Origin of the sequence: Paraburkholderia sp. BCC1886 (assembly GCF_900996245.1) — a bacterium.
Lineage (GTDB): Bacteria > Pseudomonadota > Gammaproteobacteria > Burkholderiales > Burkholderiaceae > Paraburkholderia.
In genome coordinates this window covers 1-115,343 of the sequence record NZ_CAAJGK010000042.1, presented here as the reverse complement: position 1 = coordinate 115,343, position 115,343 = coordinate 1, and the positions used below count along the sequence as shown (strand labels likewise).

At 62.4% G+C, this 115,343-nt stretch carries 104 protein-coding genes (1 of these 104 running past the window's edge); 56 read left to right on the top strand and 48 right to left on the bottom strand.

What is annotated here, in order from left to right:
• Window positions 1-521 carry the 3' portion of an EAL domain-containing protein gene (locus FQ746_RS12865; protein WP_144109766.1) on the top strand. 2,659 nt of this gene lie to the left of the window's left edge, so the window shows 521 of its 3,180 coding nt (coding positions 2,660-3,180); its start codon lies beyond the left edge, outside the window; it ends in the stop codon at window positions 519-521.
• A 51-nt stretch (window positions 522-572) separates the two neighbouring features.
• Here FQ746_RS12865 and FQ746_RS12860 read toward each other — a convergent pair whose 3' ends face one another.
• A complete protein-coding gene (locus FQ746_RS12860) occupies window positions 573-1,367 on the bottom strand; it encodes a hypothetical protein (protein WP_144109765.1) in 795 nt (264 codons plus the stop codon).
• A 391-nt stretch (window positions 1,368-1,758) separates the two neighbouring features.
• Complete coding sequence (locus FQ746_RS12855) at window positions 1,759-2,136, bottom strand: winged helix-turn-helix transcriptional regulator (RefSeq protein ID WP_144109764.1); 378 nt, start codon at window positions 2,134-2,136, stop codon at window positions 1,759-1,761.
• 105 nt (window positions 2,137-2,241) lie between these two features.
• On the opposite strand from FQ746_RS12855, the gene FQ746_RS12850 reads away from it, so the two are divergent.
• Window positions 2,242-2,976: an SDR family NAD(P)-dependent oxidoreductase gene (locus FQ746_RS12850; RefSeq protein ID WP_144109763.1), complete on the top strand. Its 735-nt coding sequence runs from the start codon at window positions 2,242-2,244 to the stop codon at window positions 2,974-2,976.
• Window positions 2,977-3,076: 100 nt separating this feature from the next.
• Here the strand turns inward: FQ746_RS12850 and FQ746_RS12845 are convergent, their stop codons facing one another.
• The 11 genes from FQ746_RS12845 to FQ746_RS12800 form a co-directional block, all read right to left on the bottom strand.
• Window positions 3,077-4,213, bottom strand: a complete 1,137-nt coding sequence (locus tag FQ746_RS12845) for a sensor histidine kinase (protein ID WP_186310724.1) — start codon at window positions 4,211-4,213, stop codon at window positions 3,077-3,079.
• A gap of 245 nt (window positions 4,214-4,458) precedes the next feature.
• A complete protein-coding gene (locus FQ746_RS35195; protein WP_260854013.1) occupies window positions 4,459-4,581 on the bottom strand; it encodes a hypothetical protein in 123 nt (40 codons plus the stop codon).
• Between the two features lie 121 nt (window positions 4,582-4,702).
• Window positions 4,703-5,710, bottom strand: coding sequence for a sterol desaturase family protein (locus tag FQ746_RS12840; protein ID WP_144109762.1), 1,008 nt, complete (start codon window positions 5,708-5,710; stop codon window positions 4,703-4,705).
• Between the two features lie 51 nt (window positions 5,711-5,761).
• The gene (locus FQ746_RS12835) at window positions 5,762-6,772 is read right to left on the bottom strand and encodes a beta-propeller fold lactonase family protein (protein ID WP_144109761.1); all 1,011 of its coding nucleotides are present in this window, start codon (window positions 6,770-6,772) and stop codon (window positions 5,762-5,764) included.
• Window positions 6,773-7,141: 369 nt separating this feature from the next.
• Window positions 7,142-7,945, bottom strand: a complete 804-nt coding sequence (locus tag FQ746_RS12830) for a class II aldolase/adducin family protein (protein ID WP_144109760.1) — start codon at window positions 7,943-7,945, stop codon at window positions 7,142-7,144.
• Window positions 7,946-7,947: 2 nt separating this feature from the next.
• Complete coding sequence (locus tag FQ746_RS12825) at window positions 7,948-8,379, bottom strand: ExbD/TolR family protein (protein ID WP_144109759.1); 432 nt, start codon at window positions 8,377-8,379, stop codon at window positions 7,948-7,950.
• A gap of 10 nt (window positions 8,380-8,389) precedes the next feature.
• Window positions 8,390-8,815: an ExbD/TolR family protein gene (locus tag FQ746_RS12820; protein WP_144109758.1), complete on the bottom strand. Its 426-nt coding sequence runs from the start codon at window positions 8,813-8,815 to the stop codon at window positions 8,390-8,392.
• Window positions 8,816-8,872: 57 nt separating this feature from the next.
• Window positions 8,873-9,793: a MotA/TolQ/ExbB proton channel family protein gene (locus FQ746_RS12815; RefSeq protein WP_144109757.1), complete on the bottom strand. Its 921-nt coding sequence runs from the start codon at window positions 9,791-9,793 to the stop codon at window positions 8,873-8,875.
• A gap of 67 nt (window positions 9,794-9,860) precedes the next feature.
• Window positions 9,861-10,556, bottom strand: coding sequence for an energy transducer TonB (locus FQ746_RS12810; protein ID WP_144109756.1), 696 nt, complete (start codon window positions 10,554-10,556; stop codon window positions 9,861-9,863).
• Window positions 10,556-11,653 carry an ABC transporter substrate-binding protein gene (locus FQ746_RS12805; protein WP_186310723.1) on the bottom strand — a complete coding sequence of 366 codons (1,098 nt, stop codon included), beginning with the start codon at window positions 11,651-11,653 and terminating at the stop codon, window positions 10,556-10,558. The genes FQ746_RS12810 and FQ746_RS12805 overlap by 1 nt, the downstream gene beginning before the upstream one ends.
• Before the next feature lie 13 nt (window positions 11,654-11,666).
• Window positions 11,667-13,040, bottom strand: a complete 1,374-nt coding sequence (locus tag FQ746_RS12800) for an LLM class flavin-dependent oxidoreductase (protein ID WP_144109754.1) — start codon at window positions 13,038-13,040, stop codon at window positions 11,667-11,669.
• Between the two features lie 625 nt (window positions 13,041-13,665).
• On the opposite strand from FQ746_RS12800, the gene FQ746_RS12795 reads away from it, so the two are divergent.
• The 3 genes from FQ746_RS12795 to FQ746_RS12785 are packed head-to-tail and all read left to right on the top strand — an operon-like array spanning window position 13,666 to window position 18,235.
• Window positions 13,666-15,702 (top strand): TonB-dependent receptor, encoded by a 2,037-nt coding sequence (locus FQ746_RS12795; RefSeq protein WP_186310722.1) that lies wholly within the window; start codon window positions 13,666-13,668, stop codon window positions 15,700-15,702.
• 12 nt (window positions 15,703-15,714) lie between these two features.
• Window positions 15,715-16,455, top strand: coding sequence for a gluconate 2-dehydrogenase subunit 3 family protein (locus FQ746_RS12790; RefSeq protein ID WP_144109752.1), 741 nt, complete (start codon window positions 15,715-15,717; stop codon window positions 16,453-16,455).
• 10 nt (window positions 16,456-16,465) lie between these two features.
• Window positions 16,466-18,235 (top strand): GMC family oxidoreductase, encoded by a 1,770-nt coding sequence (locus FQ746_RS12785; protein WP_186310721.1) that lies wholly within the window; start codon window positions 16,466-16,468, stop codon window positions 18,233-18,235.
• Between the two features lie 69 nt (window positions 18,236-18,304).
• Here FQ746_RS12785 and cysK read toward each other — a convergent pair whose 3' ends face one another.
• Complete coding sequence (gene cysK / locus FQ746_RS12780) at window positions 18,305-19,252, bottom strand: cysteine synthase A (RefSeq protein ID WP_144109751.1); 948 nt, start codon at window positions 19,250-19,252, stop codon at window positions 18,305-18,307.
• A gap of 239 nt (window positions 19,253-19,491) precedes the next feature.
• Between cysK and FQ746_RS12775 the strand changes: the two genes are divergently transcribed.
• A complete protein-coding gene (locus FQ746_RS12775; protein WP_144109750.1) occupies window positions 19,492-19,893 on the top strand; it encodes a c-type cytochrome in 402 nt (133 codons plus the stop codon).
• 53 nt (window positions 19,894-19,946) lie between these two features.
• On the opposite strand, the gene FQ746_RS12770 is transcribed toward FQ746_RS12775, so the two are convergent.
• The 4 genes from FQ746_RS12770 to FQ746_RS12755 are packed head-to-tail and all read right to left on the bottom strand — an operon-like array spanning window position 19,947 to window position 23,091.
• Window positions 19,947-20,528: an RBBP9/YdeN family alpha/beta hydrolase gene (locus tag FQ746_RS12770; protein ID WP_144109749.1), complete on the bottom strand. Its 582-nt coding sequence runs from the start codon at window positions 20,526-20,528 to the stop codon at window positions 19,947-19,949.
• Between the two features lie 37 nt (window positions 20,529-20,565).
• Window positions 20,566-21,417, bottom strand: coding sequence for an ABC transporter ATP-binding protein (locus FQ746_RS12765; protein ID WP_144109748.1), 852 nt, complete (start codon window positions 21,415-21,417; stop codon window positions 20,566-20,568).
• 31 nt (window positions 21,418-21,448) lie between these two features.
• Window positions 21,449-22,267, bottom strand: coding sequence for an ABC transporter permease (locus FQ746_RS12760; protein WP_144109747.1), 819 nt, complete (start codon window positions 22,265-22,267; stop codon window positions 21,449-21,451).
• Complete coding sequence (locus tag FQ746_RS12755; protein ID WP_144109746.1) at window positions 22,264-23,091, bottom strand: ABC transporter permease; 828 nt, start codon at window positions 23,089-23,091, stop codon at window positions 22,264-22,266. Before FQ746_RS12755 ends, FQ746_RS12760 begins: the two co-directional genes overlap by 4 nt.
• Window positions 23,092-23,427: 336 nt before the next feature.
• Between FQ746_RS12755 and FQ746_RS12750 the strand changes: the two genes are divergently transcribed.
• Entirely contained in the window at window positions 23,428-24,162 is a 735-nt protein-coding gene (locus FQ746_RS12750; RefSeq protein ID WP_260854012.1) for an AraC family transcriptional regulator, read from the top strand.
• Window positions 24,163-24,203: 41 nt separating this feature from the next.
• On the opposite strand, the gene FQ746_RS12745 is transcribed toward FQ746_RS12750, so the two are convergent.
• The 4 genes from FQ746_RS12745 to FQ746_RS12730 all read right to left on the bottom strand — a co-directional run bounded on the left by FQ746_RS12745 (window position 24,204) and on the right by FQ746_RS12730 (window position 29,683).
• On the bottom strand, window positions 24,204-25,292 hold the full coding sequence (locus FQ746_RS12745) for an ABC transporter substrate-binding protein (RefSeq protein WP_186310720.1): 1,089 nt from the start codon (window positions 25,290-25,292) through the stop codon (window positions 24,204-24,206).
• A gap of 40 nt (window positions 25,293-25,332) precedes the next feature.
• On the bottom strand, window positions 25,333-26,115 hold the full coding sequence (locus FQ746_RS12740; RefSeq protein ID WP_144109743.1) for a class II aldolase/adducin family protein: 783 nt from the start codon (window positions 26,113-26,115) through the stop codon (window positions 25,333-25,335).
• Entirely contained in the window at window positions 26,112-27,428 is a 1,317-nt protein-coding gene (locus FQ746_RS12735; protein WP_144109742.1) for an LLM class flavin-dependent oxidoreductase, read from the bottom strand. The genes FQ746_RS12740 and FQ746_RS12735 overlap by 4 nt, the downstream gene beginning before the upstream one ends.
• A gap of 77 nt (window positions 27,429-27,505) precedes the next feature.
• Entirely contained in the window at window positions 27,506-29,683 is a 2,178-nt protein-coding gene (locus FQ746_RS12730; protein WP_186310719.1) for a TonB-dependent receptor, read from the bottom strand.
• Between the two features lie 340 nt (window positions 29,684-30,023).
• Between FQ746_RS12730 and FQ746_RS12725 the strand changes: the two genes are divergently transcribed.
• Both FQ746_RS12725 and FQ746_RS12720 read left to right on the top strand, forming a co-directional pair.
• Window positions 30,024-31,253: an alpha-hydroxy acid oxidase gene (locus tag FQ746_RS12725; RefSeq protein WP_260854011.1), complete on the top strand. Its 1,230-nt coding sequence runs from the start codon at window positions 30,024-30,026 to the stop codon at window positions 31,251-31,253.
• 116 nt (window positions 31,254-31,369) lie between these two features.
• A complete protein-coding gene (locus FQ746_RS12720; protein WP_144109739.1) occupies window positions 31,370-32,239 on the top strand; it encodes an NADPH-dependent oxidoreductase in 870 nt (289 codons plus the stop codon).
• 38 nt (window positions 32,240-32,277) lie between these two features.
• Here the strand turns inward: FQ746_RS12720 and FQ746_RS12715 are convergent, their stop codons facing one another.
• A complete protein-coding gene (locus FQ746_RS12715) occupies window positions 32,278-32,847 on the bottom strand; it encodes a TetR/AcrR family transcriptional regulator (RefSeq protein ID WP_144109738.1) in 570 nt (189 codons plus the stop codon).
• A gap of 78 nt (window positions 32,848-32,925) precedes the next feature.
• Here FQ746_RS12715 and FQ746_RS12710 point away from each other — a divergent pair, with 78 nt between their 5' ends.
• A complete protein-coding gene (locus FQ746_RS12710) occupies window positions 32,926-33,822 on the top strand; it encodes an SDR family oxidoreductase (protein ID WP_144109737.1) in 897 nt (298 codons plus the stop codon).
• Between the two features lie 31 nt (window positions 33,823-33,853).
• Here the strand turns inward: FQ746_RS12710 and FQ746_RS12705 are convergent, their stop codons facing one another.
• The 4 genes from FQ746_RS12705 to FQ746_RS12690 all read right to left on the bottom strand — a co-directional run bounded on the left by FQ746_RS12705 (window position 33,854) and on the right by FQ746_RS12690 (window position 37,303).
• Window positions 33,854-34,726: an alpha/beta fold hydrolase gene (locus FQ746_RS12705; RefSeq protein ID WP_260854010.1), complete on the bottom strand. Its 873-nt coding sequence runs from the start codon at window positions 34,724-34,726 to the stop codon at window positions 33,854-33,856.
• A gap of 64 nt (window positions 34,727-34,790) precedes the next feature.
• Window positions 34,791-35,777: an alpha/beta fold hydrolase gene (locus tag FQ746_RS12700; RefSeq protein WP_260854009.1), complete on the bottom strand. Its 987-nt coding sequence runs from the start codon at window positions 35,775-35,777 to the stop codon at window positions 34,791-34,793.
• A complete protein-coding gene (locus tag FQ746_RS12695) occupies window positions 35,746-36,513 on the bottom strand; it encodes an alpha/beta fold hydrolase (RefSeq protein ID WP_144109735.1) in 768 nt (255 codons plus the stop codon). The genes FQ746_RS12700 and FQ746_RS12695 overlap by 32 nt, the downstream gene beginning before the upstream one ends.
• 16 nt (window positions 36,514-36,529) lie before the next feature.
• A complete protein-coding gene (locus tag FQ746_RS12690) occupies window positions 36,530-37,303 on the bottom strand; it encodes a 3-ketoacyl-ACP reductase (RefSeq protein WP_144109734.1) in 774 nt (257 codons plus the stop codon).
• Here FQ746_RS12690 and FQ746_RS12685 point away from each other — a divergent pair.
• Window positions 37,232-38,281, top strand: coding sequence for a LysR family transcriptional regulator (locus FQ746_RS12685; protein WP_144109733.1), 1,050 nt, complete (start codon window positions 37,232-37,234; stop codon window positions 38,279-38,281). The genes FQ746_RS12690 and FQ746_RS12685 overlap by 72 nt on opposite strands.
• Here FQ746_RS12685 and FQ746_RS12680 read toward each other — a convergent pair.
• From FQ746_RS12680 to FQ746_RS12670, 3 genes are all read right to left on the bottom strand, one after another.
• A complete protein-coding gene (locus FQ746_RS12680; protein ID WP_260854008.1) occupies window positions 38,278-39,672 on the bottom strand; it encodes an MFS transporter in 1,395 nt (464 codons plus the stop codon). The genes FQ746_RS12685 and FQ746_RS12680 overlap by 4 nt on opposite strands.
• Window positions 39,673-39,825: 153 nt before the next feature.
• A complete protein-coding gene (locus FQ746_RS12675; RefSeq protein ID WP_144109732.1) occupies window positions 39,826-41,037 on the bottom strand; it encodes a CaiB/BaiF CoA transferase family protein in 1,212 nt (403 codons plus the stop codon).
• Window positions 41,038-41,167: 130 nt separating this feature from the next.
• A complete protein-coding gene (locus FQ746_RS12670; RefSeq protein WP_186310718.1) occupies window positions 41,168-42,139 on the bottom strand; it encodes a LysR substrate-binding domain-containing protein in 972 nt (323 codons plus the stop codon).
• A gap of 195 nt (window positions 42,140-42,334) precedes the next feature.
• Here FQ746_RS12670 and FQ746_RS12665 point away from each other — a divergent pair, with 195 nt between their 5' ends.
• Both FQ746_RS12665 and FQ746_RS12660 read left to right on the top strand, forming a co-directional pair.
• Window positions 42,335-43,651 carry an MFS transporter gene (locus FQ746_RS12665; protein WP_144109730.1) on the top strand — a complete coding sequence of 439 codons (1,317 nt, stop codon included), beginning with the start codon at window positions 42,335-42,337 and terminating at the stop codon, window positions 43,649-43,651.
• Window positions 43,652-43,660: 9 nt separating this feature from the next.
• Complete coding sequence (locus FQ746_RS12660; RefSeq protein ID WP_144109729.1) at window positions 43,661-44,419, top strand: enoyl-CoA hydratase/isomerase family protein; 759 nt, start codon at window positions 43,661-43,663, stop codon at window positions 44,417-44,419.
• Between the two features lie 42 nt (window positions 44,420-44,461).
• On the opposite strand, the gene FQ746_RS12655 is transcribed toward FQ746_RS12660, so the two are convergent.
• Window positions 44,462-45,922: an amino acid permease gene (locus tag FQ746_RS12655; RefSeq protein ID WP_144109728.1), complete on the bottom strand. Its 1,461-nt coding sequence runs from the start codon at window positions 45,920-45,922 to the stop codon at window positions 44,462-44,464.
• A 378-nt stretch (window positions 45,923-46,300) separates the two neighbouring features.
• On the opposite strand from FQ746_RS12655, the gene FQ746_RS12650 reads away from it, so the two are divergent.
• From FQ746_RS12650 to FQ746_RS12625, 6 genes are all read left to right on the top strand, one after another.
• The gene (locus FQ746_RS12650) at window positions 46,301-47,887 is read left to right on the top strand and encodes an amidohydrolase family protein (RefSeq protein ID WP_144109727.1); all 1,587 of its coding nucleotides are present in this window, start codon (window positions 46,301-46,303) and stop codon (window positions 47,885-47,887) included.
• 50 nt (window positions 47,888-47,937) lie between these two features.
• Window positions 47,938-48,960, top strand: a complete 1,023-nt coding sequence (locus tag FQ746_RS12645; protein ID WP_144109726.1) for an ABC transporter substrate-binding protein — start codon at window positions 47,938-47,940, stop codon at window positions 48,958-48,960.
• Complete coding sequence (locus FQ746_RS12640) at window positions 48,957-49,760, top strand: ABC transporter permease (protein WP_144109725.1); 804 nt, start codon at window positions 48,957-48,959, stop codon at window positions 49,758-49,760. Before FQ746_RS12645 ends, FQ746_RS12640 begins: the two co-directional genes overlap by 4 nt.
• A complete protein-coding gene (locus tag FQ746_RS12635) occupies window positions 49,760-50,542 on the top strand; it encodes an ABC transporter ATP-binding protein (RefSeq protein ID WP_144109724.1) in 783 nt (260 codons plus the stop codon). The genes FQ746_RS12640 and FQ746_RS12635 overlap by 1 nt, the downstream gene beginning before the upstream one ends.
• 237 nt (window positions 50,543-50,779) lie before the next feature.
• Window positions 50,780-51,310 (top strand): helix-turn-helix domain-containing protein, encoded by a 531-nt coding sequence (locus FQ746_RS12630; RefSeq protein WP_186310717.1) that lies wholly within the window; start codon window positions 50,780-50,782, stop codon window positions 51,308-51,310.
• Window positions 51,311-51,335: 25 nt separating this feature from the next.
• Window positions 51,336-52,010, top strand: coding sequence for a nucleotidyl transferase AbiEii/AbiGii toxin family protein (locus FQ746_RS12625; RefSeq protein WP_186310716.1), 675 nt, complete (start codon window positions 51,336-51,338; stop codon window positions 52,008-52,010).
• A gap of 72 nt (window positions 52,011-52,082) precedes the next feature.
• Here FQ746_RS12625 and FQ746_RS12620 read toward each other — a convergent pair whose 3' ends face one another.
• The 10 genes from FQ746_RS12620 to FQ746_RS12575 all read right to left on the bottom strand — a co-directional run bounded on the left by FQ746_RS12620 (window position 52,083) and on the right by FQ746_RS12575 (window position 63,892).
• On the bottom strand, window positions 52,083-52,613 hold the full coding sequence (locus FQ746_RS12620; RefSeq protein WP_144109721.1) for a DUF2889 domain-containing protein: 531 nt from the start codon (window positions 52,611-52,613) through the stop codon (window positions 52,083-52,085).
• Window positions 52,614-52,682: 69 nt separating this feature from the next.
• Complete coding sequence (locus tag FQ746_RS12615) at window positions 52,683-53,495, bottom strand: HpcH/HpaI aldolase/citrate lyase family protein (protein ID WP_144109720.1); 813 nt, start codon at window positions 53,493-53,495, stop codon at window positions 52,683-52,685.
• A 20-nt stretch (window positions 53,496-53,515) separates the two neighbouring features.
• Complete coding sequence (locus tag FQ746_RS12610) at window positions 53,516-54,265, bottom strand: GntR family transcriptional regulator (protein WP_144109719.1); 750 nt, start codon at window positions 54,263-54,265, stop codon at window positions 53,516-53,518.
• Between the two features lie 71 nt (window positions 54,266-54,336).
• Window positions 54,337-55,527: a CaiB/BaiF CoA transferase family protein gene (locus FQ746_RS12605; protein WP_144109718.1), complete on the bottom strand. Its 1,191-nt coding sequence runs from the start codon at window positions 55,525-55,527 to the stop codon at window positions 54,337-54,339.
• Window positions 55,524-56,699, bottom strand: coding sequence for an acyl-CoA dehydrogenase family protein (locus tag FQ746_RS12600; RefSeq protein WP_144109717.1), 1,176 nt, complete (start codon window positions 56,697-56,699; stop codon window positions 55,524-55,526). The genes FQ746_RS12605 and FQ746_RS12600 overlap by 4 nt, the downstream gene beginning before the upstream one ends.
• Window positions 56,700-56,710: 11 nt before the next feature.
• The gene (locus tag FQ746_RS12595; RefSeq protein ID WP_144109716.1) at window positions 56,711-58,099 is read right to left on the bottom strand and encodes an MmgE/PrpD family protein; all 1,389 of its coding nucleotides are present in this window, start codon (window positions 58,097-58,099) and stop codon (window positions 56,711-56,713) included.
• Window positions 58,096-59,442, bottom strand: coding sequence for an MFS transporter (locus FQ746_RS12590; protein WP_260854007.1), 1,347 nt, complete (start codon window positions 59,440-59,442; stop codon window positions 58,096-58,098). Before FQ746_RS12590 ends, FQ746_RS12595 begins: the two co-directional genes overlap by 4 nt.
• Before the next feature lie 158 nt (window positions 59,443-59,600).
• On the bottom strand, window positions 59,601-60,101 hold the full coding sequence (locus tag FQ746_RS12585; RefSeq protein ID WP_144109714.1) for a MaoC family dehydratase: 501 nt from the start codon (window positions 60,099-60,101) through the stop codon (window positions 59,601-59,603).
• A 1,602-nt stretch (window positions 60,102-61,703) separates the two neighbouring features.
• Window positions 61,704-62,687 (bottom strand): ParB/RepB/Spo0J family partition protein, encoded by a 984-nt coding sequence (locus FQ746_RS12580; protein ID WP_144109713.1) that lies wholly within the window; start codon window positions 62,685-62,687, stop codon window positions 61,704-61,706.
• The gene (locus FQ746_RS12575; protein ID WP_144109712.1) at window positions 62,684-63,892 is read right to left on the bottom strand and encodes a ParA family protein; all 1,209 of its coding nucleotides are present in this window, start codon (window positions 63,890-63,892) and stop codon (window positions 62,684-62,686) included. Before FQ746_RS12575 ends, FQ746_RS12580 begins: the two co-directional genes overlap by 4 nt.
• Before the next feature lie 798 nt (window positions 63,893-64,690).
• On the opposite strand from FQ746_RS12575, the gene FQ746_RS12570 reads away from it, so the two are divergent.
• Window positions 64,691-66,067: a replication initiation protein gene (locus FQ746_RS12570; protein WP_144109711.1), complete on the top strand. Its 1,377-nt coding sequence runs from the start codon at window positions 64,691-64,693 to the stop codon at window positions 66,065-66,067.
• A gap of 435 nt (window positions 66,068-66,502) precedes the next feature.
• Complete coding sequence (locus FQ746_RS12565) at window positions 66,503-67,153, top strand: cysteine dioxygenase family protein (RefSeq protein ID WP_144109710.1); 651 nt, start codon at window positions 66,503-66,505, stop codon at window positions 67,151-67,153.
• A 55-nt stretch (window positions 67,154-67,208) separates the two neighbouring features.
• Here the strand turns inward: FQ746_RS12565 and FQ746_RS12560 are convergent, their stop codons facing one another.
• The 4 genes from FQ746_RS12560 to FQ746_RS12545 all read right to left on the bottom strand — a co-directional run bounded on the left by FQ746_RS12560 (window position 67,209) and on the right by FQ746_RS12545 (window position 71,202).
• The gene (locus FQ746_RS12560; protein ID WP_144109709.1) at window positions 67,209-67,700 is read right to left on the bottom strand and encodes a RidA family protein; all 492 of its coding nucleotides are present in this window, start codon (window positions 67,698-67,700) and stop codon (window positions 67,209-67,211) included.
• A 267-nt stretch (window positions 67,701-67,967) separates the two neighbouring features.
• Window positions 67,968-68,300, bottom strand: coding sequence for a DUF4148 domain-containing protein (locus FQ746_RS12555; protein WP_144109708.1), 333 nt, complete (start codon window positions 68,298-68,300; stop codon window positions 67,968-67,970).
• Between the two features lie 214 nt (window positions 68,301-68,514).
• A complete protein-coding gene (locus tag FQ746_RS12550; RefSeq protein ID WP_144109707.1) occupies window positions 68,515-69,897 on the bottom strand; it encodes an MFS transporter in 1,383 nt (460 codons plus the stop codon).
• A 183-nt stretch (window positions 69,898-70,080) separates the two neighbouring features.
• Window positions 70,081-71,202 carry a TauD/TfdA family dioxygenase gene (locus FQ746_RS12545; protein ID WP_144109706.1) on the bottom strand — a complete coding sequence of 374 codons (1,122 nt, stop codon included), beginning with the start codon at window positions 71,200-71,202 and terminating at the stop codon, window positions 70,081-70,083.
• A 99-nt stretch (window positions 71,203-71,301) separates the two neighbouring features.
• Between FQ746_RS12545 and FQ746_RS12540 the strand changes: the two genes are divergently transcribed.
• From FQ746_RS12540 to FQ746_RS12430, 23 genes are all read left to right on the top strand, one after another.
• The gene (locus FQ746_RS12540; protein ID WP_144109705.1) at window positions 71,302-72,177 is read left to right on the top strand and encodes a LysR family transcriptional regulator; all 876 of its coding nucleotides are present in this window, start codon (window positions 71,302-71,304) and stop codon (window positions 72,175-72,177) included.
• A 256-nt stretch (window positions 72,178-72,433) separates the two neighbouring features.
• Window positions 72,434-73,426, top strand: coding sequence for a sigma 54-interacting transcriptional regulator (locus tag FQ746_RS12535; RefSeq protein ID WP_144109704.1), 993 nt, complete (start codon window positions 72,434-72,436; stop codon window positions 73,424-73,426).
• A 316-nt stretch (window positions 73,427-73,742) separates the two neighbouring features.
• Window positions 73,743-74,003 carry a hypothetical protein gene (locus tag FQ746_RS12530; RefSeq protein WP_144109703.1) on the top strand — a complete coding sequence of 87 codons (261 nt, stop codon included), beginning with the start codon at window positions 73,743-73,745 and terminating at the stop codon, window positions 74,001-74,003.
• A 91-nt stretch (window positions 74,004-74,094) separates the two neighbouring features.
• Entirely contained in the window at window positions 74,095-75,792 is a 1,698-nt protein-coding gene (locus FQ746_RS35190) for a phage tail sheath family protein (protein ID WP_144109702.1), read from the top strand.
• A 24-nt stretch (window positions 75,793-75,816) separates the two neighbouring features.
• The gene (locus FQ746_RS12520) at window positions 75,817-76,344 is read left to right on the top strand and encodes a phage tail protein (protein ID WP_144109701.1); all 528 of its coding nucleotides are present in this window, start codon (window positions 75,817-75,819) and stop codon (window positions 76,342-76,344) included.
• 12 nt (window positions 76,345-76,356) lie between these two features.
• On the top strand, window positions 76,357-77,112 hold the full coding sequence (locus FQ746_RS12515; protein ID WP_144109700.1) for a hypothetical protein: 756 nt from the start codon (window positions 76,357-76,359) through the stop codon (window positions 77,110-77,112).
• Complete coding sequence (locus FQ746_RS12510; protein ID WP_144109699.1) at window positions 77,109-78,080, top strand: hypothetical protein; 972 nt, start codon at window positions 77,109-77,111, stop codon at window positions 78,078-78,080. Before FQ746_RS12515 ends, FQ746_RS12510 begins: the two co-directional genes overlap by 4 nt.
• Complete coding sequence (locus tag FQ746_RS12505; protein ID WP_144109698.1) at window positions 78,077-79,315, top strand: DUF4255 domain-containing protein; 1,239 nt, start codon at window positions 78,077-78,079, stop codon at window positions 79,313-79,315. The genes FQ746_RS12510 and FQ746_RS12505 overlap by 4 nt, the downstream gene beginning before the upstream one ends.
• A complete protein-coding gene (locus FQ746_RS12500) occupies window positions 79,312-81,426 on the top strand; it encodes an ATP-binding protein (protein WP_144109697.1) in 2,115 nt (704 codons plus the stop codon). Before FQ746_RS12505 ends, FQ746_RS12500 begins: the two co-directional genes overlap by 4 nt.
• Window positions 81,423-81,710, top strand: a complete 288-nt coding sequence (locus FQ746_RS12495; RefSeq protein WP_144109696.1) for a hypothetical protein — start codon at window positions 81,423-81,425, stop codon at window positions 81,708-81,710. The genes FQ746_RS12500 and FQ746_RS12495 overlap by 4 nt, the downstream gene beginning before the upstream one ends.
• Window positions 81,707-82,369, top strand: coding sequence for a hypothetical protein (locus FQ746_RS12490; protein WP_144109695.1), 663 nt, complete (start codon window positions 81,707-81,709; stop codon window positions 82,367-82,369). Before FQ746_RS12495 ends, FQ746_RS12490 begins: the two co-directional genes overlap by 4 nt.
• Before the next feature lie 10 nt (window positions 82,370-82,379).
• Window positions 82,380-82,694, top strand: a complete 315-nt coding sequence (locus FQ746_RS12485; RefSeq protein WP_144109694.1) for a hypothetical protein — start codon at window positions 82,380-82,382, stop codon at window positions 82,692-82,694.
• A gap of 52 nt (window positions 82,695-82,746) precedes the next feature.
• Entirely contained in the window at window positions 82,747-83,904 is a 1,158-nt protein-coding gene (locus tag FQ746_RS12480) for a hypothetical protein (RefSeq protein ID WP_144109693.1), read from the top strand.
• Window positions 83,901-84,419 (top strand): phage baseplate assembly protein V, encoded by a 519-nt coding sequence (locus FQ746_RS12475; RefSeq protein WP_144109692.1) that lies wholly within the window; start codon window positions 83,901-83,903, stop codon window positions 84,417-84,419. Before FQ746_RS12480 ends, FQ746_RS12475 begins: the two co-directional genes overlap by 4 nt.
• Window positions 84,420-84,466: 47 nt before the next feature.
• Window positions 84,467-84,790, top strand: coding sequence for a hypothetical protein (locus FQ746_RS12470; RefSeq protein WP_144109691.1), 324 nt, complete (start codon window positions 84,467-84,469; stop codon window positions 84,788-84,790).
• Between the two features lie 2 nt (window positions 84,791-84,792).
• Window positions 84,793-85,149, top strand: coding sequence for a GPW/gp25 family protein (locus FQ746_RS12465; protein ID WP_144109690.1), 357 nt, complete (start codon window positions 84,793-84,795; stop codon window positions 85,147-85,149).
• A 1-nt stretch (window position 85,150) separates the two neighbouring features.
• Complete coding sequence (locus FQ746_RS12460; RefSeq protein ID WP_144109689.1) at window positions 85,151-87,964, top strand: putative baseplate assembly protein; 2,814 nt, start codon at window positions 85,151-85,153, stop codon at window positions 87,962-87,964.
• The gene (locus FQ746_RS12455; RefSeq protein WP_144109688.1) at window positions 87,961-91,257 is read left to right on the top strand and encodes a putative baseplate assembly protein; all 3,297 of its coding nucleotides are present in this window, start codon (window positions 87,961-87,963) and stop codon (window positions 91,255-91,257) included. Before FQ746_RS12460 ends, FQ746_RS12455 begins: the two co-directional genes overlap by 4 nt.
• Complete coding sequence (locus tag FQ746_RS12450) at window positions 91,254-93,449, top strand: hypothetical protein (RefSeq protein WP_144109687.1); 2,196 nt, start codon at window positions 91,254-91,256, stop codon at window positions 93,447-93,449. Before FQ746_RS12455 ends, FQ746_RS12450 begins: the two co-directional genes overlap by 4 nt.
• Window positions 93,450-93,521: 72 nt before the next feature.
• On the top strand, window positions 93,522-94,961 hold the full coding sequence (locus FQ746_RS12445; RefSeq protein ID WP_144109686.1) for a DUF6519 domain-containing protein: 1,440 nt from the start codon (window positions 93,522-93,524) through the stop codon (window positions 94,959-94,961).
• 15 nt (window positions 94,962-94,976) lie between these two features.
• Window positions 94,977-96,392 (top strand): hypothetical protein, encoded by a 1,416-nt coding sequence (locus FQ746_RS12440; protein WP_144109685.1) that lies wholly within the window; start codon window positions 94,977-94,979, stop codon window positions 96,390-96,392.
• 31 nt (window positions 96,393-96,423) lie between these two features.
• Window positions 96,424-97,089 carry a hypothetical protein gene (locus tag FQ746_RS12435; RefSeq protein WP_144109684.1) on the top strand — a complete coding sequence of 222 codons (666 nt, stop codon included), beginning with the start codon at window positions 96,424-96,426 and terminating at the stop codon, window positions 97,087-97,089.
• Window positions 97,090-97,132: 43 nt separating this feature from the next.
• A complete protein-coding gene (locus FQ746_RS12430) occupies window positions 97,133-98,950 on the top strand; it encodes a DUF4157 domain-containing protein (RefSeq protein ID WP_222105874.1) in 1,818 nt (605 codons plus the stop codon).
• 48 nt (window positions 98,951-98,998) lie between these two features.
• On the opposite strand, the gene FQ746_RS12425 is transcribed toward FQ746_RS12430, so the two are convergent.
• Window positions 98,999-99,421: a hypothetical protein gene (locus FQ746_RS12425; protein WP_144109683.1), complete on the bottom strand. Its 423-nt coding sequence runs from the start codon at window positions 99,419-99,421 to the stop codon at window positions 98,999-99,001.
• Between the two features lie 45 nt (window positions 99,422-99,466).
• Between FQ746_RS12425 and FQ746_RS12420 the strand changes: the two genes are divergently transcribed.
• From FQ746_RS12420 to FQ746_RS12410, 3 genes are all read left to right on the top strand, one after another.
• Window positions 99,467-101,221, top strand: coding sequence for a hypothetical protein (locus tag FQ746_RS12420; RefSeq protein WP_144109682.1), 1,755 nt, complete (start codon window positions 99,467-99,469; stop codon window positions 101,219-101,221).
• Between the two features lie 142 nt (window positions 101,222-101,363).
• Entirely contained in the window at window positions 101,364-103,088 is a 1,725-nt protein-coding gene (locus FQ746_RS12415; RefSeq protein WP_144109681.1) for a tannase/feruloyl esterase family alpha/beta hydrolase, read from the top strand.
• Window positions 103,089-103,642: 554 nt separating this feature from the next.
• A complete protein-coding gene (locus FQ746_RS12410; RefSeq protein ID WP_144109680.1) occupies window positions 103,643-104,977 on the top strand; it encodes a hypothetical protein in 1,335 nt (444 codons plus the stop codon).
• 16 nt (window positions 104,978-104,993) lie between these two features.
• Here FQ746_RS12410 and FQ746_RS12405 read toward each other — a convergent pair whose 3' ends face one another.
• Window positions 104,994-105,404 (bottom strand): GFA family protein, encoded by a 411-nt coding sequence (locus FQ746_RS12405; RefSeq protein WP_144109679.1) that lies wholly within the window; start codon window positions 105,402-105,404, stop codon window positions 104,994-104,996.
• A 44-nt stretch (window positions 105,405-105,448) separates the two neighbouring features.
• The gene (locus FQ746_RS12400; RefSeq protein WP_144109678.1) at window positions 105,449-106,207 is read right to left on the bottom strand and encodes an IclR family transcriptional regulator; all 759 of its coding nucleotides are present in this window, start codon (window positions 106,205-106,207) and stop codon (window positions 105,449-105,451) included.
• Between the two features lie 239 nt (window positions 106,208-106,446).
• Between FQ746_RS12400 and FQ746_RS12395 the strand changes: the two genes are divergently transcribed.
• The 9 genes from FQ746_RS12395 to FQ746_RS12355 form a co-directional block, all read left to right on the top strand.
• Window positions 106,447-107,502, top strand: coding sequence for an alcohol dehydrogenase (locus FQ746_RS12395; protein WP_144109677.1), 1,056 nt, complete (start codon window positions 106,447-106,449; stop codon window positions 107,500-107,502).
• Window positions 107,503-107,569: 67 nt separating this feature from the next.
• Entirely contained in the window at window positions 107,570-108,892 is a 1,323-nt protein-coding gene (locus tag FQ746_RS12390) for an MFS transporter (RefSeq protein ID WP_144109676.1), read from the top strand.
• 1 nt (window position 108,893) lies between these two features.
• The gene (locus FQ746_RS12385) at window positions 108,894-110,318 is read left to right on the top strand and encodes an aldehyde dehydrogenase family protein (RefSeq protein ID WP_144109675.1); all 1,425 of its coding nucleotides are present in this window, start codon (window positions 108,894-108,896) and stop codon (window positions 110,316-110,318) included.
• Window positions 110,318-112,498, top strand: a complete 2,181-nt coding sequence (locus FQ746_RS12380) for an acetate--CoA ligase family protein (protein WP_144109674.1) — start codon at window positions 110,318-110,320, stop codon at window positions 112,496-112,498. The genes FQ746_RS12385 and FQ746_RS12380 overlap by 1 nt, the downstream gene beginning before the upstream one ends.
• Window positions 112,491-112,910 (top strand): hypothetical protein, encoded by a 420-nt coding sequence (locus FQ746_RS12375; RefSeq protein ID WP_144109673.1) that lies wholly within the window; start codon window positions 112,491-112,493, stop codon window positions 112,908-112,910. The genes FQ746_RS12380 and FQ746_RS12375 overlap by 8 nt, the downstream gene beginning before the upstream one ends.
• Window positions 112,907-113,356 (top strand): MaoC family dehydratase, encoded by a 450-nt coding sequence (locus tag FQ746_RS12370; protein WP_222105873.1) that lies wholly within the window; start codon window positions 112,907-112,909, stop codon window positions 113,354-113,356. The genes FQ746_RS12375 and FQ746_RS12370 overlap by 4 nt, the downstream gene beginning before the upstream one ends.
• A 17-nt stretch (window positions 113,357-113,373) precedes the next feature.
• On the top strand, window positions 113,374-114,522 hold the full coding sequence (locus tag FQ746_RS12365; RefSeq protein WP_144109672.1) for a thiolase family protein: 1,149 nt from the start codon (window positions 113,374-113,376) through the stop codon (window positions 114,520-114,522).
• Window positions 114,519-114,890 carry a Zn-ribbon domain-containing OB-fold protein gene (locus FQ746_RS12360; RefSeq protein ID WP_144109671.1) on the top strand — a complete coding sequence of 124 codons (372 nt, stop codon included), beginning with the start codon at window positions 114,519-114,521 and terminating at the stop codon, window positions 114,888-114,890. The genes FQ746_RS12365 and FQ746_RS12360 overlap by 4 nt, the downstream gene beginning before the upstream one ends.
• A 55-nt stretch (window positions 114,891-114,945) precedes the next feature.
• A partial coding sequence (locus FQ746_RS12355) for an acyl-CoA dehydrogenase family protein (RefSeq protein ID WP_186310715.1) occupies window positions 114,946-115,343 on the top strand: 398 nt, incomplete at its 3' end.

Sequence of the window (115,343 nt, the reverse complement as noted above, 5' to 3'; positions counted from 1 at the left end):
AGCGGTTGCTGCCGTTGCGCGTGTCGATCAACCTCTCGGCCATCCAGCTACGCGATCGGGATCTGGTGACGACCCTGGCAAACAGCCTCAAACGCCATCGCATCGCGCCGGCGCGTCTTGAACTCGAAATTACCGAGACCGTGTTGATGGACAACGCGGAGAATTATCTGGAGACGATCAACGCCATTCGTGCGCTGGGCGTCAAGCTGTCGCTGGACGATTTCGGAACCGGCTACTCCAGTTTGAGTTATCTGAACCGCTTTCCGCTCGACCGGCTCAAGATCGATAGGGCGTTCGTGCACGACATGCTGGATGCACCCGCCGATCTCGCGATTATCCGCGCGATCATCGAGCTTGGACACCAGTTGAGCTTGCGGGTAGTGGCCGAAGGTGTCGAGAACGAGCACCAGGCGCATATTCTGCGGACCATCGGTTGCGATGAATTGCAGGGCTTTCTGTTTTCGAAGGCGCTACCTGCGGACGAATTACAGTCGTGGACGAATCTGCGTGCGGTAGCGTGAGGGAGGCGCGTTCTGCGGGTTGACTTGAACGCGCCATCTACGGTTCCTACATCAATCCGTCGCAACGGCATTCGGCTCCGCGAGTTTGGCGCGCTGCATCGTGACCAGGCGCCTCGTACACCACTGCACGGTCATCGCCAGAAACGAAGCCTCGGCGAAGGCGAGCAGTGGCCGCTGGTAAGGCAGCGAAAACGACAGCAGCAGACAGAATGCGGCAAACGAAAACCTGCCAAGCACCATGCCCCGCAGCAGCGAGATCACGAAAGCCGGTCCGTGCGCGCGGTGTGACGACACGGATAAAACGATTCCGAGCAGTGGGAATACCGCGAGCAAACCGCTCCATGCAGGACCCGCCCAACCGGATATCCACGTTACCAGCAGTGTCAGAACCGCGCCGGCAAGCATTCTGCCGATCAGGTCGGACACGCCAAGCGGCGCACCGGCAGCGACCACCGTGCTACGCGGCAGGAACGACTGGCCGAAGCACACAGCAGTGAGAGCGGCCGCCGTGGCCCAGACAGGTGAAACCGGCAACAGCGATAACCCCCACGCAGCGATAAACCACGTCATGAGGCCGACACCGAGTGCGACCGGCCACGAACGCGATCGACAGGTCCATGCATAAGCGAAGTTGAATGCTTCGGACGCGAGGATGGCGGAAAGGGATAGCGTGGCGGCACGCGCGCCGAAGCTCGCGCCATGAGCGAGCACGAGGATGAAGAGAATCGGACCGGCAACTACCGGTAGCCCGGCTAACCATCCGGCAATGGATGGCCCCCACCATTTGCCCGACATCGATACGACAAGGAGAAATAGCGGGACAAGCGTGAGTTTGAGCGCGAGCATGCCGGAATCGATTCAATTTAAATTGCGATCATACATTCGTTTTTTTATGCGGTTTTCTTGATTTGGTAGTGGTCTATTAGCGTTCCCCCTGTGCGGGGGGCACCTACTTTTCTTTGCCGCCGCAAAGAAAAGTAGGCAAAAGAAAGCGGGCTCAAACCGCTAACTTTTAAGCGGCAACCGCGCGAGGTCTTTGGTAGTGGTACATCTGGAATCCGTGCTCCCGCACATTCCGCTCTTGTGACAAGGCAGTCATTCTTCCGGCAGCGCTTCGCGCGCCCCCGGGTCGTTCTTGGAACCCTCGGTTTTTTTTGCCTTCCGTCGTTTACCCATCCGCGACGCACGCAGTGCGGAGTGGGCGAGGCACCGGATTTCAGATTCATCCAATTCAGACTCAGGTGTCGATGCTCGATCGATCACGCTCGACAAGCAGGTCCACCATGTCCGCCATGTTCTCGGTGCCCCATGTGCACAACGGAACGATTCTGTCGGCAAGACTGCGGCCGAGCGGAGTCAGCGCGTAATCCACCCGCGGTGGCACCTCCTTGTAGTCGGTTCGCACCAGCACGCGATCGGCCTCGAGTTCCTTCAGTTGCTGGATCAGCACCTTGGCGCTAACACCCTGGACGTTCCGCTTGAGTTCGCCGTAGCGCTTCGGGCCGTCGAGCAGAAAGTACAGAATCAGCGGTTTCCACTTCCCCGCGATGATGCTGAGCGTGGCGGCAAGACCGTAGGAATAGCGGCCTCCGCAAGTCTGTGAGCAGTCGGTCATTTGCATGGTTACCTAAAGGTGCATACTTGTCCGCAGGTTATCAGAACCTCATACTGGTCTCAAGCAAGCAGTTCCCTGCTTCCGTACTCTCAAAGGATGCTCGACATGACCAGACTCAACGGGAAAACCGCTGTCATCACCGGAGGCGCGACCGGCATAGGACGCGCCGCGGCAAAGCGCTTCATCGACGAAGGTGCTTTCGTCTTCATCTACGGCCGTCGACAGGAAGCGCTCGAGGCCGCGGTCACCGAGCTTGGACCCAATGTCCGCGCAGTAACAGGCTCCGTCTCGGATGAGGCCGACCTCGACCGGCTCTATGCGCAGGTGAAAGCCGAGCGCGGAACCCTCGACATCGTCTTCGCCAATGCCGGCGCGGGAAGCCAGATGGCGCTCGGCAAGATTACCGGGGCGCACATCGACGAAACCTTCGACACCAATGTGAAGGGCACGATCTTCACCGTGCAGAAGGCGCTGCCGCTGATGGGCGAAGGCGGCTCGATCATCCTGACCGGATCGAGCGCCGGGACCACGGGCGCCCCGGGTATGACCGCCTACAGCGCGAGCAAGGCGGCGGTACGCAATCTCGCGCGGACCTGGGCGGAGGACCTGAAGGGCACCGGCATCCGGGTCAATGTGTTGTCGCCCGGGGCGACGGCGACCGAACTCGCGAAAGAAGCTTTGGGTGAGGAAGGACAGAAACTGTTTGCCTCGATGACGCCGCTCCAGCGCATGGCCGATCCGGCTGAGATAGGCGCGGTGGCCGCCTTTCTCGCTTCGTCTGACAGCAGTTTTATGACCGCCAGCGAAGTCGCTGTCGATGGGGGGCTTGCGCAACTCTGAGGTGGGACACAGGGCCGGACGGGTCCGGTGTCGATGCCGGACTCCCGGCCCTATCAAAACCGCGCCAATCAGCATGCATACCTCCCTGCTGCGTCACGACCTATTTGCTGACCACCCCATGGCGCGGAAGACTGATGGTGAATATACAGCCCACGTTGAGTACCACGCGCACGCTCAATACACCGTCGTTGAGTTCGACGCTGCGCCGCGCGATCGATAACCCCAAGCCCAGCCCCGACCTGTCGGTCCCAAACTGCGTGAATGGCTGAAACATCTGCTCGGCCATTCCCGGCGCTAACCCGCCACCATGATCGGCGACATCGATCAGGATCCGGTCCGACGCCGCATAGGCGGTGAGACTGACTTCAGTATTGGGGCGGGTGAACTTGAACGCATTCTGAAGCAGGTTGCCAACTGCGGAATAAAGCAGGTCGCGGTCGCCGTGTATCGCAAGAGTGGCATCGACTGCCGGCACGATTAGCTTGCATCCGCGAACTTGCGCGGCGAGATCCGCTGCATACGCGACTTCGCCGATAAAATCCGCTACCGAAAAAACCTGCCATTTCCCGCTCCTGGGTCCTGGCGGCCGTACATCGTCGATCGAGCTGTCGATCACCTTCTCGAGGCGGCCAAGCGCGCGTTCGAGCACCGTACCCGTAGCACCCAATACCGGGAGCCCTCCTGCTTTTATGGCCGCAAACGCGAGTTTGGCCACGTTCAGGTGATCGCGAAGCTCGTGCGCGAAGAGCCCTCTCCTCTCGTTCTCTTCCGCCGAGAATTCACCTGCTACGTTGAAGTCTCGCTGATAGCTGAACTCCTTCACTGCGTCTGCTATCGCGTTGTCCAGACAACGATTGAACGTCCGGTATTCCTCTACTGTGAACGGCGCATCCCGCTCATGAGCGAGATCGGTGAGGGTCTGACAGAGATCGCCGTAGTCATGGACCACTTCATCGATGGTGTAACCCAAACGAATCAGGTCACGCCCGTGGAGCGCTGCCGACACACCCAGCTCGGAGAAAAGTGAATCGCCTCCAGCCGAACCGGACACGCGTAATGCGTCCTTGGGCCGGCCCGATTGCTCGAATTTAAGCACGTGAATAAGCTGATCGATCAGCTTCGGGATGCCGTTTTCGAGCTGGTCCGCCGAGGCATCGCGTGCAAGCCGGACAGATACTCTCTCCTGACATCGTGCGATGAGTTCCGCCCTGTTGTTCGTTAGAAAATTATGCAGCATCGCGTTTCCTTGGCCTTTTACTGGCGTCGGGTTTAAGCGGAACGCCGAATTCGCAACAGGGATGTTCGCGGCGCCGACCTATGAAAGTCGTCACCGTTCGATGTCGAAGAAATCGCGGCTCGTCGGAAAGGATGGGGGCCGCGCATTACCAGGCGGCCTGCGCGGCGCGCGCGTCTGCATTCTCTGCAAAGCTGCAGCTGATGCCACGACAAGGCCCGGCCGGAAATCGACGGTTCAGAAGTGGACTATTTGACGAGATCGTGGACGACCTCGGAGACGGTCGTGCAGCACTTTCGGGAAAGGCCTTCGACCAGCGTGGTCCGGGCCAGAATGCGTTGCACTCGCTGGCCGTTGTTAAAAGGGCTCATCGGCGACTGCTGCGTCGACTGTATACCTAAATGACGTAGCACGTTCGCCATTTCGGGCCTGGTAGCACCAGCGGTTCAGTGCGAGGCTGACGCGCTTACCGCGCGTACCACCCCACCGCCTTCACTCCGCCCCATCGCTTGCGTAGCGCCTCTTCCCGCGAAGTCTCTCCACGATGCGCCCGAACGCGAGCCACTGCTGCGCGATCAACCCGTCTCCATACGAACGTCCCGAGCCGTGCGGCTGAGGCAACTGATCGCGGATACCGGTCGGCTCGACATCGCGGTTCCACGAAGCGGTGCGGAACATCATGTCCCACCATGGAAACAGCACGCCGAAATTGCAGCCGTAAGCGGTCCCTTCGTGGCCATAGCCCACCGCATGGTGCCGACGATGAAAAACCGGGCTGACGATAATGCGTTCGAGCAGCCACCCATACTGCAGTCGCGCATTGACGTGCTGGATACTCTGCATGAAATTGCTGAGCGCAATGAGTGTCACGAACTGCGTGGGCGGCACACCGATAAACAGCGAGATAGCCGCGAAGAACGCAGCCTGGATGATGTCGTCCAGGAAGTGATTGCGGTCGTCGTTCCACATCGACATCTGCTGCTGACTGTGATGGACCGCATGCAGTTCCCACCACACGCCAAAGCGATGCTGCCACCGGTGATACCAGTACCCGGCGAAATCGAGTATCACGAGGTAGATCACGAAGGAGACGATCCCCTGACTGGTCACGCCCGGCCACAGGTTGTCTATATCGATGCTGGGAATGCCGTAGATCGAGATGAGACTCTGCCAGTGATCGAACAGCGGCTGTAGCAGAAAGAAGAACGCAATATTGATGATGCCGAGCCGGGCAATCCACGTGTAGACCACATCGGATCGCAGCGCCTTGCGGTTCTGCCAGTCTTCGAGAGGACGCAGCGCTTCCAGCGGGCGCAAGACCGCATACATCCCGATGATTTCGAACACGCCGATGATGACCCAATACAGCGCGTCATAGGTGTCTTCGTCGTATCCCATCAAGCCGAAACGAAAGAAAAACGGCTGCACCACATCGATATACAACAGCGTCTGCAATGCGGACACCATGTTGTCCAGTTGCGTGACGACTTGATGGAACATCAGAAACCTCGTGAATGACAGGTCATGTATTGCTTGCCTGGCAAGCTGCGTTCAGTCCGGGTTCGGCGAAATGACCGGTGCGCGATTGTCGAAGAAGATGCCATGCGGCGAGCGGCCAACCGCAATGGTCTCGATCAGCTTGCGCGTGCTCAGGTCAATGATGCCGACATGCTTTGCAAAGCGGAACCCGACCCATAGATAGCGTTTGTCCGGTGTTAGTTCCATGTCGTCGGGTCCGGGCATCAGCCCGGTGATGTCGCCCGCGTTGGTCAGCGTGGTGTAATCGATGATGCTGATCGTGCTGTCGACGCGATTCGAGACGACCACGTGCTTGCCGTCGTCGAGATTGCGGAAGTTATGCGCACCTCGACCCGTGTGGATTTTTTTGACGATCTGCTGCTTGTGCCAGTCGACGACCGTCACGTCGTCCTCGCCCGTCATGCCGACCAGCAGGTATTTGTCGCCAGGCGTCATCCACAGGCCGGCCGGCTCGTTACCCACGTGCATTTTCCACAACACGGTTTGCGTCGGCAGATCGATTGCCGCGAGTTCGCCGGAATCCTGCAGCGTCATGAACACGGTGCGGTTGTCGGAGGCGAACGTCATGTGGCTCGGCGTTTTCGCGAGCGGGATGCGTTTGACGAGCGTCAGGTTCGTGCCGTCGTAGCGGTAGATGTCGGCACGATCCATGCGCAACGCCGCAGTGACGAACCATTTGTGATCCGGGGAAAATCCCAGTTGATACGGGTCTTCGATCCCTTCGAGGGTACGCTGCAACTTGCCCGTGTGCGGGTCGACGAACATCAGGTTGTTCGACACGGAATTGGCGACGAGAAGCGAGCGCCCGTCGGGCGTGATCATCAGATGATGCGGTTCCTTGCCGGTCGGCTCGGTGCCGACCACCTTGTGCGTGGACTCGTCGATGAGCGTCAGTTGCGCGCCAGCGGAATCGAGGACGATGACGTTATCGGCGGCATGGGCAGGGTTCGTTACGGCCAGCATTCCGAACAGGGAAGCGGCAAGCGCTCCGATCCGGATAGTGGAAACGAATGAAGATGGCATGGGGATCGTAGTCACGTGGAAAGATACATTGAGGCAGGATGCAAGGAAGATGTCGGCAGTTCGTTAGCCGACGTCGGGCCTGTCACCTGTCTAACGTTCGAACCACTGCTGCCGATGACAATGAATTGCCAATCTTCCTGAAAGCCGGCGCAGGTAGGATAAGCCGCGGAGCAGCACACATCCCGAGGCACACACTCTATCACTCTATCTTCTGAAGCCAGATGAGCACATACATCCTCCTGGGCGGCGGATTGAGCATTGCCCTACTTATCGCAATGTGGGGTATCTGGCGACTCAGGTAGCAGACAGGCGCCGGGCAGAGACCAACGTGGCTGTTTTTCCGAGCGGATTGCGCCACCCGGTAATCCGTCAGTCCAGCAACTTCGGCTGCTCCGCGACGATACTCTGGTACAACGGCTGAAAGTTCAACCAGCCCGCGTAACCCTGCACCCGCGCCGCAATCGCTTCGGCACGCTGATCGCTGAGCGATTCCGGGTCCGCACCCATCGATTCGATAAACACCTGCTCGCGACAGACTTTCTCGAGCGAGATAAACAGGTAAGCCGCCTCGTCGACCGTTTCACCCACCGTCAGCAAACCGTGATTCTTCAGCACGACGGCCTTCTGGGCGTCGAGCGCGCGCCCGAGCAATGGCCCTTCGCCGTGTTCGAGCGTGTCGTACACGACATGCCGGCCAAAAAACACCGCTGCCTCATGAGACAGCGGACGCAACTGTCTGCCAAGCGAGGACCAGATCTTGCCGAACTGCGAATGCGTATGGACAGCCGAGACGACGTTCGGCTGCGCCGCCAGGATGGCAGCATGCAGCGGAATGCCGCCCGGATGCAGATAGCCGTCACCCTCGAGTTTTTCGCCGCGATAATTCGTCCGGATCAGGCTGCTCACGGTGATCTGGTCGAAACTGACCGCAAACGGATTGATCCAGAACTCGTCGGGATGCTCCGGATCGCGGGCCGAAATATGGCCCATCACGCCTTCCTCGAAGCCATATTTTGCAAATAGCCGGAACGCCGCCACGAGTCGCTGCTTGCGATAGTGCCGCGCTTCTTCATAGGTTTCGAAAACAGGCTGTTGCGGCCGTGCGAACGTTGCGGTTTCCGCGAAGGTAATGGTCTGTGTCGTCATCGTTGGGCTCCGGTTTTCTGATTGCATGCTCACTGCAAATACTGTTCGTTGCCGACCAACCCGATCTTCGTCGCGCCCGCCCGCTGCGCCGACGCGAGCACACTCGCCACGCTCCTGTAGGGCGCAAGCCGGTTCGGCAGCAGATGAATTTCCGGCTGATCGGCCTCGGCAGCGACCGCGGACATGTGCCGGGCCAGATCGGCGTCGTCCGCGACCGGCGCGCCGTTCCACTTCACCAGTCCGTTGGCGTTGACATCGACCTGCACGACCGGCGGCGGTGCGCTCGGCGGCGGCGGATTGTCCACCGGCAGATTCATCTTCACCGAGTGCATCTGGATTGGAATCGTGATGATCAGCATGATCAGCAGCACCAGCATCACGTCGATCAGCGGCGTGGTATTGATGTCGACCATCACCTCCGGCTCGCCACCCCCACCGCCCGACGATACGTTCATCCCCATGTTTCGACTCCTATCCGCCGCGCGCGGGCGGCTGCGTGATGAATGACACCTTCGCGATACCGGCCCGCTCGCAGGCGGTCACTACGCGTCCGATGGACTCGTAGCGGGTCGCCTGATCGCCGCGGATGTGCACCTCCGGCTGCGGTTCTTTCACCGACACCGTTTTCAGCCGCGCCAGCAGCGTCGGCGCATCGACCAGCCGCTCGTTCCAGAACACGTTGCCGTCCTTGTTCACTGCGATCTCGACACTGTCCGGTTTGGTCTGCAAGGGACTCACGGTTTGCTGCGGCAACTGCACCGGCACCGTGTGCGTGACGACCGGGATCGTAATCAGGAAAATGATCAGCAGCACCAGCATCACGTCGACGAGTGGCGTCGTGTTGATGGCGGCAATGACTTCATCGTCCTCGCCATCCTGTCCAACGTTCAAGGCCATGATTTCGCGCTCCGTCTGCTGGATGAATCCAGTGGCTCCAATGAGTGAATGAGCATGTCAGTGCGCATTCGCCACGGCGCGAATCTTGCGCTTCGCGCCCGGCAGCAGGACGGTGTGCAACTGCGCGCCGAAACCCCGCACCCGCTCCATCACCGATTTATTACGACGCACGAGGAAGTTGTAGCCCAGCACGGCGGGCACGGCGACAGCCAGACCAATTGCGGTCATGATCAGCGCTTCACCGACCGGACCCGCCACCTTGTCGATCGAGGCCTGCCCAGCGATACCGATCGCGGTCAGCGCGTGATAAATGCCCCACACCGTGCCGAACAGGCCGACGAACGGCGCCGTCGAACCTACGGTACCGAGGAACGCCAGACCGTCCTGTAACCGGTTCGACACGCTGGTGATGGCGCGTTCAATGGACACGTCGATCCACGTATTACGATCCACGGCTTCGAGCAGCGCTTCGTCGTGATGCTCGCCGGCGTCGATACCGGCCTGCGCGATGAAGCGGAACGGCGAGTTTTCGTCGAGCTGCTGCGCGCCCTGTGCGAGCGACGGCGCACTCCACAACTGTTCGTCGGCGCTGGTCGCACGGCGGTTGGCGCGCAGTTGCTCGATGAACTTGGTGATCATGATGTACCAGCTGCCCATCGACATCAGCACGAGCAGGATCAGCACGAACCGCGCGACGAAGTCGCCGTTCTGCCACAACGCGCCCAAGCCATAAGGATTGGTCACGGTCGTGCTCGTGGCGGGCAAGGGAGGCGGAACCGGATCGGCCGCTGCCTGCGAGGTGGCGCTCGCCCCCGCGGCAGCGCCCTCGCTGTTCGACTGCGGTGTAGACGCGGACGCGGACGCCGATGCAGGCGCAACCGACTGTGCCAACGCAGCTTCAGGGACGACGAGGCTCGCGGCCGCCGCCGTGGCGAGGGTCACGCAGGTCGCCAACGCGACGAGAAAACGCTTGTTCATGGATGCTCCACAATCTTCGAAAATCAACGAATGGGTGAGGCCGCCTGCCAGCGGCCGACGATGCGGGTCAGTTCAGATTGAAAGAAAACGGCACCTGCACCCGCACCGATTGCCCCTGGGAAATACAGTTGAACCGGGTGACTGCCTTGAGCGCCGCCCGATCCAGAATCGGGTCGGCCGAATGCTCGACTTTCACGTCGTCGATGTGCCCTTGCGGGTCCACCACGAACGACACCAGCACATCGCCCGTGATCTCCTGATCCTGTGCCTGCTGCGGATAGACGGTCGTGCGCCGCACTTCATCCGAATTCGGACAGACCACGCCGACCACATGACTGACCGGTTTTGCCGGCACTGGCGGCGCTGGTACGGCCGGGGCGGGCGGCGGCTCGACCGGCGTGGCGGCCGGCGTCGCCTGGTGCGTGATGGTCGGCGCGACAGGCGGCGCCGTCACCTTCACCTGAGGCGGCGGCACAAATGGCGGTGGCGGTGGCCGGACCTTCGGCGGCGCCAGCTTGACCGTCGGAATGGGCGGCGGCGGTGGCGGCGGTTTCACCGGCATGATGATCCGCGTTTCGATGGGCTTCGCGATCACCTGTACGACCTTGTTCGCCAGTCCCTCCAGTAAGGCCCAGATGAAAAGCACGTGCAGCAGCAGGACCAGCGCGATGCCCGCATACCGGCGCACCGGATTGCGACTGCGCGTGTTGTACTGGGGAGGACGTGTGGACCCATTCGTGACGGACGGTGTACCGGCGGACATCACGTTCTCCCGCTCGCGGCCCCGGTTCCCCCGTCCGCCGTGAGCGGCTTGCCCCCGGCGTCCAGCGGAGACCAGTAATGCTCGAGGTTGAGGTCCTTCAACGCCTTGTCGAGGAAGCTACGGTCGATCCATGTATCGACATCGAACTTCGGGCCTCGCAGCAAACCGAGCTGTGCGACCAGGTCCTGAGTCTCGCGATAATGCGCGACGAACAGCGGGTCGAGCAGCGCACTCTGACGGTCCACCCAAGGCCGGTCCTTGAAGTCCTCGTCAATGTAGATACGATGCATCGGACCGAGCCCCCAGATGTGCAGCACCTCCTGACGGTTTGCCGGATCGCTCGCCCAGGCCGCCGCCCTGACCAGTACCTTGACGAAACGCTCGGTGGTCTCCGGGTACTGGCGAGCGAACGCGTCGCGCACGATGATGCCGTTGTACGAAGTCAGCGCCGGCTGCCCCTGGGTCGAATAGACGATCTTGCCGAGCCCCCGATCGCGCAGCGCGAGCAGATCGTCGCCGCTGAAGACCGCATCGACATCGCCCGACGTCAGCCCGATCGAGGCGGTGGCCGGGTCCATCCCCACAGAAAGGATGTCTTTCTCCGTCAGGCCATGCTGCGCGAGAATCCGGATCACCTGCAACTGGATCTGGTTGCCCTTGTAGTAAGCCACGCGCTTGCCGCGCAAATCTTCGATCGAATGGATCGTCGAATTCGGCGCGACGGCAAGATACGCATTGGCGAGCTTGTCGCCCGGCAGGATCAGCCGGGTTTGCATGCCGCTCGAGCGTCCGATGATCGACAGCAGATCGCCCTGCCCCGCAAAATCGATCTGTGAGTTGGCCAGCGCGAGTCCGACCATCGGCGCGCCGCCGCGATAACCGATCAGGTCGATCTTCACGTGATCTTTCGCGAACTCCTGATCGAGCCAGCCCTTATAGCGGGCAATACCCAGTGCGCCCCAGTAGGAGTTACCGTCGAAGACCAGCGCCGGAGCACCGACGCGAATTTCGGCGGGCGGGGTTTCCGCATGAGCGACGCTCGCCATCCACGCCCACAGCACCAGGCCGCGCGCCAGTCGCGCAATCATTTTTTGCATGAGAGGTCCGCCCTCAGATCGTGGCGGACGCCGGCGCGCGCTCGGCGTCCGGCGCTGCCGCGGTTTTCGCATAGCGGCTCTCGGGCCACGACAGGCCAAGATTGCCGCGCAAGGTATCGCTTTCGTACTCGCGCCGATAGATGCCGCGCGCTTGCAGGATCGGCACCACCTGTTCGACGAAATCGCGCAGGCCGGCCGGATGCAGGTGCGCATGCAGGATGAACCCGTCCACGACTTCGTCTTCGAAGAGCCGCTGTAGTTTGTCCGCGATCTGCTCGGGCGTGCCGACGAACGTGTCTGCCGGATTGGCCGCGTACAACGCAAGTTGCCGCAGTGTCAGTTTCTTCTCGCGCGCCACGCGTAAATAATTTTCAGCGGTGGAACGAAAGCTGTCTTTTCCGATATCGCCGAGTTCAGGCAACGGTTCGTCGAGCGGAAACTGGTTGAAGTCGAAAAGACTAAAGTAACGCGACAGATATCTGATCGCCACGCGGATGTCGAGCAACTCGCACACCTCGCGATATTTGCGTTGCGCTTCTTCGGCGGTACTGCCGACGATCGGTGTGATCGACGGAAAGATCAGGATGTCGTCGGGGCCACGTCCGTATTTCGCCGCACGGCGCTTCAGGTCGTCGTAATACGCCTTGTGGCGCGGCGCATCGTCGACGTCGCCCGAAAACACCGCATCGGCAACCCGCGCCGCCAGTTCCTTGCCGTCTTCCGATGCGCCCGCCTGGAATATAACGGGTCTGCCCTGTTTCGAGCGCTCGATATTCAACGGCCCTTGCACCGAGAAATGCGCGCCCTTGTGATCAAGCGTATGCATCTTGTCGAAGTCGACATACTGGCCGCTCTCCTTGTCGCGCACGAACGCGTCGCTGTCCCACGAGTCCCAGAGCCCTTTCACGACCTCGATATATTCGGCTGCTATCTCATACCGTAGCGCGTGCTCGTAAAGCTTTTCGCCACCGTGATTGCGCGCATGGCCTTCGAGTGCGCCGGTCACGGCGTTCCAGGCGGCACGACCGCCGCTTATCACGTCGAGCGAATTCAATTGACGGGCCGTCGTGAACGGTTCGCTGAAAGAGGTGGTCATGGTCGCGACCAGACCCAGCCGGCTGGTGACCGAAGAAACCGCGGATAGCGCGGTAATCGGCTCGAGCCGGCTAAGAAAGTACGAGGTCGAATCCTTCGTAATGAACGTCGAATCGGCGATAAAACCGAAATCGAATTTTCCTGCTTCGGCAATACGCGCCGCCTCCTTGAACGATTCGATATCGGCGGCGACGTTGCTGCGCGCCTCCGGATGTCGCCACGCATCGACATTGGCGCCGATGCCCGAAAGGAATGCCGCCAGCCGAAGCTGTCTGCGCTTGTGCGAGCTCATGAAAATCTCCTTCGATGCGTGCCAGTCACGCTTGATCGTGGAGCCATGATAGACATTCGGTCCTCGTGCCGACCGGGGACTGGCAGTCAATTTCCTTTGAGAAAACGCCATGCACGATGGCATTTTCTCTATCGGATCGCTCGCGCAACGAGTGCTTCCCGACCTGTCCGCCCGACCGGAAACTTCTGTCGGTTAATCACAATAAGTTGACGTTGCTACCGCGCGCCAGCGAGTTCGGCAACTCGTACTATCCGGTCAGACCCAATAGCAGACTGGACGGATTTGCGATTCACCTTCTGCGCGCTCCGCAATGGCCAGCCCCGTTTTCGCGCGTCCCAGTTTCCTATCGGCGTCCTGCATTTGATCTCTATCGATTAGATAGAAATGCGAACGACAGGACAAACCGTCTTCACCACACCTCCATCCACACCTGATAACCATGAGAAATCGCAAACATCGACGGACAGCGGGACGGCGCAGGGTATCCGCGGCAGGCTTGCTGATAGTGGGCACCGCGCTCAGCACTTCCGCACACGCCCAAAGCGACACACAGCCACAGAATCCGACCGGCACACAAGCGCAGTCACAGGCGAAACCGGCCGCAGGCCACTCCCACGATGCCACGTTGCCGCAAGTCACCGTCACCGCCGAGCGCCGCGCGACGAAACTTCAGGACACCCCGGTTTCGGTCGGTGTGATCAACGGCACGACGCTGCGTCAGAACAACAACCCGAGCAACCGCGACCTGAGCGCTACCGTCGCTGGCCTGACCGCACCGGGCGCCTTTCAGGGTAACGGCGGCGGCGGCCCGATTTACATCCGGGGTATTGGCACGTCGAGCCCGACCTACTCCAGTGCAGTGCCCATCTATATCGACGATGTCTACATTGCAAGACAACTCGGCGACGGCATCTATCTCGGGATGCCGGATGTGCAACGGGTCGAAGTTCTGCGGGGTCCGCAAGGCACGTTGTACGGCGAGAACAGTAGCGCCGGCGCAATCAAGTTCGTCACCGTCGACCCGACCGACAACACGGCATGGATTCAGGGCACTGGAGGCAGCCACGATGGCTGGGGCACGAAAGGATACGTCTCCCGGGTCATCGCGCCGGATCTGCTGTATGCGAGTTTTGCATTCAATCACTATCAGGATCTCGGCGAAGTCTACGACCCGGTCCGGCATCAGGATGTCGGCGCCTCGAACGTCAGCCAGTTTCGTGCGAAAGTTCGGCTCACGCCGACGCACGACTTCGATGCGGTGTTTTCGATCGACGGCACGCACGTGGGCGGCGATACGAATACCCCGATCGCATTGAACCACCTCGGGTCGTCGCCGAGGACGACTTTCGAAAACACCGACCCGAGTGTCGACCGTAATATCGGCGGCCTGTCACTAAGGCTGACCAAAATCATCGACGAACACCTCACGCTGAAGTCGATCACGGCGTACAGACAGATTCGCGACGACCGTAATCCGACCTTGCTGGACGGCCTGCCTACCGACACGTTTGGCTTCCTGATCAACCAGCACGAACACGAAACCACTCAGGAATTCCAGTTGCTCGGCGACTACGGCCGCTTCAAATTCACGACCGGCATCATCGGCCTGCGCGAAGGGTTCAACACGAACCGTCCGGCATGGACCAATGGCGCGTACACCGGCATCAATTCCACGGTGAACAACACCAGCCTCGCCGCGTACTTTCAGGGTACTTATCAGATCACCGACCGGCTCGGAGCGACGGCCGGTCTTCGTCTGAATCGGGACTGGCAGGTGTTCAACGAGATCGGCTACAAGTCGAATTCGTCGCAAGCCCAACTCGCTACGACCTTCTCGACCGGCGATCTGACGCAGGATGTCAACAGCGTCACACCGAAGATCGGTATCGACTACAAGTGGAGCCCCGACCTGTTCTCGTATGCCAGCATCACGAGAGGAGAAAAGTCAGGCGGCTATAACCCGGTTGCCGCCACCCTGCAGATCGCGCAGGTCGCGGTCAATCCGGAGCGGGTCACGACCTACGAAGTGGGCACCAAGGCGACCCTGTTCGGTAACCGCCTGCAAGCCAACGCGTCGATCTTCTATAACGACTTCGACGACTACCAGGCGGCAATCGCCAATGCGATCGTCAACGGCCAGGCCATCAACGGCTCGGTGACGGTCAACGCCGGCAAGGCACGCACATACGGCGCGGAACTCGAAACGACTTTTCGTCCGCTCAGCAACCTGCTGGTCAGCAACTGGCTAACCTTGCTGCAAGGCACCTTCCAGCAGTTCGCGAATCCGACGGGCGCCGCCGCGCTCAATTACGCCGGCAACGTTCTGCCTTACATCTCGCATTTCGTGGCAGGCACCTCCGCCACCTACACGCTGCCACGCTTCGGGCTGCCCGGCGCTACTCGCGCGAACGCCACGGTCCGTTATCTGACGCCGTCGTATCAGGACATCGGCAATACCTTGCGCACGCCCACGCAGATCTACATCGACGCCGGCGTCAGTTTCGCCGCGTCGGGCGGTCACTGGTCGGGACAGTTCCAGGTTCGCAATCTGCTGAACCGTTACTACGTGCAGCAGAACTTTACGACCGCGTCGATCGGACTCAATTCGGCTTTCTACAACCCCGGGCGAACCTTCCAGCTGTCGGTTCGCTACGACTTCTAGGAGCGCACCTTTATGACCGATTCCGTTCAGGGCCGGCGTCGTTTCATCCGCCATGCGCTCGGCAGCGGCGCCGCGTTGGGTGTCGGCGTAGCGACGCCTCTGGTCGGCCGCGCCGCCACGGCCGACGCACCCGCGGCCGGCGTGAGCAGCGCGTCGCCGGAACGCGCCGGGCAGTCGCCCGGCTATCTGTTCCTGCGGCCGGCCGAAGCCGATTTCGTCGAAGCGCTGGTCGACCACATGGTACCCGCCGATCAGCTCAGCCCGAGCGGCACGGGCCTCGCCATCAATATCTACTTCGATCGTGCGCTCGGTGGCAACTGGGGCGCGGGCGAGCGCCTCTACACCGAAGGTCCATGGCATGTCGGGACACCTAGCCAGGGTTATCAGTTGCCGCTAACGCCCGCCGAACTGTTCCGTGCGAGCGCGGAGGGTATCGACCGTCTTTCGGGCAGTCGTTATGGCACGACGTTCGCACGGCTGAGCCCCGATGACAAGGAGGCCTTTCTGCACGCTCTCGAATCGCCCGACACCGTGCTGGACAACGGCCTGCCAGGCCCTCTCGTATTCGGCCTGCTGTACCAGCTGGTGGTCGAGGGAATGTTTGCCGATCCGATCTACGGCGGCAATGCCGGCAAGGCCGGCTGGCGGCTCGTAGGTTTTCCGGGTGTGATTGCCACACACGCCATGGACGTCGTGAAATTCAAAAACAGGCGCTACGTCGCGCCGATCAACAGCATCGCAGATCTGGACTAGGGAGTAGCAATTGGCAACGCACCTCAAGGAAGTCGACGTCCTGATCGTCGGCATGGGATGGGCCGGCGGCATCATGGCCAAGGAACTGGCCGAGCAGGGTCTGCAGGTCGTCGGACTGGAGCGCGGCGCGCCGCGCAGCACCGCCGAAGATTTTTCCGTCCCGCACATTCGCGACGAACTGAAGTACTCGGTGCGTATGGGGCTGATGCAGGACGTCAAGCAGGACACGTTGACCTTCCGCAACAACGTCGGGCAACGTGCGCTCCCCATGCGCAAACTCAGTTCATTTCTTCCGGGTGAAGGGGTGGGCGGCTCGGGCACGCACTGGAACGGGTTGACCTGGCGCTGGTCGGACATGGAATTCAAGGTCCGTTCGATGTACGAGGAACGCTATGGCAAACAGTTCATTCCCTCCGACATGAATCTGCAGGACTGGGGCGTCAGTTACGCGGAACTGGAACCGTACTACGACCGTTTCGAATACACGGCAGGCACATCCGGCCAGGCCGGCAACCTCCGCGGCCGCATCGTCGCGGGCGGCAATCCTTATGAAGCGCCGCGGCGGCGCGACTATCCGCTGCCACCGCTCACCGCGGGTCTCGCGGCCGATGTGTTCAGACAGGCCGGCACCGATTTGGGTTACAACCCGTTCCCCACGCCCGCTTCGAATGCGTCGCGCGCCTACACGAATCTCGACGGCATCGCGATGGGTCAATGTCAATATTGCGGTTTCTGCGACAGCTTCGGTTGCGAGGCCAACGCCAAGGCGAGTCCGCACAACACGGTGATTCAGGCCGCGCAGCGTCATGCGAACTTCACGCTGCGCACGCATGCGCGGGTCACGCGGCTCGCAACCGATGCGTCGGCCAAACGCGTTACCGGCGTTGAATATATCGATCTGCTGACGGGACAAACGGTGTTTCAACCCGCTGCCCTGGTGATTCTCAGTGGCTATACGTTCAGTAACGTTCACCTGCTGTTGAGGTCGAACATCGGCAAGCCGTACGATCCGCAAACGCAGACCGGTCTGGTCGGCAAGAACTATTGCTACAACACGGGCGCCGGCGCGATGCTGTTCTTCGAAGACAAGGAGTTCAATCCGTTCCTTTCGGCAGGCGGCAACTCGACGGCCATCGACGACTACTACACGAACTGGAATTTCGATCGCGCGAAGGCCGGCTTTATCGGCGGCTCGGTGATTCTGGGCGGCCATACCAATGGACGCCCGATCGGCTACCACCCGGTGCCTCCGGGCACCCCGAGGTGGGGCCAAAAATGGAAGGAAGAGATCGCCCGATGGTATTCGCGTACGATGCCGATCATCGCGATGGCAAGCGTGATGCCGAATCGCTACAACTATCTCGATCTCGATCCCGACTATCGGACCCAGTCCGGCGACCCAATGCTGCGTCTCACGTTCGACTTTCCGGACAACGAGCACCGCGTCTCTACGCATGCCGCGCAGGCTATCGATCGCATTGCCCGCGCGGCGAATCCGACCCACGTCACGCCACCGCGGCCGAACGTCAAGCCATACGGCGTGGAAGGCTATCAGGGTACGCATAACACCGGCGGCGCCATCATGGGTATGGACCCTTCCCATAGCGTCGTGAACAAATACGGCCAGCATTGGGACTATCCGAATCTGTTCGTCACGGGTGGCGCGATCATGCCGCACAACGCCGCCTACAATCCCACCGGTACCATCGGCGCGTTGACCTTTTTCGCCGCCGACGCCATTCGCCAGCGTTATCTCGCCCATCCCCAGTTGCTGGTTTGAATGAGCCGCACGAATGAGCCGCACATCACGCCCGACCCTCACGGGTCGGGCGCAGGAATCTCAGTCCGCTCAGACGTCCGCGAAAAGATCGGTGGACAGATACCGCTCGGCGAAACTCGGAATGATCACGACGATCTGCCTGCCTTCGTTCTCCGGACGCTGACCCACGCGCAACGCCACAGAGAGGGCCGCCCCCGAACTGATACCGACCGGCACGCCTTCGAGCGCGGCTATCTGTTTTGCCGTGTTCAGCGCTGCGTCGTCGGTCGCGGTGAGAATTTCGTCGAGTTTGTCCAGCTCGAGAATCTTCGACAAAAAGCCCGAGCCGATGCCCTGCTGTTTGTGCGGTCCCGGTGTACCGCCCGATAACACCGCGCTGCCGGCGGGTTCGACCGCGATCAGTTGCAGCGACGGCTTACGGGCTTTCAGCGCCTGGCCGACTCCGGTGAGCGTGCCGCCCGTGCCGATGCCCGACACCACGATATCGACCTGGCCGCCGGTGTCCTGCCAGATTTCCTCGGCGGTGGTCTTGCGATGCGCGCTGGAGTTCGCCGGGTTCTCGAACTGTTGCAGGATCAACGAGCCGGGATTGTCGCGTTGCAGCGCCTCGGCGCGACGGATCGCGCCACCCATCCCCTCGCTGGCCGGCGTCAGTTCCACTTGCGCGCCCAGTAGTCCGACCATCTTGCGCCGTTCGATCGAAGCGCTTTCCGGCATGCAGAGAATCAGTCGATAACCTTTTGCGGCCGCGACGAAAGCGAGTGCGATACCCGTGTTGCCCGAGGTCGGTTCGATCAGTAATGCGCCTGGGGAAATTCGTCCGGCGCGTTCGGCATCGTCGATGAGGGCGGCGCCGATGCGGTCCTTCACCGACGAAAGCGGATTAAAAAATTCCAGCTTGCCGATGATCTCGGCCCGGCTACCGTGCGCGGCCGCCAGCTTGTTGAAACGCACCAGCGGTGTCGCACCGATCGTGTCGATAATGTTGTCGTAAATGATTCCGCGAAAATGCCCCACACTACCTCCTCTTCAGAAATGTCGATGACCGGATGATACGGATTACGGAGCAATTTGCCGCCCTTCAAGCCTGACAGTTTTCTTCGCAAAGCGGACATCAGGTGCCGGAATCGATTGGGCCCGGTCACGCGATTTGGGCATGGCGCGGATTAAAAAGAATTTGTCCGGCAGGCATCGTCACGCCTGCTTCGCGGCACGCTACGATCGCCTCGAACCTTCTTTTCTATGAGGCCGGATTCATGAACGCGACGCTTTTGTACCGATACACAAGACTCATCCTGCAGACAGGCTGCATCGGATTACCGGCGATGGTGTCGGGACTCGCGAGCGCGCCGACCGTTGCATCGGCAAACGCATTCGAGCGCTGTGCGGCCTGTCATAGCGTGACGCCCGGGGAGTCGCGCGTCGGCCCGAGTCTGGGCGATGTCATAGGTCGTCACGCCGGCACGGGGGAAGGCTTCCGTTACTCGCCGGCGATGCGTCGAAGCGGGATCGTGTGGAACGAGCAAACCCTCGACCTGTTCCTCAAGGACCCGCAGCAAGCCGTACCTGGCAACAGGATGGCTTTTTCAGGTGTCGATAACGCGGAGGACCGCGCTGCGATCATCGACTTTCTTCGGCGGCATTCGCAGGCGAAGTGATCGCAGTATCGTGCGGCTGCGGGGTGCTATCAGTGGGCCTGTTAGGGCACGTGTCAGTGCGCGCTCGACCCGACCGGGCCCGGCAGGCTCACGCCCGCCACTTCGGCTAGCTCGGCGAGCTTCTGACGACCGTAGGACCAGTCCGCCAGCAACGATGCGGAGCCTAGGTGCCCGTACGCGCCCGCCAGTTCGAATCTGGCGCCCCATGCTCCGGCAAATTGCCGGGCGCGCTCGACGCTCACCCGCGGATCGTCGCTGCTGGCAATAACGATCGCCGGAAAACCCAGCGAGCGCAGCGGTAACGGTGCGAATCCCGACGTGCCGACCGGATAGTCCGGCGATTCCACATCGCTAGGTGCGACCAGCAGCGCGCCGGCGACCGGCCCGGTGAAACGGCTTGCCCAATGCGCCACCAACGAAACCGAGAGCGAATGCGCGATCAGCAGCGTAGGCACCGGCAGTGCCTGGATCACCGTGTTCAGGCGCGCGAGCCAGGCATCGAGCACGGGATTGTCCCACTCGTCCTGCTGCACGCGCTCATAAGACGGATTGGCCGCTTCCCAATGGCTTTGCCAATGATCGGGTCCGGAACTGCCCCGGCCAGGCAGAACGAGAATGCGGGCTTCGCGTGTCATAAAGAGTCTCTGCAAAATGAAGAGTTGGGCGGGTAGCTCAACGAGCGCCCGACGCAATACGGACGTCGGCCGTCGACTCGACGCTTGCGGCTGGGTATAGTGCATCCGGCGCCGCCAGCGTCGAGCCGATTTCGCGGAAATCGCTCAGAAGGTCGGCCTTGATCGCCGCAAACTCAGGACTCGCCGGATCGCGAGGACGCGCGAGCGGCACCTCGACGATGCGTCGTATACGCCCCGGCCGCGCCGACATCACGACGACCCGGTCCGACAGCAGGACCGCCTCCTCCACGTCGTGCGTGACAAGCACCATGGTCGCCTGCTCCCTGGCCCAGATATGTGCAAGCGAGCGCTGCAGGTAACTACGCGTCATCGCGTCGAGCGCGCCGAACGGTTCGTCGAGCACCAGCACTTCGGGACGATTGATCAGTGCGCGAGCGATCGCGACGCGTTGTGCCATTCCGCCCGACAGTTGATGAGGACGCGCCTGCTCATAGCCTTCGAGCTGAACCAGCGCGATATGCTCGCGCACCGTCTGCTCTTTTTCGGCGCGCGTGCCCGGCGCGTTCATCAGCCCGAGGGCGATGTTGCGCTCGACGCTCAACCATGGCAGCAGCCGGTGATCCTGAAACACGATGCCACGCGCGAGGTCGGTACCGGCCACGCGCTTGCCGTTCATCAGGATATCGCCGTCGTATTCGCGATCCAGACCGGCGATCAGACGCAGCAGCGTCGACTTGCCACAGCCGCTCGTACCGACGATACCGACGAATTCGCCGCGCGCGACGTCGAGGTCGATGTTATCGAGCACGCGCCGGTTAGTACCGCCCGACTGATAGTCCTTGCTGACCGACCGGAGTGTTAGCGTGTCGACGGGTTTCGAACGATTCATGATTTGAAAGAAAAATTAGCGGATGAGACGCTCAGGTTCGTGCCCCGGCGCCGCGTCGTCGCGCGAGCAGGCTGTCGACGCTCGCCGCGAATGAATGGAAGGCGAAGCCGGTCAGCCCCACCACGGCGACCCCGACCAGCACCTGGTCGATGCGGTAATTCTCGCGTCCGTCGCTCAGCACGCTGCCCATCCCGGCACCCGACGTCATGAGAAACTCGGCGCCGAGCGTGGCAATCCACGAAGTCACGAGCGCGAGATAAAAGCCGTTGAAAAGCGAAGGAACGATCGCTGGCAACACGATTCTCCGGAAGCGTTGCCAGCGCGTGAAGCGAAACACCTCGGCCAGTTCCTTGTAGTGCTCCGGCACGCTTTTGAGCCCTTGCGCCGCATTCAGCCATACCGGGAAAAACGCAGCCAGAGAAACGAACACGACCTTGCCCGTATCGCCGAGACCGAACCACGTGCCGAGCAGCGGAATCCATGCGAAAAGCGCGACCTGCCTGATCGAATGAAAAGTCGGGGCGATCGCTGCGTCGATCCAGCGCGAGCTTTGCAGCAGCAGCGCAAATCCGAAGCCCGCGAGCGAGCCGATCGCCAGGCCCGAGAGATCGCGGGCCAGACTCGCCAGTAACGCGTTGGGCAGCTCGCCGTCCAGCACCATGCCCAGACCGGTTCGAACCACCTCAGCAGGCGGAACGAAGAGGCGGGAGTGCGTCCACCCGAATGTGTAGGCGGCCCACCACGACGCCACCAGCAGGAGCGGCAGCGTCACGCCACGCCGCAGTCTGGTCCAGCGACGAGCGGCGGCAGGCGTTCGAAGCGTTTCCACGGTTTGCGCCAATGAGTTCATGGCCGTTGCTCCTCGCCGAATAGCCGGGTCTCGCCCCACCGCAAAACACGGTCGAGCAGGAATCCGATGATTCCGATCACCAGTAAAGCGGCGAATACCGCGTCCATCTGGAACAACTGCTGGCCGCTGATGATCATGTAACCAAGGCCCGAATCCGAGGCGAGAAACTCGACGATCACGAGCAGCAGCCAGCATTGCGTCAACCCGTAACGCACGCCGCTCCATATCTGCGGAAACGCCGCCGGAAACACCACATGCCGGACCAATTGCCAGCGGCTGAACCGGAATACCGCACCCAGCTCGGAGAACGCCACCGGCACACTGCGCATTCCGTTGTAGGTATTGAGTGTGATTGGCACGAGCGCGGCTTTTGCGATCAGGACGATCTTGAGCGTTTCTCCGATACCGAGCAGCAGCACCAGCAGCGGTAACCAGCCGAGTAGCGGCACGTACGCAATGATGCGGAAAGTCGGATAAACGTAGTCGCGAACGCGTTCCGACAAACCCATTGCAATACCGAGCGGAAATCCCAACGCGCCGCCGAGAACGAAACCGGCCAGTACCCGCAGCAGACTGACGCCTGCGTCGTGCTGTAGCGCGCCGCTCTCCCACGCATCGACGAGCGCCTGAACGACCTGTCCGATGGACGGCAGGATCTGCGGCGAGATCCACGCCTCGCGATAGCCGATAAACCAGACCAGCAACAAGGTCAGCGGGAGTAGCCATGCAACCAGACCCGACAGTGTGCGTAACGTCACGCCTCGTCCGGGGTCGGCAACCGGCTCCGCTACCTCGGCCAGACCGGCGCGTTGAGGAAATGCCATTGAGTTGATCCTGATGTATTTGCCATCTGCCTATTGCGCTTACCCGACTATCGTTTCGATAAATCAAAAGAACGGTAAGCGTTTATTTCCGGCAAACTTTGGGTATTGAAACGGGTCTGCGCAGTCACGCCGAAGTGTCCGCACCAGGGTGAAGTTCCGCGAGAACCGTTAAATCATGCTCGACAATGGTGCACCTGGCCGGCAGACCAAAGTCTGTCTGCATCGTATCGCGCCATTCGATTTCGTTGATTAGCCAGTCGGACAAAAACTTTTTAATGTATGCCACGCATCCACTTCAATCCTGACGGGCGTCGGTCCCCGACGGAATTCGAACCGGTGACGGTTCATCATCGCAAGCCGCCGCTCGATGGCGTCATCAGTTCGCATCGTCACAACTGGAGCCAGTTGACCTGTCCGATCAAAGGCAACATGCGCGTCACCACGGAGCGCCAGGTCTGGACCGTGACATCGTTTCGCGCAGTATGGATACCGCCTGGCGTCGAACATGAACTGACGATGATCGGCGCGACCGAATTCCATGCGGTGTTCATCGACCCCCGGCATTCGCCGTTGCCGGCCAACCAGTGCTGTGTGGTCGATGTTTCGCCGCTGATGCGTGAACTGATGCAATGGCTCGGTGCGGACTATGGGCCGGCGACGGACCACAGCCGCCGGCTCACCGACGTACTGCTCGAAGAAGTCAGGCGCGCCAACCAGCGCACCAGCGCACTCGTGCTGCCAGGCGACCGCCGTCTGAAGACATTGTGCGAGGCGCTGATGGAAGACCCCGGTTCGACGTTGACGCTCGGCGAATGGGCGAACGTCACGGGCGCCAGCGAACGCACGCTCGCACGGCTGTTCCAGACGGAACTCGGCACGACGTTCGGCGCATGGCGACAGCAGGTGCGGCTGTCCTGCGCAGTCGATCTGCTCAGGAGCGGCATTTCACTCTCGCGCATTGCCGCGGACCTCGGCTACGCGGACAGTGCTGCGTTTTCGACCATGTTCAAGCGCGCGTTCGGCGTTGCGCCCAGCCGCTATCACGAGAGCAGTCTGCAGGCCATGAACTGAAATGAAGCCCGCGGGTTGTCGTGTAGAAGGTGGGCTTCACGTCATGGATGAGCGTGCTCGCCGTTGATATCGAGCGGTTGCCAGTAATCGCTCAGTCCGAGTCGCGTGAGCGACGACTGAAGGAAGCGCCGGTCGATCCATTGCCCGACATCGAATTTCTGCCCGTGAACGAAGCCTAGCTCAGTTGCCTGATCGAGCGTTGCACGATAGCGTTCGACGAAAAACGGATCGAGCAGCGGACTCATCCGGTCGCTCAACGGCCGGCCGCTATAGTCTTCTTCCAGGTCGGCGCGACGTTGTCCATCGGTCGACCAGAGCGCGAACACCTGATCCCTGTTGGCGGGATCGGAGGCCCAACGCGCGGTCTTCACCAGTACATCCACGATGCGTTGAGTCGTTTGCGGATACGCTTTGACAAACTCGGTTCGCGCGATGAAGCCCGATTGCGCGGTCAACGTGGGTGACTGTCCGCGCGTGCTGTAGACAATCTTCAGTGCGCCGCGATCGCGAGCCGGCAGCAACTCCGGTCCGCCGAACACGGCATCGACGTCGCCTGACGCGAGTGCGGCAATCGAGGTGGGCGGATCGAGGAACACCGAGCGGATATCCTTCTCGCTCATGCCGTTCGCGGCGAGAATCCGCAGCACCTGAAGATGCACGAAGTTGCCCTTGAAATAGGCCACCCGCTTGCCTCGCAGATCGGTGATCTTGCTTACCCCGGATTGCGGGGGAACTGCCAGGTACGCATTACCCAGCTTCACGGACGGCAACAGTAACGTGGTGGGCAAACCGGCCGCGTGGCCGATGACGGACATCAGGTCGCCCTGCACCGCGAAATCGAGTTGGCGGTTGGCCAAAGCCTGCCCGACCGCGGGCGCGCCGTTGCGAAACGTGTCGAATTCGAGTCGCACGTTGTCTTTGGCGAATTCGTCGCGCAACCAGCCTTTCTCGTTTGCGATGCCTACGATCACGCCGCCCGCGAGCGCGCGGTTCGTCGAGATTTCCGGCGAACCGAAGCGGATTACCGGCGGAGGCGTCTCGGCGCGCGCGCAGGACGATGCCAGCAGCACAGCGAGAAATAGAAAACGGAAAAGCGGTTCCAGCAAGCGAGTGCGGCGAAATAGCGTCATGAGGTTTCGTGTCGGTGTACAGAGAAAGAGCGCCTGTGCGCTAGGGGCCGATATGCCGCAGCAGCGTGTTCGGCCTCGGCTTGAGATCGGGGTTGGCATGCAGCACACCCTGAAACAGCGGCTGGAAATTCAGCCAGCCGAATGTCGCCGTGGTCCGCTCGGAAATCAGCAATGCGTGTTCGTGAGGGATGCGCTCGATTGCGCCCGATGCTTCAGCCAGCAGTTGCGCCTGCGCCGCGCGCTCGAAAGCGAGAAACAGCCACGCGGCTTCGTCGATCGTCTGGCCGACCGTCAGCACGCCGTGATTTTTCAGCAGCACCGCACGGTTGGTGCCAATCGCATTCGCGAGCGAATAACCCTCGCCATGACGATAGGTATCGTAGAGCGCATGCCGCTCGTAAAACGCCGCCGATTCCGCCGAGACGGGATCGATCAACCGGTTGAGCACCGACCAGGCACGCGCATGGACCGAATGTGTGTGAACGACCGCGTTGACGTCGCTACGCGTTTTCAGAATAGGAATGTGAATCTGCGTACCGCCGCCGTGAATGTAGCGATTGGTGCCCTCGACGATCTGTCCGTCCAGGTTATAAAGCACCAGGTCGTCCGGCGTCAGCGAGCTGAAATCGGTCGCATACGGATTCGTCCAGTAATGATCGGAACGCTCGGGGTCGCGTACCGATGCATGACCCATCACCCCCTCCTGAAAGCCGAAGCGGGCAAACAGACGGAACGCCGCTGTGAGTCGTAGTTTGCGATCGTAGCGCTCGTCGTCGACGTTATCGAATAGACGCGGCTGGGGTTTCGGCGAGACCGTGCTCATGCCTGCTCCCGGCTCTTCGTATAACGGTTCACCGGATAGTCGAGTTCGAGATTGCCACGCAGCGTGGTCGATTCGTATTCGGTCCGATAAATACCTCTTTCCTGCAAGATCGGCACGACATGGTCGACGAAATCCTCGAGCCCGTCGCCGATGATGAAGCCGTCGACGATCCCGGTTTCGAAGATCGCCTGAATCTTGTCGGCGACATCGGCCGGCGTACCGATGTAATCGCCGCGCGGCGTGGCCACACGCAGCGCGAGTTGACGCAGCGTCAGATTGTCCTCTTTCGCCCAGCGTAAATACAGTTCCGCCGTGGACTTGAAGCTGTCCTTGCCGATGTCGCCCAGTTCGGGCAGCGGCTCGTCCAAGGGATGCTGAGAGAAATCGTAGAAGCTGAAAAACCGGCTCATGTACTGAATGGCCAGATCGATATCTACGTACTGGATGCGCTCCTGGTACTTCGCTTCGGCCTCCTCGCGCGTGCGTCCGACGATCGGTGTGATAGTCGGAAAGATCAGAATGTCGGTCGGCTTGCGTCCATAGGCGACCGCGCGACGGCGGATATCCTCGGAGAATTCGGTGGCGCGCGGAATATCGCTGTGGCGCGAGTAGATCGCATCGGCGAGCCGCGCGGCAAGATCGCGGCCCGGTTCCGAGCCGCCGGCCTGGAACACCACCGGCCGTCCTTGCGGCGAACGCTCCAGGTTTAGCGGTCCTTCCACCTGGAAGAACTTGCCCTTGTGGTTCAGGCGATGCATCTTGTTCAGGTCCGCGTAGACACCCGAGTCCTTGTCGCGAATGAACGCGTCGTCCTCCCAGGAATCCCACAGTCCGAGCGCGATGTCGATGTACTCATTCGCAATTTCGTAACGCAGTTCGTGCGGATGAATCCGCTCGTGGCTATGGTTACGGCCCAGTCCCTCGAGTGCGGAAGTCACGGCATTCCAGCCGGCGCGCCCGCCGCTCAGCTTGTCGAGCGAAGCCAGCTGACGCGCCGTGGTGAACGGCTCGCTGAACGAAGTCGTAAACGTGCCGACGAGTCCGAGATTGCGCGTCACGACCGAAACCGCCGACAGGATCGTCGCGGGTTCGAATCGACTCAGGAAGTAGGGAATCGAATCTTCCGTGATATAGGCCGAGTCCGCGACGAACGCGAAGTCGAACAGGCCACGCTCGGCGGTTTGCGCGACTTTCCTGAATGCCTCGAAATTGACCGAGCCATCCGCATACGCGTCCGCGTGCCGCCAGCCGGCGATACCCGAGAAACCGGAGAGAAAGGTGGCGAGCTTCAGCTTGCGTTTGCGATTGGTCATGATTCAGATATTCCTTTGAGAAAAGGTTGCCGGACGACGGCCGGCATTGCGCCCATGCGTATGTCCCTTGCACCGCGTCAGAAGTCCCGGCGCAGACTGACGAGGAAGGTTCGCGGCGGGCTGTAGTTGTAGGCATTCAACCCGATCGACGGGGTCACGTTGTAGCCGAGCACATAGGCGCGATTGAGCAGGTTGCGCACCTCGAACGTGACCGTCCAGTTCGACGACGGCGACCGGTAATCGGCGGAAGCATCGATATATGTTTGCGCGGCGAGCGGCTGCCGGTTCGCAATGTCGATATACGAGCGGGACAGATAGCGCACGGTCGCATTGACGCGCGTAGTCCCGGGCACGCTCCACGGCAGGCGGTAACTCGCATGCACGCCCGCGATGATGTGCGAGGCGTACGGTAGCTGGTTACCGACATAGTTGCCGGTCGGCGCGCCCGTGGGATTGACGAACTGCTGGAACTGCGCCTGCTGCGCGGTCAGCCAGGCGTTCACGTTGAGGTTGTAAAGGGGACGTGCGGTCAGCTCGAACTCGGCACCGTAAGTCCGTGCCTTACCGGCGTTGACCGTCACCGAACCGTTGACCAGTTGCCCATTGACGATCGCGTTGCCGATCGCCGCCTGATAGTCGTCGAAGTCGTTATAGAAAAGCGCGGTGTTCAACTGCGCCCGGCCGCCCCAGAAAGTCACCTTGTTACCGAGCTCATACGTCAGCACGCGCTCGGGCGACACCGCAATATTGGAAATGGCGAGGGTCGCGGCGACCGGATTGTAGCCGCCGGATTTTTCGCCCTTTGTCACGCTCGCATACGAGAACACCGACGGATTCCATTGATAGTCGATGCCGATCTTCGGCGTGACCGAATTCACGTTCTGCGTCAGCTGACCGGTCTGGAAAGTCGTACCGAGCACCTGCAGGGCCGCGTTCGAGGCAAAGCCGGTGTTCTCGTAATTCTGTTCATCTCGGTTGACGCGAATTCCTGCCGTCAAACCGAGTTGCGGCGTGATCTTGTAATGCCCCTGCGCATAGACCGCGTAACTCTTGTTCTCGATCTGGCTGACGATGCCCTTGTAGACCGAATTGGTCCAGCCCGGCCGGAAGTCCGTCACGTCTTCGGTAAAGTACACCGCGCCGGTCGTGAAACTGAAGCGGTCATAGTCGCCGTTCAGCTGGAATTCCTGCGAGGTTTGATGCTGATCGATGTTCAGCAGCCAGCCATACAGATCGGTCGGCACGCCGTCCTGGGTCAGCGGATAGCGGCCATCCGAAATCCAGCGGTGCGCGGTGATCGAGCGCAGCGAAAGGTGGTCGCCGAACTTCTTGGTGAGCCGCAACGACACACCGGAGATGTCGCGGTCGATCGACGGATCGGTGTTCTCATAGCTGGTACGGATACCGGAGCCGGGATAGTTCGGCGCGATATAGCTGTAGGAATCCGAGCGGTCGCGCTCGATGTCGTAGGAGACCAGCGCTTCGGTGTCGGGCGTCGGCGTCAGCCGGATCTTGGCGCGCAGCACCTCGGTATTGGTCGCGTCGATATCGCGGCCGAGCACGGGGTCTTTGGTGTAGCCGTCGTCTTTGTAGCGTCCGTACGCGAGACTGAAATATAGCAGCCCCGGCTTGATTTCATGCGACACGTAGGCCTTGACCCCAAGGGCGCCATAGCTTCCGGCCGTCGCCTGAACCCAGGCGCTGTTGTCGGTCGGGTCCAGCGAAATGACCTTGCGCGCGCCGGCGCTGCTGTTCATCCCGTACAACGTTCCTTGCGGTCCACGCAGCACCTCGACGCGCTCCACGTCCGGGAACGCCATGTATAGCCCGTTACCGATCGAGCGCGGAATGTAGACATCGTCGACATACAGCGCCACCGCGCTGCTGTAGGTCGGCGAGCCCGTGCCGATGCCGCGGATATAGATGCCGCCCGATCCTGCCGTGCGCTGCGATGGGCCGCCGGCCACGAGACTCGCGGTAGCGCCGTTCAGATCGCCAGGTTGCGCTACGCCGCCCGTGGTGAACCGGTCCGCGTTGAGGACGCCCACCGACACGGGCGTTTTCTTCAGGTCGGTCACATGACGCGTTGCCGTCACCGTCACCTCGGGCAGCGTCGCCGCGCCCGTGGACGAACTTGCCACCGGCGGCGTCGCCGCCGTGCTCTCACTTGCGCCCAGGACCGCTGCCGCCGGCTCCTGTGCGTGGGCAAATCCGGTCGCCAGTATCGAGGCCAGCGACAACGGAAGCATTTTCATCGCGCTACGATTGAAGACCCGGTGACTCCGTTCTCGCAGGTGCGGGTTCGACGACGTGACGCCTCGCGCTTTTCCCCCGGTTTCTTTTTTACTTATCGTGCTAAGCATATATCCAGTGATCCGTAATATTTTTCAGATACCCAATCGTTGCGGTGATGTGTGCAGTTGAAGTGCCGTGCAGTGGCGCGCTGATTTTTCCAAGACGAATAGTATTGGTGCTCTCGAAACCGAACCTCGGTCCACGCAGTCATTCTTTTTATAGAACCCGCCACGCATAACAAAACGGTTCCGGCATCGCGTAGATTGGGCTCCGCGTTTTATGTTCTGGTAGGGAGTGCCCGTGAAAATTCCGCCGCGTCTCGCACGCGAATGCCTGAGTGCTCACGATTTCGAAGTACTGGCGAGAAAACGTCTTCCCGCGCCGCTCTTCGGATTCGTCGCGGGCGGCAGCGAGGACCAGCACGCGCGCGCCGGTAACCGGCAGTCGTTCCACCGGTATGCTTTCGTGCCACGGGTATTGCGCGACGTCTCGCAGATTGCGCAGGACGTCACGCTATTCGGGCGGTCCTATCGCTCGCCGTTTGGCGTGGCGCCGATGGGCGGTGTCGCGTTGACGTCGTATGAAGGCGATCTCGCGCTAGCGTCTGGCGCCGCGCATGCCGGTATTCCGATGGTGGTGAGCGGCGCCGCGCTGACCCCGCTGGAAGTGATTCAGGCGCAGGCCCCGGGCGCGTGGTTTCAGGCGTACCTGTCGAGCGATCAGCAGGCCAATTGCGCGCTGGTCGACCGGGTTGGCAAAGCGGGTTATGAAACGTTGATCGTGACGGTCGATACCGCTGTCAGCGCCAATCGCGAGAACAATCGCCGCAGCGGCTACACGACGCCCTTGCGACCCGACGTCGCGCTCACGTGGCAGGTGCTGACGCATCCGCGCTGGCTGTTCGGGACGCTCGGCAAGACACTGTTGAACAGTGGGGCGCCGCGTTATCGCAACCTGCCTGCCGGCAACGGCACGCGGGCGTTTTCGTCAGCCGCCGCGGGTCTCTTTGGCCGGCGCGCGGCATTCGACTGGGAGGATCTCGCGGGAATCCGGCGCCATTGGCCCGGCAATCTGGTGATCAAGGGCGTGCTCTCGGTGGAGGATGTGGTGCTGGCTCGCGAGCATGGCGTAGACGGCGTGATCGTATCGAATCATGGTGGACGTCAACTCGACAGCGCCGTCGCGCCTCTTACCGTGTTGCCCGACATCGTCGCGGCGGTCCCGGAACTGACCGTGATGATCGACAGCGGTTTCCGTCGGGGCACCGATGTTCTGAAAGCGCTGGCGCTAGGCGCGAAGCTGGTTTTGATTGGCCGTCCGTTCAACTACGCGGCGGCTGTCGGCGGTGCGGCGGGCGTTGCACATCTCGCCGCATTGCTGCGCGATGAGATCGCCCGAGACATGGCATTGCTCGGCGAAAGCCGCGTCGAGTCGCTTCATCCTGGCGTGTTGCGAGACACCGGCGTGTGGCCGCAAATCGGCTCGGCTCGACGCGGTAAAAGCGCGACGCTCGTCCCGACATATCGATAGCGAAAAATTTCATATTGGTCTTTGAGCCGGCGACCAGCAATTCTGGTTAAGGTAGCCGCACACCAGCGCTCGCTGGTCGTGCAGCGTCTCATCCCCTGTTTGAAGAGTGAAAGAAAATGTCCACTGAAGCAACGCTAAAGCGCACTAACGTTGAAGCAACACCCGACAGCAACGCCTCGGCGGAAGCGCTACAAAACCGCTACGGTGCAAACTCAGCCGATGCGCTGGCAGGCTGGAACGACACACTGCAAACCCTGTTATCGCATCGTTCCGTGCGAGCGTATGAAAATCGCCCGCTTCCCGACAACACGCTGGAAACACTCGTCGCCGCCGCTCAATCCGCGCCGAGTTCCTCCAACCTCCAGACGTGGAGTGTCGTCGCCGTCGAGAACAGGGAACGCAGGCATCGGCTCTCCGTGCTCGCGGGCAATCAGGAACACATTCGAACCGCCCCGCTCTTTCTGGTCTGGCTTGCCGACCTCGCGAGACTCGAAGCGGTAGCCGGACACGCCGGCGTGCACCCCGAGGGCCTGCATTATCTGGAGACGCTGCTGGTCGGCGTTATCGATGCCGCACTCGCCGCGCAGAATGCCGTGACCGCGCTGGAGTCGCTCGGACTTGGTTCGGTCTATATCGGCGCTATCCGCAATGCGCCGAAGCAGGTTGCCGAAGAACTGGCTTTGCCGCCGCGCGTGTTGCCGGTATTCGGCCTGTGCGTCGGTTACGCGGACCCGGAGCGGCCCGCGGAAATCAAGCCGCGACTGCCGCAATCGGTGGTGTTGCATCGCGACCAGTACGATGCCGGCGCCCAGGCGCAAGGCATCGCGCTCTACGACGAGATACTCGCCGGTTTCCAGGCCCGGCAGGGACAGTCGGACGCACGGTGGACCGAACGTTCGATCGAGCGCTGGCGCACGCGCGAATCGTTGCATGGCCGGGACCGGCTGCGCGACGCGCTAACTGCCTTGGGGTTCGAATTGCGCTAGCGGCCAAGTGATGCCTACCAGCATTCTTAACGAATCGCCTAAGCGCCGGCCGTGAGCGCCTTCATGCGCGCGAGCAATTCCTCCACGATCTCACCGTATCCGCGCTGCTCCGACTCATCAACCCACTGTCCGAATGCGATGCGGAAGACGGCGATGCCCGCCTCGGCCGCAAGGCTCGCATCCGGCTCGACGACCCCGCGCTCGCGCAGCGCCTGCGCGAGCGCCGCCGTCAGTGTCGCCATCTTGATCAACTCGCGTTCGCGTAACTCCGCATTCGCCTCAATCACCGTGCTGCGCAGACGCGAGAAGGGACGAAGCTCGTCATCGAAGAAATCGCCGGCACACTTCAAGGCGGCCGCGATCGCCTCGATTGCCGAGGCTTCGGCCGGCGCCTGAGTCAGTGCGTCGACCATCGTCTGCTGAAGACGTTCGGTACCGTTGAAGAGCACTTCGCGCTTGTCGGCGAAGTAGCGAAAAAACGTCCGCGCGGTCAGTCCGGCACGCTCCGCGATGGCCGCCACCGTCGTCTGCTCGTAGCCAATTTTTCCGAACAGTTCCAGAGCCGCGGCGCGGAAGCGGCTCTCGGCATCGGGTTCCCAGCGACCCATATTTCTCACTCGAGTGTTGACACAGAGTGACATCATAAGCCTATACTGATGTCACTTAATGACATAACGGAGTGTCTCATGCGAATTCTCGTCACCGGTGCGTCGGGGTGGATCGGCTCGGCCAGCACCAAAGAACTGATAGCCGCAGGTCATCACGTGCTCGGGCTGGCACGCAACGACGAGTCCGCGACGAAGATCGCCGCGCTGGGCGCGGAAGTCGTGCGCGGCAGTCTGGACGACCTCGGCAGCCTGCGCGACGCGGCGAAACGCGCCGAAGGCGTCGTGCACCTGGGCTACAACCACGATTTCTCGCAGATGGCGGCCGCAGCGCAGACCGATCGAGCGGCCATCGACGCGTTCGCGGACGTGCTGCAAGCCACGGGCGGCCCGCTACTGATCGCCTCGGGTACGCTTGGGCTCGCCTCAGGCGGCGGCGTCGGCACCGAAGCCGATATGCCGCACGCCGGCGTGCATCCGCGCATGGCCAACGCGGCCTACACGCTGGGACTGGCCGAGCGCGGTATCCGCTCGATGGTCGTGCGCTTCGCGCCGACGGTGCACGGCGCGGGTGGCGACCACGGCTTCGTCGCGGTGCTGGCGCGCATCGCTCGCGAGAAGCGCGTGTCGGGCTACATCGGCGAGGGTCGCAATCGCTGGCCGGCGGTGAACCGGCTCGATGCCGGCAAGCTGGTGCAACTCGCAATCGAAAGCGCGACACCGGGCAGCGTGCTGCACGCCGTTGCCGAAGAGGGCGTCGCCACACGCGACATCGCGGCGGCGCTCGGGCAGTTCCTGGATATCCCCGTGGAGTCGATTCCGGCCGACCAGGCTCAGGCGCACTTCGACTGGCTGGGCATGTTCTTCGGTGCCGACGCTCCGGCGTCCAGCGCACGCACGCAGTCGCTGCTTGGCTGGAAATTGACGCATGCGACGCTGCTGAAGGACATCGCAGCAGGACATTACCCGGGGCTTTGAGTGAGGCGGCCGGCTATCGGCAGCGAGCAGATCAGGCCGGCTCTCCCGCTATGAATTCGCCGATGATCGTGGCCAGTTCATCGGGCCGCTCTTCCGGAACGTAATGACCGCAATCGTCCACGAGTCGCTCCGAGACATGGGCCGCGACTCGCCGCAGCGTTTCTGCAGAGGCAGGTCCGTAACCCCACCTGGCGCCCACGGCAAGCGCCGGCATCCGCAGCGGCGTTCTGCCCCAGACCGCATTGTCTTCACGGTCCCGCGGTAACGCCCGGTAGTAACTGAACGAGCAGCGCAATGCGCCGGGACGAGCCAGCGCTCGCGCGTAGACATGCACCTCGTCGTCGCTGATCGACTCAGGGTCGAACACCCCTACGTTCTCCCGTCGCACGAAGTGATTCACAAACAGAAATTCGCGGCCCGACACGAGCGATTCCGATATGTCGCCAGCCATATTGAAGCCGAAGTGCCAACTCCCACCGCGCGATACGTCCATGGCTTGCTCTTGCCCGAAAGCGGGCAGACTGCTTTCGACGAATACGAAATGGCTCACGGTGTCGGGCCATTGCGCTGCGTACGCGTAGGCCACGTGGCCGCCCAGGTCGTGACCGACTATCGCGAGCCTTTCTATGCCCAGCGCCTCGACGAATTCATGAAGGCTTCGCGAGATGGTCTTCTTGTCGAAGCCGCCTTCCGGCTTCCATGAATCGCCGAAACCGGGAAGGTCCGGTGCGATGACGTCGAACCTCTGGCTGAGCCTGGGCATGACATGCCGCCACGCCCAGGACGTCTGGGGCCAGCCATGCAGCAACAGGACGACCTGTTTCGGGTTAGCCGCCGTGGCTCGACGATAAGCGAGCCGTCCGGTCGACAGTCGCTGCGAGCCGCACACCATCTCACTGCTCATTTCCATTCTCCCGCCGCTCGGGCAGCACGCTGGACGTCATCGATGAAAAGCCGCGCCCGCAGGGTTATGTGTTGCAGAAGTCGAGTAGCGCCCGCACCAGGAGATCAGGCTGTTCCTCCGCGAGGAAGTGGCCGCATTTCGGTATTGAACCGCCACGCACGTTGTCGGAAACCGAACTCATTCGGGCGACGATGTGCGGACCCCATCGGCGGTCGCCACCGAGTGCGAGAACCGGAATGGACGCGGGCAGTTTTCCGGCATTGCGGTTATCGATCACGTCCTGAGGAAATTGCCGGTACATCTCCATCGCGGCCCGAAAAGCGCCCGGGGAAGTGTAGGCGCGGACATACTCGTCCATATCGCTGGCCGAAATCGCCGCGGGGTTATCCGCGCGATCGTTGATAAACGAGCTGATGTAAATAAGCTCACGTCCGCCGCAGATCAGCGCCTCGGGCAGATGCGGTTTCTGATGGAATGAAAAATGGAAGAGCAGCGGACTGGATGCAATCTGGTCCCAGTCGCCGACGCCGGGAATCGATGCGTCGAGAACCGTGAGCGAACGGACCGGGAATTGCCACGCATACGCGTAAGCCACCATCGCGCCGATGTCATGTCCGACGACATGCGGCGGCCCGTAACCGAAACCGTCCACGAGACCGAACAGGTCCGCTGCAAGCTGCTTCTTCGTGTAACCGGACTCCGGCTTGTCCGAGTGGCCCACGCCGCGAAGATCGGGGACGATCAACGTGAAATGTTCTCCCAGCGGTTGGAGTACCCGATTCCATTCCCACCAGTTCTGTGGGAAACCATGGATCAGAAGCATCAGCGGCGCGGTTCCGGGCGGCCTGCCGCCTGTCACGTAATGCAGTCTCACGTCCGCCAGAAAAGCGGATTCGTGACTGAAGCCCTCGGGCAGGAAATCGGGGGAAAACGCTTGGTCCCGTGACATTGTCGGTTCTCCAGAAAACGGGGGTAAAAGTTCTTGATGCGGCGAGGCATGCGTCGGGCGTTGGCCGTCGCTATTGCGCTTCGCGAGCGATGATTTGCGCAAGCAGTTCGGGCTGGGAGAAAAAAGCGGAGTGACCACTTTCCATCGCGATGACTCGGGCACCGGGCACGTCGGCCTGCATTTGCCGTTGCTGACCGAGCGGAAGCGCGCGATCTTTCGTGCACTCGATATAGACCCGCGGAATCGACCAGAACCTGCCCGGTGTCGTGACTGTCCTCGCTTCATACGGAGCGGTGGTATTGGTCGACACGACGTTGTTCGCCGCGATAGCGATATCGCGCGCGCTGCAATCGCCATAAAACGAGGCGCGCACCTTCAGCCTCTCGTGAATGTTCAGCGTGACACCCTTGCCGTCCGCTGAACCGGACACGATCTCGAACAGATCTTTCGCAGACAGATCGTTCATATAGCTGTCCGAGAACAGATAGTCGTTCGCCGACTTTCCAGCCGGCGTCATGAACGCTGTCAAATAAACGAGCTTGCTGATTTTCTCCGGATACTTCTCGCCAAGGTAAGTCAGCGCCACGCCGCCCATGCTGTGTCCCACCAGCACGACAGGCTCGGCCGCGTTCTCGAGCAGCGACGCGACGGATGCGGTGTAGTCGGCGATATCGGCGACCTGGTCATAGGTCGCGGGATCGAAGCCGTGAGACTTGAGGTCCGGCAGCAGCGTCGGGTGACCTCGCGCCGAGAGCAGCGTGGCGACCTTGTGAAAGCAGCCGCCCCAATGCCAGGCGCCGTGCACCATGACGATGGCTGACCTGTGGAGTGTTGTCATAAGCCCCGTCCTCGCGTTAAAACCGGTTCAGGTGCATGCCGGCGTCCAGTTCGAAAGCGCTTCCGGTCGAGAACGAGAACGTCCCGACGGCGAGCGTGGCAACCGCACGGCCTATATCGTCGGGTTCGCCCCAGCGGCGAATCGGCGTGAGGCCTTCGCGAATCCGTGCGTCGAAACTTGCCGCCGACACCGTGGTCATATCCGTGCGGATAATGCCTGGCCGGATCTCGTGAACGCCGATGCCATGCTCGCCCAGGCGCGCCGCAAACAGCTTGACCATCATCGAGACGCCTGTTTTGGAAATGCAGTACTCGCCACGGTTCAGCGCAACCGTTTCGGCATTCGTGGACGACACGCAGATAATCGCGCGGTAATGCGCGGATTCGCCTTGTTCCAGCATGCGGCGCGCGATTCGCTGCGTGAAGAAAAACGGTCCGCGCAGGTTGATGTCCAGATTGCGGTCGTAGCTTTCGACGGAAACATCCAGCAGATCGCCACGCGACAACACCGACACGCCGGCATTGTTGACCAGTGTGTCGATCCGACCAAAAGCAGACCATGCCCGTGCGGCGAGTTCGTCCTGTGCATCGAGGTCCGCAATATCGCCCAGCGCGAGCGCCCACTTGCGCCCGCGCCGCTCCACCCCGGCAATCGTCTCCTGAAGGCTCCCGTCGTCGTGGAGATCGTTGATGACGACATCGAAGCCCTGGTCTGCAAGATGCCAGACGATTGCCCGGCCGATACCGCGCCGGCCGCCTGTGACCAGTGCGATTGGCGGATTCGTATTCATAGCGTTTCCTCGGTCTCGAGATTGATAATGTTGATAGATACGGCACTCATACTTTCATCGGATAAAAAAATGGCAGACATCGACGTCAAACTGCTGGCGATATTTGCGGAGACCTATAAAACCGGCAGCGTTTCGCAGACTGCCGTGAATCTCGGTCTGTCCCAGCCAACCATTTCGTTCAACCTGGCCAAACTGCGCGAGCATTACCACGACCCGCTCTTCGTCCGGTTCTCGCATGGAATGGAACCCACGCCGTTTGCAACGGACCTGTATGAACAGGTCCTCGACCTGCTCGCCTCCTTCGACGCGGTGTCCCGATACCAGACGCTTTTCAGTCCCGTCGATGCCGACCGCAATTTCAGAGTGGCGCTGACCGATATCGCGCAGAACGTCATGCTTCCCCGCTTGCTCAATCGCTTACGTTTCGTCGCGCCGGGCGTTCGACTGACGATCAGCCATATCGCCGATGAAACGGTTGGCCTGATGCAGACGGGTGCCATCGAACTCGCGATCGGTTTCATGCCGCAGCTCCACGACGGCTTCTACCAACAGAAAATCATGGATGAAACCTACGTCGGTATCGTCGCCGCCGATCATCCGAGGCTGGGCGATCAGCCGAGCGTCGAGGACTTCCTTGCCGAAGGGCATGTCTCCGTGACTCCGTCCGGAACGGGACACTCAATTCTCAACCGCGTCTTGCGCGACAAGCAGCTCAATCGCAACGTCGTACTCGAAGTACCCAGCTATCTCGGTGTCGCCGAGATCGTCGCGCGCACGGATCTCATCGCCATGATTCCGTCGCGACTCGCGGGGCTCATGCTCGCGGAAAAATCGATCCGTTCATTCGCATTGCCTTTCGATCTCGCCGCCTATGCGGTCAAGCAGCATTGGCATCCGCGCAATCACCACGACGCAGGGCATCGATGGTTGCGTTCGATCGTCACGGAGGTTTTCGTCGACACATCGCCGGCTCCCTAAACGCCGGTGCGTGGCGCCGGCTCGGTAACGGGCTCGAGTGTTCGACTCGTGAGCGGTTCCAATAAGGCTTGCTCGCGGCGCAATCGTTCGAGACCGAGCATGGACAGCGTGGCGATGACGCCTGGCACGGCAAGCGAAAGCAGAAACGTCTGGAAGGTGACGCCTACGCTGATCAGCGCGCCACCGAGCATCGAGCCGAGTACCGCACCCACGCGGCCGGCAGCGTTTGCCCACGCCACGCCCGTGGCGCGGCTGCTGGTCGGATAGTAGCTGCCCGATAACACGTAGCCGCCGATCGTGCCGCCACCCACGCAGAAGCCGATGCCCAGAATCGTCGTCACGATGATGGCCTTCGAGCCGACCGAGAACGCACAGACGACGAACAAGCCCGTGGCCACCAGAAAAGCCAGCGCGAGCACGCGTTGCGGATTCGAACGATCCATCCGCCGGCCCAGCCAGACTCCGCCGATCGTGGCGCCGACCTGATACATCATCGTCATCAGGGACGCCTGCTTGAGCGAGACGCCGGCGGCGGCGAGCAGCAACGGCATCCAGCTGGTCAGCAGATACACGATCAGCAGGATCATGAAAAACGTCGTCCACAGAAGCACGGTAATGGACGCCATTCGAGGCGCAAACAAGGCGCGGGCAGAGGACGTTTGCGTCAGCGCTTTTTCTTCCGAGCGAAGCAGGACGCGTGGCGCACCGGCCGGCAGAATGCGCGCCGCTATCTTTTCAGCGAGCACGGCATCGCGCGATGTGCCCCGAAGCAACAGGAATTCCAGCGACTCCGGCAGCGCCCAGGCCAGTAGCGGCACCAACGCGAGTGGTGCGATGCCGCCCACGGCAAGTACGCCGCGCCAGCCGATCGTACTCACGAACTGCGCGCTGACGAGACCGCCGAGCGCACCGCCAATGGTGAAGCCGCAAAACATCAGCGTGACGAGGCTCGAGCCCCGCGAGGCCGGCGAATACTCCCGTGACAGGGTGACGGCGTTGGGCATCGCGCCGCCCAGGCCGACGCCGGTCAGGAAGCGCAAAGCGATCAGGATCGTCAGACTCGTCGACGCCGCCGCGGCAAGACTCGCGAGTCCGAACACCGCAATGGCTGCGATCAGAATCCGCTTGCGTCCGTAGCGATCGGCCAAAGGTCCGAACAGCAGCGCGCCGGCAGTCAACCCGAGCAGCCCGGCACCAAAAAGCGGCGCGAGTGCGGCGGCCGCCAGATGCCAGTCGGCACGTATCGCCGGGCCGATGAAGCCGATTCCCGACGTGTCGAAACCGTCGACCGCCACCACGAGAAAACACAGAATCAGAATGCGCTTCTGAAACCTCGAAAGCGGCTGTGAATCGATGAACGTTTCGACGTTCATCGGTGGGTCGGTATGCACGAGAATGTCTCCCTCTTTTATAAACCGGCTGGGTCGTGTGCGCCGGGTTATTCAAGTATTCGGGAGTTCTGGGACACCGTCCATGAAGCGGGATCGATGAGTGTTATTTAGATTTTCTATATCAGCAAGGGCACGGCGTCACGCAAAGACCGATCACGCAACCACAGCATCGAATTGCGTCACGACATTCGTGCTCAACCACCGGTCTATCTGTTCCGCGCTAAATCCAAATTCACGCAGCACGCTCGCCGTATGCTCTCCCAGCATAGGCGGCGGCATCCGGACCGAGCCCTCCGGCATCTCACCCATGCCGATTGCGCTGGCCACCTGTTTCAATTGCCCGATGGTCTGATGCGCGACCTCTTCGACCAGCTTGCAATGAATGACCTGCGGATCGGCGAACATGTCTTCGAGATTGTTGATAGGTCCCGCAGGAATGCCGAGACGGATCATCTCGACCGTCCATTCGTGACGCGTGCGCTCTCCCAGCTTGTTATCGATGATTGCCTTCAACTCCATGCGATGATCCATGCGCTCCTTGTTAGTGACAAAGCGCGGATCGGACATGAGCGGCTCGAGTTCGAGCAACGTGCAGAGTTTGACCCACATGTCCGGCGTGCCGGGCGCGAGATTGAGCGGGCCGTCCTTGGCCTCGAACACACCATACGGCGCAATCACCGGATGATGGTTACCGGTAGGCTCGGGAATCACGCCCGCACTCAGATAACGTTGCCCCTGCACGCCGAGCAGCGCCACGAGTCCGGCGAGCAGCGAGCTTTCGACCCGCTGCCCACGGCCGCTGCGCTCGCGCGAGAACAATGCCGCGAGCACGCCCATCGCGGTCCACATGCCCGCCGTCATATCGCCGATCGCTACCCCGACGCGCGTCGGGCCGCCTTCGGGCAATCCGGTCAGGCTCATCAAGCCCGAATAGCCTTGCGCGACCTGATCGAAGCCGGGCCAGTTGGCGGCCGGCCCGGTCCGGCCGAAGCCGGTGATGTTGCCGTAGACGAGTCGCGGATTGACGCTGGACAGCGCGTCGTAACCGAGCCCCATGCTTTCCATCGTGCCGGTCTTGAAGTTTTCGACGACCACATCCACCTTGCCTGCCATGCTGCGCAGCAGCGCGAGTCCCTCTTCCGTGCGGAAATCGACGGCTATGCCGCGCTTGTTACGGTTGCACGAGAGGTAGTACGCGCTGATGCCGCCTTCGAACGGTCCCCATGTGCGGATCATGTCGCCGGTCGGTGCCGGTTCGACCTTGATCACATCGGCGCCGAGATCGCCGAGGATCATCGAACAGAAGGGACCGGCCAGCGCGCGAGTCAGGTCGAGAACCTTGATGCCCTGCAGCGGTAACGTCATTGCTGTCTCCGTTTGACCGGTCGTAACGCCATGCGTCGACCGGATTTATCTTCATGCATGTGACGGAGAACTATAGACACCGGCCGCCGTATCGAAAAATACCGTTTGACGATACCGCAATTGATTTCCGTTATGAACCCGGCTGCGACGGCCGCGCTCCCTCATGCTGGTCTTCCGGCATGAGGCTGCGTGCGCCGACCCATTCGCTCGGCGCAAGCCGTCGTTTCACTTCGTCGATGATCAGTTTCTGCACGACTTCCGCTGCGGGCGTGAGCGGTAGCGTATCGGCGTGACACAACCACAGATCGCGTTGCCAGACATCGCCCGCAAGCGGCGTAGCGATCAGCTTGCCGGACACGACCTGCTCGTGAATCGCCGACCACGGCAGGATGGTGGCGCCCACGCCCCGCTCCGCCCATGACACGAGCAAGGGCGTCGAGTTGGCGGTCGCGACCAGCTGATAATTGAGCTGCGCCGCCGCGAAGGCCTGATCGAGTTTGGTGCGAACGATGTTCGGCTGGCTGATCAGCACGAGCGGAAGCTTCGCGAGTTCCGCCACCGTGAACACGCTCTTCTGCTCAGTCAGCCCCGGGCGATAGACGGCAAAGATCTGCTCATTGAGCAAAGGCGTTTGCACGAGACCGCGCACCGGTTGATCGACCACCATGACAGCCAGATCGACACGGCCATGCAACACCATCGCCTGCAGATCGGCCGAGGAACTTTCGATGAGTTCCAGGCTGATGCTGGGATACGCGCGGCGCAACGCTTCCACTACGTCACTCGCGATCAGATGCGCCGTGCTGTGCGGCATGGCCACCGCCACCTTTCCACCGGGCTGCAGCGTCTGGCTGGCGAGGAGTGCGCGCGTATTGTCCGCTTGCCGGAGAATACCCATCGCGTGGCGGTAGAGCAGCTCGCCTGCTGTCGTCGCCTTGACGCCCTGCACGCTGCGGCTTAGCAGCCGGACCTCCAGCTCCTGTTCGAGAACCTTGATGGCAAGACTGAGCGCCGGTTGTGCGACACACAAGGTATCGGCCGCGCGCGTGATGCTGCCCGAATCGACGATCGAAACGAAGTAGCGCAATTGCCTGAGATCCACCGGATCGTCTCCCCACTCGTGGATGAATCGACAAGCCATAAGGACGCGGTATGGCTCGATCAGAAATCGGTATTTATTCGATACCTCGACCGAAGCTTATATTAGTTCGACGCATCCCCGAGGCCTCGCACTCGCGCCGCACGGACGAGTCGCGCAGCAACGCCTGCGGGTACATAAAAACAGTCGGAGACAGCCATGAACGTCACAGATCGGGCGCTTGGCGCCAGGCACGCCGCGGTGAAGACGCGGCTCAATCGAAAGCAGATCACCGGTTTCTGGGCGGCATGGGCGGGATGGACGCTCGATGGGATGGACTCCGTCATCTATGCGCTGGTGCTCGTTCCCGCGCTGAAGGAACTGTTGCCGCTTTCGGGTTATGCGGCCACTGCCGGGAACATCGGGCTCGCGGGTTCGCTGATGTTCGCGCTATTCCTGGTGGGCTGGGGGTGCTCGTACATCTGGGGACCGCTGGCAGACCGGTTTGGGCGCATCAGGATGCTCGCCGCAACCACGCTTTGCTACGCGGTGTTCACCGGTCTCGCCGCTGTCTCGCACAATGTCTGGGAGCTCGCGCTCTTCCGGTTTCTCGCGGGAGTGGGCGTTGGCGGCGAATGGGCGCTTGCGGGAACCTACGTCGCGGAAGCATGGCCGGAGGATCGTCGCCGGGCCGGCGCGGGTTATCTTCAGACCGGCTATTACGCGGGTTTCTTCATCGCGTCAGGGCTCAATTACACGATCGGCACGCTCTACGGTTGGCGAGCGATGTTCCTGTGCGGACTGTTGCCGGTGGTGGTCGCGCTCTACACGTTATTCAAGGTGCCGGAGACCAACCGGTGGGAGCGCGTTAAAAAAGCCAGCGACGTCACGCCCGAGCGCCGGCAACCTTTGCGTGAAATCTTTTCCGCGCCCTTTCGCCAGCGAACCATCGTCAATGCCGTGCTTGTGACCGTCGGTATTCTGGGTTTGTGGGGCGGCTCGATCTACTTGCCCGGCGCAGTGATACAACTTGCCGAGCGTCAGGGCATTGCGTCCATCAATGCGATGAAACTCGCATCGGTCGCCACAGCGGTGTATTCCATCGGGACGATACTCGGATGCCTTGCGCTACCGTTTTTTGCCGAACGTTATGGGCGGCGCCTGACGCTGGCGGGTTATTACGTATTGGCCGCCGGCTTCCTGGCGATTACTTTTGGGTGGGCTTTCTATCTGCCCTCCGGACTCGTGCCCTTCATCGTATTGTCGTTCTTCGTCGGGTTTGGCGGCGGTAATGCGGCGATGTACGCGCTCTGGTTACCCGAGCAGTATCCGACGTCCATTCGCGCAACCGCCTTTGCCTTCTCGACGTCCATCGGCCGTTTCGTGGCTGCGGGCGTGAGTCTCGGTCTCGGCGTCGCGGTCAATCGCGCCGGCACGCTGGGTATGCCGGTAGCGGTCACGGCCTCGGTGTTTATCGTCGGCATCGTCGCGTTGCGATGGGCAATGGAAACGCGTGGTGCACCTCTTCCAAACTGAGCCAATAAGATGAAGCAGACTATGCCGACATCGAGCGGATTCGTGTTCTCCATGCAGGACGGCGTCGCTACGCTACGTCTGGACCGGGAGGCACAACACAACCGCATCGACCCTGCCGATCTCGAAGGACTGCGCCGCGTACTCGCCCACCTCCAGGCCGACGCGAACGCCGTCGCGCTCGTTATCACCGGGACCGGAACGCGCACGTTCAGTTCGGGCTACACGTTATCGCAACTCGCGAACAATCATATCGATACGTCATTCGAGCTGTTTCTGAACGAGCTGGAAATGCTGCCGGTCACCACGATCTGCGCACTCAACGGCAGCGTGTATGGCGGCTCGATCGATCTCGCGCTGTGCTGCGATATCCGTCTCGGCGTGACGGGCTCGCGCATGTTCATGCCCGCCGCGAAAATCGGGCTTCATTATTATCCCGACGGCATGCGTCGATACGTGCGCGAACTCGGTCTCATGCAGGCCAGGCGTCTGTTCCTGACAGCGATGGAGATCGACGCCACGGAGATGCTGCGCATTGGCGTGCTCACCGAACTCGTGCCGCCCGATGTACTCCCCGAACGCGTTCAGGAATACGTGGATGCTTTGCAGAAGTGCGACGCCAGCACGGTGCGTTCGATGAAGGCGCAGTTGCATGCCGTTGCCGCGGGGGACCACGAAGCAGCGAAGTCACGCGCTCACTACGAGGCGTCGTTACAGAGTTCGACACTTGGTGAACGCGTCGCCCGGTTAGGTAAGGTGCGGGCTGAATGATGCTGCTCGAAGCGTCCATGAACGAGCAGCAGCTTCGCCCCCTCAACGGCGCTCGGGAAAGCGTAGCTTCGAATGATTCCGCCCGTACGACACATAAATGACGAGGCCGATTACCAGCCACACCACCAGTCGCAGCCAGGTCACGAGTGGCAGACCTGCCATCAGTAGCAGACAGAACAGAATGCCGAGCACCGGCACGACCGGCACACCCGGCACGCGGAAAGGACGCGACGCATCGGAATCGCTGCGGCGCAAGTAGATGACGGCACCGCAGACGAGAATGAACGCGAAGAGCGTGCCAATGCTGACCATCTCGCCCAGCACGCCAATGGGTGTCAGTGCTGCCACCACCGCGACGATCGAGCCGATCAGAATCTGGCTGAGATAAGGCGTTTGAAGTCGTGGATGAACCCGCGCGAAAAGCGTGGGAAGCAGACCATCCTGCGACATCGTGAAGAAAATACGGCTCTGCCCATATAACAACACGAGAATGACGGTGGTCAGCCCGGTCAGTGCGCCAATCTTGATGAGAATGGAGAACCAGTTCAGGCCGATGGCATCGACGCCCTTCGCGATCGGATCGGGAACGTTCAGATCTGCGTAGGGCACGAGACCCGTGAGTACGCCGGCGACCAGGATATACAGCACGGTGCAGATGACCAGCGATCCTAGAATACCGATTGGCATGTCCTTTTGCGGCTTCTTCGCTTCCTGCGCTGCCGTCGAAACGGCGTCGAAACCGATGAACGCAAAGAACACCACGGCTGATCCGCGCAGAATGCCGCTCATGCCGAAGTTGCCGAATTCACCGGTATTTGCCGGAATAAACGGATGCCAGTTGGCCGGCTTGATGAAGAACACCCCAAGTGCGATGAAAGCGACGACCACCACCAGCTTGACCGCCACCATGATGTTGTTCAGGCGCGCGGATTCTTTGGTGCCCAGCACCAGCAAGATCGTCAGAGCGGCAATGATGAAGATGGCCGGCAGATTGATGATGCCCGTTACGGTCGAGCCGTCCGCCAGTTTGATGACGGTGCCCGGCGCCGCGGACAACGCGGGCGGAATAGTCAGGCCGACGTTATGCAGCAGGCTCACGATATAGCCGGACCAGCCGACCGCCACGGTGGCCGCGCCCATTGCATATTCGAGAATCAGATCCCAGCCGATAATCCACGCGAAGATCTCCCCTAGCGTTGCATACGTGTAGGTGTAACTGCTGCCGCAAACCGGCAACATGGCGGCCAGTTCCGAGTAGCAGAGTCCGACGAACGCGCAGGCGATGCCGCCGAGCACGAACGACAGCATGATGCTCGGTCCGGCGAATTGCGCGGCGGCGGTGCCCGTCAGAACGAAGATGCCGGCGCCGATGATGGCGCCGATGCCCATTGCAGTAATGCTGGTGGCGCCGAGCGTTTTGGAGAGCGAGTGGGTGCCTTTCGCGTCGGCGCTTCCTACGATATCGGCAACGGATTTCCGTGCCATGTAGCTGGTATCGGCCATGATGAGTCGTCCCGTTCAAGGTGTGTTGGGCACGGGCCGACCCGACCTGCTTCGGCTCGCAGAGCACGACAAGAGCATCTGCAAATGCGTCTGTTACCGGGTATTGGCGAAGCAGGTTAAAGGAAAAGGCAAATTCAGTGTATGCCGAATCAAAACGGAAGTGAATAAATGCTTGAGCGCTCGACGATCGCCTGCGGATGGCCCGGGTCGCATCGACATTCAATTGTCTCTTGCGCGAACGCCTATTGCGAAATAGCGATTTTTGACGCGTTGACGCGTTGAAAACTTTTCTTTAGAGTCGGTCCCGTTGAAGGAAGCGCTCCTCTGTCTCCCAGAGGATATCGGGTTGGCGTGCCCGTCCAGCAAAAGGTGATCGCGATGAGCGACAACCCTGTTGGGCCGGCGAAGACGTTATCGGCCCAGACAAGCGACGGTGTGGCACCCTTGACCGTCATCACGAACGCCCGCGTTCTGACCATGGATCCTGTAAGCCCGCACTACGACCGTGCGGACATCGTGATCGAACACGGCCGGATTCGCGAGATATGTCCCGATGCGTCGCGCCACCTCGCCGATGCGCACGTGATCGAAGGTGACGGACATCTCGTCATGCCGGGTTTGATCAATGCGCACTTCCATTCGCCGACCAATTTTCTGAAAGGCGCACTCGACAGTCTGCCGCTCGAACTCTTCATGCTCTACGAAGTGCCGTCGACTCCAGACGCGGCCATGTCCGCACGGGCCGCGTACGTGCGCACGCAGATCGGCGCCGCGGAGATGCTCAAGCTCGGCGTGACGTCCGTGCAGGACGATGCGTTCTTCCTGCCGATGCCAAGCGAGAGCGAGATCGACGCTGTGATGAGCGCCTACCGCGACATCGGTATGCGTGCGACCGTGGCGCTCGACCAACCCAACTTGCCCGAGATCGAGAAGCTCCCGTTCCTGGGCGAACTCGTTCCCGCCGATCTGAAGGCGCGCCTCGAAACGCCCGCGCCCATGCAGTCCGATGCGTTGCTGCAGCACTACCGCTATCTGATCGATACGTGGCATGAATCGAGCAATGGACGTTTGCGGGTCGCCGTATCGTGCTCGGCGCCACAGCGGGTTAGCGTCGACTATCTGCAGGGGCTCGATGCGCTGAGCCGCGCTCACGATCTGCCGTTCTACATTCACATGCTGGAGACCCGACTTCAGCGCGTATTCGGCGAGGTGTGTCTCAATGGCCGCTCGCTGATCCGGTACGTCGACGATCTCGGACTGTTGTCCGCGCGGATGAACGTCATCCACGCGGTGTGGATCGACGATGACGACATCGCCCTGCTGGCGCGCGCCGGTGCGCAGGTCATTCACAATCCGATCAGCAATCTCCGACTCGGCAGCGGCGTCATGCCGTTCAGGCGTCTCGTCCAGGCGGGCGTGCCGGTTGCACTTGGCTCCGACGAAATCATCGCGGACGACGCGGTCAACCTGTGGTCGGTCATGAAGACCGCCGCGCTGATCCACACGATCGGCGACCCCGATCCCGATCGCTGGCCGGTCGCGGGCGAAATCCTGCGCTGCATGTTCGAAGGGGGCGCTACCGCGATGCGTCAGGAACAGCGGCTCGGGCGTATCGCGCCCGGCTTTCAGGCCGATCTCGTGATGCTCGATCTGGATACGTTACCGTTCACGCCGCTCAACGATATCGCGCGCCAACTCGTGTACGCGGATGCCAGCCGGGCCATCGCGATGACGATGGTGGCAGGTCACGTCGTGATGCAGGACGGCCGGCTTCTGACCATCGACGAACCCGCCCTGCGCAAGGAGGCGCGCGCCATCATGGCGGCCGCCGCCGGACAGCGCGACAACCTGATGCGCGAAGCCGCCGAGTGGCTTCCGCACTACCGCGCCATGTACCAGAAGTCGCTCGCTGTCGATGTCCGCATGAACCGGTGGGTTGGCGACGCCAATCCCACTCGCAGCTGATTGTTCCTCTCCGCTATTTCCATCCTGTTTATTCGTTAGGGGTACCCGCTATGTTGCATCGCCTCGCACTTCAGCCCGCCGCACGTGCCGCGCTCGTCGCATTCACCCTGCTTGGCGCCGCTCAGGCAGCTCACGCAGAAGACAAAACCATTCGCGTGATCTGCAATAACTGGTCCGGATTCGCGCCGGTGTTCGTCGCCAGCGATCTCGGCTACTTCAGGAAGCTGGGATTGAACGTGTCGGTCAAATTCGACGACGAGCAGGCGGATGCACTCGCCGGGATTGCGCATGGCGATATCGAGGTCGACATGCGCACGGTCGACGACTACCAGCGGCGGCCGCGCGGACCGTCGACGCCGGGGGTGATGATCGGCACCATCGACGAATCGAACGGCGGCGATGGCGTGGTCGCGGACGGTTCGATCAAAACGGTGAGCGACCTGAAGGGCAAGGTCGTGGCGATGGAGACGGATATCCCAGCCTACCTGCTACTGCAACTCGAACTGAAGAAGGCGGGTCTCAGTTACAAGGACATGACCATCAAGCAAACAGCGGGCTCGGACGCGCTGTCCGTGTTCTCGGATCCGGGCGTGGCCGCAATCGGCACCTTCCAGCCCTTCATGAACAAGGCGGTCACGCTCGATGCGAAACGCGGGGCCCATATTCTCGTGTCGTCCGCGAGCTATCCTGGTACGATTGTCGACGCCATTATCGTCAACCAGTCGAAACTCAAAGCGGACCCGGTCGCGTACAAGAATTTCCTGATCGGCGTCTACAAGGCGATCGACTATTACAAGGCGAAGCCGGCGGATTTCATTCACGTTGCCGCGCCTCATTTCAACCTGAGCGACAAGGAATTCCAGGCGAGTATCGACGGCAGCCTCAGCTACACGTCGCTCGCGATGGCCAAACACTATCTCGGCGCACCCCAGCAGCCGGGTTCCCTTTACAAGACCTTCGATACGCTGATGCAACTGAATCTGGCAAACGGTGCGTCAGATCACACCCTGTCGGCAGCCGGTTCGTTCGATAGCTCTGCCCTGCAATCCATTTCCGCGACCGATCTCAAGTGACCCGACCGCTTCCCGCAGCTTTCGCTTTTCGCGGCAGTATCAGCCGCCGGGCCAACGTTCTGGTTGGCCTCGGCGCGAGCTTCACCGTGCTGTTGCTGTGGCAACTGGCGTCATGGAGCGGCTGGCTCGATTCCGCCTTTCTACCCTCCCCGGTCGAAATTGGGCGAAGCCTCTGGGTCATGACGCTCGAAGGGCAGATCGTCGGCAATGCACTGGTGTCGATCGGCCGTATTCTCGCAGCGTTCGCCCTCTCCGCGGGAATGGCCATTCCGATCGGTTTGCTGATGAGCAGCTACCGCCCAATCAACGCCGCGCTCGAACCGATCGTGGATTTCATCCGCTATCTGCCGACACCAGCGCTGGTGCCGATCAGCATCATCTGGTTTGGCGTTGGCGAAGAAACCAAGATCTTCCTGTTGTGGCTCGGCACGTTCTTTCAACTCGTGCTGCTGGTCGTGGACGATGCCAACCGGGTGCCGAACGAGTACATCGAAATTGCGCGCACGCTCGGCGCCCGGCCTTTCCAGATTCTCATGGATATCGCGTGGCGCGCGATGCTGCCGAACCTCGTCGACAATCTGCGCATTACGTTGGGCTGGTGCTGGACGTATCTCATCATCGCGGAAATCGTCGCGTCGGACAGCGGGCTTGGATTCGTCATCTGGAACGCGCGCCGTTATATGCAGACCGACCGCGTGATGGCGGGCGTCTTCGTGATCGGGCTGATCGGACTGGTCAGCGACCAGTTGATTCGCGCGCTGCATCGACGCCTGTTCGGTTACCTGAAGAGTACAGACTGATGAATATCCGAACGACCGATTACCTCGTCTTTGACGGCGTCACCAAGCGGTTTGGCGAATTGCCTGTAGTGGACGCGCCCTTCCATCTGACGATCCCGCGCAATCAGTTCGTCGTGTTTCTCGGCCCATCAGGATGCGGGAAAACGACCTTGATGCGGATGTCGGGTGGTCTCGACACACCCAGTACCGGCGAGATCCGTCTGGAGGGTGAACCAGTCGGCAAACCGGATCAGCGACGCGGCATGGTGTTCCAGTCGTACTCGTCGTTCCCGTGGCTGACGGTCGGCCAGAATGTGGCATTCGGAATGCGCTACAGGCCCGATCTGAGCAGCAAGGAAAAGCGCCGTCGTACCGAGCATTACCTTCGTCTCGTCGGGCTGCACGAGTTTGCCGACACGTACCCGAACCGGATTTCGGGTGGCATGCGTCAGCGCGTTGCGATTGCCCGCACACTCGCGGCAGGCTCGGAAGTGCTGCTGATGGACGAGCCGTTCGGCGCGCTCGACGCGCAACGGCGCGAACAGCTTCAGGTGGAATTGCGCCGGATCCAGAGCGAGGAATCGCGTACGGTGATCTTCGTGACGCACGATGTGGAGGAAGCGGTCTTTCTTGCCGACCGCATCATCATGTTCTCGCCGCGTCCCACGCGGATCATCGCAGACATCGACGTGACGGCTGAGCTGGGCGCGACGCGCACGCTCGCGTTGAGAGATAGCGACACGTTCTTCCATATGAAGACGAAGATCATTCAGGCAGTTCGGGAGATGGAAGTGGCGGTGTAGTGGTGCGGTGGATTTCAGCGCGCACGGATGCGATGGCGAAATTCGTGTAGTTGGCTGTTTCATGCCGGCAAGGTGTGACCGAAGGTTATCGAGGTAGCTTGCCGGGACTGACGGTTAGTTGCGTTGTGGGTCGCGCCTACTGCGAGACGAACGTTTTACCACCAAGCATCATCTTCGATTGATAAATAAATCAACCATGCTAGACTCTGGTTGATGCTTTTATCAACCGGAGGGTTCGTGTCGGAATCAGCGGTTTCCTCGGTCATCGTCGATATTCTGGATGAAGCCGACCGGCAAGGTCTCTCCCAGAAGGCACTGGCGGCGGCATCGGGTATTCAGGAAGAATCGCTTTCCCGCCTGAAAAAGCGCGGCAACGCACGGCTCGATGTCATCGGGCGACTGGCCGATGCAACTGGACTTCGCCTTGCAGTCGTACCTCGCACGGCGCCAGTCGCTTCTACGAGGCAGGTGGATCACCCTGCCCCTCCAGACGACATACGTGCCCCTGTGAAGACTTTCCGCGAGAAGTACCCTGCGCTGGTCTGGTCCAATCGCCAGGCCGACGATGTCGTCTTTATCCGGCGCGCCCTGCTGGATCCCCAGTTTCCCGTGCTGCTCGATGCCGCGCTCGAATTCGGCATGGACAGGCTCGAAGAAGAATGGCGCCAGCTTCTCGGGGAAGATTCCGTCGAAGCCCGCCGTGCCGCACCCGTCAACAGCCGCCTACTGACTAACCTTCGCCGTGGATACGACAAAACTTCGCGCTGACACCCGGGCAGTATGGGAGGTGCTCGTGCATCATCCGCTACTGCGCGGCTTTGTCCTGATCGGCGGCACTGCGCTGACGCTGCGCATCGGGCACCGGGTCAGCGAAGATCTGGACTTTGCTTTCGTGAAGGCAAAGCTGCCGCGCACGCGGATCAAACTCATGGCGAGCGAGCTTCCTCGCTCCGGAGTTTCGCTGGAGCCGGTGCGCAGCCCAGTAGCAGAAGAAGAGTTTCTCGACTCCGGCCTGGACCTGGCGGACTACCAGCAGAATTTCATCGCCAACGGGACGGTCAAGATTTCGTTGATCTGTCTGGACCCACCCGCCAGCAGGATCATCACCGGCGAGACCGATGAGCCACTGCGGGTCGCGTCCATGGACGAAGTATTCGCCACCAAATGCGTCGTTTGCGCAGAGCGTTCAAAAACACGAGACTGGTTCGACCTGTACGTGCTCATGACACAACATGGCTACGGCTTTCAAGACTTCTACCGGACTTTCGCGCGGCTCGGTTTCCTGAACGGCTATGCGAACGCAGCCATGCGCCTGCGCAAGTGCGTTCCCGATCTGGACGACCCCGGCTACGAGCAGCTATTACAGACCGCTCCCTCACTCGAAGAATTGCGCACATTTTTCAATGCCAACCTCGATGAACTCGAAGTCGATCTCGCAACGAATGCCTTCCTGGCTAAAGGGCGGTGACGCAGATAGAAGCGGCCGAATGAGCCAAGGCGTGCGGCCTTCCATGGTGGCATCGCGGTGGATAAGGCCTGCTCAACTCTCCTGCGCGACGCCCGGCCGGAACCACTTGGGATAAAACGTCCGCACCGCTTCGCCATCGCTGACTAGCGCATGACAGCCGTTTATCTGGAACGGCTGGCTCTCGTTCAACGCGTTGATTTCTTCGCTCATCGTCTGGAAGGCGGCCGTCGCCACGCCGCCGATCAACTCGGTCAAATGCGTGCACCCGTTGACCCCGCCAAACAGTTTTCGTGTCTCCCGCATGAAGCCCGCTTCGAGTTTCAGGCCGATCAGTTTCTTATAGTCCGGGGCAATAAGCTCGCAAAAACCTTCATACGGCACGACTTCCGACTCTGCATGAGCATCGACGATGAGCAGATCGAGATTCACCGTGATTCGTAGCCGCATTTCGTGGATCGCATCGCCGGCACGGCGCACGACGCCATTTGAATTGCGATCGTAAGTCTTGGTGTCCTTGAGATGCCCCTCGATGTCGTAAAGACCATCGGCCCGCTTGTAGCCGGTCAGCTCGATACGACGTGTATGCAGGAGTTCGCGTTCCATTTCGGGGTTAAACCTCGTTGGGCAGTTCCGGGACAGCGGTGATCTTCAAGGCTCGCTTGCCCGGGCAAATCAGATATCGGCAACAATGCGCTTCGCGCGATCGACGATCGGCTTGTCGACCAGTTTGCCGTCGACGGCGATGGCCCCACGCGGATTTTCCGCGAGCTTTGCCAGCACCCGTTCGGCCCATGCACGATCCGCGTCGCTCGGCGCGAACCCGCGATTGACAAGGTCAACCTGTTTTGGATGGATGCACAATTTGCCCCCGAATCCGAAGCGGCGTCCTGCCGCGACATCTTCGGAAATGAGCGCGGCGTCGTCCACGCTCAGCGTCACGCCGTCCACCGGCGGCGGCAGATTGGCATAACGTGATTCGATAACGAATTGCGAGCGGACATAATCCAGTTCCCGATCTGTACCGTCGACGCCTGCATCCACACAGTAATCGAACGAGCCGAACGCGAGGCGCGATACGGCTTTCTCATTGGCGATATTACGCATCTGCACGATGCCGGTAACGCTTTCGATCAGCGCGATAAGCGTGACTTCGGCACCGCAGCGCACGGCGATATCGGCGAGTTCGCTTGCATTCTCCGCTTTGGGGACCATTACGTTCGTGAGGCCCGCCGTGCGCAGCATGCTCACGTCGTCCTCATGCCACGGCGTGCCGAACGCATTCACGCGCACGACCACTCGTGACCGATGGGCTTTAGGCAGTGCGTCGCCGAGCCACGCAGATAGTCCTTCGCGCGCAGCCACTTTCGCGTCGGGATTGACTGCGTCTTCCAGATCGATCACCACCTGGTGCGCGGCGCTCGCCAGTGCTTTTTCGAATCGCTCCGGGCGGTCGCCGGGCACGAACAGATAACTACGTAACGCCATGTGGTTCTCCATGAACGGCACTAAGCGGCGTTCCACCCTCGCTGAAAGGTCTCGGAGTAGGTAAAACGATCCGCAGGATGAATGTTGACGGACACTTCGACAATCTGGCCGCGCCGGTTGAAATAGGAGCGGCACAGCCGCAGCGCCGGTGAATTCGCTTTCGCGTTGACGAGCTTTGCAATATGCGACGGCAAGGCCATCGCGCGGATATCCTGCTCCACCTCCGCAATCTGTTCACCGAACTGGCGCTCGATCATCGTGTAGATGGGCATTTGTGGCTGGCTTTCGACGACGTCGAGCGAGCGGAACGCGGGCTGGATGAAGACCTCGGTGTGGCAGATGGGATCGGAACTATTCGGCGAGCGCCGCAGGAATTCGATTCGCAGCCAGGTTTCGCCAGGCTTCGCGCGCGTGATATCGCACAGCACCGGGTCGTTGATCTCGACAGTCGTCTTCGAAAGAAACTCGAGCGTCGTATCGGCGGTGTAGCGATGCAGATCGCTCAACTGCTGCATGACCTGCCGATAACTGTTCTCGGTTCGCACCGCCTTCACGGTCGTGCCCACTCCTGCCTGCCGAACCACCATGCCCAACTGCACGAGTTGCTTGACCGCCTCACGAACGGTCGAACGGCTCGCGCCGAACTGCTCGCACAGCTCGAACTCGGTTGGAATGGTCGATCCGACCGGATAACGGCCACTCTGGATTTCGTTGACGAGGGTTTGTGCCAACTGCATGTAACGCGGTTGCTGATTTAATACGGTGACCATCGGCTCTCGCATGAGAATGGATGAAGGGAGCGTGTGCGCCCCACTCCACCCGTCGCCGAAGCGGTCGGACTTCATTGCACGACGGCATTCTTACGGAGCGAGGCAATACGCTCGCTATCGTAACCGAGTTCAGCGAGCAGCCTGTCCGTGTCCTGGCCGAGTTCCGGCGCGGCACGCAAGGGCAACGGCTCGTCCACGCGCACGGGCGCGGCGACGCCGCGAATCTTGCCGAAACGCGGATGCTCGGCATCGACCACGCCAGCGCGTTCGGCCACGAACGGATTGTCGAGTGCCTGCTTGACGTCGTACACCGGTGCGGCCGGCACCTGGCCACCGAAGCGTTTGAGCCATTCGTCCGTGCTTGCCGTCGACAATGCGGCATCGAGTTCTTTCTCGACCAGTTCGCGGTTCTCGAGTCGGGCCTTGAAGTTGTTGAAACGCGGATCGGTGATCCACGAAGGTTTATCGAGCACCTCGGCGAGCACGCCCCAGAACTTCTCCTTGTTGCACATGAGGAAGATCCAGCCGTCCTTCGTCTTGTACAACTGGCTCGGCGTCAACGATGGATGCGCCGAGCGGCGGTCGCGTCCGGTGACCACATCGCCATTCAGATACCAGGTCGCCACGTAGGCGAGATTGTGCAAGGCGACGTCGAACAGGCTCACGTCCAAATCGCGGCCGATACCGGTTGCGCGTGCCTGCACGATCCCGGCCAGCAGCGCCATCGCGGCGGTGGTGCCGGTCATCAGATCGATGATCGACAATCCGAAACGCGCCGGCGGACTGTCCGGTTCACCGGTCACGGACAGATAACCGGCCTCGGCCTGCATCAGGTAGTCGTAACCGGGCCACGCCGCGCGGCTACCGGTGCGTCCATAGGCGGACAGGTGCGCACAGACGATGGACGGATTGGCTTCCTTGAGCTGCTCGTAGGTCAGTCCGAGTTTAACGGGCAGGTCGCCGCGCAGATTGTTGAACACCGCATCGCTCGTTTTAACCAGGTCGAGCAGCACCGCGCGCGCGTCGTCTTTTTTCAGGTCGAGCGTGAGACTGCATTTATTGCGGTTGAATGCCTCGAAGAAATGGCTATCGCCTTCGCCGAAGAAGTGAGGGCCCACGGCCCGACCCACGTCACCCCCTTCGCGGAAGTTTTCCACCTTGATGATTTCCGCGCCGAGGTCGGCGAGATGCTGGGTCGCAAACGGACCCGCACCATACTGTTCGACCGCGACGATGCGCACACCGGAGAGAGGTAAGGTCATATCGGGTTCCTGGCGATCAGATTCTTTGCGATGATGATCCGCTGCATTTCGTTGGTGCCCTCGCCGATGCATAAAAGCGGCGCGTCGCGATACAGACGCTCGACGTTGAACTCCTTGGAGTAACCGTAGGCACCGTGAATGCGCATGGCTTCGATACTGTTTTCAAGGCCGGCTTCGGTCGCGAAATATTTCGCCATGCCGGCTTCCATATCGCAACGCTCGCCACGGTCGTAGGCGTTCGCCGCGGCTTCGGTCAGAAGACGGGCCGCCTGCACGCGCGTCGCCATTTCACCGAGCTTGAGGGCGATGGCCTGGTGTTCGCAGATCGGTTTGCCGAACGTCTTGCGCTGTTGCGAGTACGAGACCGCTTCGTCGAGCGCGGCCTGCGCCACGCCGACACCGCGCGCCGCCACGTTGATGCGGCCCAGTTCGAGTCCGCCGAGAATCTGTTTCAGGCCACGGCCTTCTTCCCCGCCGATCACGTTCGCCACCGGCACTCGAAAGTCGGTGAAGGTCAGCTCACAGGTGTCGATTCCCTTGTAGCCGAGCTTCTCGAGCTTGCGGCTCACTTCGAAACCAGGTCCCTTCTCCACGATCAGCAGGCTCATGCCCTTATGACGCGGCTCGGCCTTCGGATCGGTCTTCACGAGCAATGCCAGCACGTTGCCGTGAAGACTGTTCGTGATCCAGGTCTTGCTGCCGTTGACGATGTAGCTGTCGCCATCGCGACGCGCCACGGTGCGGATCGCCTGCAGGTCGGTCCCGCAATCCGGCTCGGTCAGACCGATTCCGCCGCGCAGTTCACCGGTCGCCATACGCGGCAGATAGTCCTGCTTCTGCTGCTCCGTGCCGTTGCGCTGCACAGTCATCGCCATGATGAGGTGCGAATTGACGATGCCGCTCACCGACATCCACACCGCGGAGATCCTGTCGACGATCTTCGCGTAGGTCGCAGTCGAGAGACCCAGGCCGCCATACTCCGGCGCGATCAGGCAACCGAACAGACCCATGGCCTTCATCTTTTCGACGATCTCGTGCGGGTATTCGTCGGCAGCCTCGAGTGCGTGAACATAGGGCTTCACTTCGGTCTTCAGGAAGCGGTCCAGCATGTCGAGGATCAGTTCCTCGTTGGCTCTCGCTTCTTCGGTTGTTTCTATATCGATGGTAGCCATGCAAACTCCTGTTAGCTGGAATGGCGCAGCGCACCCGCGAGCGCGGATACGGATGAACGTTCGAGGTCGAGCACGGCGTCGCGCACCTGCGCGGCCCGCTCGCGGGACACCACGCGCTGCGCGTTGTCGAAAAACTTCGCGACGATTTCGTCGTTGGTGAGCGGCCGGTCCGGCGAGCCGCGATTGATCGCCTCGCGGTGAGCGAAGCGGCGGCCGTCGCGCGTAAAGACCACGACCTCGCCCGTGTAGTGACGCGGGAACGTCGAATCGGTATCGACCTCGTAGTCGATGCGCTGGGCGAGCGCCAGAACCGCCGGATCGGCGAGCGCGGCATCGTCGAGATCGTCCAGCGTGAAGCGGCCTTTCAACAGACCGACCGCCACGATGTACGGAATGCTGAACTGCGCGTCGTAGCTGTTCTGCGGGCGCTTCTTGTTGGCCACCGGCTCGCAGATCACGTCGACCGTCGGGCCCGGCACGCGGACCACGACGTTTTCGATGTCGGCGGCCTTCAGTCCGTGTTGGCGGTGGACTTCGATCGCAGCGTCCGAAGCGGCATGCGTGAAGTGGCAGGCGGGGATCGGTTTCAACGCGACGTTGTCGATTTCCCATTGCTCGCCGAGGCCGGCTGTCGCGAGACTCAGGTCGGGCGTGGCGTCGTCGTTCAGATGCAGTGCGTAGAGACCGTAGCGGCCTTCATAGGGTGCGCCGGGGCCCACGAAACCGCGTCGCGCCAACGACGCCGCCGTGGTGCCGGCGACCGCGGCCCAACCTGGATGGAGGCGTTTGGTCCACGCGCCGTCTTGCAGAAACTCGAGACTGCCCGACGCCATCGACAGCGCGATCCCTTGCGCGTGGATCGCCTGATTTTCGTCGAGGCCGAGCAGACGCGCAGCGCCCAGTGTGCAACCGAACGCGCCGGCGAGCCCGGTCGGATGGAACCCCGCCTTGTGGAATCCGCTCAGCGCCACCGTGCCGACGCGCGTCGACACTTCCATTGCGCAAAGATAGGCGGCCAGCATGTCGGCGCCGCTTGCGTTCTCGCGCTCGCCAAGGCCGAAGACGCAGGGCAATGCGCTCGCCGTCGAGTGGATGACGCCACGCGCATGGGTATCGTCGAAGTCGAGCCCGTGTATCAGCAGACCGTTGAGCAACATCGCATCGCGCAGTGCAAGCCGCTCGCGATGAGCGAAGACCGAGGCGTGACCTTCTCCGTCGCTCAGGTCCTGCAACGCAGCGAGCGTCACATGGGCGTAGCCGAGCGGTGCGGTCGCGAAGGCGAGGCCGATGCTGTCCAGCATCAGATGTTTGGCACGTTCACGGACCGCTTGCGGGACGTCGGAAAGTTGCAGGTTTCGCGTGAAGCGGGCCAATGTGGCCGAGATAGTCGTGCGGGTCATCGTGTCATGCCTCCATGGCCGAAGTCGAGCTCCGGGTTGATTGCGTCTTCATCCGGCGACGCGGCTTCCAGCGAATACTGGTTTGCGTCCACACCCAGCGAGAGCACCGCGATGATCAGCAACACGAGCACGCCCGACACCATGCCGAGCACGCCGTACAGTCCGAAGCGGGCGTACAGCAGCACGGCGATATACGAAGTCGTCATGGAGGCAAGTCGCCCGCACACCCCTGCCGCGCCAGTGCCGCGTAAGCGCAGGGCGGTCGGGAAAAGCTCCGGAACGTAGCCGAACAGACCGAGCGTGACGATCGCGAAGATGCAACTGACCAGCACGAAGCCGACGCTTGCGATCGCGACATTGGCGGACATCTGCGGATAGATGAAGCCGAGTACGATCGTCGCGGCGGCGAAGAACACGAGGCCTTTCGCGCGGCCCAGGCGATCGGCCGAGAGAAAGCCAAGCACGGCACCGAAAGGTGCGCCGATCGACATCAGCGTCGTGAAGCCTAGCGAGGTCACGATGTCCCGCCCTTCCCGGATGAAGAACGTCGGCAACCAGGCAACGAAGCCGTACACCGCGATGTTCACTGCGACCGCGGTCAGCGCCGCCGTCAGGGTCCGGCCGATCATGCCGCTACGAAACAGCGCGCTGAACGGTAATTGCGGCACTTCGAGGTCTTGCGTTCGAGGGCACTCCGGGAGCGGGCCGCGTTGCTTCTCGACTTCTGCTTCGATCGCGCTCACGGTGCGTTCGGCGTCGTCGAGACGGCCCACCGATTCGAGCCAGCGCGGCGACTCCGGCATGCTGTGGCGCAGCGCCCATACGATCAGCGCGCCGATTCCCGCGATGCCGAACATCCACCGCCAGCCGAGCAGCGGGATCACGACATAGCCGACGCTGGTCGCAATCACCAGGCCGGAGTTGACGATCAGTCCGAGCAGGGAGATCCATCGACCGCGATAGGCCGGAGGGATGAATTCGCACAACGTGCCTGCCGCGACGACGAGTTCTGCGCCGAGCCCGATGCCCATCAGGAAACGACAGGCGATCAGCCAGTTGATGCTCGGCGCGAAGGCCGCGACGATCGACATCACGCCGAAAAGTGCGAGGTTGAATTGATACGAGGATCGGCGACCGAACCGGTCGCCGAGATAACCAGAAAGTCCGGCGCCGATCACCATGCCGCAAAAGCCGGCGGAGACGAACAGGGCGTTGAGTTGCAGGGTCGAGAAACCCTGCTTGAGCATGGCCGCCGACACACCGCCGGCGAGATAGACGTCAAACGCGTCGAGGCACGCGCCGGCGCTGATGAGGCCGAGAATCTTCCAATGGAATCGCGCCATGGGAAGTCTGTCGAGGCGTGCGCCTGAGCTTACGAGTTGGCTCACAAGTGTCTCCAATCCTGTGACGACATGATCGGATGCGTTCGCTCTGATGGCGATTGGGCAACCGAACGGAATTGCCTGCGTCAGGCAGGCGCGCTTTTTTTGGCTTGCTGGATTCAGTCGCCTGTGCCGTGACCCTGCTTTGCAATCAGTGCGGTACGGACGAAGTCCATCACCGGCGTGCCGTCCTGTTTGAACGCTCTCGTATGGACGGTGACGATGCCTTGCGTGGGACGCGATTTAGATTCGCGCTTTTCCAACACTTCGGATTCGGCATAGAGCGTGTCACCGCAGAACACCGGACCGGTCAGCTTGATTTCTTTCCAGCCCAGATTGGCGATTGCCTTTCCGCTGACGTCGTTCACCGACATGCCGAGCACGATGGCGACGGTCAGGCCGCTGTTCACCAGCAGTTGACCGAACTCGCTCTTCGCTGCGTGCGCCGCATCGCAGTGCATTGGATGGAAGTTCATTGTCAGCAGCGAGAAATGGATGTTGTCGGCCTCGGTGATAGTGCGGCCGGGTCGGTGTTCGTAGATATCACCTACAGTGAATTCTTCGAAGTACCGGCCGTAGCTTGCCCGGTATCGTTGATTGCCTACCTCTTCTGCTTGCATGCTTTGACTCCGTTGATTTGTTTGGTTGTTTGTACGGACAAAGTATGGTGCTGGGGTGATGGGTGGTCAAGGGGCTGGGGGTAGGTAGTTGTACGGGGTGGGTTTGAAGGCGACGGGTGGTTTGGAGTGGTGGTTGTGCTGACTTAAGGCTATGGCGGAGTTGCTTGGTGTGTAGTGACGCCCTCTGAAATAAACTACAGATTACGTATTTTTTGTTACATCCATTTCTGACGAGGGTCGAATGTGTTCGTGAAAGACGGATTTGGTTGATGGTCGGGGTAGGTTTGGGGTTTCTTGCCTAAAATGCGTGAAACATTGTTGTTTTATCTTGTTTTTTCTGTTTTAAATCATGGGTTTATTTCTATCTCCAACTGATTCGTGATGTTTCACGGCATGAATATCCAATAGGGGTGAGGCTTTTGACACAAGCTAGCGGAAAGGCCAAGTATCTTCGTCAATTATTCGGCACGAGGTCCTGAAACCCTGATGCCGTTGCGAGTCGGATCGGCGTTTAGTTTGGATTAGTCTCGATCTTGTCTTCTGCGGTTACTGCGGGTAAATGGCATGCGCGCATGTTGGGACGCCGCTGCACGCAACGTGCGGGCTTCTTCATCGTGACGCTGGAAGATAAAACGAACGAAGCGCTAATTGATGAGCGGTGACCGATGTGCGTCTGATAGCACATTTGTGGGCACCCGAATCACCGGTGCATCGCGCTGATCGGTGACAGGTTAAAGCCACGCCCCGCGGCCGTGGTTCGTCGAGAATATTCTGCAGATTGTTGACCTAGCCAAGCTATATCGAGCAGGTACTCTGCGATGTTTGAGTTAGCTGCGCTCCTTTCAAGGCTAGAGAGAATCGCTTTGACCGCCTATCTGCGCCGAGATGTGGCTGCGGTCATCTACTACCCGAATCCATAAATCTCGTTTAGCGCGATTCTTCTTGCGTCAGATCTCGTCCCCAAGACTGGTTGATCTTCCAGGTAATCGCTTCGATGACGCCATTCGCAGCGTAGATATCGGGTCGGTGATAAGGCCGGCGTACCCGTGTTCGTCGATTTCGACGTCTGTCGAAATCGAATATTTTCAAGGCGGCGCTTTCGGGTGTGACAACTCACGTTCCTCTCTGCGCCCTCGCGTCAGCGCGGAATTGAACCGTGGCGCGATACTCCTTGCGTGCGGCTGCGGCCCGCGGCGCAAGCCCTGAAAGATCGCCTGCGCTGAAATGCTATCTTGGGCTAACGGCGCGAAGTCGATGTAAACGCGGTCCAGAGCTGCGTCGCTTTGCCCAAACAATCCGTGAAAAGATAGTTGGCTGCGTATGCAAATGATGTCATGGCTCAATGAAATCCGACTCGTGCGCGACATGGGACGACACCGATTGCTAGGCAAGTTGCACGGAGGAAAACCCTCGACTCGACATCAACTACGTGTGTCCCCAATGGGGACACACGTAGTATGTGAAGTGAAGAGACTGTCCAACGAAACAATTTCGCTGGATCAGTGCAAGACTCTTCGAAGGCCGTTCCAGCCATAAAAAAAGCCCGAGTAAGCTCGGGCTTGTCCCACCAGTCAGTGTCCCCATTGGGGACACTCACACAGACTATTCAGACGTACCACTGCTCGCACTAAAAAGCTGGCCGATCAATTTTCGGATTTCAGCCTCCTTGTCGGCTGTCAGCATCCCTGCCCGAATCTTCACTGTGAAACCAACCGCATCTTTCGTAATCGATCCCGCCTGATTTTTTCCAGAGAAAATCTTTTCTATGCTTCGGTCGCTGACGCTCGTCGACACCCCGTTCTCACTCTCCACGGCCTGCTTGATTGTCCTGGCAAGTTTGGATTGATCCAGATCACCAGCAACCAGCTTTCCCCAAACACCACGTGCAATCTCCAGTGCTCGCGTATCCCGATCCCGCAGCGCAGAGACCACCCCTTCGGCAGCGTGCGCCCCAATCAACCGAGGCTGAATGTCCAGATCACTCACGACAAAATCTGGGAGATCGCCAAACGCAAGATATCGGTACAGTTCCGACCGGGATACCCCCAAGGCCTCCGCCATACGTTTGCGGTTAGGAAACTCCTTTTCGGTCCTGCGGATAGAGCGCGAAATTTCGTAGTCGGATAAATCTTCCCGAGCCACGTTTTCGACAAGCGCCAGCATCGCCATCTCTTCATCCGAGAGATCGATGATGACGACCTTAATCGCTTCCTTTCCGATCATCTTGTGTGCACGCCAGCGCCTTTCCCCAGCTACGATCTGATAGCCCTGCGCAGATCGCCGAACAACAATCGGCTGCACCAACCCGGCTTCACGAATCGATTCCGCGAGTTGCGTCAGCTTCGCTTCGTTGAATAGCTGCCGCGGCTGCCACGGATTCGGAACGATATCCGTCACCGGGATTTCGGTCGATGCCCCAGCACGCTCGAGTTCGACGATTCGCTGCTGCGCCTGCGCCAACGCTCCCGCCATCCCCGGAGCCGTGCGCGGACTGGACGGCTTGTCCTGTTGATGGTCAAGCTGGATGTCTTTCGCTGCCCGCACTTCGGCGGTCTTGCTCATCATGCGCTCACGCAGATTACTCATTTCCCAGCCCTCCATTGCGCCACGTACTGATCGTCGATCCACTTGCAATAATCGAGCAACGGCTGCTTGACCCGCGCCAATGTCTTCGCGACAGCATCAGATCGAGACAAATCGAAAACCGTCGAAAATGCCAGTGCGCCGTTACTCATTACCGAACTCGAAGGAACCTCGGTTGTATGAAGCCAATCGCCATACGCACGCTGAGACCAGGATCGAACGACCGGTGCAGACGAGGTTGTCCCATAATCCACCCGCGACAAAAGAATAGAAATAAAGTCGTACGTCTTGTCGACTTCGTGTTCGACAAACCCGTTCGCGACCTCGGCGAACAACGACCAGAACGAAACCGACGAAATAAAATCGAGACTCTCCGGCACCAGCGGCATCACCATTGAATCGGCAGCCATTAACCCGTTGAGTGTCATGTACGAAAGGGACGGCGCTGTGTCCAGGATGATGTAATCGTATTGCGCGCGAAGTGGTTCAATTCCTTTCCGTAGCACCGACCAGAACTCAAAGCCAGGGCTTGTCTTCTGCGCCGTCGGCAAGTGGAACTCCGCGTCGTGCAGATAGTTATGCGCCGGGATCACATCGAGTCCGTCCCAGTAAGTGCTCTGCACTTTCGAACCAAGACCGCCTTCAATATCCGGATCATAAATGTAGGGAAGAACGGTATCCTCCCAAGTCACGTCCTTCTCGGCATACAAGCCGCACAATTCCGAAAGCGAGGCCTGCGGGTCAAGGTCGATGAGCAGGACCTTTCGACCCCTCAGGCTCAAACCTTGGCCGATGCACATGGTCGTCGTCGTCTTGCACGAACCGCCTTTGAAGTTCGCTGTAATCAGCACGCGCCCTCGTTGCTCGCGCGTGCCGGTCACAAGCGGAGTTTGATAAACGTCGGAAACCTGTTGAACCCAGGTTCGCACGTCCTTGAGAGAGAATATGCGCGCGCGCCCTGTACCGTGCGCTTCACCCGGCGGCAGATCCGAACCTTCTTTCGTCGCCAGGTAATTGATCTTCTGCCGGTCAATGCCGCACAGATCGGACAACTCGCCTATCGTGAACACAGGTGCCGTCTTCCGTGGCCGCGGTGCCAGTATCTGATCGCGCAATTCATCGGTCATTACGGACAACCGCTGGGCAAACTCCCCGAGGTTGGAAAGCTTCACGCGTCGGTCGATTCCTGGCAACTCGCTCAAACTCATCAGATCCATCCTTTTTCAGTCGACGGTGAGGTGTTTGCTTCACACCTACCGCATATTTCCACGGTTTTACGCCTACTAGACGCCGAACCGTAGAATACTCGCTGGCTTCCAGAATAGCTATAAGGTTGAAACGAAATTCAGCAATCTCAATAAATAAAATACGCGTGAATTCAACAGCTTGGATAAATGACGTAACCCGGAGGGCCAGCATCTTCCAATTCAAGCTATGAACTTAAACTAGGACCAACACAGAACACCTCACCTTGGCCGCCACGAAAACATCCCAGAACGGAAGCGATTCCAGGGAATAGCACAATTCGCCTCACCTTAGAATCGCCGCGCAATCATCCTTCGTGCTCAAGAACACTGAACAAAAAGGCGACGACTGCACCAATGCGCATCCAGTCCATCTCCAATCAATTCCAGCACTCTAAGCTCAGAATCTGAAGACCGGTTTGTTGGTGTTTACACAAAATACAGAACCAACCTACTAACCACAGCAAACCAGAACGTTCATTAAATCAGACACTTAAGTTAAGAAAGTGAGGCGATTTGTGCCGAAGGTGATGTTAATTGAGCAGCAAAGTGCAGTGTTTACAACGGCAAGGTGAGACAGATAGTGCTGGCAAGGTGAGGTTTCCTGGCCGCATAGGTGAGATGAAATGTGTACCGGGTTCAGGGTAGGTGAGGCGTTTTGTGAAAACCACCCAACCAAGGTGAGGTGATCTGTGTTGACAGCGCACTTTGCTCTCGTTACCGTACCGCCACATCGATGAAACCAGCGGGCAGGGAGGCGCAATGGCGACAGCAGGGCAGGTGGCCACGTCCAGACAACTGGCGCTGGCGCTATTCGACGACACGAACGCACAAGGGCTGCCGCTCGATGCGGCACGCTCCGACATTGGCTTCGCGCGCAAGAACGTTCTGATCCGGATTATCGACCTGGGCGTTGCTGCGCGCCGTCTGATCGACGCCGCGTATTTTATCGTTGCGCAGGAGGAGCAGGTCCGCGACCTGTACGACGTCGAACTCGACTACTTCAAATGGCTGATGCGCTATTCGAGTCGCAACAACGCGCACCTCGAACAGGTCATCACCGAATCCCAGCGCGCGCTGATTCAGGCGACCGCGTCGCCAGACGCAGACGGCGTCAAACCCTTCGGATCGGTCCAGCTGATCGGTCGCATCTCGTACGCGGGTGGCCGCTTTCAGTTCCGGGTTCCGCCTGATCTGATCGGGATAATCCGTGGTCCAGGCAAGTCGCACTGGCTGAGCTTGCGCATCACCTCGCTTTTTACGCTCAGCTACGCGCGGGTTATGTACGACCACCTGCTCCCGTACGCGGACGAAGGTATCACCGGCTGGTTCGAACTCGACGAGCTGCGTTCGTGGCAGGGAGCGATCGGTGCGAAAGCGCAGGAATTCAAATATTTCAAGCGCGATTGGCTCGCGCCGGCTACCGAGCAGATCAATGAAGTCTCTGACCTGACGCTCGCCTACGAGACGCGTAACGAACCCGGCTCGCGAAAAATCGGCCGTCTGCGTTTCCGGATTCAGCGCAAGGAAATGGCCGAGCGCGTGCTGCATACGCACGAGCAGGCCCAGGAACTCTACAAGACCCTGAAGCAGGAGATCGGGCTGTCCAGCGCGCAGTTGAATCAGATTGCCGCGGATCGCGACACCTACACCGATGAGCGACTCGAACAGGCGATCGAGCGAACGCGCTTCAGCCTTAAGATGGGAAAGGTCTCGAAAAGCCCGGCCGGCTTTTTCATGAAAGCACTGAAAGAGCAATGGGTCGTCTCCGACGCCGAGCGCCAGATGGTCGAAACTCAGGAAACGATCGCCATGTCGTCCAGACGTGAGAGCGAAGAAAAAGAACAGCAGCACACGCGGATGGCACTGCGAATCGCCGCGCAGAACGTGCGCGCGCAGGACCGTATGGTCGACGAAATCCGGCGCGGATGGGAAGCCTACGAAGCGGCCACGCAGAAGCAGCGAGAGGACTGGCGCAGGACCTATAAAGGCACGCCGGCCGGCCGGCTGACACTGCGCCGCCTGGGTATCGATCCTGTCGCCGAACTGGCCGAAGCAATCATCCAGCAGTACCCCGACCTCAAGGACGGGTTCGCCGGCTATGTATTCAACAAGGTGAAGCCCGCCGTCAATCGCTAGCGTGAAGATGTAGGCGCAGCAGGGCACAAGACTGGCCCACGGCACCGGACCATAACCCGCTACATCAACAAGCACGCCGCCATGATGTTCCACGACCTGATCTCCGCAACGCAGAACAATTCGAGTTCCCGGCGCGAGAGCGCTCATGCGATCCGGAACTGCCGCTGCGCGACGCAACATTTGTGAAAAGCCCCCACTCGACTAGCGGCGCGTGAACGTAACCAATCGACGACGTATTCACGCCCGATATGTTGACGACGTGTTAGTTCAGGAAACCTCACCCCACTCTGTGGCGCAGCGGAGTTCACTTAGCGGGCCCACCGATAAGTTTCTAAGCATTCCTTGGTTCACGAACCCGATAAATATTCCTAAGATGACGTGCGGCTGGGCGAACACAAGCATGTCCCCTTATTTCCGCGTTCTATTCGCCGGACCATGACCACCACTATCACCACCACCACGATCACTCACGAAACCAGCGAGACCGTCCGCACCGGGCGCCGCGAAGCCGTCGAGGCGCTGCTTGCCGACGCACGCCGGATCATTTCGGAGAAGGGCGTCACGCGCGCCGCGCTGGATTCGCTCAGCGAGCGGCTGGTGGAACTCGCGACGCACCACTCGCTGTTCGATGCGGCCGACTTTCCGCCGCCGCAGCCTGGCAGCGGCGACACGTCGACGCGCTACCGGCTCAATCCGGACGAAGACGGCTTCGCGCTTTATCTAAATTCGTTGCTGCCGGGCAAGACGACGATTCCCCATAACCACGATACGTGGGCCGTGATTGCCGCGATCGAAGGAGCGGAACTGAATCGCATCTATCGGCGGATCGACGACGGCCGTGACGCGGATAGCGCCAGGCTGCAACTGGTGCAGGAGGTGGTGGTGCGCCCGGGCGTGCCGATCGCGTTCCTGCCCGATGACATTCATAGCATCCACGTCGGTGGTGCCGAACCGACGCTGCACTTCCATCTTTACGGTCGGCCGTTGGAGAGCTTGACGGGACGTCTCGGCTTCGAACCGGGCACGGGGAAAGTCGTGCGGTATAACGCGACGCATATGCAACGCGCGACGCAGGCGGTCGGCTGAGTGGCCCACGCCAACACGCTGAGCGGGGCGCCGGACAGCGGTTAGCGATTAGCGGTTAGCGAACCTCGAAAATCGCCTCGACTTCGACAGCCGCGGCGGCAGGAAGCGAAGCAACCCCAACTGCCGTGCGCGCATGTCTACCGCGTTCTCCGAACACTTCGAAGAACAGATCGGAGGCACCGTTGATCACCTTGGGCACATCGGGATACCCCGGCGTCGCATACACGAATCCGCCGACGCGCTGGCAACACACGACGCGATCGAGATCGCCGTCGAGTGCGAGGTGTAAGGACGCAAGAAGATTGAGGGCGCAGATCTGGGCGGCCTGCTGCCCGGCCTTCAGATCGTGGACCTCGCCTACTGGCCCCGAGAATTTCACCTCGCCTTCCCACTCGCAAATCTGCCCTGACAAAAAAATCAGCTGACCGTAGCGGGAGAAGGGTTTGAACGCGCCGCGCGGAGACGGCACTTTTGGCAACGCGAGGCCGAGCGCTTTCAGTCGTGCGAGGGCGGTGCCGGACGAAGGATGGGACGTCGATGCTGTCATGTGCGTAGGGGGCAGGACGAAACGGATAGGAGGCCCGGACTGCGGTGGGGAACGCCATGATGATAATCGAGCCGGTCAAAGCACCGTTAGGACCGTGGCGATAGAGAGATGGGGAAAAAGAGCCCAGAGAAAAACGCCGGGCGAAACCACCAGATCATCTGGCAGTGGAGGTATTGCGACGCAACGGGTTCGCTGTCGGCGTATCCGGCGGCGAACCCGTTGGGTGAGACGAAGTGAGACGCTTACTTTATCGAGCGACTTCGAAGCTTATTGACCGAAGTACACCGAATGCGCGTCGGTACCGACTGCGGCGTTGCCGTGGCTGCGGACACCCGAAGCCGACGAACCGCTCACGACACCACCGAAGCCAGACTGATCAGCTTGAGCAACCGGATTCTGTGCAGCAACCCGTGCTTCGGCAGCCTGGATGTCGGTCGGATAATACGGATCGGACACGCCCGGACGATAACCGGCTTTTTCTACCTGAATCAACTGAGCGCGAACTTCTGCGCGGGTGAGCGGCTGGTTCGATTGTGCGAACGATGCAACCGGAGCAGCGAGGACGAGTGCAACAGCAACAGCCTTGATGAGCGAGTTCATGGTAACTACCTCCAGAAATTGTTTTATGTGGCGTTGCAAACAACGTTTGTCTGCAACCCATGGACGTAGTCTAGGGAGGTTGCGTGTTAGGGTAAATACTTAATACCTGAATAGATTGTTGCAGATCGCGAGACAAAGCGAGAGCTAGGCCCATCCCCCCGATAGACCCACTACAAAACGCGTAATGAAGCCGTGCCGAATGAGTCGCGCGGAATCATCTGCGCGAAAACTGCGCAACGACCGGTTCAAGCGAGCCGGACGCTTCCTCGATCACTTCGAGCGAGCGCGAGCGGGTCTCGACACCGAAACCGAACACCACCAGCGCCTGCAGCACGAGCAGCATGGCCACACTGAACGCCACGTAGCGAATCCCACCCGCCTGATAAACCAGTAGCGTGATACCCGGTGCGCAGAACGATGCAATCCGACCGACCACCGCGCAGAATCCGTTGCCGCGAAGCCGGTAGCGCGTGCCGAACAGTTCAGGGATATAGCACGCGACCGCCAGTGCGACGATCGCATACAAGCAGCAGAACAGCAGGAAGCCCATCACCGCGGCCATCATCGGCGAAGTCGACAGCGCGTAGCTGACGCCCATCGCCGCGCCGATCAGCGACGCGATGGTGATGCAGCGGCGCCGCCCGAACCGGTCCGTACAGAGCACGCCGATGCCGGCGCCAACCGGTCCGCCGAGCGACATCAACATGCTGTAACCGAGCGACGACGACAGGCTCAAGCCCTGTTTCAGCAGAAACGTCGGCACCCACGTGACGAAGCTGTAAATCGCAATGCCGATCACGACCGAAATGGTCGTACCGACCAGCGTGCGCGTCCAGATTTCGCGTGAGAACAGCACGGACAGCGGCGGCATCGGTGTGTGTTCCATCAGCGTGGGCGGCGTTTCGGGCGCACGATAATCCGCCCCATGAATATCGGCCTCGATCTTCGCGACGATCCGGTCGGCTTCGTCGAGCCGACCTTCACCCGCGAGCCAGCGAGGCGATTCGGGCATCGACTTGCGCGCGACCCAGACGAGCAGCGCGCCCGCGCCGGAGACGAAGAACATCGACCGCCAGCCCCATAGCGGAATCAGAAAATAGCCCGCCAGCGACGACACGAATAGCGCGCTGTTCGTGACCAGCGCGAGCAGGGCCGAGTAGCGTCCGCGATGCTTCGGAGGAATGATTTCGATCAACGTCGAATAGCCGACGACGATCTCCGCGCCGAGCCCGACGCCCATGATCAGCCGCAATGCAATCAGCCACGGCATGGAGGACGCGAAGCCGGCCGCGACCGAAGCCAGCCCGAACACCAGCAGATTCGCCTGGTAGGTAAAGCGGCGTCCGAAGCGATCGCCGAGCAGTCCCGCGAGACTGCCGCCGATCGCCATGCCGATAAAAGTGGACGAGATGAAAAAGCCGTTGAGCCGCAGGTTCGACATGCCGCCATGCACGAGCGCGCCGAGCACGGAGCCCGCGAGCGTGATGTCGAAACTGTCGAAGAACATGCCGGCCGCGATCAGCCACAGCATGCGCCGATGAAATGCGCTGAGCGGCAATGCGTCCAGCCGCAGGCCGATGGATTCCGCTGATGCCATGTCGTCTCCGTATTTATCTTATGGTGGGGCCGTGCTGTGTCGTCGGGCGTCAGCCGGTTCGATCGACGAACCGGCTGCACAGCGGCGCGACGCCAGTCGCCCAGTTCCTGCATATCTTGCATCGACGAACCATCCGTGCGGCGTCCGCGATGATCGCGGCGATCGCCGGCAGGCCGTAATCGATCAGACCGTCACCACTGAAGGCGATGAAGACGCTATCGGCGCCCATTCTTTCAGCGCCATCCCCATATACGCCGCCTGGCGAATCTCGTACGCCTCGAAGGCCGCCGAACGATGACTGCCGCGCAAGCCGCCGCGAACCGCACCCGCCCGCACGTCGCCGAAATATTCGAGCCAGTTCTCAGGCAGCGGCTGGGCATCGGGGATGCCGAGCCACAGGCGCAACAAGTGCCGCTTCCTGTCGGGCTCTTCATAGTCGTCGAAGCTCGTGCGCGAGTGGATCGTCACGTAATTGTTCAGCAACTGCAGGTCGCCCGGTTCGAGCGACATCGAGAAGCAGAAGCGCGGGTCGATCATCAGTTCGTCGAGCAGATCGAGTGCTTCACTCTGCGCATCGGACAGTCGCGGCACGTCGTCGAAATCGCGTTGAGCGGCGACGATGTTCTTGCGGTTCGTGCGCATCGCAAAGCAGTCCGGCTGGTTGCCGATGATCGGGCAGCAGTAGTAGGGCGGTTGCGCCGCGTCCTGCGCGCCCTGATAGCTGAAGTAGAACGGCCCGCGCAGAACTTCGGCGAGATCCGGCCGTCGACGCTGCATTTCGTCGAACACGGCCATCGAGCTGACCACCTTGCTCTCTCCGCCTTGCCGCGCAGCGCGGCGGCACAGCAGACCGACCACGTCGCAGGAATCCATATGGAAGTCGAGCGACGCGTTGGTGTTGTAGCCCCGGCCGTTGGTGGCCTTGTAGACCGAGCCGACGTCGCGGACGTCGTTGAGAATATCGCTCGCGCGATTCTGTGTGCGCGCCACGCCCAGGTGCAGGCCCATTCCCCAGTACGCGAGGCGCGTCTCGTCCTCGCTCCAGCGTTCCACGGGAAAACCCTTGAGCAGACACATGCCCCAGCGCGCCTGCGTGGTGTCGAGCGCCCGCCTGAGTGCGTCGCGCGACACCGCGGGCAGCGGGAAATCAGCGGGCGTCAGTTCCAGAAGCGGCCGCTCGAGCGCTTTCGCATGCGCGAGCGCGGCGTCGAACCCGGCGACTTCGTCGGCGCTCAGGCGCTGGATCCACGACGTGTCGTTGTCTGCCTCGGCCGCTAGCCACGGAACAGGTCTGAAGGTGTACATGAAGCAGTGTCTCCGGATGTCGTTGTGTTGAAAAAAGTATAGGCTCGGCGGATAGTCAACAAAAGTGACTTTATTTCACTCCGTTCATAAGGAAAGTTGATGAGGCTCGAATCGTTCCAGACGCTCGGCGCGGTGATTTCGGAAGGTTCTTTTGCGGCGGCGGCCGTCGTCATGAACCTGACGCCGAGCGCGGTGAGCATGCAGATGAAACACCTTGAACAGTATCTGGGCCAGCCGCTTTTCAGCCGCGGCGGATTGCAGGTGCAGCCGACGGCGATGGCGCATCAGGTCATGGCGGCCATGCGCGAAGGCCTGCAGCAGATGGAAGCGTTGCGACGCCGCAATACGGTGGTGGTCGAAGGCACCGTCAAGCTGGGTCTGATCGAATCGATTCAGCCGCTAGTGCTGCCAGGCACGATGCGTCAGCTACGCGAGGCGCATCCGCGCCTGCTGTTGCGACCGCAGCGAGGCCGCAGTTCGGGATTGATCGACGATGTGAAAGCCGGCGTGCTGGATGCAGCGGTGGCAGCACAGCCCGAGCGCGGACGGGTGGCGGGCCTCGCGTGGTATCCGCTATTGCGTCGCGAACTGGTGATGATCGCGCCACCCGACGAAAAAGCATCCTCGATACATGAACTGCTCGGCCGCTACGACTGGATCCGCTACGACCGCACCACGATGACGGGCGCGATGGGCGCGCGTCACGTGCGCCAGCTCATGCCGGGTAAGCGCAGCTCGCTCGAACTCGACAGCGTGACGGCAATTGTCGCGATGGTCAGCGCCGGGCTCGGTGTCTCGGTTCTGCAGATGGTCGATCCCGGTGTGTGCGAGCGTTATCCAGTGCGCACGATCCGGCTGGGCGGGTCGCCGCCGAGCCTGCAGTTGTCCGTGGTGACGCGCAAGGACGATGCGGACAGTCGTCTGCTTCAGGCAGTGCGCGATGCGCTGACATGCGCGCTGCATCGCGCAAGGTAGCGGGTTATGCCGCTTCGATTACGCCAGGCTTCAGGCGCCGGCCTCTTGGCCGATGAAACATCAGACCACCTATTACACTGCCCTTGCATCCGATTTCGAGCACCTTGCCATGTCGTCGGTTCGGCGCCCGAATCAACCGGTGATCGCATCCGGACCGTCGCCGGCGACCGATATCTCTGTGCCCCAGCCAGATTGCCGTAGCGCCGTGCCGAGGCCGCTACGGAGCAGCGGCCTTGTCAGCAGGAGTGAGCTCCCGATGATTGGACAATCGCTTACTTTCCTCGAAGCATGCCGGCTGATCGAGAAAATAGCGCGGTGCGACGCGCCCGTTCTGATCGAAGGCGAAACGGGTACCGGCAAGGAACTGGCGGCGCGCGCGATTCACTACGGCGGCAGCAAAAGCGACGGCCCGTTCGTCCCGGTCAACTGCGGGGCGATTCCCGGCGATCTGGTGGAAAACGAATTATTCGGCCATCGCCGCGGCGCGTTCACCGATGCGCACGTCGAGCAGGTCGGCCTCGTCGCCCACGCCGGAGGCGGGACGCTGTTCCTCGACGAGATCGACGCGTTGCCGCTGAAAGCGCAGGTATCGTTACTGCGCTTCCTGCAGGACCATCAATACCGACCGTTAGGCGGTCCGGAGAGCCGGCAGGCCAACGTGCGTCTGATCGCCGCGACCAACTCCGATCTCGCGGCGCTCGCTCGCGAAGGCACTTTCCGTCTCGATCTGCTGTTCCGGTTACGCATCATGTATGTCACGCTGCCGCGCTTGCGCGACCGTCATGGTGACGTCGCGATGCTGGCCGATGCGTTTCTGAAAAAATGCACGGAGCGCTTCGAGCGTGGACCGAAGACGATTCACCGCAGCACGCTCGAATGGATGAACCGCTACGAATGGCCCGGCAATATTCGCGAGCTTGAAAATCTGGTGTATCGCGAATATCTGCTCGCCGACGGCGCCACGATCATCATCCCGCCGCCTGCGGGAATGGATGACCAACCCGCGTCTGAAGTAACCCGTGTGGCGGCCACACCCAAGAAGTGTCACGAAGACTTCAAGACCGCCAAGAACCGGGTGATCGCCGAATTCGAGTCGCGCTATCTCGCGCATGCATTGCAGGTGGCGGGCGGCAACGTCACGCGCGCCGCGACTCTTGCGGGCAAGGAGCGGCGCGCTTTCGGCAAGCTGCTCAAGAAGCACGGAATCGCGCATGCAGCCGCGGACCTCAACTGGATGGGGCAGGAGTGACCCGGGTCTGAGTTTCTCTCCCGTCGCCTGGCAGACGTTCGCCACAGCAATATTCGCACGATCGTTACGCTCGTTTTGCGTCGACCGCACCGGGTCGAAAATCACCCGATACCGGGTCTTCACATACCGCACCCTCTTCCTGTCCCGATCATTGCCGACCAGAGCGCGGACCCTCACGCAGCCATCCCGATCCACGTCAGCCTGACTGAGCAGCCGTTACCGCCTGCCACCGCCACGCGACTTCCGCGCTCGGAACACAACTTGCTTTTCACGCCCCACACCGCTGCAGGGCCATTGTGAAGATCTGGTGCGCTGAGTGGACTCCGACGAAGTCAATCTTTCGAAGTTATGCGATGCAATCGTCGGCTACCTGAAACACCATCCCGATGCGGCCGACACGGCGCATGGAATCGGCAACTGGTGGCTGCCCGAGCAGCGTTGCGATGCGGATGCCCGGTTGATCGGGCGTGCGCTGGACCGGCTTGTCGAAGAAGGGCGCGTGACGCGGCACGCGCTGGTGGACGGAACCGTGCTGTACACACGCGAAGCGAGTGGAAGTGCAACGCCAGGTGAGTGAAGGGACCTCGGCGTCGTGACACGGCCCTGCCCCACGCGACTCACGCACGCGATCGATGGACAGGCAAAACGCATTTAACCGGGAGCGCTCCATGGCCCTTACGTTGACTTATCCAGGCGTCTACATCGAAGAAGCGACGAGCATCGTGCACACCATCACGGGCGTGGCGACTTCGATCGCCGCGTTCGTCGGGCAGACCGCCAAAGGCAGCGCGAACGACCCGACGACCGTGTTCAGCTTCGGCGACTTCGAGCAGAATTTCGGCGGCCTGACCGCGGGTCTGCCCTTGGGTTTCGCGGTGCGGGACTTCTTCCTGAACGGCGGCAGTCAGGCCATCGTCGTGCGGGTCGTGCCGGCACCGCCTGCGCCCGGCGCGACACCACCCGCCGGCGGTGGCGCGACACCGCCCGTCGCACCCGCCGGTGGTGGTCCCGCTGCACCGCCGGCCCCGGCGACGCCTGCCGCGCCTGCCGCAAAACCAGCCGCTCCCGCTACGGTTTCTCTCAACGACGCCAACAGTCATCCGCTGATCCTGCAGGCGTCGAGCCCCGGTGCATGGGGTAACACGTTGAGCGCCACCGTCGACTACGGCACAGCGCCCGTGGCAGCAGGGCAGACGCGTTCGACCTTCAATCTCACGGTCACGCAGAACAGCGCGGACGGTTCGTCGAGAGTCGGCATCGAGCGCTTCCTGAATCTGTCGGTCGATCCGTCGAGCGTCAACTTCGTGACGAATGTCCTCGCCAGCCAGTCGTCGCTCGTGAGCGTCTCTCCCGATACGAAGCTGCTCGATCCGCCGGCGGCGGGTGGTCCGAAACTGCTGCCGCTGCCCAAAGAGGGCAGCGCACCGTTCGACAAGACCGGCGAGGACGGTGGCCCGCTGCAGGACGCCGACGTGCTCGGCGACGAAGCCGCGAAGACCGGTCTCTATGCGCTCGCAAAAGCGGACCTGTTCAATCTTTTGTGTATTCCCCCGCTCGAAATGGGCGGAACGCTCGCGCCGGAGATCGTGACCGCGGCGGTCGCCTACTGCGCGCAGCGCCGCGCGATGATGATCGTCGACTCACCCGATGCATGGAGCACGGCGCCGCTCGCCGTGAAGGGCGCGGCCGATCTCGGCGCGACACTGGGCGCATCGAGCACCAACGCCGCGGTGTTCTTTCCGCGTGTGATGCAGCCCAACCCACTCGCAAACGGACAGCTTCAGCCGTTCGTCCCATGCGGCGCGATTGCCGGTGTGTTCGCACGGACGGACGCGCAGCGCGGGGTCTGGAAAGCGCCCGCCGGCGTCGATGCGACGCTCGTCAACGTGCCGCAACTGACCGTGCCGTTGCATGACGGCGAAAACGGCCAGCTCAATCCGCTCGGCGTGAACTGCCTGCGCGCCTTCCCGGTGGTGGGCAGGGTCGTGTGGGGCGCACGGACGACACGCGGCGCGGACGTGCTGGCCGACCAGTACAAATACATCCCCGTGCGGCGGCTCGCGCTGTTTCTCGAAGAGAGCCTGTATCGCGGCACGCAGTGGGTCGTGTTCGAACCCAACGACGAACCGCTGTGGGCAAGCGTGCGCCTGAACGTCGGCGCCTTCATGCAGAACCTGTTCCGCCAGGGCGCCTTCCAGGGCCAGACGCCGAAGGACGCGTACTTCGTCAAATGCGACCACGAGTCGACGACGCAGAACGATATCGATCTGGGCATCGTGAACATCGTGGTGGGATTCGCGCCGCTGAAACCGGCGGAGTTCGTCGTGATTACGCTGCAGCAGATTTCCGGACAGATTCAGGTGTAACGCCTTCCGCAATCGGAGACCATGATGGCCCAGTTCACAGTCAACGCGCAGCGCTTCGATCCGTACAAGAACTTCAAGTTTCGTATCAAGTGGGATGCAAAATACGTGGCGGGCGTGAGCAAGATGAGCGCGCTCAAACGCACGACGGAAGTCGTCAAGCATCGCGAGGGCGGCGACCCGAGTACGAGCCGGAAGTCACCCGGCAAGAACGAGTACGACGCCATCACGCTCGAGCGCGGCGTCACGCACGACACCGAGTTCGAAAAATGGGCCAACAAGATATTTCAGTACGGCTCGGGTCTGGGCATGGAAGCGTCGCTGAAGGATTTCCGCAAGGATCTGATCATCGAGGTCTACAACGAAGCCGGACAACTGGCGATTGCGTACAAGGTGTATCGCTGCTGGGTATCGGAATACCAGGCGTTGCCGGATTTCGATGCGAACGCCAACGCGGTCGCGATCCAGCATATCAAGCTCGAAATCGAGGGATGGGAACGGGACCAGAGCGTTACCGAACCCACCGAGCCCACCTTCACCGTGCCGTCGGTCTGAGTGGGGCCGGCCGTGCGAGCGCTCGATACGCCGACACTGCTCGATGCCTGGGACCGCGGTCACAGTCTGTCCGCCGACGCCTGGGCGCTCTGGCTGCTACGTGCCGCGGCCGCGTGCGAGACGGGCTCACCCGACGCGCTGTTGCAATGGCCGGTCGGCCGGCGTGACCGCGCGCTGCTGCGGTTGCGCTCGCTGACGTTCGGCACGCGCATCGCGGGACTGGTGGAATGCCCGCGCTGCGCAAACGCCGCCGAATTCGACGTGGCCGCCGACGCGCTCGTCGTGCCGCACGCGAGTGGCGAAGATGCCGCAGCGTTGCGCTTCGAGATGCGCTTCGACATCGACGGTTTGCGGGTCGTCGGCCGGGCGGTCACGGCGGGCGATCTGCTCGCCATCGATACGCAGGCCGATCTGCACAGCGCCTCCGGTCTGCTCGCGGACTGTTGCGTGAGCGCGTATCGACACGACGGCACGCGCGTCGCGGCTGCCGATCTGCCCGAGCCCGTGCTTGCCGCCATCGTCGCGCGGCTGGAGGAGCTGGACCCGCAGGCAGACCTCTGGATCACGATGGCCTGTCCGGATTGCGATCACACGTGGCAGGTGAACTTCGACATCGTCACGTTTTTCTGGCGCGAACTGGGCGCGTGGGCGATGGGCCAGCTGCGTGACGTGCATGACCTCGCGTCGGTCTATGGATGGAGCGAGGCGCAGATTCTCTCGCTGAGTCCGGCACGCCGTCGTTGCTATCTGCGGATGCTGACGCCATGAGCGACTTTCTGCGTCATCTGGCTGCCCGCAGTCTTGGCCTGTCACCCGTCGTGCGGCCGCGTCTGACGTCTAGGTTCGCCACGCCTGCGACCGAGCCTCGACGGATGCACGATGACGATTTCCTCGTGGTGTCGACACCGTATGAACCGGCTGCCGATGGGGGGCCTCTTATCGAAGAGGGTGGGGTCGAAGCGTTGGTTGCGAACGTACCTTTGCGCGGATCGTTGCAGGCGCATGCAATGAGCTCGAGTGTCGAAGCGGAAGATGCCGTGCCGGACCGGGCCGACCCACGGCAGGTGTCGACGGTGACCACGCACGATAACGACGACCGCGACATCGCACCTGACCGAAGCGATCATGCGCTGCCGTCGTTGTCCGCAAGTGTCGTCCCGCGATCCATCGCGAGTTCGTCCCTTGTGGCTACGGATTCGCAGATCCCTCGACAGCAGCACGCTCCGATAAAAACCACCGGCGAGCCGATGCCGGAAACCACGCCATGGAATCTGCACGAGCACAGTCCCGGCTCGTCGCCCGAGCGCACCGCGCAGGTCGCGCGCAACGAAGTCGTTTCGCCAGCAATCCCAACGACCCAATCCGCTATCGACGCCATGCCACCGCGCGCGCATAACGCGTCGTCCGATACCATGCCGACGACCCGGCTCGAGCCAGGCGACGCGAAGCCGCTCGCAAACACATCAGCGCGCTCGACGCTAGCGACTCAGGCAGCGTCAGCAGGACCCGTCAGCGCGACCCGTACAGCAGCAACCCGACACAGACGCATCGAGGCGACCGCTACACAACACTCCCCCACGCCCACCGGGCCGACGATCCACGTAAGCATCGGCCGCGTTGAAATCCGCGCGCACGCGCAACCCGCCGCGCCAACTCCGCGCTCCCGCCGCGACGAGCGTTCGCCGACCTCTCTGGAAAACTATCTGCACCGCCAGAGCAGCGGAGGCAAGCCGTGAGCGGCGCCAACGCCATCGCAGCGGTCACCGCAAGCCTGCGTAACCTGCTGGCGCAAGCGGTCACACTCGAACCCGAGTTGCAGGACACGTCGGTCACGACCTTGCCGATGGACCGCGCGCGCGACGCCAACAACAACGCGAACCAGTTGAACGTGTTCCTGTATCAGGCAATGCCGAGCGCGGCCTGGCGAAACATGCCCATTCCCCAGGAGGTGCAGTCGCTCGAATCGGGCGTGCCGCCGCTCGCGCTGAACCTGTATTACCTGATCACCGCGTATGGGCGCGACAACGACGCACATGTTCCATTCAGTCACTTCCTGCTGGGCCGCGCGATGAGCGTACTGCACGATCATCCGTTGCTGGGTCGCGATGAAATTCGCGTTGCGTTGCCGGACAACGACCTCTATCAGCAGATCGAGCGCGTGCGCTTCACCCTGCAGCCGCTATCTGTCGAAGACATCTTCAGACTGTGGTCGGGCTTCCAGACGCAATACCGGCTATCCGCGTCGTATGAAGTGGCCGTCGTGCTGATCGACAGCAGGCGTGCCACACGCGCGCCGCTGCCGGTGCTGACCCGCGGCAAGAGCGACAGCGGCATCGCCGTGTTGGGTGGACTGGTGCCGCCGTATCCGGCGATCAGCGGAATCACGTTGCCGGACGGTCAGACGGCCGCGCAACTGGGCGATATCGTTATCATCCACGGCGCGTTCCTCAGCGGGGATCGGGTCGAGGCGGTCTTTACGCGCGTGACATCGGCTGAACAAATCAGGCTCGTCGCCGAGGCCGGGTCGGGCGCAACCGAAGTGCGCGTACACATCGACCCGTCCAAAGGCGCATGGTCCGCCGGCTGGTACACGCTGACCGTCGACGTCACGTCGAAGGCCGGCGCATCCGCGAAGAAAGTCGCTACTACCAACGAAGCGCAGTTCGCGCTGGCCCCGTCGCTGGTCGGCACACTGCCGCTGAAGGCCAGTGTCGACAACGGCGTCGCCACGCTCAAACTGAAATGCGCGCCCGAGGTCCAGTCCGGGCAGCGGGCCTCGCTCGTGCTCGGCGATCGGGAGATCGTCGCCGAACGGCTCGCGGCGCCAGGCGGCACGTTGTCGTTCGTCGTGAATCCCGCGGTCCCGGGCGATTATTTGATCCGTTTGCGCGTCGACGGCATCGATAGTCCGCTGGTCGACCGTTCGGTGACGCCGCCGGTGTATCGCGCGCAGAGGGCGGTGCTCAAATGAACGCTCCGGCCAACTGGCATGACGTGAATGCGGATTATCTGTCCGCCGCGCTAACGTGCCTGCGTTTGCGACTCGAACGCCTGGCGACCATGGCGCAAGGCGCGCCTGAATCGATGAGCGAATGGACCGGGCGTCAGCGAGATGCAGGTCAGGATGATGCGTCCAGCCAATCCGCAGCCGCTCCCACCGCTCACGCCGCTATCCCGAGCGCGGCGCGAACCGAGGCTGAAACGCTCGCCGAGGCTCGCGTCGCCGAATGCTCGGCGCAAAGCGGCTCGCGGCCAGCGCTGTTGCTGCTCACGCAGTGCTTCGGCCTGTCGCGTTTCGAGCAGGACGTCCTGCTGCTTTGCGCGGCCATGGAACTGGAGCCGCGAATGGCCGCGCTGTGTGCACGCACGCAGTATCCGGTGGCGCGCCCCTATCCGACCTTCGCGCTGGCGTTAGCGCTTTTCGACGACGCGGCCTGGGACGCGCTGTCGCCGCACCGGCCACTGCGCTACTGGCATCTGATCGAAGTGGACGCCGACACGTCGCAACCGCTGACGGCTCGCGGGTTGCATGTCGACGAGCGGATTCTCGCGTATATCAAGGGCCTGAATTACGTCGACGAACGGCTCGCGGCGCTTCTGTTGCCGATGACGCCCGTGATGCAACCCGCCGCGACGGACTTGCAGGCGTCGCAGGAAATCGCACTCAACGTGGCGATCGATGCCTGGGAGCACTTGCCCGACGGCACGCCGATGCCCCTGCTGCAACTGGTCGGGCCGGATGCGGCCAGCAAGGTCGAACTCGCCTTCCGTATCGCCGCGCATTTCGGCTGCGAGATCCAGCGTCTCTGTGGCGACGCGCTCGCCGACCGGATGAGCGAGCTCGACAGGCTCGCGCGCCTCGCGCATCGGGAGTGCCTGCTGTCGCCCCTCGCGCTGTACTTCGAATGGCCCGACGCCGAAAGCGCTGCGGATACCCAGATTCAAGGACTGCTGCGGCGTTTTTTCACCCGCAGCGAAGGATTTTTTCTGGTCGACGCGCGTGAGCCGCTTACGCGCCCAGGGCGTCCATCGGTGAGCATCGATGTCGAGCGGCCGACGCCGGCAGAGCAGGGCGACCTGTGGCGTCGCGCGCTTCGTGGGCGAGGGCAACCCGGCGCATTGGCGGCCCAGTTCCGGCTCGACGCGGCAAAGATCGCTCAGATCGCGGCGCAGGCGCTGCAGCAGGCGCCCGACGACGAAGCCGCGCTCGCCGTCACGCTATGGGACGCCTGCAGTGCGAGCGTACGGCCGACGTTGAACCGGCTCGCGCAGCGAATCGCCAGCGAGGCCAACTGGGACGACCTGGTCTTGCCGCCGGAGCAGCAGTCGCTACTCCGGCAGATCAGCGCTCAGGTCGCGGGACGGGCGCAGGTCTACGAAAACTGGGGGTTCGCCCGCAAGATGACGCGCGGGCTCGGCATCAGCGCGCTTTTCTGCGGCGACAGCGGTACCGGCAAGACACTCGCCGCGGAGGTGATCGCGAAGGATCTGCGGCTCAATCTCTACCGCATCGATCTGTCGGTAGTGGTGAGCAAATACATCGGCGAAACCGAAGGCAATCTGCGACGCCTGTTCGATGCCGCCGAAGACGGCGGCGCCATCCTCTTCTTCGACGAATGCGACGCGCTGTTCGGCAAGCGCAGCGAAGTGAAAGACAGCCATGACCGCTACGCCAACATGGAGATCAACTACCTGTTGCAGCGCATCGAGTCGTACCGGGGACTCGCCATTCTCGCGACCAATCTGCGTCAGTCATTGGACCCGGCGTTCGTGCGGCGTCTGCGCTTCATCGTCAATTTTCCGTTTCCCGGCCAGGCCGAGCGCCTGCAGATCTGGCAGAACGCATTCCCCAGCGAACTGCCGCGCGACGGACTCGACTTCGAGCGACTCGCGCGCTTCAACCTGTCGGGCGGCAACATCCACAGCGCGGCGCTGAACGCCGCGTTTCTCGCGGCGCATGCGGCGCGTCCGGTGCAGATGAGCGACGTCTGCGCAGCCGTGCGCGCCGAAATCGTCAAGCTCGGGCGCCCCGTGAATGAAGCGGATTTCCCTCTGGCCGCCGAAAAAGGAGCCTCCGCATGAAAATCGTGCTGCATATCGAGCGTCTGGTGCTCGACGGCGTCGTGACGGAAACGGCTCGCCCGCAGGCATTGCAGGACGCGGTGCAGACCGAGCTCGTGCGCCTGCTCGGCGACGGCGCCGCGCTCGCCCGCGCGTGGCCGCAAAGCACCGCGTTGCGCCGCATCGTCGCTGCGCCGCTGACGGTGCCGCCTGCGCCGTCCCGTCCCGGCGCTCTGCCTGCCGACGAACTCGGTCGCCGGATTGCGACGTCCATTCACGCAGGTCTTGGCGAGGTGCCCCGATGAGCACCTACACCAACGGCCCCCGCCTGCTGAAGGGTGCGATCGTCGGAATCGACCTGTTCAATCCGCTCGCGAGCGTGATCGTGTTCCAGTACAACCCGGACACGCTGACGCGCACGCTGCAGCCGCAAGGCATGAGCAGCCAGTCCGGCGATCGCGATGAAGCAATGCGTCTGAAAGGCGCGCCGATCGAGACGATCAGGATCGACGTGGAGATCGACGCGACTGATCAGCTCGAAGCCGGTGACAGTACCGCGCTGAGCTTCGGCATCTATCCGCAACTGTCGCAACTGGAGATGCTGATCTATCCGAAGAGTGCGCTGGTGGTGGCCAATACGGTGTTGCTCGCGGCCGGCACGATCGAAATCATTCCGCCGATGGCGCCCTTCACGCTATTCATCTGGGGACTCAAGCGCGTGCTGCCGGTGCGCCTGACCGACTTCAGCATCACCGAGGAAGCGCACGATCCGCAGCTCAATCCTCTACGCGCGAAAGCCTCGCTCGGCTTGCGCGTGCTGAGCTACAACGACCTGTCGTTGACGAATCCGGGCTATCACCTGTTCCTGACGCATCAGATCGTCAAGGAGACGATGGCCACCATCGCGAGTGTCAACACCATCGGCGCGGTGCTCGGCGGCAACGCCGGCATCTCGCTGACATGAGGGGTTTGCCATGTTCGATTACACGAGCCGTTACTACCCGCTGGCCACCGCGATATGGACCACGGCGGATGGCCGGCAGTTGCCGTATGTGCAACGCCGGTTTCTTCCGCAACCGGACAGTCTCGCGCTGCTCACGCAAGTGAGCGTCACAGAGGGAGACCGGCTCGACCTGATCGCCGCCCGCACGCTGGGCGTCTCCGAACAGTACTGGCAGGTGTGCGACGCGAACCCCGTGCTCAACCCGTTCGATCTGAGCGGCGCGGCCGCGGCTGGCCGCACGATACGCGTGCCGATGCCGCAGACGCCCGCGCCGAAGCTCGGCTGAAGCTCACCTGAAGCTTGTCCGTCGTTTTCTGTAGCACTGTCGAGGCCGCCCCATGGACGCCAGTTCGATCGCCGCGAGTCTGCTCGGTACCCGTCTCACACTATGGCTCGGCCCGACCATCGCGATGCCGGCGCCCGCCACCATCGTGCAGGCGCTCGCCGGTGTCGAGGTGCATCTCGCCGACACCGGCTACGACGGGTTCGAGCTGACTTTCACGGTCGGGCGCACGGGCGCGCTCGCGATGGACTACACGCTGATGATGAACCCGCTGCTGCGGCCGTCGACGCGGGTGGTGATCCAGGTGTGGCTCGGGGTGTTCCCGCAGGTGCTGATAGACGGCTTCATCACCCAGTCGATGCTCAATCCCGGCACCGAGCCGGGCAGCTCCACGCTCACCGTGACGGGCGTGGACGTGCGCCTGATGATGGACGTGCGCCAGATGTCGATGTCCTATCCGGCGCAGGCCGCGGAGGCGATCATTTACCAGATCATCCTGTCGTACATGATGTTTCTCGGCATGCCGCCGCAGATCATGTCGCCCGACCCGAGCGTGCCGCCGCCGACCGAACGGATTCCGGTCAGGGCCGACACGGATCTCGCTTACCTCGACGCGCTCGCGCTCCGGTACGACTGTGTGTTCTACGTCGAGCCGACGACGGTGCCGATGGTGAACCTCGCGTACTGGGGTCCACCGCTGACGCTCACGGCGCCGCAACCGGCGCTCTCGATCAACATGGGGCCCGAGACCAACGCGACGATCCGCTTCCAGTACGACGGCCGCGCGCCGACCATGGTCGCGGGGCTCATGCTCGACAAGCGCACGGGCCTCGTGATGCCGGTCATCACTCCGGTCAGCACGCGTATGCCGCTCTCGATCATGCCGCCGATGCTGGTGCAGGGCCCGACGATGCGCATGAGCGCGCCTCATAACGCCGGCAATCTCGACTATCCCGAGGCGATGCTTCAGGCGCAGGCATTAACCAACCGCACCAGCTACGCGCTCAAGGCCGAGGGCGAGCTCGACATGCTGCGCTACGGCGGCGTGCTGCGGCCGCGGCGCCTCGTCGGCGTACGGGGCGCGGGCTTCATGCTCGACGGCCTGTACTACGTCAAGGACGTCACGCACACCATTAAACAAGGTGAGTACAGGCAGCGCTTCACGCTGACGCGCGACGGTTTCGGTTCGTTGACTCCAATGGTGCCGACATGAAAGAGACGCAGCGGTATTACGGCAAATACAGGGGAACGGTCGTGCAGCCGATCGATCCGCAGAAGGGCGGAAGGGTGGTGGCGTCGGTGACGGTCGGCGGCACGCCGCTGCAGGTGGTCGCCGAAGCGTGCTTTCCGTTCGGCGGGCCGGGCATGGGTCTGTACGGCGTGCCGCCGACCGGCGCGGGCGTGTGGATCGAGTTCATCGAGGGCGATCTCGACAAGCCGGTCTGGTCGGGTTGCTGGTGGCCCGACGGCCAGCTCGCGTTGTCGCTCGGCCTCGGGGCGAACCTCTCGACTTTGCCTGTCGTGATGCAGTCTCCGCTGGGCCGGCTCGTGATCAATACGGTCGGCAACGACTGCGTCACGCTCGAGACGACCGCAGCGGAGGCGGGCCCACGCATCGTGCTGTCGCTCACCAGTCTGACGTTGTCGTTCGGACCGAAATCGGTGATCGAGTTGTCGCTGGCGGGGGTGACGATTTGCGGCGACGCGTTGCGCGTCGTGCCGGTGTGATGGGTCTTTAAAGCAACGCGTTGAGCTACGAGGATGGGAGAGTGCATATGCCGGGCTTTCTGCTGCATCAGGGCGCGACGGTGGTCTGCCCGCATCTTGGGCTCGCTTCTCCCACCGCGGTGAGCACACAGGTGTTCGTCGGCAAACAGCCGATCGTGACGCAGGCGAGCCCGTACGCCATTGCCGCCTGCACGTTCCCGGCCATGACGTCCGGTGCGCCGCCGTGCGTCACGGCAACCTGGGTGAAGGCCGCGACCCAAATTTTCTCGAAGGGCGTGCCGGTTCTCCTGAGCACCAGTCAGTCGGTCTGCTCGCCGACACCGGGTCCGCTCGTCGTGACCAGGACGCAGTTCGCCGTCATCGGAAATTGAACATGAACATCGCCTATCCGTTCCGTTTCGATCCGCGCGGCCGCACGGCTCAGGCCAGCGACGCAGAGCACGTGCGCGACATGATCGAACAGTTGCTGTTCAGCAATCCGGGGGACCGGGTGAACCGGCCCGATCTAGGTTCGGGTTTGCAGCAGATGGTGTTTGCGCCGAATAGCCCGGAGTTGTCGGCCGCGCTGCAATTCACGGTGCAGGCGTCGCTGCAGCGCTGGCTCGGCGATGTGATCGACATCAAGGCCCTGACGGTGGTGTCCGATGAATCCGCGTTGCGCGTCGACGTGCAGTACATGATTCGCGGCACCACGCAGCAGACCACGGCGCAGTTCGTGCGGACCATCTGACATGGACGCCCTCCACCCGCTCGTCGAAGACGACCGTCAACGCCGCATCGATGCGCGGCGCAAAGGCCTGAACGGGATCGACTACATCGAGGTGGGCGACGATCCACGGCAACTGGAAGTGGTGTTTTTCCTCGCGAAGCCGCTGTCCCTCAACGCCGCGAACTGCACGATAGAAGGCGGCGCACGAATTCGCGGCATCCGTGTGACCGGTGTGCACGATCCGGAGGACAGCGCGCCGGGTGCCGGACGTCTCATCCTGACGGTCGACCGGCGCGGCGATTTTTCCGTCTACACGCTCGCACTCGATGGCGTGGAGGGTTTCGATCCGCACTACACGCGCTGCACATTCAGTTTCCGTACGGCGGAGCCGCGCGCGCTCGATTGCGTGAGCGCGCCCACGCTGACGGCGGACGTGCTGCCGGCGCCGGAAATCGACTATCTCGCGAAGGACTACGCAAGCTTGCGGCAACTCATCGTCAACCGGCTGGCGCTGACGATGCCCGAGTGGCACGAGGCTCACGCGCCGGACGAAGGCGTTGCGCTCGTCGAGTTGCTGGCCTATGTAGGCGATTATCTGAGCTACTACCAGGACGCGGTCGCGACCGAGGCGTATCTGAACACCGCCCGGCAACGGATTTCCGTGCGACGGCACGCCCGCCTCGTCGATTACGCCGTGCACGAAGGGTGCAATGCGCGGACGTGGGTGTGTATGGAGGTCGACGTGGCCGCGCTGAGGCTCGTGCCCGACGAGTGCCGTTTCGTGACCGACTGTCATACGGCGATGCCGGACGTGGCCGCGGTACTCGGGCCGAACGCACTCACGAACGTTCCGGCGTCGCAGTATCAGGCGTTCAGTGTGATGACGGGTACGGCGACGAGCACGCCGACAAGCAAGCCGATGGAGGCGCGCGCGGCGCACAACCGGATCAGTTTTCATGCATGGGGCGCGCGGCAGTACGTGTTGCCCGAGGGCGCCACCGCGGCGACGCTGTGCGATGCATGGGCGACGGACGACGCGCCGGATCAAGACACTGCGCGAACTCAAATCCAAACCCATACCAATCCGCGCAAGCGTGCGCTGGCGGATCTGCAGGCCGGCAGCTTCATGCTGATCGAAGCGGTTCGCAACCCGGTGACAGGCGCCTCCGACGAAGCGGATCCGGCACATCGGCAGGTGGTTCGGCTGACGCGAGTCGAACCCGGCATCGATCCGGTCTACGACAAGCCGGTTCTGCATGTCGAATGGGCGGCCGACGATGCGCTCCGGTTTCCGCTCGTCGTGGCGATGATCGGTCCCGCGCCCGACTGCCGCTACCTGGGCCCCGCGACGGATACCGAAGCCGCCGCCGACGTCAGCGTCGCGCGCGCGAATGTGTGGCTGGTCGATCACGGCGTGCGGTTTCAGGAGGACGTGGCCGGACAGGTGGGGATCGTTGCGACGACTGCCGGCTGCGAAGACGAGAACGTGCCCGCCGAGACACTCACCACCTCCGCGAAATTCGCACCGACGCTGCGGCAACCCGACCTCGTGTTCTCCGTGCCGCTGCCGCCGGATGCCGTTGCGAGCCAACTGCTGACGCAGGCCCCTCGCGATGCCAGAGCCGCATTGATGCTGTGGAGCATTCCCGGCGTGCCGGACGGCTCGCGTCCGCTCTTCACGTTCGCGGACCTCGATGCGCCGGCGAACCTGATCGTCGCTTTGAAAGCGAAGCTACTGGCGCAAGTCGACGGGCCGCCGGACGCTCGCCATCGCGTGGCGGATCCGCTGCTCGACCGCCTCTCGCGCGCGGCTCGTGCCGCTTTGTCCGGCTATGACGCGCACGTGGCGCCGCCTGCCGCGCTGGTCCAGACTTTTCGCACCGAACTGGCCGGGCTGGTGACGGCGTGGCGTGGAGAGACCGATCTGCTGTCGAGCGGGCCGGACGACTTCGACTACGTTGTCGAGATCGACGACGGCCGCATCGCCCATCTGCGTTTCGGCGATGGAAAGAACGGCGCGCGGCCGGCCGCGGGGTCGGTTTTCCAGGCCGCCTATCGGTACGCCGCGCCGCTGGCGGGCAACGTCGGTAGCGGCACGATCATGCATCTGCAGATGTTGCGCGGCGAATTGGCGGGCGGCGTGGTGCGCGTATGGAACCCGCTCGCCGCGCAAGGCGGCACGGCGCCCGAAGCGCTTGCCGATGTGCGCGCCAATGCGCCGACGGCGTTCCTGAACACGATCGAGCGCGCGGTCACCGCCGACGACTATGCGACGCTGGCCGCGCGCCATCCCGGCGTGCGCCGCGCGGCCGCCACCTTGCGTTGGACCGGCAGCGCGTACGTGATGCAAGTGGCCGTCGCGCCCTACGGCGGCGAAACGGTGAACGCCGCCCTGCTGGCAGACATCACACGCTTTCTCGAGCGGTATCGCCGCATCGGTCACGACGTCGAGGTGACGACGGCCGCGTACGTGTCGCTCGATATCGGTATCGAAGTCCATATCGGGCCGGACTATCTGCGCGGGCACGTGGAAGCCGCGCTTCTCGATGCGTTTGGTACCGGCCTGCACCGCAGCGCGACGCGCGGCCTGTTCGCGCCGGACAACCTGAGTTTCGGCGAGGACATTTACCTGAGCCGGCTCATTGCCACGGCGCAGTCGGTGGAAGGCGTGGTGAATATCGTCGTGACCCGTTTCGAACGGCAATACGTGCCGTCGCGCGAGGCGATCGACAGCGGCGTGCTGGTGCTCGGTCCGCAGGAAATCGCGCGCGTCGACAACGATCCGGATTTTCCGGAGCACGGCCGGCTCGGTTTCCGGATGCGAGGTGGACGATGAGCCGTATCTGCTCATGCAGCGACGCCGCCGCGCAGTCGGGAGACTCAGCGACGCCCGCTCTGTTCAACCGGCCCGGATTGCCGGCGTTGACGTATCGCTGCGGCACTTACGGCAGCTTCTTCGACGCCATGATCGTGCAGCTCGGTGTCGCGCAACGCGGCGTGCCGACGACCCGCGAGCCTTCCGATCCGGCGATCGCCTTGCTCGATGCGTGGGCTATGGTCGCCGACGTGCTGACGTTTTATCAGGAGCGCATCGCCAACGAAGGTTTTCTGCGCACCGCGATCGAGGATCGTTCGCTGCGGGAGCTGGCGAGCCTCGTCGGCTATGTGCCGCAACCGGGCGTGGCGGCGTCGGTTTCAGTGGCCTATACCGTGCAGGATCAAGGCGCGGACGCACTCGTCGATGTGCCGGCCGGCAGCAGAATTCAAAGCCTGCCGGTCGCGGGCGAGCAGCCGAAGGTGTACGAAACCAGCGAGCCGGGCGTGGTCCGCGCGAGCTGGAGCAAGCTTGCGCCGCGCAGTGCGCGGGCGCAGCAGCTGACGGCCGATTCGACGGTCGTCTATGTCAACGGTGCATCGACGAAGCTGAAGGCGAATGATCCGCTGCTGATCGCGGGCGACGGTTGGCGGGTGCTCAGACGCATTGCGTCGGTCACGGTGGACGCGCCGCGCAAGCTCATCACGCTGACGCTCGAACCGGTTTCGACGCCGGTGGTGGAACCGCTCGTGGTCAAGGCCGATGGGGCAGTGGACGCGGCGAATGCCGCCGCTGCCACGACGCGCGGCAGCACTGCCGCCGCCGCTACCGACGCCGACGCCACGGTGCGTGATGCCGCTGCCGTTGCGGCGGCGCGCACCGCTGCGGCAAATGCAGCCGCGCCTGCTTCTTCGGCGCCGCCGGCTCGCCGGAATGTGCCCGCCACATCGCTCGTGCGCAATGTGGCCGGAATCTCTCCGCTACAGAATCAGGATTTCATGCGCGCGTTGACGCGCCCGCCCGCTTCGCATCCGGCCAGCATGCTCGACTTGCATCAGAGCGCGGCGCAGCGTCTGCAACCGGACACGGATACCGCGCCGCAACTGCTGACGCAAATGGCGCCGGCTTTACAGAACACGCTGCGCACGGCGTTGCGTAATACCACGGTCGCGCCCGAGCCGAACGTTCAGGTGTTTGCCTTCAACGTGCGCGCGGCGCCGTTCGGCAGTAACGCGCCGCTGTGGACGGAGTTCCGCCGGGTCGGCGACAACGAGCAGCCGCTCAGGCAGCGCGAATGGACGTTCAGGGTGACGGAGCCGGGCGCACCGACGGTCACGAGCGACCTCGCCGGCGCCGATGTGCCGGCGGCCGACATGCGCAGCCGGGCCGGCGCGCTGGTCGCCGAGCCGGCGCCGCAGGCGACCGAATCGCCGACGGTGCTGTTTCTCGACAACACCTATCCGAACATCGTTGCCCACAGTTGGGTCGCGGTGTGCGGCGTCGACGGAACCGGCGCCACCGACGCGCCGGGCGAGCCCTTCGTCTGTCGCGTTGTCGACGTGCGCACGCCATCGCGCGCGGCCTACGGTCTCACGGCGAAGACGACGAGACTTGCGCTCGACGACGTCTGGTTTCATCCCACGCGGACACCGGGTTTTACGGCGGTCGTGCGCGGCAGCGAAGTGTTTGCACAGAGCGAGCCGCTCGATCTCGCCGATGCACCGGTCAGCACGCCGATCGAAGGGCCGTCGATCGAACTCGACGATCTGCACGACGGACTCACGCCGGGCCAATGGTTGATCGTGAGCGGCGAACGGCTGGATGTGCCCGATACACGCGGGGTGACCGGCACGGAAGTGGTCATGCTGAGGAGCGCGTCGCATGCGATCGAGACGGTCGCCGATGCGCTCGCCGACCGTGGGCCGGTTGCGACCACTGCGCCATCCGCTGCGCCTTCCGATGTGCCTTCCACTCGGACATCCGGTGCGACATCCGCTACGCCTTCTGCTGCGCCTTCTGCTGTGCCGCCCCCCGCGCCTTCCACAGAAGTCCCACAACCCCCGCCGACCGCGCCCGATGCCGACAGCCTGTTGCCGGGCGGCCGGATGCGCACCACATTGACGCTGTCATCGCCGCTCTCATATCGCTATGCGCGCGACTCGGTCACCGTCTACGGCAACGTGGTGCGCGCGACCCACGGCGAGACCCATGACGAGATTCTCGGCAGCGGCGACGGCACGGCGGCGTTCCGCAGTTTCACATTGCGTTTTGCGCCGCTGACCTATGTCTCGGCGGCGACCGCCTCGGGTACCGTGAGCACGCTGCAGGTTCGGGTCAACGGCATTCAGTGGCAGGAGGTGAAGAGCTTCAACGGAACGGGCCCGACCGATCGCGTGTTTGTCACCCGTCAGCTCGAAGACGGCACGACACAGGTGAGCTTCGGCAACGGCACTCAAGGGGCGAGCCTGCCCCCCGGCGTGGAAAACGTGCGCGCGACCTATCGCGCGGGTATTGGCGCAGAGGGCAACTCGAACGCAGGGCAGATCAGCCAGCTGGTCAGCCGGCCGCTCGGGGTCATGGACGTATCCAATCCGCTCGGGGCGGACGGCGGCGCGGACCGGGAAAGCGGCGAGAGTCTGCGTCGACATGTGCCGCAAGGCCTGGCGTCGCTCGACCGGCTGATCTCCGTCGACGACTACGAAGATTTTTGCGGGACCTTCGCCGGCGTCGGCAAGGCGAGCGCGGTGCAACTGACCGACGATGGCGCGCGCCATGTGCACGTCACCATCGCGGGCGCGGACGACGCGCCACTTACTGCCGGCTCGGCATTGCTGGTGAATCTGCGGGCCGCGCTTGCGCAATTCGGCGATCCGCATCTGGCGGTGCGGATCGAACCGCGCGACGCACTGCTGCTGGTGATCGCCGCGCGGGTGAAGGTGCTGGCGGCTTACCAGTGGTCTCAGGTCGCGCCGCTCGTGAGCGCCGCATTGCTCGACACCTTTTCGTTTGCCCGTCGTGCACTGGGGCAGGACGTCGCGCTGAGCGAAGTGCAGGCGGCGGTGCAGAACGTGCCGGGCGTCGAGTACGTGGATGTCGACGTGTTCGACCGGATCGCCCAGACCGGCGTGTTGCAGGACCTGCAACGGCTTGCAGGACCGACGGGCCCGACGCTGCACCAGATGATCGTCGCGCGCCTCGCGCACGTGACGCGCGGCGTCGATGCACGGGAACCACCGGTGATCCGGCCCGCGCAGATTGCCTACCTGAGCCCCGACATTCCGGCGACGCTCACGCTGACGGAGATCACGACATGAGCACCTCGTTCAACGACCGGCTATACACGTTGCTGCCGTCGATTTACCGGCAGCGCGACGGCGAGGTCGGCGAGCCGCTGCGCATGCTGCTCTCGGTGATCTCCGCGCAGGTGGATGCGCTCGAAGCGGACATGGGAGCGCTCTACGACAACTGGTTCATCGAAACCTGTGAAGACTGGGTCGTCCCTTATATCGGCGATCTGATCGGCTACCGCACGTTGCACGATGCGGGTCAACCGGATCGGCAGGCGGCGGCGCGGGCGGCGGCGCGCACCCGGATTCTGATTCCGCGTCGCGATGTCGGTAACACGCTCAAGTACCGGCGTCGCAAGGGCACGCTCGCGCTGCTCGACGATCTGGCCTCGGCGGTATCGGGCTGGCCGTCGCGGGCGGTCGAATACGGTCGGCTCGTCGCGGGCACGCAGGCGCTCGATCATCTTCGCCTTGCACGAGGCGGCACGGCGGCAGTGCGCCGCGCCGATACCATGGGCCGGCTCGGATCGCCGTCCGACGAAACCGCGCATCTGGTCGATGTGCGTCGTCCGCAATCGAACCATACGCGCGGCCTCTACAACCCGGCGGCAGTCGGCGTGATGGTGTGGCGGCTACGCAGCTATGCAGTCGAGCGTACGCAGGCCTACTGCGTGGAATGGGAAGGACGCGAGTGCTATACGTTCAGCGTGCTGGGCAACGATTGCCCGCTGTTCGCGAACGCGACGAACGGGACAAGCTCGACGAGCGGGGCTAAGGTCGCCGCTCTCCCGCAAGCCGCCGAAGCCGATCCCGCCGAGCCCGGCGCCTTCCTCCGGCCCTTGCCGCTCGCGCTGCGTCGCGCGGATATTGCTACGCGTCACGCTCGCGTGAAAGCTGCTTACTACGGCCCAGGCGCCAGCTTCACGTTGTGGCCGGATCGTCATGCAAAAACGCCCGTTGCGCTCGAACGGCTAGTCGTAGCCGATCTGTCCGGCTGGACAGCCACGCTGCGCACCGGCGAGATCGCCATCGACCCGGAGCGCGGCCGTCTCATGTTCGCGCCGAACGAAGCGCCTGAAGGTGGGCTGATGGTGTCGTACCACTATGGTTCAAGTGCCGACCTCGGCGGCGGCACGTATGCGCGCGCCGCGACCGCATGGACTGGAAGCCGCGGGTTCTATCGCGTCGGCGCAGGCGGCTTCACCAAACTGGAAGAAGCGTTACAGGCGTGGCGCAAGGACAAGCCGCCTCATGCCGTGATCGAATTCGCCACCAGCGACGTGTATGTCGAGCCGGTCCGGATCGCGTTCGAAGAAAACATGCAGAGCCTGGAGATCCGGGCCGCGAGCGGTGTGCGGCCCGTGATCCGCCAGCTCGACTATCAGGCTAACCGCGCGGACGCGATCACGATTACGGGCGAGTCGACCAGCAGGCTGGTGCTCGAAGGTCTGCTGATCTGCGGACGCGGCCTCCAGCTGAAAGGCCCGTTCGCGCAGCTGACGATCCGCCACTGCACGCTGGTGCCGGGCTGGGAGATCGAGCGTCTGTCGGGACAGGCCGAGTCCGAGTCGCGCGAACACTTCGCGAGTCTCGCGCTGGCGAGAACCGGTGTTCGCGTGCTGATCGATCACAGCATTCTGGGGCCCATCGTGGCCGCCGCGGACCGTCCGGGTGAAGAGCCGCTGCCGCTCACTATCGTCGACAGCGTGATCGATTCCGTGCATCAGCGATACCACGCGATCGGCGCGGAAAAAGCCGCGGCGCACGTGGTGCTGCGCGCGGTTCGATCCACGGTGCTCGGCGGCGTCCGGGTGAACGCGCTCGAACTCGGCGAGAACTCTCTCTTCAACGGCCGTGTCGAGGTCGCGCGGCGGCAGAGCGGCTGCGTGCGTTTCTGCTACGTACCGCCGGACTCGCACACGCCACGCCGTTTCGAATGCGAGCCCGATCTGGCGATCTCCCGTGCGCAAAGTGCCGAGGCGCGCGCGGACGCGGCCGTGCGCGTGCGGCCCATCTTCAACGACGTGCGCTACGGGTCGCCGACCTATTGCCAGCTGGCCGGCGACTGCGCGCCGGAAATCCTGCAGGGTGCCGACGACGAATCGGAGATGGGCGTATTCCACGATCTTTACCAGCCGCAGCGCATGGCGAATCTGCTGGCTCGCCTGAGCGGCTTCGTGCCGGCGCAGAGCGACGCAGGCGTCATCGTCGTCACCTGAACCGAACGCGCCCGACCACACCGCGCACCTAAGCGCCACCTCTCGGACCGATGAGAGCAGACGGAGGAAACAATGAAAAACGTCGATATTTCGCGCGACAGTTTCGACGCCCTGCAGGGGTTCAGCCGGCTGGTCTGGCAACAGGGCAGACCGCAGCTCGACGCCGATCTGAACGAGCAGTCGTCCATCCTGCTGCAGACGCTGCGCACGATGATGACGGATCTGGTCGGCCGCTTCGGCGGGCCGGTGGGTTTGTGCGGATTTCGCATCGTGCTCACGGCGGCCGACCTCGACGAGGAGTTCACGCAGGCCGATCGCAAGGCGCTGCAATCCGAGCTCGACGGGCTCGCGGCGGGCGACCTGATCCTGTCGAAAGGGCGGTACTACGTCGACGGCCTGCTGTGCGACAACCCGGGTCCGCTGTGCTACTCGCAACAGGCTCCGCATGCGCACCGCAACGGCGGCATTCACGAGGCGGGCAGCTACCTGGTTTATCTGGACGTGTGGGAACACGAGGTAACGGCGCTCGATACGGCGGCGATCCGCGAGGTCGCACTCGGCGGCGTCGATACGGCCGCGCGCATGCGCGTGGCCTGGCAGGTCCGCGCGATGGCCTTGCAGACGAAAGCCGCGAGCTTCGCGTCGCTGAATCCGAAGTGGGATGCGTTGACCGCCAGCTGGAGCCGCGAGCGGCGCGGCACCCTGCGCGCCCGTGCACGACCCGCCGACGACGGGCAGGGCGACGGGAATGGCGACGGCCGCGGCCCACGCACCTATCGCGGCCCGGAGAACCAGTTGTACCGGGTCGAAATTCATCGTGGTGGAAAAGCGGGCGATCGTCCCGCGCCGAGTTTCAAGTTCTCGCGCGACAACGGCGTGGTGGCGTTCGCGGTTGCCAGTCTCGCCGACGACGGTCTCTCGGTGACGCTCGCGAACTGGGCGCGCGACGACACGATGTCGCTCGCGACGGGTCAATTCGTCGAACTGGTTCATGACGAACGCACACCGCGTGAGCATGCGCCGCCGCTTGCCAGGGTCCTGACCGTGGACCCTGTGACGCGGACCGTGACAGTAGATACTGCTTTAACTCAGCACATTCCCCAGCGCGATGCGGTGCTCGTGCTGCGCCGCTGGGATCAGCGCGCGGGCGATCCGCAAAAAGGCGGCCTGCAACTCGCGGAAAATGCGGCCGCGATCGTCGAGCAGCAATGGCTCGCGCTCGAGGATGGCATCGAGATCATGTTCGACCAGGCGGACGACCACGAGTATCGCAGCGGCGATTACTGGCTGATTCCCGCGCGCGTCGCGACCGGCGACGTGCTCTGGCCGCAACGGGACGACGAGCCGGCCGCGCTGCCGCCGCATGGCATCGACCATCACTACGCGCCGCTGGCCATCGTGGAGTCCGACGGCGAGAAACTAAGCCTGGTCGTGCCGTTGACGCGCAGGTTCGGCGCGCGAACGCTCGAGAGCTTTGCCGACGATATGTTCGTCTACAAAGGCCAGGTATGAGCCGAGGAGCCTGCCGTGATCGATGAGATACGTTGCCCCGGCTGCCAGCGCTCGCCTTCGAGGGTTCGCGCGGATGGCGACATCGAGGAGTGCAGGCAGCCCCGCAACGCCTTCGCGAAGCGTTGCGTCTGGCGCCAGCAACAGGCTGTCGCGGCCGATCCGCAGGGCGTAGTGCCGGAAGACAAAACGGAAACCGCGCCTGGCCCTGCGGTGACGCCGGAAGAGACAGTGTCCGGGCGTTCATCGGTCGAGCCAGTCGGTCCTGAGATCGTGCCACCGGTCGAGCCGTCCGGGCAGGTAGCGCCGGAACTGCGGCAGCGTCTGGCCGCGCTCGAAGAAGATTTGCGCCAGGCGGAGCGGGCAGCAGGCGAGCAGCGCGCCGAAGCGGACCGGCATCGCGGCGACGCTCAGGCGTTGCAGCAGAAGATCGACGAGATGCAGTTGGCGGCGCTGCGCCTGCAAGCCGAAAGCGCAGAGCAGCGCAGCGTTGCGCAGGAACAGAAACGCGCGGTCGACGCGACGCTACAGGATTCGGCATCGCTGCAGGAAAGGCATAGCGCGCTGCAAGCCGCGAAGCTCGAACTGGAGAAGGTTCATCAGGAGGCGGTCCAGCAGATCGACCGTCTGCACCATGCCCGTGAAGTCGCGGAAGACGAGAAAACCCATCTGCTGGCCGTGCTCGAGACGACGAAGCAGGACCTCGAGAAAGCGCTCCGCGACAAAGCCCGCAGCGTCGTGACCATCGACGCCAATGCGGGACAACACGTTGGCACGCCGACCGGAAATCGTGGCTGGCTGATGGCCGGCATGGGTGCGCTCGCCGGCATGGTGATCGGCGTCGGTGGTTCGATGTTCGTGCCTTCGCACCGGACGCCTTCGACCGATCCCGCGCTCGACGCTTTGCTGAAGCAGACCGATACCTGCCTCGATAAAAGCGATTGGGGATGCGTCGACACGACGTCCGCGCGAATCCTCGCGACGAATCCGCGTCTACCGGTTGCGCTCGTCGCGCAACGCGAGGCGCGAGTGGCCCAGCAGCAGTCGGAGACCGCGGCCACGCAGACGGCGTTGCAGCAATCGCTGCGCAACGAGCAGGCCACGCTGACGCAGCAGACCAAGGCCGCGCTGTACGCGAGCGCGGCGGCCACCCCGGCGAGCGCGGTACGGGCCGCGTGCCCGCCGGTGGCCGCGCCCGACCCGCAGGCAACGGACGACGCCGTGCGCAAGGCGCTCGCCCGTCAACAGGACAAGCTCACGGCGTCCTTGATGGCGGTTGCGGAGAGACAGCGCCAGAGCAGCGCTTTCGACTGCGCCGAGCAACTCGCGCGCGTCGCTCGCACGTACGGGCCGAGCGGTGCGATCGACGGCTTTATCGGGCAGGTCGTCAAACAACGGCAGGACGTGCTGTCACACGTCACGACGCAGAAGTGATCGGTTGGACACGAATTACCAGGAGAAGGACATGGACCGCATACGAATCGCAGCGCCCTTACTTTTACCCTTGCGCTTGCCGACCGGCCGCGCTGCGCAGGCGTTGCTGCTGGCGACGTCACTGGCGTTGGCCGCCTGTGAAAACATGAGCACGCAGGAGGTGCTGACGTGCGTGGGCGCGACGGCGCTGACCACTACGATCGGCGCGGTCGTGGGCGGCGGAAAGGGCGCCGCGGGTGGCGCCGCGGTCGGCGTGGCCGCCTGCGTGGCGATTCACTTTGCGATGCACCAGACGAAGGACGCGTCCCAGGTCGATGCCGACTATCGACACGCGCACGGCGGGCAGTTGCCGGCCCAGCCGCAGATCGTCAAGCTCGACGTGCAGGCCACGCCTTCGTCGACCATTCGCAAGGGCGGCGAACTGACCATCGTATCGAACGTCGAGGTCGTCTCGGGCAAGGGCGAGCCGCTCAGCGGCGTCACCGAGGAAATCCGCTTGTACGAGTACGGCAAAACCGAGCCGTTCAAGACCGATAGCAAAAACGCTTCGGCGAAATCGGAGAGTGGCGGCTATCAGACGAGCTTCACGATCTCGTTACCCGATTCGATGCCGCAGGGTCGCTATCGGATCGAGACCGCGTTCTATCTGAACAAGCGGCTCGCGGACACCCGCTCACTGCCCCTGCAGGTGGTTTGACGCACCGGACCTTAAAGCACTATCAGCCGATCGGGAGAATGTCATGTTCAGCATGCCCCGTAGTGTGAAACCAGCCGCACCATCGGCGACGGGTACGCAGGTGGCGCGTTCGCCCGCGACGCATCGAAACGGCGCGCAGACCAACGCGGCGCGACCCGGTCTCGTCATCGGGCGCGTCGACGATCCGCTGGAGCGCGAAGCCGACCAGCTTGCCGCCGCCGTCATGCGGATGCCGGTACCCGACACGCCCATCGCCAATGCGCCCCAGCAGATCAGCCGCAAATGCGCGGACTGTGACGAAGACGACAAGCTGCGCCGCAAACCGCAGAGCCCGAGCCACGTAACCGGCCTGGTCCGGCCAGTCCCCGATGCGGTCCACGACACGCTTCATGCCGCCGGCCATCCCCTCGACGCGTCGACGCGGACCTTCTTCGAATCGCGCTTCGGTCATGATTTTTCGGGGGTCCGCGTGCATTCGGACTCGCGCGCGAACGAGTCGTCGAGCGCCGTCGATGCGCTCGCCTATACGGTTGGCAATCACGTCGTTCTGGGCGCCGGTCAGACCGGCAATCGCGCGCTTCTGGCTCACGAACTGGTCCACGTGATGCAGCAAAGCGGCGGCAGACCCGTCTTGCGTCGTTATGCCCGCTGCCGCCATTTGCTCGACGGACCGGAAGAACGCAATAAGATGCCGGAGTCTCAGGTGCGCGACAGCCTGGCTGTCGACGCAGCGGGTCTAGGTCCGGTGGCCACGGAATTCGTCGTGAAGGGCGCCAGCGCGGCGCCGTGGCGCACGGAGCACAATCCGCGTCATGGCAAGGGCGATGTCATCGATCCGCAGATCATCGGCGACGATGGTTTCGGTCGCGCCGATATCGTGGTGCTGTCGGGCACCGCACTCGAAGGCATCGAGGTAAAGCGGGCGACCTGGGCCGACGCGGAGTTCGCCGAGCGTCAGTTGCTGAACTACGTGCGCCAAGGCAACCGTTCGCTCAGCGAGGTCAACCGGATCTGGGCAGGCCGCGGACATACCGGCGATCGCATTACCTCGGTGCGCGCCATGCGCATGGGGAGCCTGCCTTTGCCGGCATCGCGCAGTATCGACGGTAGACAGGTCAACCTGTCATGGTGCCGCGACGGCGTGGTGGCGTTCAAGTCGGTCGACGAAAAGGCGCAGGACACGCTGCTGTGTGGCGTGAACGATCAGGGGCGCGTCGACGCGTTTCTCAATCGCGCGATGGACCCGGCGCAGGCCGCGGTGCAGCGCTATATCCAGCAGGAGATCGAAGCGCCCGCAATAAAAAAGCTGGGCAGCCTGTCGTTGCGCGAGATTCTCGGCCGTATCACCGATTTGCCGCAGGTGAAGGGACTGCTGCCGCTCGGGCAGTTACCGCTCGGCGGGGACATCACGCTGGAGTTGCTCGCGAAAAGGCTCGCGCCATTCGAGGCAGATATTCGCATGCTGGCCAGAGAGTTTCTGGACCGGGTGATCGTCGAGTTGCGCCAACGTTTGCAGGCGCAGGTTCGCAACCTGCTCCAGGAGTCGATGGCGGCACTGTGCGCCAAAGCTACCCAGATGACCATGGCCGAATTGCAGAAGGAATTCGAAAGACGGATGCGTCAGTTGACGCTCCAACTCGTGCCGGTCGTGATCGAAGCCGTGGCCATGCAGATGATCGGCGAAATGCTCAAGGCCGCCGGGGTCGCGTTCATCGAAGCGCTGGCCATCGCGATCGCGGCAGTCCTGCTATGGGAGGTCGCGGTCGCGCTCGCGGCTATCGAAGGAATCGGCGCGCTGATCGCGGGTATCGGCGCCACGATCGCGCGGCTGGCAGCGATGCTGGTGCCGCTGCTGGCGTGATCCTGGTAGTGCCGTATTGCAGCGGCTACCCGATGCCCGAACGATGACTCAGCCCGGCGCGGCGATTCTCTGCCGCGCGGACTGATTGTCGCGTGCCGCAGCGTCGCGTGTGGCCGGTAGCACGCAGATGCGATCGTTCGGCAGGGCCGCACGCCACACGTAGCCCTGACGACAGGTGTCGGGCCCGTAGGCTCCGCCATTCGGAGACCGGTGCGAAGCGGCGAGCCGGTTGTCCTGGGCCGTGCGGTTGCGCGTGGCAGGCGTCACGCAGACATGATCGTTGCTGGTCGCATTGCGCCAGACGTAGCCCTGTTTGCAGCGGTCGCGGGTCGAGCTTGGCGGCTTGGGATGAGCGACGGTCAGCGGCTCCTGGGTTTCGCCAACGGGCTCGTTCGGATCGTCCTGCGCGAGCGCCGGCGTCGAGAACGCCACCATGGCAAACACGGAAACCAGCGTCGATCGATTCATCATGCACCTCGGGAATTAAGGATGACTGGGTATAACGAAGGAATGGCGATGCAAAGTATGTTTCATCGCAACGTACGCTTTATCCTGGTCGTCGTGGCATTCGTCTGGCTGACGATTTCAGACAACGCATGGTGTGCGTCGGCCACTGCGGTTTCGGCGTCGTGCGTGACCCGCTTGCCGGGGCCTGCGTCGAGATGGACCGCGCAGGAGCAATGGGTGTGGCAACGGCTGTGCACCGGGCAGGTTGCGGATCTGCAGACGCTCGACGAACCGGGAGGGATGCAAACCAGTTTGTCGGCCGGGTTCATCGAGAAGCTAATGGTCGATCCGCGACTGCGCGGCGCTATCGAGTATCGCGGTGTCGACATTCACGGCGCAAGAATTTCCGCAGTGGTCGATCTGGACAATGCTCACGTGACCCTGCCGCTCACGCTCAGTCATTGCCGTTTCGATCAGGGGTTGCGACTGGCGCATGCGGTCGTCGATGCGCAGGTCCTGCTCGACGGAAGCCAGTTCGACGATGGTATCGACATGGGCGGCATCAAAACGTCGGCGTCGCTGGTTCTCGATGGCGTAACGGTCGCGCATGACGTCAATCTCGTGGACGCCGACATCGGTGGCCAGCTTTCGCTGAATGCGGTCGATATCAAAGGCGTGTTCAAGGCGGGATCGGCGAATGTCACCAAGGGCTTCTATGCCACCGGCGCGACTTTTTCCGAGGTGAGGCTGACGTCGCTCAAGATCGGCGACGAACTGAACATTCGCAAGACGACGATTACCGGTCCGTTCGCATTCGATTCGGCCGAGGTCGGTCAGAGTGCTCACGTGGATCAGAACACGGTTTTCAAAAAGGACGCGACGTTCAGCTCGACGCGCGTGCTGGGCCAACTGGACATGAGTACCGCGCAATTCGACGGCACGCTTCGCATGGAAAATCTGGCGGTCGGCCGCAGCCTGATCATGCGGGGGACTTCGATAGGCACGCGAGCGTCCATGACGTACCTGTCGGTCGGAGGAAACCTGGAACTCTCCGGCGGCGGCTCTTTCGCCACGCTCGATCTGACCGGAGCACGCATCGGGCAAGGACTGCGCTTAGGTTCGGCATCGCGCCCGCCGCCGCATTGGCAAGCCGGCGCGCAACTGATTCTGCGCAATGCGTCGGCCCGCGACATTCAGGATCTGATGACCTGCCAGGACAAGGTCCATCAGAAGGGATGTGTGGACGGCTGGGCGCCGCAACTCGATCTGGTCGGCTTCACGTACGAAAACCCGAGTGCGCTCGACATCGATGCGCAAAGCGATATGGCGGTGCGCACCTGGCAGTGGTGGGTCGGCTGGCTGGACCGGCAGAGCGTGTTCCAGCCGCAGACCTATGCTCAGGCCGCGCGGATGCTCGACAAGATCAATCAAGGCGATAAAGCCATCGACATTCTTTACGCGGGGAAGACCCACGAACGCCGGGCCGCCGCCGGCTTGCAGCGGATACTGCTGACGCTGCACTGGATGTTCGTCGGCTACGGCTTTCGCACTTCCTATGCGCTGTGGTGGTCGATCGGTTTCGTCGTGCTGGGTGTGCTGGTGCTGAAGGTGTCCGGTGAGAGAAAGCGATCGGGCGAGTTGCTGGGGTTCGCGTTCAGCGCCGACATGCTTCTTCCCATTATCCGGCTGCGCGAAGCGCACTACGACATCGACCTGCACGGCTGGGCGCGTTACTACTTCTACTTCCACAAGGTCATGGGCTATGTGCTGGCTTCGTTCCTCATCGCAGGACTGGCCGGGCTGGTCAGTAGTGCAGGAAAGTAGTGCAGAAAAGTGAGCGAAGCATCACCGCCTCGTTACATTGAATCTGTAGCAGAATGACGAGCGATGGCTGGTGGTCGTAACCGTGTCGCGTTGCATGAATCAGTAGACGAAAGACAAACGATTCCAATGATGGAGACAGGCTATGCAAACGAAGAACCCCGCCGGGTCATCCGGCGTCACGAGGTTTTCATGGGTCCTCGCGCCCGTGTTGGCCCTGCTGTCGCTAGGCGGATGCGGCGACAGCGTCAATCAGACCGTGTCCACCCCACTTACTTGCGCTCAACTCGCGGGCAAGACCGTGCCCGCCTCGGCGATCGGTCTCGCAACCACTGGCGCAACCGTGACAGCAGCGACGACCATGCCGGCGACCGGCACCGGCGCGCAGGCCGTCGGCGAATATTGCCTGGTGAGCGGTTCGATCAGTCCTGTCGACCCGGCCGCACCGTCGATCAAATTCCAGATCGCGATGCCCACCACCTGGAACAGGAAAATCATGATGTTCGGCGGCGGCGGATATGACGGCACGATTCCCGCTCCGACCGGCAACGTTCCTGCGGGCCCGACTGCGCAACTCACGCCGCTCGGGCGTGGCTATGCGACCTTCGCCAGCGACTCGGGGCATCAGGCCAACGCGCTCGGCAGCGAGGACGGCTCGTTCGGCGTGAACGACGAAGCGGTCCGCAACTTCTCCGGCGACGCGTTGAAGAAGACCCGCGATGCGGCGGTCTATCTGATCGATGCGCGCTATGCCGTCAAGGCGCCGACGCATTCGTACTTCGCGGGTGGATCGTCCGGCGGCCGCGAGGCGCTCGCCGTGGTGCAGCGCTGGCCGCAGGACTGGGACGGCTCGCTGGTGTTCTATCCCGCGTGGGCGGCCGCGAGTCTCGATCTCCAGTTCGGCCGTATTACGCGCGCGCTGGCGGCGCCGGGCGCGTATCTGGATCAGGCCAAACGCAAGGTGTTGCTCAACACCGTGCTGGCGAGCTGCGATACGCTCGATGGCGTGGCCGACGGACTCGTCAGCAATGTCGCCGCGTGCAATGCCACCTTCGATCCCGCTTCGGCAACGCTCAACGGCGCGCCGTTACGCTGCGCAGGCGGCGCGGACCTGGGCGATACCTGCCTGTCCGATGCGCAGATTTCGGCACTGGCCGTGTACAACACGCCGATCACGTTTGGCTACACGCTCGCGAGCGGTGAAACGCAGTACCCGGGTTTCAATGTCTATGGCGCCGATCTGGGCACGGTGAACGCATCTGCGCTTCAACCGACAGTCGTCACGCTCGCGCTCGGCACATCGCAACCGGCCTCGCCGATGCCCACGACCGCGCCGTATCTCAGCGTGTTCTGGGACCAGTGGATACGCTACTTCGTGGCACGCGATGCCAGCGCGAATTCACTTAACGTCGACCCGCAAAATCCCGGGGCGCTGCAAGCGCGTATCAGTCAGCTGACCGGTTTGCAGGACGTGAACAAGACGGATCTGTCGGCCTTCAATGCGAAGGGCGGCAAGATCCTGATGGCCCATGGGCTCGCGGATGCGCTCGTCAGCACGCGCTCGACCGAGCAGTACTACCAGCGTTTGCAGACGACCATGGGTACGTCGGCGGTCGCCAATTTCGTGCGCTTCTACGAGATTCCCGGCTATGGCCATGCGGTCAGCAGTGTGTTCAATGCGTCATGGGACTCGCTCACGACGCTCGAGAACTGGGTCGAGAAAGGGGTATCGCCGCCCGCACAGACGGTGGCCGATACCGCAGGTGTGCCGGGACGCACGCGGCCGCTCTGCGAATATCCGGCCTTTCCGCGCTATACCGGCGCCGGCGATGTCAACGCTGCATCCAGCTTCACATGCGCGACACAATGATCGAAGCATGAGGCTTGAGGTGTGAGGCTTGAGGCTTGCGTCCGGTACCGGACGCAAGCCTCGTTCGTTTTCCGGAAAAAAAAGCCGACTGAAACGAGGATGTAATCATCCTTGCTGGTCCAATGCTGCGCAGTGCGTACCGATAAAGCAGGAATTTCGGTGATCGCTGCGAACATTAGAAAACTTCTTCCTTTCTGGGCATGAATTGCCGATTCGGGGTTTAGTCGTCGCGCGATCGCCGTTACTATCGTCCCCAGCTTGCGAAGAGCGCAGGCGCGAATCACTCAGTCTGATACGAAACCGTCCGCTGTCGTTCTTCCAGACGCGGCCGGGAGTCGCTCGCGTCGAGTGGCGGGATTGCATTCGACGTGCCAATCATTCATCGAAACCATGTTGACCTGCGACAGATGCGTCTGTCGCGGCTGGACGGCGCTCGTCCGTGAATCGACGCTGCGCATCCGGCGTCCTCGTTCCCACACCGGTTTTCAATCAATCGAGGTGTGGGAATTTCTTATGTGTGGTCGGATTTCTTTTGATAATGGAATTTTTTAAAGATGTTGAGACGACGTCGATTTCTGGGTCAACTGACGGCCCTCGGTGGTACTTATCTACTCGCCGCATGCGGCGGAGGTTCCGAAGCCGGCAGTAGTGCGGTGGCTTCAAAACAGGCGGTCGCCAAGGTTGCGACGCCGGCGAGTTCGACATCGGCAAGCGGTGCCACGTTGCCCGCGGCGAGTGCGCTCACGGACAGTTACGGCGCGGTCTGGACGCTCGTCAATGGTGTCGTGTACAAGAACGGCGCGACCGTGGGCAATACCTACAACGTGTCGCTCGTGCTCTGGTACGGCGGCAAGATCTGGCATTGCGGCACCGACGACCAGTTCTACGTGAACGTGGACGTGCGCAACGATACCCGCCAGTGGTTGCCCTGCACCGATCCGCGCATCGCCGTGGCAGCGACGCCGGGCCGCTTCTATGGCATGAACGGACACTACGACTACACCTACACGCCCGCGCATCTCATCTCGATGCTCAAGGCGATGGGCTGTACGACCTATCGCGTGGGCTGCACGACCGATCCGACACAGACCAGCGCGGTTGCAGCACTCGCGCAGGCGTTCCAGTCGGCCGGGATGACGCTGTTCGTGCTGATCGAACAGGGTGTCTACGATGCGAACGGCAACGTCTTTGCCAACGAGTCGGCGGCTTATTCGGCGGGCTATGCCAGTGCGCAGATCATCGCCAGGGCAATGGCGCCGTATGGCGTGACGATGTACGAATGCGGAAACGAGTTGACGAGACAGAACGCCACGGTGACGGACTTCACGTTGTCCGGCGATATCGTTCTCGACTTCAACAACACGAACTGGCCCGCGATGCGCGGCGCGATGCGCGGGATGATGGATGGCGTCAAATCGGTTCAGCCGTCCGCGCTATGCGGGATCAACTTCGCGGTGGCCGACGTGGGCGCCTCGGATGCGTTGTGGAACGGCACGCAGCCCGACGGCACGGGCGGGCATCCGACGGTGCGCTGGGACATTACCACCTGGCACAATTACGAGGTGTACGGCGACATCTTCGACATCGGGACCGATGGTAGCGGCCAGGGCTTCGACCTGCCGACGTACTGCAAGGCGCGATACGGTGTGCCGTTCATGATCACCGAGTGGAACACGGGCCCGGAACAGACCGAAGCGTATCGCGCGCAGTACATCACGGAACAGTTGGGCGAGTTCTATCAGGCGAGAAAGACGCACAACATCGAATCGGTCATGTACTACGTGCTCGATAGCGGCAACGATACGTTCGGGATCGTGATCAACGACTCGTTTATCAACCCGACCTATGGGGCGTTCACGAGCTTTACGGCGAGCAATCCGGATAGTTGATCGGGGAGCCGGCTACTCAGGCCGGTTTCCGTCTTTCGAACACCGGCACATCGTCCTGAACATGATGGAACGCCTGTTTATCGATCGCGAAGATCGCGGCGTCGGGGCGCTGGAAGATGGACGGGTCGTCGAGCGTGCCGACCTTGACCAGCACGAGCCCCGGCAGTCGCGGCGAACGGGTGAGCAGGTGAGTTCCGCAGGTTCCGCAAAACTCACGCGTGACAGGCTGATCAATGTCGCTGCGTGAGAACTGTCTGGGGGAACCCGCGAGGTAGTGGAATGCGTCGGCGGGCATCGCCATGATGACGTTGGGACTTCCGCCCGAGATGTACTGACATTCGCGGCAATGGCACTGAACACGGGAGCGCACCTCACCGCCTGCCTCGTAGCGGATCTCACCGCAATAGCAACGCCCGAATAATGTCATGACTCGTCCTGATAAAAGCGTCGTTAAAGAAAACCCGGTCGAGCTCACGCCCGGCCGAATAACGCGACCCGTGCGTCCGCGCAGGTCGCTGCGATATCGCGACCGAGTTCGTCGAGGACGTCGTCGTCCAGCTGACCGTTGAACGTGTGCGTGCCAACGACCATCGCCGGCTTGCCGTCGCGATCGGGAATTACGGCGGCCGCGGAGATCACGCTCTTGATCAGCGCGCCCATATCGAGCGCGTAGCCGCGCTGTCGTGCTTCGTCGATTTCGGCGAGATAGCGCTCGAATGTCATCGGCTTGACCCAGCGAATGTGGGCGAACGCTTCGTGCAATTCGTCGCGCGGCACGTCGGAGGCGGCCGCCACCGCGCGGCCGTTCGCGCCGGCGTAGAGCGGAATTCGCATCGCGATCTGAAACTCGATATGCACACCCACGCCGGGCTTCAGGCGATCGAGCAGCAACAGGCGCTGCCGGTCGTTGACCTGCCACAGACTGACGGTCGCTTCGTACTGGTTCGCGATGCGCTGCAACTTGGGTCGCAGCAATTCGATTTTCGTTTTGCCCAGCATGACCCTCGCGAGTTCGAGCAAACCGAGATCGAGGCTATAGGTCTTGTTCGTCGGGTCGAGCGCGACAAGGCGCTCCTTGACCAGCGTGCGAAGAATGTTCAGCGTCGTCGACGGACTGACTTCGGCCTTGCGTGCCAACGCCGTGACGCCCAACGGCTCGCGCGCGTCCGACAACGCCCGCAGGATTGCTGCCGCCTGCATGACGGCTCCCACGTCCTTTCCCGCTTCCATGACCTGCTCCTCCCCGTCTATCGCGCCGGCGTGCCTCGATGCGGGCGCGGCTGCGCCAATATAGCAGAGCTAGTGATATTCACAATGGTGAATGGATATTAGTTTCACACGATGATAACGTCATTATTCGCGACCGGATAATGCTCTAGGTGTTTACCAATGCACAATGGTGAATGATATTGACAATGGAGAATGATCAAAATAATGTGACTGCGCATTCAAACTAACTGCCCGCACTCATGATCAGCTACGAAATCACTGCTTTCAACGAGCCTCTGGTTCGCGCCGAACGTCCTGCACCCACTCCGACCGGCACTGAGGTTCTGGTGCGTGTGCAGGCAGCCGGCGTCTGCCATACGGACGTGCACACGCGTTCCGGCTGCTACGACCTGGGTGGCGGAAAGCTGTTGCGCATGAACGAGCGCGGTATCGGGCTGCCGCTGACGCTCGGCCACGAAATCGCCGGAGAAGCCGTGCAGGGTGGCGAGCAGGTTCCCGCGTCGATGCTGGGCAAGCCCTATCTGGTTTATCCGTGGATCGGCTGCGGGGTGTGCGAAGTCTGTGAGGCGGGCCAGGAGAATATGTGCGCGGCGCCGCGCTCGCTCGGCATCTTCCGGGCGGGCGGTTATAGCGACCACGTGCTGGTATCGCACTCGCGCTATCTCATTCCGATTCCCGACATCGCCCCCGAAGTGGCGGCGCCGCTCGCCTGCTCCGGGTTGACGACTTACAGCGCGCTGAAAAAGATCAATCCGCAGACCCTCGCCCGAACCCCCGTCGTCGTGATCGGCGCGGGCGGTCTCGGTCTGATGTGCACCAAGCTCGTTCAGGCGCTCGGCGGTCGCGGCTCGCTGGTGCTCGATATCAACCCGACGCGCCTCGCGGCCGCGACCGAGGCCGGCGCGCTCGCCGTCTTCGACACGTCGCAGCCGGGCGCAGCCGAAGCGATTCGCGCGGCAGCCGGCGGCGCAATTCTCTCGGTGATCGACTTCGTCGGCTCGGTGCAAACGGTCGAGCTCGGCATGAGCCTGCTCTCCAAGGGCGGCAAGATCCAGATCGTCGGTCTGGCCGGCGGCGAGTTGCCTTTGTCGCTGCCGATGCTGCCGCTGCGCGCGATGTCGATCGAAGGTTGCTACGTCGGCTCGCTGCAGGAATTGCGCGAACTGGTGCAGCTTGCCCGCACGTCCGGACTGACGCCGGTGCCAACCGTTTGCCGGCATCTGCATGAGGCCGAAGCCTCGCTCAACGATCTGGAGGCCGGCCGGATTACCGGCCGGATCGTTCTCAAGCCCTAGTTCGACCCAACCGGACAACCACGCGATCGAAGAATCGTCGTCCAGACACATCACGGAGACCTGGAACATGAAAACCACTTTCGCCGCGGATCTTCCCGGCGTCCAAGCGCAGAGCAGCACAGCCGCGACGTACGGAAAAATCACGCGGCGCCTGATGCCGATCCTGTTGCTGTGCTATCTGGTCGCTTATCTCGACCGCATCAACATCGGCTTCGCGCAGAACGCGATGAGCCAGGATCTCGGATTCTCGGCGGCAGTGTATGGATTCGGCAGCGGTATTCTGTTCATCGGCTACCTGTTGTTCGAAGTGCCCAGCAACTACGTGCTCGAGCGCATCGGCGCGCGCAAGACACTGGCCCGCATCACGTTCCTGTGGGGCATCATTTCGATGGGCATGATGTTCGTGCGCACACCGATGCAGTTCTACGTGATGCGCTTTCTGCTCGGCGTGGCGGAAGCGGGCTTCTTCCCCGGCGTGATCCTGTACCTGACCTACTGGTACCCGCCGGAGCGGCGCGCCAAGATCGTCGCGGTATTCATGACGCCGATCGCGTTCTCGGGTTTTGTCGGCGGTCCGTTGTCGGGCTGGATCATGCAGAACATGGGCGGCGTGAACGGCTGGAAATCCTGGCAGTGGATGTTCCTGATCGAAGGCTTGCCGTCCATCGTCATGGCGCTTCTCGTCATGCTGTTTCTGGTGGACCGGCCGGATGCCGCGTCCTGGCTCACGCCGGAGGAAAAAATTCAGGTCAACCGCGCGGCAGGCAGCACTACGGTGGAAACACACGGGTTCAGGACTACGTTCGCGGCGTTGATCCGCGATACCCGCATCTATCCGATGCTCCTCGTGTACTTCGCCCTGATCTGCGGCGTGGTGACGACGTCGAGCTGGATCCCGGCCTTGCTGAAGGTGGTGTTCCCCGCCGGCAAACCGTTCGAACTGGGACTGCTGACCGCGATCCCGTATGCGCTGGGTGGCGTGGGCATGATCTGGATCGGCCGCCGTTCGGACCGTACTGGCGAGCGGCGCTGGCATTGCACGCTGTCGCTGCTGGGCGGCGCGCTCGGTATGGCTCTGCTCGCGTGGAGTTCGAATCTGGCGCTCACCGTGGTCGCCATGTCGGTCGCGTCCATCGGCATCTTCGCGGGCTTCCCGACATTCTGGGCCGCGTCCACCAACGCACTGGACAAACAGACGTCCGCGTCGGGTATTGCGCTGATCAGTTCGGTCGGTCTGATCGGCGGTTTCGTCAGCCCGATACTGATCGGCAACGTGCGCACGCTGACGGGCAGCTATGCCGGCGGTCTCTATGCCGTCGCGGCCGTCCTCGCGCTCGGCGCGTACGCCATTTTTACGGTGCTCAAACGCGAGCACGTTTCAGAGGATTGAGATGGATCTGTTCGACAGCTTCAGCATGACGATCGGCGGCGAGTCGGTATTCGCCGCGAGCACGTTGCCGGTGATGAATCCGGCCACGGAGGAAACCGTCGGTCTCGCGCCGCGCGCCGACGAGGCGAACCTCGACGCGGCCGTGGCGGCCGCGCGTTCGGCATTCGCGAGCTGGCGCAGGACGCCGCTCGAGCAGCGCCAGCGGCTCGTGCGCGAACTGGCGGCGCGGGTCAAGGCACATGAAGCGGACTTTGCACGGCTGCTCACGCTCGAACAGGGCAAGCCGTTGCACGCGGCGCGCGGCTCGGTGTACGAGGTGACGAGTATCCAGACCTGGCTCGAGGCCATCTCGCGCAAATCGCCGCCGCACGAAGTGCTGCTCGACACCCCGGAGCGCCGCGTCGAAGTGAAGCGCGAACCGCTCGGTGTGGTCGGCGCCATTGCACCGTGGAATTTCCCGATGACGCTGGCCGTGTGGAAGATCGCACCCGCACTCGTCACGGGCAACACGATGGTGCTCAAGCCGTCGCCGTTCACGCCCCTCACCATGCTGAAGTTCGGCGAGCTGGCAAAAGACGTTCTGCCGCCTGGCGTGCTCAACGTGATCAGCGGCGACGACGCGCTAGGACCGTGGATGACCTCGCACGCAGGCTTCGACAAGATCGCCTTCACCGGGTCGACGGCAACCGGCAAGGCGATCATGCGTAGCGCGGCCGACACGATGAAGCGCATCACGCTGGAAATGGGCGGCAACGACGCGGCCATCGTGATGGACGACGTGGATCTCGACAAGGTCGTGCCCAGGCTGTTCTGGGGCGCCTTCTCCAACAACGCGCAATTCTGTCTCGCCACCAAGCGGCTCTATGTGCACGACGCAATCTACGAGCGCTTTGCCGCGGCGCTGGTCGCCTATGCGAAGTCCGTCAAGGTCGGCAACGGTCTCGAAGAAGGCACTCAGCTCGGGCCGGTCCAGAACCGTCGTCAATACGATTTCGTGCGCGAGCTGATCGCCTCTTCGCGTGCAGCCGGCCATGAGTTTCTGCTGGGCGGCGAGGTGCCGGCGGGCAAAGGCCTGTTCGTGCCGGTCACGATCGTCGGCAATCCGCCCGACGACTCGCGCGTGGTCGCCGAGGAAGCGTTCGGGCCGGTGCTGCCGCTGCTGCGATTCAGGACCGTCGACGAAGTCGTGCGGCGCGCCAACGCGTCGGATTACGGGCTGGGCGCTTCGGTGTGGAGCGCGGACGTCGCGCAGGCCCAGGCGATCGGCGCGCGTCTCGAAGCCGGCACCGTCTGGATCAATACGATCCACATTCTGTCGCCGGACTATGTGTTCGGCGGCTACAAGCAGTCCGCGTTCGGTACAGAGAACGGCATGGACGGATTCCTCGAATACACCCACACCCAAACTGTCGTGACGGATTTCTGATGTCCACTCAAACGAGCCATGCAAGTCTTGCGGCGGCACCCCGCACCTCGGATATCGACGTGCTGTTCTCGGCGCGCAGCGTCGCCATTGTCGGTGCCTCGTCGGATCCGTCGCGTATCGGCGGCCGGCCGCTTCGCTATTACCGCGAAAGCGGCTTCACGGGACGCATTTTCCCGATCAATCCGTCGCGCAAGGAAGTTCAGGGCTATACCGCTTATCCCGATCTCGCATCCGTACCGGAGCCGATCGATCTCGTCGTCGTGGCGGTCGGTGCGGAGCTGACGCCGGGGATCATCGCCGACGCGGCCGCCAAGGGCGCGCGCGGCGCGGTCATCTTTTCTTCGGGCTTCGCCGAGATGGGCGAGCGCGGCGCGGCGCTGGAGCGCGAGATGCTGGCGGTGGCGCACAAGCACGGTGTACGCGTGCTCGGACCGAACTGCCTGGGTCTCGCGCATGCCGTGCATCGGCAGATGGCCACGTTCGGCTCGTTCGTCGATACGCTGCCGCTGCCGCAGGGACGGGTGGCGATCGTCAGTCAGTCGGGCGCGTACGGCTCGCACCTGTTCATTCTTGCCCGGCAGCGCGGAATCCGTGTCGGTGCGTGGGTCACCACCGGCAACGAGGCGGACGTCACGCTGGCCGACTGTCTGATGCACATGGTCACGGACGACAGCATCGATCTGATCGGCTGCTACGCCGAAGGAATTTCCGACGGCCCGGCTTTCCTTGCCGCACTCGATGCCGCGCGCGAAGCCGGCAAGCCCGTCGTCATGATGAAGGTGGGCCGCACGGCAAGCGGCGCTAGTGCGGCGCAGTCGCATACGGCATCGCTCGCGTCGGACGACGCGGTGCTCGACGCGGCGCTGATCCAGTACGGCGCCTTCCGTGTGCTGACGACCGAGGCGTTCATTGACGTGGTCTACGCGCTCTCGCGCCGGGCGCCGACGGCCGGGCGCAAGCTCGGCGTCCTCACCGTGTCCGGCGGCGCTGGCGTGCTGATGGCGGACGCCGCCAGCGATCATGCGCTCGACCTGAGCGCGATGCCGGCCGACAGTCAGCGTCATCTGCGCGAACGCGCGCCGTTCGGCTCGCCGGTCAATCCCGTCGATATCACTGCGCAGGCGCTGAACGACATGACGCTCGTGACCGACCATCTGCGCGCCATGCTGATGCACGGCGGCTACGACGCAGTGGTGGGCTTCTTCATGAACTGGGCCGCGTCGCCGGTGACGGGGCCGCTATTGCGCCGCGCGCTCGCCGACGGTATGCGCGGCTTCGAACAGCGCACGGTCGCAGTGGCGGTCACCGCACCGCGCGAGATCGTCGAAGAATTCGAAGCGTGCGGGATGCTCGTGTTCGAAGACCCGACGCGCGCCATCGCGACGCTGGCCGCGCTCGCGACGATCGGCGAACGGCTGGCAATACGGCGTGCGGCGGAAAGCGATGGGAGTCCTGCGGTCGATACGCCTGCAAGCCTGCCCCTTGCCGCACTGGACGAGGTGCAGACCAAGGCGTTGCTCGCCGCTGCCGGGATGCCGGCGCTCGCCGAGGCGCTCGTGCAGACGCCCGAGGAAGCCGAGGCGGCCAGCGTCCGGTTGGGCCTGCCGGTTGCGCTCAAGATCGTGTCGCCGGACATTGCGCACAAGACCGAAGTCGGCGGCGTGGCGCTCGATCTGAGGAGCGGCGATGCGGTGCGGCTCGCGGCGCTGCACATGCTGTCGACGGTTCGCGAGCGCGCACCTCGTGCGCGCGTGTCGGGCTTGTCCGTCACGCAAATGGCGGGCGAGGGCATTGAGATGATTCTGGCCGCGCGCATGGATCCGTGTTTGGGTCCGGTCATGATGATCGGGCTCGGCGGCGTGTTCGTCGAAATCTTCCGCGACGTGGCGTTTCGCGTCGGCGCGCTGACGCCGGACGAGGCGCGCGGGATGTTGACGCAGCTGAAAGCGTGGCCGTTGCTGCAGGGCGCGCGCGGTACGCAACCGGTCGATGTCGACGCACTGGCGGAGGTGATCGTGCGTCTGTCGCGCTTTGCGATGGCCAATCGCGGACGTTTCGAAACCATCGAGATCAATCCGCTGCTCGTACGCAGGGGCTCAGCGGGACCCGTGATGCTCGACGCGCTGATCGTCCCGGCGGCTGGTGCGGACAGCGCCGCGAAGGAGCGTCGGCATGACTGACGTCTGGACGTACGAACGCTTCGAGGAAAACGTCGCGATCGGTGAATGCGAGGTCTGCCTCGACGAGCGGCAACTCGCGTTGTGGCGCAGTGTGAACGCCCGCGTGGGGCAGTCCCCGAAGTGCGGCGACGCGATCGAGGACGCTGCGCCCGGCGGGCTGCTGGTGGCGCTCGCCATGCGCGGCTACCTGAGCATCGTGCAGCCGCGTCCGCCGGGCAATGTCCATGCGTCCAGCGTGCTGCGCTGGGGGACGGTGGCGGCCTGCGTCGGCGAGCCGCTGCGCGTGAGTGTCAGTTGTGTCGGCAAAAGCATCGCGCGGGAGCGGCGCTGGGTCAGCCTGCTGGTCAGGCTGGTGAATCGGAACGACGCGCTGGTGCTTTCCAGCGAATTGAAAATGGTGTGGGCCGCATGAGTACGAGCGCTATGTTGAAACCTGCCATCGTCCCGCCCACCACGCTCGTCGCGCAAAGCCGCATCATCGACGCGCAGGTCATCCGTCTGTATGCCGAGTTGACGGACGACTTCAACCCGATTCACGTCGATCAAGACTTCGCGGGCAAAACGCCGTTCGGTCGCACCATCGCGCACGGCACGCTGACGCTCGCACTGGTCTGGCAGGCCTTCGACGTCACGTTCGGTCGCGATGTACTGGCGGGCGCCGAGGCGGACATCCGTTTCGTCAAGCCGGTGCTGGTGGACACGCGCGTCAGCGCGAGCGGAACGCGAGTGCCCGGCAGCCGCGACGAAATCTGGCGCGTCGAAGTGACGAACGACGACGGCGTAGTGGTGCTGAGCGGGACGGTCCGCCTTGCGCCATCGACTATCGACCGGCGCGGCTCTCACGTCGCCGGCTGCTAACGGGACACTCTTCTGACATGGAAGCCACTGCTTTTGTCCGGGGCGTGGGCGTCACGCCCTACGGCCGTCTGGAAGGATCCGACACGCTCGATCTGATGTCCTCGGCCGCCACCCGGGCGCTTGCCGACGCCAATCTGCAGCGCGGCGAGGTGGACGGGTTGCTGGTCGCCTATTCGACCACGATGCCTCATCTGATGCTCGGTACGGTGTTCGCCGAACATTTCGGGCTGCGCCCTACCTGGGCACACGGCGTTCAGGTGGGCGGCGCGACCGGGCTGACACTGGTCGCGCTTGCCAGCCATCTCGTGCGGGCCGGCGTGGTCAAGCGCGTGCTGTGCGTGGCCGGCGAAAACCGCCTCACCGGCCAGTCGCGCGACGACTCGATCAAGGTGCTTGCGCAGGTCGGCCATCCTCGCTACGAGGTGCCGCTCGGCGCGAGTATCCCTGCCTACTACGCGCTGCTCGCACAACGCTATCTGCACGAGACCGGCGCGAGCCCGGCGGATCTGGCCGAACTCGCGGTACTCATGCGCGCGAACGCGGCCGCTCACGAAGGCGCGCATTTGCGGCAGCCGATCAGCGTTGCCGACGTGCTCGCCTCGAAGCCGGTTTCCACGCCGTTGCGTTTGCTGGACTGCTGTCCGATTTCGGATGGCGGCGCGGCGGTGATCGTGGATTCAATGCCGGGCGAGCGGGCCGCGATCCGCATCGCCGGCACCGGCAGCGCGCATACGCACCAGCACGTGTCGATGGCGCCGGACGACGTTGCGTGCGGCGCGCGCGAGTCTTCCGCGGCCGCCTACCGGCAGGCGGGTTACGGACCGGCCGATATCGATTATCTGGGTATCTACGACAGCTTCACGGTCACGCTCGCGATGCTGCTCGAAGCCACGGGTTTCAGCGAGCCCGGTCAGGCGGGCGCGTTGGCGCGCAGTGGCCGGTTCGGCCGTTCCGGGAGGCTGCCTTTGAACACCCACGGTGGGCTTCTGTCGTACGGCCATTGCGGCGCCGCGGGTGCGCTGGCGCATCTGGCCGAGGCGGTCTGCCAGATGCGCGGCGAAGCCGGCGAGCGGCAGATCGCCCACGCTGCCCGTCGCGCGTTCCTGCACTCCGACGGCGGCGTCCTGTCCTCGCACACCAGCATGATCCTGGAGACTCACCCATGACTGCCGCACAGGACTGGACGGCCGGCGTACCGGCACTGCTGGTGGACGAATGCCTGGCGTGCGGCCGCCGCACGGGATTCAGGCAGCAACACTGCGCGCACTGTGGAAGCGAGTCGTTGAAGACCGTGCCGGCGCAAGGCACGGGACGCGTCTGGTCGATCACGGTGGTTCACCGTGGGCCGACGAAAGAGGCGACGCGGGACGGTCCTTACGGCATCGCGCTCGTCGATCTGGCGGAGGGCGTGCGGGTGATGACCCGCGCCGATGCCGCCCTGACGATCGGCATGCCGGTGCGTATCGACCTGCGCGTCGTCGACGGCACGTGCCTGCCGTACGCGTCGGCGGCGGACCAGCCTGCCCGGGCATGAATATAAGCAGGCCGGCTTTTCAACCGGCCATCTTTCGAGGCAATCAGGAGACGCCATGGATTTCACCCTGCCGCCAGCGCTGCTGGAACTGCGGGATCGCACCCGACGCTTCATCGCCGAGCAGGTCATTCCGCTGGAGTCGACGCTCCGTCATGGTTCGCATGGACCTGGCGACGAGTTGCGCCAGCAACTCGTGGAACGCGCCCGCGCGGCCGGGCTGCTCACGCCGCACGCGAGCCGCGAACTCGGCGGCCTCGGACTCACACACGTCGAAAAAGCGGTGGTGTTCGAGGAAGCGGGCTATTCGCCGCTCGGCCCGATCGCGATCAATATTCACGCGCCGGACGAAGGCAATATCCACCTGATGGAAAGCGTCGCGTCGCCCGCGCAGAAAGCGCGCTGGCTGGCGCCGCAGGTGGCCGGTCACACCCGCTCGTGTTTCGCGATGACCGA

Excerpts from the sequence above, each read along its gene's own strand:
- FQ746_RS12860 (WP_144109765.1), bottom strand. The coding sequence starts at position 1,367 with ATGCTCGCGCTCAAACTCACGCTTGTCCCGCTATTTCTCCTTGTCGTA.
- FQ746_RS12855 (WP_144109764.1), bottom strand. The coding sequence starts at position 2,136 with ATGACCGACTGCTCACAGACTTGCGGAGGCCGCTATTCCTACGGTCTT.
- FQ746_RS12850 (WP_144109763.1), top strand. The coding sequence starts at position 2,242 with ATGACCAGACTCAACGGGAAAACCGCTGTCATCACCGGAGGCGCGACC.
- FQ746_RS12845 (WP_186310724.1), bottom strand. The coding sequence starts at position 4,213 with ATGCTGCATAATTTTCTAACGAACAACAGGGCGGAACTCATCGCACGA.
- FQ746_RS35195 (WP_260854013.1), bottom strand. The coding sequence starts at position 4,581 with ATGAGCCCTTTTAACAACGGCCAGCGAGTGCAACGCATTCTGGCCCGG.
- FQ746_RS12840 (WP_144109762.1), bottom strand. The coding sequence starts at position 5,710 with ATGTTCCATCAAGTCGTCACGCAACTGGACAACATGGTGTCCGCATTG.
- FQ746_RS12835 (WP_144109761.1), bottom strand. The coding sequence starts at position 6,772 with ATGCCATCTTCATTCGTTTCCACTATCCGGATCGGAGCGCTTGCCGCT.
- FQ746_RS12830 (WP_144109760.1), bottom strand. The coding sequence starts at position 7,945 with ATGCAATCAGAAAACCGGAGCCCAACGATGACGACACAGACCATTACC.
- FQ746_RS12825 (WP_144109759.1), bottom strand. The coding sequence starts at position 8,379 with ATGGGGATGAACGTATCGTCGGGCGGTGGGGGTGGCGAGCCGGAGGTG.
- FQ746_RS12820 (WP_144109758.1), bottom strand. The coding sequence starts at position 8,815 with ATGGCCTTGAACGTTGGACAGGATGGCGAGGACGATGAAGTCATTGCC.
- FQ746_RS12815 (WP_144109757.1), bottom strand. The coding sequence starts at position 9,793 with ATGAACAAGCGTTTTCTCGTCGCGTTGGCGACCTGCGTGACCCTCGCC.
- FQ746_RS12810 (WP_144109756.1), bottom strand. The coding sequence starts at position 10,556 with ATGTCCGCCGGTACACCGTCCGTCACGAATGGGTCCACACGTCCTCCC.
- FQ746_RS12805 (WP_186310723.1), bottom strand. The coding sequence starts at position 11,653 with ATGCAAAAAATGATTGCGCGACTGGCGCGCGGCCTGGTGCTGTGGGCG.
- FQ746_RS12800 (WP_144109754.1), bottom strand. The coding sequence starts at position 13,040 with ATGAGCTCGCACAAGCGCAGACAGCTTCGGCTGGCGGCATTCCTTTCG.
- FQ746_RS12790 (WP_144109752.1), top strand. The coding sequence starts at position 15,715 with ATGACCGATTCCGTTCAGGGCCGGCGTCGTTTCATCCGCCATGCGCTC.
- FQ746_RS12775 (WP_144109750.1), top strand. The coding sequence starts at position 19,492 with ATGAACGCGACGCTTTTGTACCGATACACAAGACTCATCCTGCAGACA.
- FQ746_RS12770 (WP_144109749.1), bottom strand. The coding sequence starts at position 20,528 with ATGACACGCGAAGCCCGCATTCTCGTTCTGCCTGGCCGGGGCAGTTCC.
- FQ746_RS12765 (WP_144109748.1), bottom strand. The coding sequence starts at position 21,417 with ATGAATCGTTCGAAACCCGTCGACACGCTAACACTCCGGTCGGTCAGC.
- FQ746_RS12760 (WP_144109747.1), bottom strand. The coding sequence starts at position 22,267 with ATGAACTCATTGGCGCAAACCGTGGAAACGCTTCGAACGCCTGCCGCC.
- FQ746_RS12755 (WP_144109746.1), bottom strand. The coding sequence starts at position 23,091 with ATGGCATTTCCTCAACGCGCCGGTCTGGCCGAGGTAGCGGAGCCGGTT.
- FQ746_RS12745 (WP_186310720.1), bottom strand. The coding sequence starts at position 25,292 with ATGACGCTATTTCGCCGCACTCGCTTGCTGGAACCGCTTTTCCGTTTT.
- FQ746_RS12740 (WP_144109743.1), bottom strand. The coding sequence starts at position 26,115 with ATGAGCACGGTCTCGCCGAAACCCCAGCCGCGTCTATTCGATAACGTC.
- FQ746_RS12735 (WP_144109742.1), bottom strand. The coding sequence starts at position 27,428 with ATGACCAATCGCAAACGCAAGCTGAAGCTCGCCACCTTTCTCTCCGGT.
- FQ746_RS12730 (WP_186310719.1), bottom strand. The coding sequence starts at position 29,683 with ATGAAAATGCTTCCGTTGTCGCTGGCCTCGATACTGGCGACCGGATTT.
- FQ746_RS12720 (WP_144109739.1), top strand. The coding sequence starts at position 31,370 with ATGTCCACTGAAGCAACGCTAAAGCGCACTAACGTTGAAGCAACACCC.
- FQ746_RS12715 (WP_144109738.1), bottom strand. The coding sequence starts at position 32,847 with ATGGGTCGCTGGGAACCCGATGCCGAGAGCCGCTTCCGCGCCGCGGCT.
- FQ746_RS12710 (WP_144109737.1), top strand. The coding sequence starts at position 32,926 with ATGCGAATTCTCGTCACCGGTGCGTCGGGGTGGATCGGCTCGGCCAGC.
- FQ746_RS12705 (WP_260854010.1), bottom strand. The coding sequence starts at position 34,726 with ATGAGCAGTGAGATGGTGTGCGGCTCGCAGCGACTGTCGACCGGACGG.
- FQ746_RS12695 (WP_144109735.1), bottom strand. The coding sequence starts at position 36,513 with ATGACAACACTCCACAGGTCAGCCATCGTCATGGTGCACGGCGCCTGG.
- FQ746_RS12685 (WP_144109733.1), top strand. The coding sequence starts at position 37,232 with ATGCCAGACGATTGCCCGGCCGATACCGCGCCGGCCGCCTGTGACCAG.
- FQ746_RS12690 (WP_144109734.1), bottom strand. The coding sequence starts at position 37,303 with ATGAATACGAATCCGCCAATCGCACTGGTCACAGGCGGCCGGCGCGGT.
- FQ746_RS12675 (WP_144109732.1), bottom strand. The coding sequence starts at position 41,037 with ATGACGTTACCGCTGCAGGGCATCAAGGTTCTCGACCTGACTCGCGCG.
- FQ746_RS12665 (WP_144109730.1), top strand. The coding sequence starts at position 42,335 with ATGAACGTCACAGATCGGGCGCTTGGCGCCAGGCACGCCGCGGTGAAG.
- FQ746_RS12660 (WP_144109729.1), top strand. The coding sequence starts at position 43,661 with ATGAAGCAGACTATGCCGACATCGAGCGGATTCGTGTTCTCCATGCAG.
- FQ746_RS12655 (WP_144109728.1), bottom strand. The coding sequence starts at position 45,922 with ATGGCCGATACCAGCTACATGGCACGGAAATCCGTTGCCGATATCGTA.
- FQ746_RS12650 (WP_144109727.1), top strand. The coding sequence starts at position 46,301 with ATGAGCGACAACCCTGTTGGGCCGGCGAAGACGTTATCGGCCCAGACA.
- FQ746_RS12645 (WP_144109726.1), top strand. The coding sequence starts at position 47,938 with ATGTTGCATCGCCTCGCACTTCAGCCCGCCGCACGTGCCGCGCTCGTC.
- FQ746_RS12635 (WP_144109724.1), top strand. The coding sequence starts at position 49,760 with ATGAATATCCGAACGACCGATTACCTCGTCTTTGACGGCGTCACCAAG.
- FQ746_RS12620 (WP_144109721.1), bottom strand. The coding sequence starts at position 52,613 with ATGGAACGCGAACTCCTGCATACACGTCGTATCGAGCTGACCGGCTAC.
- FQ746_RS12615 (WP_144109720.1), bottom strand. The coding sequence starts at position 53,495 with ATGGCGTTACGTAGTTATCTGTTCGTGCCCGGCGACCGCCCGGAGCGA.
- FQ746_RS12610 (WP_144109719.1), bottom strand. The coding sequence starts at position 54,265 with ATGGTCACCGTATTAAATCAGCAACCGCGTTACATGCAGTTGGCACAA.
- FQ746_RS12605 (WP_144109718.1), bottom strand. The coding sequence starts at position 55,527 with ATGACCTTACCTCTCTCCGGTGTGCGCATCGTCGCGGTCGAACAGTAT.
- FQ746_RS12600 (WP_144109717.1), bottom strand. The coding sequence starts at position 56,699 with ATGGCTACCATCGATATAGAAACAACCGAAGAAGCGAGAGCCAACGAG.
- FQ746_RS12595 (WP_144109716.1), bottom strand. The coding sequence starts at position 58,099 with ATGACCCGCACGACTATCTCGGCCACATTGGCCCGCTTCACGCGAAAC.
- FQ746_RS12590 (WP_260854007.1), bottom strand. The coding sequence starts at position 59,442 with ATGGCGCGATTCCATTGGAAGATTCTCGGCCTCATCAGCGCCGGCGCG.
- FQ746_RS12585 (WP_144109714.1), bottom strand. The coding sequence starts at position 60,101 with ATGCAAGCAGAAGAGGTAGGCAATCAACGATACCGGGCAAGCTACGGC.
- FQ746_RS12580 (WP_144109713.1), bottom strand. The coding sequence starts at position 62,687 with ATGAGTAATCTGCGTGAGCGCATGATGAGCAAGACCGCCGAAGTGCGG.
- FQ746_RS12575 (WP_144109712.1), bottom strand. The coding sequence starts at position 63,892 with ATGAGTTTGAGCGAGTTGCCAGGAATCGACCGACGCGTGAAGCTTTCC.
- FQ746_RS12570 (WP_144109711.1), top strand. The coding sequence starts at position 64,691 with ATGGCGACAGCAGGGCAGGTGGCCACGTCCAGACAACTGGCGCTGGCG.
- FQ746_RS12565 (WP_144109710.1), top strand. The coding sequence starts at position 66,503 with ATGACCACCACTATCACCACCACCACGATCACTCACGAAACCAGCGAG.
- FQ746_RS12560 (WP_144109709.1), bottom strand. The coding sequence starts at position 67,700 with ATGACAGCATCGACGTCCCATCCTTCGTCCGGCACCGCCCTCGCACGA.
- FQ746_RS12555 (WP_144109708.1), bottom strand. The coding sequence starts at position 68,300 with ATGAACTCGCTCATCAAGGCTGTTGCTGTTGCACTCGTCCTCGCTGCT.
- FQ746_RS12550 (WP_144109707.1), bottom strand. The coding sequence starts at position 69,897 with ATGGCATCAGCGGAATCCATCGGCCTGCGGCTGGACGCATTGCCGCTC.
- FQ746_RS12545 (WP_144109706.1), bottom strand. The coding sequence starts at position 71,202 with ATGTACACCTTCAGACCTGTTCCGTGGCTAGCGGCCGAGGCAGACAAC.
- FQ746_RS12540 (WP_144109705.1), top strand. The coding sequence starts at position 71,302 with ATGAGGCTCGAATCGTTCCAGACGCTCGGCGCGGTGATTTCGGAAGGT.
- FQ746_RS12535 (WP_144109704.1), top strand. The coding sequence starts at position 72,434 with ATGATTGGACAATCGCTTACTTTCCTCGAAGCATGCCGGCTGATCGAG.
- FQ746_RS35190 (WP_144109702.1), top strand. The coding sequence starts at position 74,095 with ATGGCCCTTACGTTGACTTATCCAGGCGTCTACATCGAAGAAGCGACG.
- FQ746_RS12520 (WP_144109701.1), top strand. The coding sequence starts at position 75,817 with ATGGCCCAGTTCACAGTCAACGCGCAGCGCTTCGATCCGTACAAGAAC.
- FQ746_RS12510 (WP_144109699.1), top strand. The coding sequence starts at position 77,109 with ATGAGCGACTTTCTGCGTCATCTGGCTGCCCGCAGTCTTGGCCTGTCA.
- FQ746_RS12500 (WP_144109697.1), top strand. The coding sequence starts at position 79,312 with ATGAACGCTCCGGCCAACTGGCATGACGTGAATGCGGATTATCTGTCC.
- FQ746_RS12495 (WP_144109696.1), top strand. The coding sequence starts at position 81,423 with ATGAAAATCGTGCTGCATATCGAGCGTCTGGTGCTCGACGGCGTCGTG.
- FQ746_RS12490 (WP_144109695.1), top strand. The coding sequence starts at position 81,707 with ATGAGCACCTACACCAACGGCCCCCGCCTGCTGAAGGGTGCGATCGTC.
- FQ746_RS12485 (WP_144109694.1), top strand. The coding sequence starts at position 82,380 with ATGTTCGATTACACGAGCCGTTACTACCCGCTGGCCACCGCGATATGG.
- FQ746_RS12480 (WP_144109693.1), top strand. The coding sequence starts at position 82,747 with ATGGACGCCAGTTCGATCGCCGCGAGTCTGCTCGGTACCCGTCTCACA.
- FQ746_RS12475 (WP_144109692.1), top strand. The coding sequence starts at position 83,901 with ATGAAAGAGACGCAGCGGTATTACGGCAAATACAGGGGAACGGTCGTG.
- FQ746_RS12470 (WP_144109691.1), top strand. The coding sequence starts at position 84,467 with ATGCCGGGCTTTCTGCTGCATCAGGGCGCGACGGTGGTCTGCCCGCAT.
- FQ746_RS12465 (WP_144109690.1), top strand. The coding sequence starts at position 84,793 with ATGAACATCGCCTATCCGTTCCGTTTCGATCCGCGCGGCCGCACGGCT.
- FQ746_RS12460 (WP_144109689.1), top strand. The coding sequence starts at position 85,151 with ATGGACGCCCTCCACCCGCTCGTCGAAGACGACCGTCAACGCCGCATC.
- FQ746_RS12455 (WP_144109688.1), top strand. The coding sequence starts at position 87,961 with ATGAGCCGTATCTGCTCATGCAGCGACGCCGCCGCGCAGTCGGGAGAC.
- FQ746_RS12450 (WP_144109687.1), top strand. The coding sequence starts at position 91,254 with ATGAGCACCTCGTTCAACGACCGGCTATACACGTTGCTGCCGTCGATT.
- FQ746_RS12445 (WP_144109686.1), top strand. The coding sequence starts at position 93,522 with ATGAAAAACGTCGATATTTCGCGCGACAGTTTCGACGCCCTGCAGGGG.
- FQ746_RS12435 (WP_144109684.1), top strand. The coding sequence starts at position 96,424 with ATGGACCGCATACGAATCGCAGCGCCCTTACTTTTACCCTTGCGCTTG.
- FQ746_RS12430 (WP_222105874.1), top strand. The coding sequence starts at position 97,133 with ATGTTCAGCATGCCCCGTAGTGTGAAACCAGCCGCACCATCGGCGACG.
- FQ746_RS12425 (WP_144109683.1), bottom strand. The coding sequence starts at position 99,421 with ATGATGAATCGATCGACGCTGGTTTCCGTGTTTGCCATGGTGGCGTTC.
- FQ746_RS12420 (WP_144109682.1), top strand. The coding sequence starts at position 99,467 with ATGCAAAGTATGTTTCATCGCAACGTACGCTTTATCCTGGTCGTCGTG.
- FQ746_RS12415 (WP_144109681.1), top strand. The coding sequence starts at position 101,364 with ATGCAAACGAAGAACCCCGCCGGGTCATCCGGCGTCACGAGGTTTTCA.
- FQ746_RS12410 (WP_144109680.1), top strand. The coding sequence starts at position 103,643 with ATGTTGAGACGACGTCGATTTCTGGGTCAACTGACGGCCCTCGGTGGT.
- FQ746_RS12405 (WP_144109679.1), bottom strand. The coding sequence starts at position 105,404 with ATGACATTATTCGGGCGTTGCTATTGCGGTGAGATCCGCTACGAGGCA.
- FQ746_RS12400 (WP_144109678.1), bottom strand. The coding sequence starts at position 106,207 with ATGGAAGCGGGAAAGGACGTGGGAGCCGTCATGCAGGCGGCAGCAATC.
- FQ746_RS12395 (WP_144109677.1), top strand. The coding sequence starts at position 106,447 with ATGATCAGCTACGAAATCACTGCTTTCAACGAGCCTCTGGTTCGCGCC.
- FQ746_RS12390 (WP_144109676.1), top strand. The coding sequence starts at position 107,570 with ATGAAAACCACTTTCGCCGCGGATCTTCCCGGCGTCCAAGCGCAGAGC.
- FQ746_RS12385 (WP_144109675.1), top strand. The coding sequence starts at position 108,894 with ATGGATCTGTTCGACAGCTTCAGCATGACGATCGGCGGCGAGTCGGTA.
- FQ746_RS12380 (WP_144109674.1), top strand. The coding sequence starts at position 110,318 with ATGTCCACTCAAACGAGCCATGCAAGTCTTGCGGCGGCACCCCGCACC.
- FQ746_RS12375 (WP_144109673.1), top strand. The coding sequence starts at position 112,491 with ATGACTGACGTCTGGACGTACGAACGCTTCGAGGAAAACGTCGCGATC.
- FQ746_RS12370 (WP_222105873.1), top strand. The coding sequence starts at position 112,907 with ATGAGTACGAGCGCTATGTTGAAACCTGCCATCGTCCCGCCCACCACG.
- FQ746_RS12365 (WP_144109672.1), top strand. The coding sequence starts at position 113,374 with ATGGAAGCCACTGCTTTTGTCCGGGGCGTGGGCGTCACGCCCTACGGC.
- FQ746_RS12360 (WP_144109671.1), top strand. The coding sequence starts at position 114,519 with ATGACTGCCGCACAGGACTGGACGGCCGGCGTACCGGCACTGCTGGTG.